Origin of the sequence: Pseudomonas sp. PDM18 (genome assembly GCF_014852585.1) — a bacterium.
In the GTDB taxonomy this organism is placed as follows: Bacteria; Pseudomonadota; Gammaproteobacteria; order Pseudomonadales; family Pseudomonadaceae; genus Pseudomonas.
In genome coordinates this window covers 1-98,596 of record NZ_JACVBX010000017.1, presented here as the reverse complement: position 1 = coordinate 98,596, position 98,596 = coordinate 1, and the positions used below count along the sequence as shown (strand labels likewise).

Annotated in this window: 92 protein-coding genes and 1 pseudogene; 50 read left to right on the top strand and 43 right to left on the bottom strand. The window is 65.5% G+C overall.

The features are described from left to right. Positions 1-161: 161 nt before the first annotated feature. Positions 162-2,957: an ATP-binding protein gene (locus tag IB274_RS26795; protein WP_192435825.1), complete on the bottom strand. Its 2,796-nt coding sequence runs from the start codon at positions 2,955-2,957 to the stop codon at positions 162-164. A 473-nt stretch (positions 2,958-3,430) separates the two neighbouring features. On the opposite strand from IB274_RS26795, the gene IB274_RS26790 reads away from it, so the two are divergent. Together IB274_RS26790 and ycaC are read left to right on the top strand one after the other, a co-directional pair. After that, positions 3,431-3,841 (top strand): helix-turn-helix domain-containing protein, encoded by a 411-nt coding sequence (locus IB274_RS26790; protein ID WP_192435824.1) that lies wholly within the window; start codon positions 3,431-3,433, stop codon positions 3,839-3,841. 185 nt (positions 3,842-4,026) lie between these two features. Beyond that, positions 4,027-4,656: an isochorismate family cysteine hydrolase YcaC gene (gene ycaC / locus IB274_RS26785; protein ID WP_192435823.1), complete on the top strand. Its 630-nt coding sequence runs from the start codon at positions 4,027-4,029 to the stop codon at positions 4,654-4,656. A 290-nt stretch (positions 4,657-4,946) separates the two neighbouring features. Here the strand turns inward: ycaC and yghU are convergent, their stop codons facing one another. Further along, positions 4,947-5,783: a glutathione-dependent disulfide-bond oxidoreductase gene (gene yghU / locus IB274_RS26780; protein WP_192435822.1), complete on the bottom strand. Its 837-nt coding sequence runs from the start codon at positions 5,781-5,783 to the stop codon at positions 4,947-4,949. A 250-nt stretch (positions 5,784-6,033) separates the two neighbouring features. On the opposite strand from yghU, the gene IB274_RS26775 reads away from it, so the two are divergent. From IB274_RS26775 to IB274_RS26745, 7 genes are all read left to right on the top strand, one after another. Then, positions 6,034-7,566 carry a sugar ABC transporter ATP-binding protein gene (locus IB274_RS26775; protein WP_192435821.1) on the top strand — a complete coding sequence of 511 codons (1,533 nt, stop codon included), beginning with the start codon at positions 6,034-6,036 and terminating at the stop codon, positions 7,564-7,566. 13 nt (positions 7,567-7,579) lie between these two features. Continuing rightward, positions 7,580-8,602: an ABC transporter permease gene (locus tag IB274_RS26770; protein ID WP_192435820.1), complete on the top strand. Its 1,023-nt coding sequence runs from the start codon at positions 7,580-7,582 to the stop codon at positions 8,600-8,602. Between the two features lie 26 nt (positions 8,603-8,628). Then, on the top strand, positions 8,629-9,684 hold the full coding sequence (locus IB274_RS26765; RefSeq protein ID WP_192435819.1) for a substrate-binding domain-containing protein: 1,056 nt from the start codon (positions 8,629-8,631) through the stop codon (positions 9,682-9,684). 2 nt (positions 9,685-9,686) lie between these two features. Continuing rightward, positions 9,687-10,358, top strand: a complete 672-nt coding sequence (locus IB274_RS26760; protein ID WP_192435818.1) for a sulfite oxidase-like oxidoreductase — start codon at positions 9,687-9,689, stop codon at positions 10,356-10,358. 373 nt (positions 10,359-10,731) lie between these two features. After that, positions 10,732-13,113 (top strand): TonB-dependent receptor plug domain-containing protein, encoded by a 2,382-nt coding sequence (locus tag IB274_RS26755; protein ID WP_192435817.1) that lies wholly within the window; start codon positions 10,732-10,734, stop codon positions 13,111-13,113. Positions 13,114-13,170: 57 nt separating this feature from the next. After that, positions 13,171-14,547: an APC family permease gene (locus IB274_RS26750; RefSeq protein WP_192435816.1), complete on the top strand. Its 1,377-nt coding sequence runs from the start codon at positions 13,171-13,173 to the stop codon at positions 14,545-14,547. Further along, positions 14,547-14,999 (top strand): DUF3574 domain-containing protein, encoded by a 453-nt coding sequence (locus IB274_RS26745; protein WP_192435815.1) that lies wholly within the window; start codon positions 14,547-14,549, stop codon positions 14,997-14,999. The genes IB274_RS26750 and IB274_RS26745 overlap by 1 nt, the downstream gene beginning before the upstream one ends. On the opposite strand, the gene speE is transcribed toward IB274_RS26745, so the two are convergent. Next, on the bottom strand, positions 14,984-15,850 hold the full coding sequence (speE, locus tag IB274_RS26740; RefSeq protein WP_192435814.1) for a polyamine aminopropyltransferase: 867 nt from the start codon (positions 15,848-15,850) through the stop codon (positions 14,984-14,986). The genes IB274_RS26745 and speE overlap by 16 nt on opposite strands. Continuing rightward, complete coding sequence (locus IB274_RS26735; RefSeq protein WP_192435813.1) at positions 15,850-16,308, bottom strand: DUF3574 domain-containing protein; 459 nt, start codon at positions 16,306-16,308, stop codon at positions 15,850-15,852. Before IB274_RS26735 ends, speE begins: the two co-directional genes overlap by 1 nt. A gap of 436 nt (positions 16,309-16,744) precedes the next feature. On the opposite strand from IB274_RS26735, the gene IB274_RS26730 reads away from it, so the two are divergent. Continuing rightward, a complete protein-coding gene (locus tag IB274_RS26730) occupies positions 16,745-17,260 on the top strand; it encodes a hypothetical protein (protein WP_192435812.1) in 516 nt (171 codons plus the stop codon). A gap of 331 nt (positions 17,261-17,591) precedes the next feature. Here the strand turns inward: IB274_RS26730 and IB274_RS26725 are convergent, their stop codons facing one another. From IB274_RS26725 to IB274_RS26705, 5 genes are all read right to left on the bottom strand, one after another. Next, on the bottom strand, positions 17,592-18,488 hold the full coding sequence (locus IB274_RS26725) for a tetratricopeptide repeat protein (RefSeq protein WP_192435811.1): 897 nt from the start codon (positions 18,486-18,488) through the stop codon (positions 17,592-17,594). 343 nt (positions 18,489-18,831) lie between these two features. After that, entirely contained in the window at positions 18,832-19,629 is a 798-nt protein-coding gene (locus IB274_RS26720) for a hypothetical protein (protein ID WP_192435810.1), read from the bottom strand. Continuing rightward, complete coding sequence (locus IB274_RS26715) at positions 19,622-21,691, bottom strand: lipase family protein (protein WP_192435809.1); 2,070 nt, start codon at positions 21,689-21,691, stop codon at positions 19,622-19,624. Before IB274_RS26715 ends, IB274_RS26720 begins: the two co-directional genes overlap by 8 nt. A gap of 261 nt (positions 21,692-21,952) precedes the next feature. Further along, positions 21,953-22,582, bottom strand: coding sequence for a helix-turn-helix domain-containing protein (locus IB274_RS26710; RefSeq protein ID WP_192435808.1), 630 nt, complete (start codon positions 22,580-22,582; stop codon positions 21,953-21,955). Between the two features lie 3 nt (positions 22,583-22,585). Further along, positions 22,586-22,747, bottom strand: a complete 162-nt coding sequence (locus IB274_RS26705; RefSeq protein WP_017519129.1) for a hypothetical protein — start codon at positions 22,745-22,747, stop codon at positions 22,586-22,588. Positions 22,748-23,160: 413 nt separating this feature from the next. Between IB274_RS26705 and IB274_RS26700 the strand changes: the two genes are divergently transcribed. Continuing rightward, entirely contained in the window at positions 23,161-23,778 is a 618-nt protein-coding gene (locus tag IB274_RS26700; RefSeq protein WP_192435807.1) for a methylthioribulose 1-phosphate dehydratase, read from the top strand. Here IB274_RS26700 and IB274_RS26695 read toward each other — a convergent pair. From IB274_RS26695 to IB274_RS26680, 4 genes are all read right to left on the bottom strand, one after another. After that, positions 23,775-25,244 carry a sensor domain-containing diguanylate cyclase gene (locus IB274_RS26695; protein ID WP_192435806.1) on the bottom strand — a complete coding sequence of 490 codons (1,470 nt, stop codon included), beginning with the start codon at positions 25,242-25,244 and terminating at the stop codon, positions 23,775-23,777. The genes IB274_RS26700 and IB274_RS26695 overlap by 4 nt on opposite strands. A gap of 331 nt (positions 25,245-25,575) precedes the next feature. Continuing rightward, positions 25,576-26,571 (bottom strand): AraC family transcriptional regulator, encoded by a 996-nt coding sequence (locus tag IB274_RS26690; protein ID WP_192435805.1) that lies wholly within the window; start codon positions 26,569-26,571, stop codon positions 25,576-25,578. A gap of 65 nt (positions 26,572-26,636) precedes the next feature. Further along, a complete protein-coding gene (locus IB274_RS26685; RefSeq protein WP_192435804.1) occupies positions 26,637-27,308 on the bottom strand; it encodes a DUF3313 domain-containing protein in 672 nt (223 codons plus the stop codon). An 81-nt stretch (positions 27,309-27,389) separates the two neighbouring features. Further along, positions 27,390-28,751: an OmpP1/FadL family transporter gene (locus tag IB274_RS26680; RefSeq protein WP_412548453.1), complete on the bottom strand. Its 1,362-nt coding sequence runs from the start codon at positions 28,749-28,751 to the stop codon at positions 27,390-27,392. A gap of 344 nt (positions 28,752-29,095) precedes the next feature. On the opposite strand from IB274_RS26680, the gene IB274_RS26675 reads away from it, so the two are divergent. Then, positions 29,096-29,983, top strand: coding sequence for a LysR substrate-binding domain-containing protein (locus tag IB274_RS26675; protein ID WP_192435802.1), 888 nt, complete (start codon positions 29,096-29,098; stop codon positions 29,981-29,983). A 218-nt stretch (positions 29,984-30,201) separates the two neighbouring features. Next, entirely contained in the window at positions 30,202-31,317 is a 1,116-nt protein-coding gene (aguA, locus tag IB274_RS26670) for an agmatine deiminase (RefSeq protein WP_192435801.1), read from the top strand. Between the two features lie 52 nt (positions 31,318-31,369). Here the strand turns inward: aguA and IB274_RS26665 are convergent, their stop codons facing one another. Next, positions 31,370-32,551 (bottom strand): GGDEF domain-containing protein, encoded by a 1,182-nt coding sequence (locus tag IB274_RS26665; protein ID WP_192435800.1) that lies wholly within the window; start codon positions 32,549-32,551, stop codon positions 31,370-31,372. Between the two features lie 215 nt (positions 32,552-32,766). On the opposite strand from IB274_RS26665, the gene IB274_RS26660 reads away from it, so the two are divergent. Continuing rightward, complete coding sequence (locus tag IB274_RS26660; RefSeq protein WP_192435799.1) at positions 32,767-33,030, top strand: hypothetical protein; 264 nt, start codon at positions 32,767-32,769, stop codon at positions 33,028-33,030. Between the two features lie 190 nt (positions 33,031-33,220). Further along, positions 33,221-34,618: an oxygen-independent coproporphyrinogen III oxidase gene (gene hemN, locus IB274_RS26655; RefSeq protein ID WP_192435798.1), complete on the top strand. Its 1,398-nt coding sequence runs from the start codon at positions 33,221-33,223 to the stop codon at positions 34,616-34,618. 57 nt (positions 34,619-34,675) lie between these two features. Here the strand turns inward: hemN and IB274_RS26650 are convergent, their stop codons facing one another. Beyond that, the gene (locus IB274_RS26650; protein WP_192435797.1) at positions 34,676-36,064 is read right to left on the bottom strand and encodes an aldehyde dehydrogenase family protein; all 1,389 of its coding nucleotides are present in this window, start codon (positions 36,062-36,064) and stop codon (positions 34,676-34,678) included. Between the two features lie 108 nt (positions 36,065-36,172). On the opposite strand from IB274_RS26650, the gene ptrR reads away from it, so the two are divergent. From ptrR to IB274_RS26620, 6 genes are all read left to right on the top strand, one after another. Further along, entirely contained in the window at positions 36,173-37,057 is an 885-nt protein-coding gene (gene ptrR, locus IB274_RS26645) for a putrescine utilization regulator PtrR (RefSeq protein ID WP_192435796.1), read from the top strand. Between the two features lie 81 nt (positions 37,058-37,138). Continuing rightward, entirely contained in the window at positions 37,139-38,725 is a 1,587-nt protein-coding gene (locus IB274_RS26640) for a response regulator (protein ID WP_225615049.1), read from the top strand. 103 nt (positions 38,726-38,828) lie between these two features. Further along, positions 38,829-39,698: a hypothetical protein gene (locus IB274_RS26635; RefSeq protein WP_192435794.1), complete on the top strand. Its 870-nt coding sequence runs from the start codon at positions 38,829-38,831 to the stop codon at positions 39,696-39,698. A 47-nt stretch (positions 39,699-39,745) separates the two neighbouring features. Then, complete coding sequence (locus tag IB274_RS26630; protein ID WP_192435793.1) at positions 39,746-43,156, top strand: YadA-like family protein; 3,411 nt, start codon at positions 39,746-39,748, stop codon at positions 43,154-43,156. Between the two features lie 50 nt (positions 43,157-43,206). After that, positions 43,207-44,034 carry an OmpA family protein gene (locus IB274_RS26625; RefSeq protein ID WP_192435792.1) on the top strand — a complete coding sequence of 276 codons (828 nt, stop codon included), beginning with the start codon at positions 43,207-43,209 and terminating at the stop codon, positions 44,032-44,034. 10 nt (positions 44,035-44,044) lie between these two features. Continuing rightward, positions 44,045-44,911 (top strand): hypothetical protein, encoded by an 867-nt coding sequence (locus IB274_RS26620; protein WP_192435791.1) that lies wholly within the window; start codon positions 44,045-44,047, stop codon positions 44,909-44,911. Between the two features lie 46 nt (positions 44,912-44,957). Here IB274_RS26620 and IB274_RS26615 read toward each other — a convergent pair whose 3' ends face one another. The 4 genes from IB274_RS26615 to IB274_RS26600 all read right to left on the bottom strand — a co-directional run bounded on the left by IB274_RS26615 (position 44,958) and on the right by IB274_RS26600 (position 47,547). Beyond that, positions 44,958-45,422 carry a hypothetical protein gene (locus IB274_RS26615; protein WP_192435790.1) on the bottom strand — a complete coding sequence of 155 codons (465 nt, stop codon included), beginning with the start codon at positions 45,420-45,422 and terminating at the stop codon, positions 44,958-44,960. Between the two features lie 325 nt (positions 45,423-45,747). Beyond that, on the bottom strand, positions 45,748-46,059 hold the full coding sequence (locus IB274_RS26610; protein ID WP_192435789.1) for a hypothetical protein: 312 nt from the start codon (positions 46,057-46,059) through the stop codon (positions 45,748-45,750). Next, positions 46,038-46,664 carry an NAD(P)H-binding protein gene (locus IB274_RS26605; RefSeq protein WP_192435788.1) on the bottom strand — a complete coding sequence of 209 codons (627 nt, stop codon included), beginning with the start codon at positions 46,662-46,664 and terminating at the stop codon, positions 46,038-46,040. Before IB274_RS26605 ends, IB274_RS26610 begins: the two co-directional genes overlap by 22 nt. Before the next feature lie 94 nt (positions 46,665-46,758). Next, entirely contained in the window at positions 46,759-47,547 is a 789-nt protein-coding gene (locus tag IB274_RS26600; RefSeq protein ID WP_192435787.1) for an AraC family transcriptional regulator, read from the bottom strand. Positions 47,548-47,690: 143 nt separating this feature from the next. Here IB274_RS26600 and IB274_RS26595 point away from each other — a divergent pair, with 143 nt between their 5' ends. Beyond that, positions 47,691-48,044 carry a VOC family protein gene (locus tag IB274_RS26595; RefSeq protein WP_081518306.1) on the top strand — a complete coding sequence of 118 codons (354 nt, stop codon included), beginning with the start codon at positions 47,691-47,693 and terminating at the stop codon, positions 48,042-48,044. Here the strand turns inward: IB274_RS26595 and IB274_RS26590 are convergent. After that, positions 48,014-48,904 carry a LysR family transcriptional regulator gene (locus tag IB274_RS26590; RefSeq protein ID WP_192435786.1) on the bottom strand — a complete coding sequence of 297 codons (891 nt, stop codon included), beginning with the start codon at positions 48,902-48,904 and terminating at the stop codon, positions 48,014-48,016. The two genes, IB274_RS26595 and IB274_RS26590, sit on opposite strands and share 31 nt — an antisense overlap. A 141-nt stretch (positions 48,905-49,045) precedes the next feature. Between IB274_RS26590 and IB274_RS26585 the strand changes: the two genes are divergently transcribed. The 9 genes from IB274_RS26585 (at position 49,046) to IB274_RS26545 (ending at position 58,278) form a co-directional block, all read left to right on the top strand. Beyond that, on the top strand, positions 49,046-50,593 hold the full coding sequence (locus IB274_RS26585; RefSeq protein WP_192435785.1) for an MFS transporter: 1,548 nt from the start codon (positions 49,046-49,048) through the stop codon (positions 50,591-50,593). A 150-nt stretch (positions 50,594-50,743) separates the two neighbouring features. Next, a complete protein-coding gene (locus tag IB274_RS26580) occupies positions 50,744-50,998 on the top strand; it encodes a hypothetical protein (protein ID WP_192435784.1) in 255 nt (84 codons plus the stop codon). A gap of 281 nt (positions 50,999-51,279) precedes the next feature. Continuing rightward, a complete protein-coding gene (locus IB274_RS26575) occupies positions 51,280-52,137 on the top strand; it encodes a MurR/RpiR family transcriptional regulator (protein ID WP_192435783.1) in 858 nt (285 codons plus the stop codon). 2 nt (positions 52,138-52,139) lie between these two features. After that, positions 52,140-52,781 carry an isochorismatase family cysteine hydrolase gene (locus IB274_RS26570; RefSeq protein ID WP_192435782.1) on the top strand — a complete coding sequence of 214 codons (642 nt, stop codon included), beginning with the start codon at positions 52,140-52,142 and terminating at the stop codon, positions 52,779-52,781. Between the two features lie 15 nt (positions 52,782-52,796). Next, positions 52,797-54,137: a glutamine synthetase family protein gene (locus tag IB274_RS26565; RefSeq protein ID WP_192435781.1), complete on the top strand. Its 1,341-nt coding sequence runs from the start codon at positions 52,797-52,799 to the stop codon at positions 54,135-54,137. Then, positions 54,121-54,864, top strand: a complete 744-nt coding sequence (locus IB274_RS26560; RefSeq protein WP_192435780.1) for an N-formylglutamate amidohydrolase — start codon at positions 54,121-54,123, stop codon at positions 54,862-54,864. The genes IB274_RS26565 and IB274_RS26560 overlap by 17 nt, the downstream gene beginning before the upstream one ends. Before the next feature lie 113 nt (positions 54,865-54,977). Beyond that, positions 54,978-56,321, top strand: coding sequence for an APC family permease (locus tag IB274_RS26555; protein ID WP_192435779.1), 1,344 nt, complete (start codon positions 54,978-54,980; stop codon positions 56,319-56,321). Between the two features lie 119 nt (positions 56,322-56,440). Further along, positions 56,441-56,929, top strand: coding sequence for an Lrp/AsnC family transcriptional regulator (locus IB274_RS26550; protein ID WP_192435778.1), 489 nt, complete (start codon positions 56,441-56,443; stop codon positions 56,927-56,929). A 287-nt stretch (positions 56,930-57,216) separates the two neighbouring features. Continuing rightward, positions 57,217-58,278 carry an ornithine cyclodeaminase gene (locus tag IB274_RS26545; RefSeq protein ID WP_192435777.1) on the top strand — a complete coding sequence of 354 codons (1,062 nt, stop codon included), beginning with the start codon at positions 57,217-57,219 and terminating at the stop codon, positions 58,276-58,278. Positions 58,279-58,282: 4 nt separating this feature from the next. On the opposite strand, the gene IB274_RS26540 is transcribed toward IB274_RS26545, so the two are convergent. Continuing rightward, positions 58,283-59,230 (bottom strand): LysR substrate-binding domain-containing protein, encoded by a 948-nt coding sequence (locus tag IB274_RS26540; protein WP_192435776.1) that lies wholly within the window; start codon positions 59,228-59,230, stop codon positions 58,283-58,285. Between the two features lie 130 nt (positions 59,231-59,360). Between IB274_RS26540 and IB274_RS26535 the strand changes: the two genes are divergently transcribed. After that, positions 59,361-60,944 carry an amidohydrolase gene (locus IB274_RS26535; RefSeq protein WP_192435775.1) on the top strand — a complete coding sequence of 528 codons (1,584 nt, stop codon included), beginning with the start codon at positions 59,361-59,363 and terminating at the stop codon, positions 60,942-60,944. 67 nt (positions 60,945-61,011) lie between these two features. Here the strand turns inward: IB274_RS26535 and IB274_RS26530 are convergent, their stop codons facing one another. From IB274_RS26530 to IB274_RS26510, 5 genes are all read right to left on the bottom strand, one after another. Further along, a complete protein-coding gene (locus tag IB274_RS26530; protein ID WP_192435774.1) occupies positions 61,012-61,251 on the bottom strand; it encodes a hypothetical protein in 240 nt (79 codons plus the stop codon). A gap of 15 nt (positions 61,252-61,266) precedes the next feature. After that, positions 61,267-63,303, bottom strand: a complete 2,037-nt coding sequence (locus IB274_RS26525; RefSeq protein ID WP_192435773.1) for a pyridoxamine 5'-phosphate oxidase family protein — start codon at positions 63,301-63,303, stop codon at positions 61,267-61,269. Positions 63,304-63,358: 55 nt separating this feature from the next. Further along, on the bottom strand, positions 63,359-63,982 hold the full coding sequence (locus IB274_RS26520) for a glutathione S-transferase family protein (protein WP_192435772.1): 624 nt from the start codon (positions 63,980-63,982) through the stop codon (positions 63,359-63,361). Positions 63,983-64,274: 292 nt separating this feature from the next. Then, positions 64,275-65,177, bottom strand: coding sequence for a LysR family transcriptional regulator (locus tag IB274_RS26515; protein WP_192435771.1), 903 nt, complete (start codon positions 65,175-65,177; stop codon positions 64,275-64,277). Next, a complete protein-coding gene (locus IB274_RS26510; RefSeq protein ID WP_192435770.1) occupies positions 65,174-66,085 on the bottom strand; it encodes a LysR family transcriptional regulator in 912 nt (303 codons plus the stop codon). The genes IB274_RS26515 and IB274_RS26510 overlap by 4 nt, the downstream gene beginning before the upstream one ends. A gap of 190 nt (positions 66,086-66,275) precedes the next feature. On the opposite strand from IB274_RS26510, the gene IB274_RS26505 reads away from it, so the two are divergent. Together IB274_RS26505 and IB274_RS26500 are read left to right on the top strand one after the other, a co-directional pair. Further along, positions 66,276-67,163 carry a DMT family transporter gene (locus IB274_RS26505; RefSeq protein ID WP_192435769.1) on the top strand — a complete coding sequence of 296 codons (888 nt, stop codon included), beginning with the start codon at positions 66,276-66,278 and terminating at the stop codon, positions 67,161-67,163. Positions 67,164-67,267: 104 nt separating this feature from the next. Then, a complete protein-coding gene (locus IB274_RS26500) occupies positions 67,268-68,212 on the top strand; it encodes a Dyp-type peroxidase (protein ID WP_192435768.1) in 945 nt (314 codons plus the stop codon). A gap of 4 nt (positions 68,213-68,216) precedes the next feature. Here IB274_RS26500 and IB274_RS26495 read toward each other — a convergent pair whose 3' ends face one another. Then, positions 68,217-69,122, bottom strand: a complete 906-nt coding sequence (locus tag IB274_RS26495) for a LysR family transcriptional regulator (RefSeq protein ID WP_192435767.1) — start codon at positions 69,120-69,122, stop codon at positions 68,217-68,219. A 173-nt stretch (positions 69,123-69,295) separates the two neighbouring features. On the opposite strand from IB274_RS26495, the gene IB274_RS26490 reads away from it, so the two are divergent. Both IB274_RS26490 and IB274_RS26485 read left to right on the top strand, forming a co-directional pair. After that, on the top strand, positions 69,296-70,045 hold the full coding sequence (locus IB274_RS26490; protein ID WP_192435766.1) for an SDR family NAD(P)-dependent oxidoreductase: 750 nt from the start codon (positions 69,296-69,298) through the stop codon (positions 70,043-70,045). Between the two features lie 118 nt (positions 70,046-70,163). Further along, a complete protein-coding gene (locus IB274_RS26485; protein WP_192435765.1) occupies positions 70,164-70,922 on the top strand; it encodes a class I SAM-dependent methyltransferase in 759 nt (252 codons plus the stop codon). A gap of 60 nt (positions 70,923-70,982) precedes the next feature. Here the strand turns inward: IB274_RS26485 and IB274_RS26480 are convergent, their stop codons facing one another. After that, positions 70,983-71,948 carry a DMT family transporter gene (locus tag IB274_RS26480; protein WP_192435764.1) on the bottom strand — a complete coding sequence of 322 codons (966 nt, stop codon included), beginning with the start codon at positions 71,946-71,948 and terminating at the stop codon, positions 70,983-70,985. Positions 71,949-72,052: 104 nt separating this feature from the next. On the opposite strand from IB274_RS26480, the gene IB274_RS26475 reads away from it, so the two are divergent. Then, positions 72,053-72,952, top strand: a complete 900-nt coding sequence (locus IB274_RS26475) for a LysR family transcriptional regulator (RefSeq protein WP_192435763.1) — start codon at positions 72,053-72,055, stop codon at positions 72,950-72,952. Positions 72,953-72,970: 18 nt separating this feature from the next. Here the strand turns inward: IB274_RS26475 and IB274_RS26470 are convergent, their stop codons facing one another. The 6 genes and pseudogenes from IB274_RS26470 to IB274_RS26445 all read right to left on the bottom strand — a co-directional run bounded on the left by IB274_RS26470 (position 72,971) and on the right by IB274_RS26445 (position 76,887). Next, a complete protein-coding gene (locus IB274_RS26470; protein ID WP_192435762.1) occupies positions 72,971-73,489 on the bottom strand; it encodes a hypothetical protein in 519 nt (172 codons plus the stop codon). 56 nt (positions 73,490-73,545) lie between these two features. Further along, positions 73,546-73,869, bottom strand: coding sequence for a hypothetical protein (locus tag IB274_RS26465; RefSeq protein WP_192435761.1), 324 nt, complete (start codon positions 73,867-73,869; stop codon positions 73,546-73,548). A gap of 32 nt (positions 73,870-73,901) precedes the next feature. Continuing rightward, positions 73,902-74,297 (bottom strand): hypothetical protein, encoded by a 396-nt coding sequence (locus tag IB274_RS26460; protein WP_045214467.1) that lies wholly within the window; start codon positions 74,295-74,297, stop codon positions 73,902-73,904. After that, on the bottom strand, positions 74,294-74,881 hold the full coding sequence (locus IB274_RS26455) for a hypothetical protein (protein WP_192435760.1): 588 nt from the start codon (positions 74,879-74,881) through the stop codon (positions 74,294-74,296). Before IB274_RS26455 ends, IB274_RS26460 begins: the two co-directional genes overlap by 4 nt. 222 nt (positions 74,882-75,103) lie before the next feature. Further along, positions 75,104-76,008, bottom strand: a pseudogene (locus IB274_RS26450) (alpha/beta fold hydrolase). Positions 76,009-76,050: 42 nt separating this feature from the next. Continuing rightward, positions 76,051-76,887 (bottom strand): PhzF family phenazine biosynthesis protein, encoded by an 837-nt coding sequence (locus tag IB274_RS26445; RefSeq protein ID WP_192435759.1) that lies wholly within the window; start codon positions 76,885-76,887, stop codon positions 76,051-76,053. A gap of 386 nt (positions 76,888-77,273) precedes the next feature. Between IB274_RS26445 and IB274_RS26440 the strand changes: the two genes are divergently transcribed. After that, a complete protein-coding gene (locus IB274_RS26440) occupies positions 77,274-77,642 on the top strand; it encodes a hypothetical protein (protein WP_192435758.1) in 369 nt (122 codons plus the stop codon). A gap of 36 nt (positions 77,643-77,678) precedes the next feature. Here IB274_RS26440 and IB274_RS26435 read toward each other — a convergent pair whose 3' ends face one another. After that, positions 77,679-78,704 (bottom strand): ATP-grasp domain-containing protein, encoded by a 1,026-nt coding sequence (locus IB274_RS26435; RefSeq protein ID WP_225615046.1) that lies wholly within the window; start codon positions 78,702-78,704, stop codon positions 77,679-77,681. Between the two features lie 379 nt (positions 78,705-79,083). Between IB274_RS26435 and IB274_RS26430 the strand changes: the two genes are divergently transcribed. Together IB274_RS26430 and IB274_RS29870 are read left to right on the top strand one after the other, a co-directional pair. Beyond that, positions 79,084-80,007: a 2-hydroxyacid dehydrogenase gene (locus IB274_RS26430; RefSeq protein ID WP_192435757.1), complete on the top strand. Its 924-nt coding sequence runs from the start codon at positions 79,084-79,086 to the stop codon at positions 80,005-80,007. A 100-nt stretch (positions 80,008-80,107) separates the two neighbouring features. After that, positions 80,108-80,233: a hypothetical protein gene (locus IB274_RS29870; protein ID WP_263866467.1), complete on the top strand. Its 126-nt coding sequence runs from the start codon at positions 80,108-80,110 to the stop codon at positions 80,231-80,233. Between the two features lie 3 nt (positions 80,234-80,236). Here the strand turns inward: IB274_RS29870 and IB274_RS26425 are convergent, their stop codons facing one another. Further along, on the bottom strand, positions 80,237-81,079 hold the full coding sequence (locus IB274_RS26425; protein ID WP_192435756.1) for a LysR family transcriptional regulator: 843 nt from the start codon (positions 81,077-81,079) through the stop codon (positions 80,237-80,239). A gap of 116 nt (positions 81,080-81,195) precedes the next feature. Between IB274_RS26425 and IB274_RS26420 the strand changes: the two genes are divergently transcribed. Beyond that, positions 81,196-81,687 carry a DinB family protein gene (locus IB274_RS26420; RefSeq protein WP_192435755.1) on the top strand — a complete coding sequence of 164 codons (492 nt, stop codon included), beginning with the start codon at positions 81,196-81,198 and terminating at the stop codon, positions 81,685-81,687. A 29-nt stretch (positions 81,688-81,716) separates the two neighbouring features. On the opposite strand, the gene IB274_RS26415 is transcribed toward IB274_RS26420, so the two are convergent. Then, on the bottom strand, positions 81,717-82,931 hold the full coding sequence (locus IB274_RS26415; RefSeq protein ID WP_192435754.1) for an MFS transporter: 1,215 nt from the start codon (positions 82,929-82,931) through the stop codon (positions 81,717-81,719). Between the two features lie 211 nt (positions 82,932-83,142). On the opposite strand from IB274_RS26415, the gene IB274_RS26410 reads away from it, so the two are divergent. Continuing rightward, on the top strand, positions 83,143-83,535 hold the full coding sequence (locus tag IB274_RS26410) for a GFA family protein (RefSeq protein ID WP_192435753.1): 393 nt from the start codon (positions 83,143-83,145) through the stop codon (positions 83,533-83,535). Between the two features lie 130 nt (positions 83,536-83,665). Then, complete coding sequence (locus IB274_RS26405; RefSeq protein WP_318652925.1) at positions 83,666-85,603, top strand: tyrosine-protein phosphatase; 1,938 nt, start codon at positions 83,666-83,668, stop codon at positions 85,601-85,603. Positions 85,604-85,820: 217 nt separating this feature from the next. On the opposite strand, the gene IB274_RS26400 is transcribed toward IB274_RS26405, so the two are convergent. Together IB274_RS26400 and IB274_RS26395 are read right to left on the bottom strand one after the other, a co-directional pair. After that, the gene (locus IB274_RS26400) at positions 85,821-86,810 is read right to left on the bottom strand and encodes an AraC family transcriptional regulator (protein WP_192435752.1); all 990 of its coding nucleotides are present in this window, start codon (positions 86,808-86,810) and stop codon (positions 85,821-85,823) included. Positions 86,811-87,051: 241 nt separating this feature from the next. After that, a complete protein-coding gene (locus IB274_RS26395) occupies positions 87,052-88,560 on the bottom strand; it encodes a winged helix-turn-helix domain-containing tetratricopeptide repeat protein (protein WP_192435751.1) in 1,509 nt (502 codons plus the stop codon). A gap of 107 nt (positions 88,561-88,667) precedes the next feature. Here IB274_RS26395 and IB274_RS26390 point away from each other — a divergent pair, with 107 nt between their 5' ends. Beyond that, a complete protein-coding gene (locus IB274_RS26390) occupies positions 88,668-88,883 on the top strand; it encodes a DUF1127 domain-containing protein (RefSeq protein ID WP_192435750.1) in 216 nt (71 codons plus the stop codon). A 3-nt stretch (positions 88,884-88,886) separates the two neighbouring features. On the opposite strand, the gene IB274_RS26385 is transcribed toward IB274_RS26390, so the two are convergent. Further along, positions 88,887-89,372 carry a GFA family protein gene (locus IB274_RS26385; RefSeq protein WP_192435749.1) on the bottom strand — a complete coding sequence of 162 codons (486 nt, stop codon included), beginning with the start codon at positions 89,370-89,372 and terminating at the stop codon, positions 88,887-88,889. 144 nt (positions 89,373-89,516) lie between these two features. Between IB274_RS26385 and IB274_RS26380 the strand changes: the two genes are divergently transcribed. Beyond that, entirely contained in the window at positions 89,517-90,419 is a 903-nt protein-coding gene (locus tag IB274_RS26380) for a LysR family transcriptional regulator (protein ID WP_192435748.1), read from the top strand. A gap of 3 nt (positions 90,420-90,422) precedes the next feature. Here the strand turns inward: IB274_RS26380 and IB274_RS26375 are convergent, their stop codons facing one another. The 3 genes from IB274_RS26375 to IB274_RS26365 all read right to left on the bottom strand — a co-directional run bounded on the left by IB274_RS26375 (position 90,423) and on the right by IB274_RS26365 (position 93,840). Next, positions 90,423-91,604 (bottom strand): iron-containing alcohol dehydrogenase, encoded by a 1,182-nt coding sequence (locus IB274_RS26375; protein WP_192435747.1) that lies wholly within the window; start codon positions 91,602-91,604, stop codon positions 90,423-90,425. Between the two features lie 116 nt (positions 91,605-91,720). Beyond that, complete coding sequence (locus IB274_RS26370; RefSeq protein WP_192435746.1) at positions 91,721-93,220, bottom strand: APC family permease; 1,500 nt, start codon at positions 93,218-93,220, stop codon at positions 91,721-91,723. A 305-nt stretch (positions 93,221-93,525) separates the two neighbouring features. Then, positions 93,526-93,840 carry a hypothetical protein gene (locus IB274_RS26365; protein ID WP_225615045.1) on the bottom strand — a complete coding sequence of 105 codons (315 nt, stop codon included), beginning with the start codon at positions 93,838-93,840 and terminating at the stop codon, positions 93,526-93,528. Between the two features lies 1 nt (position 93,841). On the opposite strand from IB274_RS26365, the gene IB274_RS26360 reads away from it, so the two are divergent. The 5 genes from IB274_RS26360 to IB274_RS26340 all read left to right on the top strand — a co-directional run. After that, positions 93,842-94,063, top strand: coding sequence for a hypothetical protein (locus IB274_RS26360; protein ID WP_192435744.1), 222 nt, complete (start codon positions 93,842-93,844; stop codon positions 94,061-94,063). An 82-nt stretch (positions 94,064-94,145) separates the two neighbouring features. Beyond that, positions 94,146-94,922, top strand: a complete 777-nt coding sequence (locus tag IB274_RS26355) for an efflux RND transporter periplasmic adaptor subunit (protein WP_192435743.1) — start codon at positions 94,146-94,148, stop codon at positions 94,920-94,922. After that, positions 94,919-96,235: an efflux RND transporter periplasmic adaptor subunit gene (locus IB274_RS26350; protein WP_192435742.1), complete on the top strand. Its 1,317-nt coding sequence runs from the start codon at positions 94,919-94,921 to the stop codon at positions 96,233-96,235. The genes IB274_RS26355 and IB274_RS26350 overlap by 4 nt, the downstream gene beginning before the upstream one ends. A 2-nt stretch (positions 96,236-96,237) precedes the next feature. Beyond that, on the top strand, positions 96,238-98,337 hold the full coding sequence (locus tag IB274_RS26345) for an HlyD family efflux transporter periplasmic adaptor subunit (protein ID WP_192435826.1): 2,100 nt from the start codon (positions 96,238-96,240) through the stop codon (positions 98,335-98,337). 149 nt (positions 98,338-98,486) lie between these two features. Further along, the coding region (locus IB274_RS26340) for a sulfotransferase (protein WP_192435741.1) at positions 98,487-98,596 on the top strand (110 nt) is incomplete at its 3' end.

Here is a 98,596-nt window from a genome sequence, read left to right as displayed (position 1 = left end):
TCGGGCTAGGTCAGAGGACGGCGGGAGGCAGCTTGGGCTCCTACTCGTGCGACCAACACCGCGGACCTGCAGCTTGCCTCCCGTCGCTCTCACCTTCGAGCTTATCGAGCTTTGCAGACACAAGCGGCCCTATCATTCGGGGGTGAGCGCCGGTACTGCTGTCAGTGGCCGCAGGTCTCCAGGCAACGCCGTGCCCGCTGCTGGTCCGGCGAATCGAAGCCCTCGGTGAAGCGTCGATATACCGGTGCCAGCAACTGCCGCGCCGACGCCTGCTTGCCTTGTGCGCTCCACAGCTCCGCGAGAGCGGTGGCCGAGCGCAGCTCCCAGGCCAGTGCGCCTTGCTCCTGCGCCAGTGTCAGGGCGCGGGTCAGCAGGTTTTCGCCGCCGAGCAAGGATTCGCGATCGCCGCGCGCGAGCAGAGTGACCGCCTCGTTGCGCAGGATTTCCGGTGCGCACCAGCCTGCCGCGCCGGTTCGTGCGCGCATCAGTTGCGCCTGATCGGCGGGCAGGGGGCGGCCGCCTAAGGTCTGCACGATGTCGCGCACTAGCCCGACGGCGGGTGCCGTGGCGCCGGCCATTTCGTCGAGCTGCATGGCCCACGCATAGTGGCGCGCCCAGTCGGTGAACAGTGGCACGCGATGGCGCTCGGCGACCTCGATCATCTGCCGCACGCGGTTGCGTGCCTTGTCGAACTCGCCGTTGTAGAACGCGATGACGCAGCCGGCCACTGCCAGGCTGTAGGCGATGGAGGCGCTGTGGTCGATCTCGCAGGCCAGCTCGATGGCCCGTGTCGCCATGCGCTCCGCCTGCTCGGGCAGGCCGCGCAGCCACAGCGTGCGCGCCTGGGTGGCAAGGGAAGCGACCTGCTGGTCGTACTGCACGCCCAGACAAGGGGCGAAGCGGTTGGCCCGGCGCTGTTGTTCCAGACGCTGCAGCACTTCTTCGCCGACGGCCTGGGCGTTTGCCTGGTTTCCCGAGTAATGCAGCGCCAGTACCTTCAGACGCAGGGCGCTGATGGCGAGCATATCGCCCTGGCCTTCGCTCAGCCGATCGAAGTGCCGGCTCTGCTCGGCCGCCTGCTGGTATTGGCCGGCCCACAGCAGCACCGCCAGGCCGCCGGACAGCGCGGTGAGTTCCCCGTTGAGGTCGCCGATCTGCTGGGCGAGGTAGCGGGCGTTCTGGAAGGCTTCATCCGCCTGGCGATTGCGCACATCGTGGTAGGTCGTGTTGCCCAGCGCCAGCTCCAGGCGCATGGCCAGGGGCAGCGAAGAAGCGGATTCGGCGCTGAGCAGGCCGAGTGCCGCGCCCACGTAGGGACCGTATTCGTGCAACAGTGAGAGTTCCTGCCACAGCGGCGCCGAGCAGGCCGCGAGGTGGATCGCCTGGGTGTGCCGAACGTCCGCGTGCAGGCCCCAGTCGAGGGCTGCGCGAACCTCCGCGAGCCACGGCGAATGCTGCTGGAGCCAGCCCAGTGAGGCGGACCTTTCCCATTCGCTCTGCGCGGCCTGCATCGCGCTCTGGCAGAGCAGCAGATGGCGTTCGCGGGCTTCGTAAAGTTCGCCGGCGCCCTGGAGTTTCTCCAGCGCATGCAGGCGGGTCGGTTCGAGCAGTCGGTAGGTGACTTCATCGCTGCGAATATCGGTGGTCAGCAGCGATTTGGCGGTCAGCTGGTTCACCAGCACGAAGGCCGCGCCCAGGTCCGCCGGCTGGCCCAGAACGGCAGCGATGGAGCCCAGCGTGAAGCTGCCGCGGAACACGCTCAGGCGACGCAGGCAGGATTGCTCCGCCGGGCGCAGGAGCGTGTAGCTCCAGTCGAGCATGGCGCGCAGGTGTTCGTGGCGTTTGGGCGATTCCTCCGAGTGCAGTGGCAAGTCCAGGTAGCCCCCCTGCAGCAGCGCGTCGATGCTGCCGTCGGCCTGGCCCAGATGGCCGGCGGCCAGTTCCAGCGCCAGCGGAATACCTTCCAGGCGCCGGCAGATTTCGCTGACGCGGGGCAGGTATTCGGGGAGCAGTTCGAAGTTCTCGTGGGTCTCCTTCGTCCGCTCGATGAGCAGCGCGACGGCGGGGTAGGCGAGGGCGTCCTCGACGCTGCCGAGCTGCACCGGCGGGCAACCAAGCGGCCGCAGCGGCAGGATGTACTCGCCGATGGCGCGCAGGCTTTCGCGGCTGGTGGCGAGGATGTGGATCTGCGGGGCATGGCGCAGCAGGCATTCCACCAGATGCGCGGCCGCCTCGATCAGGTGTTCGCAGTTGTCGATGAGCAGCAGCATCTGCCGGTCGGCGACCTGGCGGCAGAGGTATTCCAGCGACTCGCCGGCCAGCCCCGGAATGCCCAGCGCGCCGGCGAGCGTGCTGTTCAGCGGCCGCGCGTCCTGCAATGGGGTGAGGTCGAGCATGCGGATGCCGTGGGGATACTCGCCGATGAAGCGCTCAGCTGCTTGCAGGGCGAGGCTGGTCTTGCCGATGCCACCGCAGCCCACGAGGCTGACGCAGCGCCGTCTCGGCAATTCGGTGATCAGGCGTTCCAGCTCGGCCTCGCGGCCCAGCAGGCGATTGCGCCGTGGCGGCAGGTTGTGGTCCGCGGACTGGCTGTCATCGGGGGCGGGCGACGTCTGCGCCGAAGCCGTCAGTGGCTCGACGAAGCTGTAGCCGCGCAGCGCGATGGTGACGATGAAGCGCCGGCCATTCTGGCCGTCACCCAACGCCTTGCGCAGGGCGGTCATGTGTACGCGCAGGTTGCCTTCGTCGACGTCCTGGCCGGGCCAGGCGCGGGCCAGCAGCTCGCGCTTGCTGACCACCTGGCCGGCGCGCTCAAGCAGCGCGAGCAGGATGTCCAGTGCGCGTTGCCCCAGGCGCAGCGGTCGGCCGGCCTCGAGGATCACACGGGATGCGGGGTAGACCTGGTAGGGGCCGAAATGAAGCACGGTTTCGACCGTGGCCACGGGCTCGGGAATCATTGTCTGGTCGTCGCTTTCGCACGCTGGGGGCAGATTGCGTGCCGGTCCTGGCGTCAGCCCTGATGGCACAGGTCCATCGACTCTCCGGTCGACTGGCCTTTCTTGTGTGAACGACATTCAGGGTAAACGACGGCTCAGCGTTGAGCCATCCTACGCCGGGTGCAGCGTTTTGCCGGCGGGCTTAATAACGATTAACGCAGGGCCTGCAGCGGCGCTGCCCAACGAGACGAAATCGCTGCATCGTGTCGTCTGGTCATTTGCCCTTGAGGCCCCGCTGCGTAAGGCAGGGCGGCTGCTTGCAAGCCCTTGCGCCCTATTGGCGAGCGGCCGCGCGGACTCCGGAAATCTTCGCTCGCGGCCGTCCAGGCGCTGCTTTCGCTCCGCTGCGGGTTAATGCGGTTTAACCAGCTTTAACTCGCCGGTACCCCTGTGCCCACAAAGAATGGGTCCCAGATCGCAGGGGAGGGACCAGCATGCTTCAGAGACTCATCAGCCAGATTCCAGTGGATGCCCCCAAGCGCGACCTGGCCCCGTGGCAGAAGGAGCGCGCCCTGGCACTGCTGCTCAAGCATCTGGACAGCGGCATCACGGTCAGCGACCTGGCGGCCGCATGCGCGCTGTCGCGCAGCGATTTCACCCGCAAGTTCAAGGTCACCACCGGGCATTCGCCGCAGGCATGGATGCGGATTCAGCGGGTGGAGAAGGCCAAGCAACTGATGCGTGAATCGTCCTTCCCGCTGGCGGAAATCGGCCTGCAATGCGGCTTCTGCGACCAGGCGCATTTCTGCCGGATCTTCTACCGCATCGAAGGCGTCACGCCCCTGAGCTGGCAGCGGCGCTTTTTCGATGTGGAGCGCGAATCCCCCTGGCGACATGCGGGCTAGGCCGATCACTCGGCGCTTCTTCGTAGAATATCGTTCTGATAATGGAACGCTAGAAGCGATTTTTGCCGTCTAGTGCGCAAAGGGTGTCGAATTTAATCTTTGTTCCATGCAGTGACGCACTGCAAGACGAGTCCAAACCTTCCGGCCCAGCCGGCCCCCACTGAAAGCAAATCGAGGATTTCACCATGGCCAACCCCACCTACAACCGCCTGGACAAAGACAACGCCGCCGTACTGCTGGTCGACCACCAGGCCGGTCTGCTCTCGCTGGTCCGCGACATCGATCCGGACAAGTTCAAGAACAACGTGCTGGCGCTGGGTGACCTGGCCAAATTCTTCAACCTGCCGACCATCCTCACCACCAGCTTCGAAACCGGCCCCAACGGCCCGCTGGTTCCCGAGCTGAAGGCACAGTTCCCGGACGCGCCGTACATCGCCCGTCCCGGCCAGATCAACGCCTGGGACAACGAAGACTTCGTGAAGGCAGTGAAGGCCACCGGCAAGAAGCAACTGATCATCGCCGGCGTGGTAACCGAGGTTTGCGTGGCGTTCCCGGCGCTGTCGGCGCTGGCGGAAGGTTTCGATGTGTTCGTGGTGGCGGATGCTTCGGGCACCTTCAACGAGATGACCCGCGACGCCGCCTGGCGCCGGATGGAAGCGGCCGGTGCGCAGCTGATGACCTGGTTCGGCGTGGCCTGTGAACTGCACCGCGACTGGCGCAACGATATTGAAGGCCTCGCCGCGCTGTGCTCCAACCACATCCCGGACTACCGCAACCTGATCAGTGCCTACAGCACCCTGACTGCTGGCAAGTAATCGCGCGCTGAAATGAAAAACCGGAGCCCTGGAAGGGGCTCCGGTTTTTTATTGGCGTTCGTACGGTGCTCTCCTGCGGAGGCGGAGCCTCTCCGTGACCGTAGATTCCATTCACATCGAGGCCGCGGCGAAGCACGACCGTAGGATGGGTGGAGCGCAGCGATACCCATGCTGGTGGCGCACCGGATTTGATGGGTATCGCTGCGCTCCACGCCATCCTACGAGAACGTTCGCCGGGAGGGGCGGCAGAGTGCGGGACGCGATCCAGCTCACGCCCCAGGGCTAATGAATCACTTGCTGAAGTCGTCGGCGCTGTGCCGCTCCGGCAGGGCGTCGTCGCCCCAGGTGCGGTTGACCCGGCGGCCACGTTGCACCGCCGGACGCGCGCCGATTTCGTCGGTCCAGCGGCGTACATGGGTGTAGCTCTCCACGTCGAGGAACTCCGCCGCCTCATAGGCCTGGTTGTTCAGTAGTGCGCCGTACCAGGGCCAGATCGCCATGTCGGCGATGCTGTATTCGTCGCCGGCAATGTAGCGGTTGTCGGCGAGCTGACGATCGAGCACGTCGAGCTGGCGCTTGACCTCCATGGCGTAGCGGTTGATCGGGTACTCGTACTTCTCCGGCGCGTAGGCGTAGAAGTGGCCGAAGCCGCCGCCAAGGAAAGGCGCGCTGCCCATCTGCCAGAACAGCCAGTTCAGCGTCTCGGTACGCCTTGCCAGGTCCTTTGGCAGGAAGTGACCGAACTTTTCCGCGAGATACACCAGGATCGAGCCGGATTCGAAGATGCGCAGCGCAGGTTCGACGCTGGTGTCCAGCAGAGCCGGGATCTTCGAGTTCGGGTTGATGTCGACAAAGCCGCTACCGAACTGGTCGCCATCGCTGATCCTGATCGGCCAAGCGTCGTACTCCGCGGCGCTCACGCCCAGCTCCAGCAGTTCTTCGAGCAGGATGGTGACCTTGACGCCGTTGGGCGTCGCCAGCGAATACAGCTGCAGCGAATGCTTGCCGCGCGGCAGTACCTTGTCATGGGTCGGGCCGGCGATGGGCCGGTTGATGCTGGCGAAGGCGCCGCCGTTGCTCTTGTCCCAAGTCCAGACACGGGGTGGAGTGTAGGTATCGTTCGCCATCTCGAGTTCTCACCTTGTGGGTTGAATGCTGTGGATGCTACTCGCCCGATTCGTGTCGCGTCAGCCGCTTTACGCACCACTGTTGCTGAGCAAACAGTACGCGACGCTTTGCTCGGGTGGTTGTTAGCATATGCATAAACGATATTAAAAATTAGTTGATGCATGCTTTGAGATTATAAAAGAATCGCCGCTCAGTCCAACGGCGAAGCTCTGAAACGGCGCTTTCGCTCTGCCGCTTTTCGAGAGCCCCATGTCCACCCAGTCCGCCGCTCCCGCATTTCTCCGCCTCGAAGGCGTCGGCAAGTCTTTTGCCGAAAATCGCGTGCTGATTGATCTCGACCTGGAGATTCGTCCCGGCCAAGTCCTCGCCCTGCTTGGCGCCAACGGCGCAGGCAAATCGACGCTCGTGAAAATCATCGCAGGCTCCCACGGCCACGACGCCGGGCAGTTGCTGATCGACGGCCATGAGGTTCGTTTCACCTCGCCCCACGACGCCCGCCGCCACGGCATAGTTGCCGTGCATCAGCAGGTGGAGCAGGGTGTGGTGCCCGGCCTGAGCGTCGCCGAAAACCTCCTGCTGGACGAGCTCTGCGGCGCCGCCGGCTCCCTGATCTTCCGTCCGCGCGAGGCGCTCAGGCGCGCGGCTGAAATCGCCGCCGGCCTGGAGCTGCATCTGCCACTGCAAGCGCCCATCGAAAACCTGGGTACCGCCGAACGGCAACTGGTGATTCTGTCCCGCGCGCTGGCGCTGAAACCGCGTCTGCTGATTCTCGACGAACCCACGGCATCGCTGTCGACCGTCGAGGCCGAGCGCCTGTTCCATCTCATCGACCACCTGCGCGAACGCGGCGTGGCGATCCTCTACATATCCCATCGGTTGTCCGATCTGCAGCGCGTGGCGGACCGTGCGCTGGTGCTGCGTGACGGCCGTCTGGTCGGCGAGTTTGCCGCACCGCTGGACCTCGCTGCCGCCGTCGAGTCCATGCTCGGCGCCGCGCTGGGCGAAGTGCAGTTGCAGCCGCTGGAGCGCGGCGAGACGGTGCTGTCCCTGCGTGACTGGCAACTCGAAGCCCACAGCGCAGCATTCGACCTGGACCTGCACGAAGGCGAAGTGGTCGCCCTGACCGGCCTGCTTGGCGCCGGCAAGAGCGAGATCGCCGAAGTACTGTTCGGTCTGCGCCGGCATTACGTCGGAACCATCCGGCTGGATGGCCGCGACTGGTTGCCCCGCACCCCGCGCGAAGCCATTTCCGCAGGCGTGTTCTTCGCCGCCGAGGACCGCGCGCGCAACTCGCGGGTACCGGGCTTCTCGGTGCGAGCCAGCATGACCTTGCCGTTCCTGCGCAGCTTCACGCGTTTCGGCTTCATCGACCGCAACGCCGAGCGCGCCAGGGTCGCCGAGCAGATCGAGGCGCTCGGCATCAAAGGCCCAGGCCCCGAGCATCCCCTTGAACTGCTCTCCGGCGGCAACCAGCAGAAGGTCATCCTCGCCCGCTGGCTGCTGGGGCAGGGCCGCGTGCTGATCCTCGACGAACCCTTCCAGGGCGTCGACGTGCGCGCCCGCCGCGACATCGGCCAGCGCCTGCGCGCCAGTGCCGCCGGCCGCGCCACGCTGGTGATCTGCAGCGACCCGGACGAGGCCCTGGAAATCGCCGACCGCATCCTCGTCGTGCGCGACGGCGCGGTGGTTGCCGAGTTGCCCCGGCACGACCTGCAGCGCAGTGAAATCGTCGCCCATCTCACCCCATCCAACCCTTCACGCCAGGAAACTGCGCGAATCTAGAAAGGAGCCGTGCGTGTCTAGAACTGCCGTGGGCAGCCCGGCGACCTCGCCCGTCGCTCGTTTGCTCGACTTCCTCATCCACTACGCGCTGCTGTTGCTGCTGGCCTTGCTGGTGCTGGTGTTCGCCCTGCTGGAGCCGGCCTTCCTGCGGGTCGGCAACCTGTTCCTGGTGCTGCAGTCGGTGTCCATCGTCGCGCTGCTCGCCCTGGGCGTGACCCTGAGTATGGCGGTCGGCGGGCTGGACCTTTCCATCGGCGCGGTCGCCGCGCTGAGCCTGATGACCGCCAGCTACGTGATGGTGGTACTGGACTGGGGCCCGCTCGCGGCGATCCTCATCAGTCTCGGCCTCGGCACCCTGGTCGGGTTGCTCAACGGCTGGCTGATCGTGCGCATGCGCGTGCCGGACATCCTCGCCACCCTCGGCAGCATGTTCCTGGTGGTCGGCGTGCAACTGATTCCCACCGGCGGTCGCTCCATCGCCGTCGGCATGACCCTGCCCAATGGCGATGAAGCACCGGGCGCCTTCGCCAGCTGGTTCCTCGCTCTCGGCCGCGCGCAGTTGTGGGACCGCGTGCCGGTGCCGGTGGTGATCATGCTCGGCTGCGCGTTGCTGGTCTGGCTGTTCCTCGAGCGCACGCGGCCGGGCCGGCTGTTCTACGCCATCGGCGGCAACGAGCAGGCCGCACGCCTCGCCGGTGCGCCGGTGGAGCGCTACAAGCTGCTCGCTTACGTGCTCTCGGCGCTGCTCGCTTCGCTGGGTGGATTGCTGCTGGCTGCGCGCCTCGGACGTGGCGACGTCAGCTCCGGCAACGGGCTGGTGCTCGATGCCCTTGGCGCTGCGCTGATCGGCTTCGCCGTGCTCGGTGCGCAGAAGCCCAACGCTTTCGGAACCCTGGTCGGCGCGGTGCTGGTAGCGACCCTGTTGAACGGCCTGACAATGCTCAACGCGCCTTACTACGCGCAGGATTTCGTCAAGGGCGCCGTGCTGGTCTCGGCCCTGATGTTCACTTTCGGTCTGGCCCGGCGCGGGCGCTGATCGCTACTTTTTCGGAGATTCAACGGATGAAGTTCACCCCTGCCAAATCCCTGCGCGCGCTGTTCGCCGCCGGGCTGTTGTTGTCCGGCGCAGCCAGCGCCGTCGCCGCCGGACTGCCCGGCGCACCCGCTCCCTTCGACAAGGGCGGCGTGCAGATCGCCCTCGTCGGTTACCTGTTCTCCGGCGACTTCCCCGAGGCCTATCTGCGCGGGGTGGAAAAGCAGGCCAATGCGCTGGACGTGAAGTTGCGCGTGTTCGATGCCCGCCAGCAGGCGGCTACCCAGCGCGAGATGCTGGAGCAGGCCATCGACTTGGGGGTGGACGGCATCATCGTCCAACTCGGACTTGCCGAAACGCTCAAGGACTCCATCGACAAGGCGCTGGCCAAGGGCATCAAGGTGGTGACCTTCGACGTCGACGTGAACGACCCGCGCATCACCCGCGTCGAGCAGGACCACCGTGAGCTGGCGCGCCTGGCGCTCAAGCAGGTGTTGCAGGACAACGGCAACCAGTTCGACGCTGGCTACGTGTACATCGACGGCTTCACCCCCATGGAGCGTCGCGATGAAATCTGGCGCCAGGTGAAGGCCGAAAATCCCGGCATCGTCGAGAAGGCGCGCTTCGGGACGCTCAACGCGCCCATCGCCAACTCGGTGGCCGACCAGGCCAGCGCGGTGCTGCGCGCCAACCCCGGCATCACCGTGTTCTTCGCGCCCTTCGACGAGTTTGCCAAGGGTGTGAAGATCGCCGTGGACGAAGCCGGGCTGGGCAAGCAGGTGAAGATCTATAGCGCCGACATATCCACGGCCGATATCCAGATCATGAAGGAAGAGGGCAGCGCCTGGAGCGCCACCGCCGCGGTCAATCCGGAAGTGGCCGGCGCCATCAGCGTGCGCAGCCTGGCGCTGCGCATCGCCGGGCAGAATCCGGGCGAGCAGGTGCTGGTCCCGCCGACCCTGATCACCCGCCAACAATTGCTCGACCTCGACGTGAGGAACGTCCGCGACCTGGCGCGCAAGGTGCCGGCCTTTGGCGAGGCGCAGAAGGTTGCGCAGGCGCCGTGGATCCCGCTGGCGAATTGACGATGACCACGCAAGACAAGGCCAGGCGCCTGAAGAAGGCGCGTTCGCCAGCCGCCGACCCGCGTTATGGCGAACGCCTGCCGCCGGGGCAGGTGCTGACCGAGCGCTTTCCGATCCTCCACGAAGGCGAGGTACCCGAATACGACCGCGCGACCTGGCGCCTGCGCCTGTCCGGGGCACTGTCCAAAACGCTGGAGCTGAGCCTGGACGACCTGCTGGCGCTGCCGCAGCGCGAGCTGGTCTGCGATATCCATTGCGTCACGCGCTGGTCGAAGTTCGATACCGCCTGGCGCGGCGTGCACCTGTCCGACCTGCTCGCGCATTACGGCGTGGAGCCCACCGGGCAGTTCGTCATGGCCCATGCCGACCACGACTACGAGACCAACCTGCCGCTACAGGACCTGCTGCGCCCGGACAGCCTGTTCGCCACGCACTACGCCGGTGAGCCGCTGACCCCGGTGCATGGCTGGCCGCTGCGGCTGGTGATTGCCGGGCGCTATTTCTGGAAGAGCGCGAAGTGGCTGCGCGAGCTGCAGTTCAGCGACAGCGACCGCCCCGGATTCTGGGAGCGCAACGGCTTCCACAACGAGGCCGACCCGTTCCGCGAGGAGCGTTTTTCCGGCGAGGCACTGGCTATTCCCGAGGACGAATGGACCCGCAAGGCGTTCGATTGAGTGTCGCGCTGTTGCTGCAGGAACAGCAGCCACTGTTGCGCTGGAAACATTGGTAACTGGTTATAACCAAAGCATTTTTTATTCGTTTGAAAGCATTCTGCCACTAGCTAGGATGACGCCTTCCCCATCTGGTCAGGGATGACCGGCGATACCGAGAAGCCGTGCCTTTTCGCTCATCACGAAGAGAGACCGGCCCCGACACCTGGAGCGCTTTCCCGAGCACTGTTTTCTCCACCCTGAGGAGGACAGTCGCTCGCGGTTTCCGGACTTCCGACACCAACCGCTCGAGCCCATCAGAAAAACACATCAGCGGAGTTCCGGACTCGCCGCCAACGGCGAGTGGCGCTCTTTAAGCGAGACAGGAGTACTTCGCGTGTTATCCCGTTCACTCATTGCCGTTGCGGTGGCCTCGGTCATCGCCCAGTCCGCCGCGCACGCCGACGAAACCCCGTCGACCTCCGAGGCCACCACCAAACTCGAAACCGTGCTGGTCACCGGCACCCGCGGTAACAACCGTACCCTGCTGGATTCCCCTGTGCCGGTGGATGTGCTCACCGCACAGGACCTCAAATCCACCGGCGCTGTCGGCGGCGAGCTGGGCCAGGCCCTGGCGACGCTGCTGCCGTCCTTCAACTTCCCGCGCCAGTCCAACTCCGGCGGCGCCGACCACGTGCGCGCCGCCCAGCTGCGCGGCATGAGCCCGGACCAGGTGCTGGTGCTGATCAATGGGAAGCGCCAGCACACCTCGGCGCTGGTCAACGACTCTTCTAAGATTGGCCGCGGCACCGCGCCGGTGGACTTCAACTCGATCCCCATCAGCGCGATCAAACGCATCGAAGTGCTGCGTGACGGCGCCGGCGCGCAGTACGGCTCCGACGCCATCGCCGGGGTGATCAACATCATCCTCGACGACGCCCCAGAGGGCGGCGAAGTGACCACCAGCTATGGCGCGTACCACACCCACCAGGACGCCATCGACAAGACCACCACCGACGGGCAGAACTCCTATACCGCCGCCAAGGCCGGCACGCGCCTGGGCGAGGACGGCTTCGTCCGTGGTGGCGCCGAGTTCATCAACCGCGAGCCGACCAATCGCGCCGGCTACGACGGCTTTGCCGATACCCCCGGGCAGCGCAACTACGTGATGGGCGATGGCCTGGCGCGCGACGTCAACGCCTGGTTCAACGGCGACCTCGCGCTGGGCGGCGGCAAGCTCTACTCCTTCGGCCTGTACAACGAGCGCCACACCACTGGCGCGGAGTTCTACCGCTACCCGGAAGAGCACCCGGAGATCTACCCCAACGGCTACCTGCCGCAGTCCCTGGGCGACAACACCGATCTTTCCGCCACCCTCGGCTACAAGGGCCTGATCGCCGACACCTGGGACTACGACGCCAGCGTCACCCATGGCCGCAACCGCTTCGAATCCTCCACTCGGCGCACCCTCAACGCTTCGCTCGGCGAAGACACGCCGACGCGCTTCGACACCGGCGACTACGAGCTGCGCCAGAGCGTCGCCAACCTCGACCTCAGCCGCGAGCTGAACCTCGCCGGGCGGCCCTTCGTGCTCGCTGTCGGTGGCGAGTACCGCTACGAAAACTACATCACCACCGCCGGCGACGAAGCCTCCTACTACGGCGTCGGCGCGGACGGCGCCAACGGCCTGCGGCCGAGCGAAGAAGTGGACATCGACCGTAACGTCTTCGGCACCTACGTGGACCTGTCGGGCGACCTCACCGACAAGTTCTTCGTCGATGCCGCCACGCGCTGGGAGCGCTACGACGATGCCGGCAGCAAACTCACCGGCAAGCTCAGCGGGCGCTACCAGCTGACTCCGGTGCTGGCCCTGCGCGGCGCGGCGTCCACCAACTTCCGCGCGCCGTCGCTGGCCCAGGTGGGCTTCCAGAATACCACCAGCAACTTCGGCGATGGCGGCACGCTCACCGACATCCGCGTGCTCTCGGTGAATGATCCGATCGCCCGCGCGCTGGGCGCCGAGAAGCTCGACCCGGAAACCTCGAAGAACTTCAGCCTGGGCCTGACCGCGCAGCTAAACGATCGCTTCGACCTGTCCTTCGACGTGTTCCGCATCGACGTCGACGACCGCATCACCCTGTCCCAGCGCATCGGCAGCGACGCCATGGAGCAGTTCATCCAGGACAACTTCGGCGTGGCCGGCGTGCATGACGTGAACTTCTTCACCAACGCCGCCGACACCCGCACCGATGGCGCCGAGCTGGTGCTCAACTACCACCAGCCCTTCGTCGGCGGGCAACTGGGCGTGACCACCGCCTACACCTACAACCACACCAAGGTGCGCAGCACCAAGGGCACGCCGCAGCAGCTCTCCAACCTGGGTATCGGCGAGGACGCGCTGGTGGGTGTGGAGGAACGCAACACCCTCACCGATGCTGCGCCCAAGGACCGCTTCATCCTCACCACCACCTGGAGCGATGCGCAGTGGAACCTGCTCGGTCGCCTGACCCGGCAGGGCGAAACCACCCGCGTGTTCGACTTCGGCGACGGCTACCACCCGGAGCAGACCTACGGCGCGGTGTGGCAGCTGGATGCCGAGGTGGCCTACAAGTTCACCCCGCAGTTCAGCCTGGCGGTGGGCGGCAACAACCTCACCGACAACTACCCGGAACGCTCAAGCTCCGAGATCAACTACGGCGGCAACCTGCCGTACGACGTGCTCTCGCCGATCGGCTCCAACGGTGCGTACTACTACGCCCGCGCGAGCTATTCGTTCTAATCGCTGTCGTTCTGACCGGGCCGCCTTGCGGCCCGGCAACTTTTGCGGAGCCGATTCATGGCCGACAACTTCGCCGCTGACCAGCCGGCCGGCCTGCGCCGGCACCTGGGTGCCGTCCATGCGCTGCTGCTGACGCTGGGCATGGTGATCACCAGCGACATCCTGAAAACCGCGCCCACCGTGGCGCTCAACGTCGGCCAGGAGCACTTCTACCTGGTGTGGATTCTCGGCGGCGTGCTGTCGATGGTCGGTGCGCTGTGCTATGTGGAAATGGCCTCGGCCTTCGCCCATCCTGGTGGCGACTACCACTTCCTCGAACGCGCCTACGGCCAGCGGGTGGGCTTCCTGTTCGCCTGGTCGCGCTTCGCCGTCCTGCACACCGGCTGGATAGCGCTGATGGCCTTCCTATTCGCCGATCACTTCAGCGCCTTGCTCGGCCTCGGCCAGCTCGGCAACGTGCTGCTGGCGGGCGGGCTGGTCAGCGCGCTGGTGGCGCTCAACCTGATCGGCTGGCGAGTCAGCCTCGGCACCCAGGCCGGGTTGGTCGCGCTGGTGGCGGCGGGTTTCCTCGGTATCTTCGGCGCCGGCCTGTGGCTGGAGTGGCGCGGCTTCGTGCCGCCTGCAGTAGTGCCGGTAGAACCGGAGCAGGTCGGCGTCGCCGGTTTCTCCGCTGCGCTGATCTACGTCTTCCTCGCCTTCGGTGGCTGGAGCGATGCGGCCACGCTGTCGGCGGAGCTGCGCGACAACCGCCGGGGCATCTTCACCGCCATGCTCGGCGCGCTCGCCGCCTTGCTGCTGATTTACCTGGCGCTGAACTGGGCGTTCATTCGCGGGTTGGGCTTCGATGGACTGGCCGCGAGCGGAGCGCCGGCGCTGGAGTTGCTCGGGCTGGCCTTTGGCGCGCCGGGCGTGGGTCTGATCATGGCGGTGGTGGTGGTCTCTGCCGTCGCCAGCATCAACTCCACCCTGATTGTCGGCAGCCGCACCACCTACGCCGCCGCACGGGACGTTCCCGCACTGGGCGTGCTCGGTCGCTGGGATGTGCGCCACGGCGTGCCGCGTGCTGCGCTGCTGGCCGAGGGCGTGGTGGCGCTGCTGCTGATCGTGGTCGGCGGCTGGAGCGGCCACGGCTTCAACACCATGGTCGAATACATGACCCCGGTGTACTGGCTGTTCCTCAGCCTGAGCAGCGTGGCACTGATCGTCCTGCGCCGGCGTCACCCGGAAGTGCCGCGGCCGATCCGCGTGCCGCTCTATCCGTGGCTGCCATTGGGTTTCCTCGCGGTCTGCCTGTGCATGCTGTATTCCAGCGTCGCCTATGTCGGCTGGGGGGCGTTGCTCGGCGTGGCCGTGCTGGCGCTGGGCGCGGTGCTGCAACTGCGCCTGCGCCCGCGAGCGGCGCAGGCGCAGGGTTGGTCGAAGGAGGGCGTGTGATGCGCGCGAAAGCAGTCTGGCGCAATGGTGCCGTAGCTGTGTTGCTGGCGGCTCTGGTCGGGTTATGGCTCAACGAGCCGTCAGCCAGCGCCAGTGGCGAAGCCAGCGGCCGGCGCATGCTGCGCACCGAGCTGTACCTGGAAGCGGTGGAGCTGTCGCAGTGGGAAGACTTCCTCGCCCGCGAGGTGACGCCGCGCTTTCCCGATGGCCTGAGCTGGCTCGACCTGCACGGCCAGTGGCGCGGCCCCAGCGGCGGGCCGGAGAAGTTGCCGTCGCGGATGCTGATCCTCATCCACGCCGACAACCCCTATACGCGCCAGGCACTCACGGATATCGGCGCGCACTTCAAGCAGCGCTTCGGCACGGCGGTGCTGCAGGTCAGCAGCCCGGTTCGCGCCCGCGACCCGGACTGGACGCCGCAGCGCCTGGACAACCCTCAGCTGTCGCGCTGAAGCCCGGCCTCGATCAGGTCGAGCATGTAGCGCGGCAGGGCGAACGCTGCCTGGTGCACCTCGGGGGTGTAGTAGCGGGTCACCAGGCCACTTTTCGCGAAGCGCTGGCGCAGGGTTTCCAGGTCGGTGCGGCGCACCTTCTCGCTGTTCGACGCCCAGCCGAAGGCCATGCTGCCGCCGATATAGGTCGGCACCGCGGCGTGGAAGAAGCCCCAGTCGGCGAAGCTGTCTGCCAGCCGCCGCGCCGTACCGCCCAGTTCCTCCGGCTGGAGGAAGGGCACGCCGTTCTGCGTGGCGAGGATGCCACCGCTGCCCAGGCGCTGCTGGCAGTTGCGGTAGAAGGCGTCGGTGAACAGGCTCGCCGCCGGGCCGCCCGGGTCGGTGGAATCGCAGAGGATCAGGTCGAAGGTCTCGCGGCTCTGCGCGAGGTATTCCAGGCCGTCGGCGTAGATCAGCCGCAGGCGGGGATCGTCCAGCGCGCCGGCCGAATGATTCGGCAACAGCTCGCGGCACAGTTCGACCACCTGCGGGTCGATCTCCACCGAGACTATCTGCTCGATGCCGGCGTGGCGGACGATCTCCCGCAGGATGCCGCCATCGCCCACGCCGATCACCAGCACGCGGCGCACCGCGCCATGGGCCAGGATCGGCACATGGGCGAGCATCTCGTGGTAGACGAACTCGTCCGCCTCGGTGGTCTGCAGCACACCGTCCAGGGTCAGCGCGCGACCGAAGCGCCGGTTGCGGAACACCTGCACCTCCTGCTGGCCGGTGTGCCCCTGGTAGATCGGTTCGTCGATGCTCAGCGCCTGGGCGTATCCGTCATGCAGCGTCTCGCGGAACTCGCTCATCAGAAGGAGACCTGCGCCGGTTGCGACAGGCGCAGCACGGAGAGATCGCCGGTGATGCGCTTCCACGCCAGGCGGATCGCCTCGATGTCCTGGCCGCGCGCCGCGCTGTCTTCATGCAGGATCACGATGACCTTGGTGCTCAGCCGCTCCGGCGTCGCGGCGCCGTGGTCACGCCACTGGCCGTAGGCGTCATAGGCGGTGAAGCCGTCGGGGAAGCGTGGCGTCACTTCCTGGTCGAGAAACTGCCGCCAGCGCTGCTCGCTGATCTTCTCCTTGCCGTTCTCCTGGCCCAGCGCGAAGTACAACTCGGTGCGCAGCCACTGCGCCTGCGCCGGCCGGTTCGGGTCGCCCTGCAAAGTGGAACTCGCAGGGTTGGTGGTATGGACGGAAGGAGCGGGCGGGGTGGCACAGCCGAACAGCGCCAGGGCGAGGCTGGCGGCGAGCAGATGGCGGAGCATGGGACATCCTTGCGGTGATGAGAGTTGAACCGAATCGCCACTATAGGATGTTGTTTGTTATTTCCTTAAATACTGAAAAAGCATTCTCATATGCTCGTTTTTGAGATTTATCGAGAGGGTGGCGAGTGCTCTAGGTCGGGCTTCATCGTCAGGAATGAATATTTCAGAGCCTGGTTAGATTCAATATTCACTACGGTTCTTTACTCAGTACTTGATGAGATATCCATGTTGTTGAAATAGTGGCTTTTATCTCGATTGCATTCGTTATGACGGCATTACCGGAATCATCACGAACAGCATGGCCGGCATCGAATCCGAATCACCGGTCGACGCTGCGAAACCGGCCGTTCGCCCGCCATCTTGTCCCGCCACCGCGCCTTCCTAGAATCGGCCCCATTCGCAGCACTTCATTCCAATCGATTCAGGGAGCTCCACCATGATGAACGCCATGCAGATGCCGATGAACACCAACGCCATGATGCCGATGATGGGCATGCCGATGATGATGGCGACCCTGGAATGCGAGATGCAGGACGACGGCATGCTGTGCCGCATGAAGCCGGCCATGGGCATGGAGATGGCCATGTTCCGCAACAGCGCCGAGATGATGGCGATGATGATGAACTGCGGCATGCCAATGATGATGCACTGCGGCAACCTGATGATGATGGGCATGTCCCAGCCCGCCATGGCGATGATGCCCATGATGGGCATGATGAACCCGATGATGCCCATGCCGACGATGAGCATGAACATGGGCATGCCGGCCATGAAGTGCATGATGGAGTGCTCCCTGCAGGGAGACATGATGCTGTGCAGGATGATGCCGATGCAGGGCATGAGCATGGACATGCTGAAGAACTGCTGCCTGCTGATGAACAAGATGATGGATTGCGGCATGCCGATGATGATGAGCTGCAACGGCATGCCAATGATGTGCTGCACCTGCTGATCGCGGGGCGCTGAATGCAGAAGGCCCGGCGGGTTCCCCCGCCGGGCCTTTTGTGTTTTCAAGGGCTTTAATTGGTCTGGTTATCGCTAGGATTGGAGTTGGGTGGTTAAAAATAAATCTGTCCCGTTTTACTTGTTAATCTGTTCCATTTTTCGATATGTCCACTTTTTGGCAAGAGCTTGCGATGGCAGTGCAGATGGCTCGTGTTTGGATCCGGATTTTAGATGTCGGCCAAATTCGCTCAATACCAGGAAATATTAATAGACGCTACAGCCCTGCCGCCTGCCTTCGGTGCATTCTTCTCAGATGCCCATATAATGCCCCTCTAATATCACGGCCAGGTTTCCTTGCCGTCCTTATACAGATCACGGTTATAGCATTCATAAACATCATGTCTGCACGCTTCATTTAGGTACTTTAGAGACATTGCGCGACTTTCCTCAACACCTTCGCCGCGATGATACATTAGCGCAATAAAGCTGAAAGCCATTGCCTTGGTAGACCCCAAATCATCCTGCGAAGCCTTTTTAAAAAGAGACATCGCGTGGGTGTATTTTCCAAGATGCTTTTCATCAATAGCCAGCGACACCATTGCGAATGGACTTCCTTCATTCGCCATTTTCTTGATTGTCTCTTTGTAGCTGGGGTCAGCTGTATCTATATATTTTCGTTCATTAATACGCACGAGCCCGCCTTCTGACTCGCGATCACCAAGACTGACGGCTTTTTCAAAATAACCATACGCTTCGTCCAGTTTATCTTCTATCGTGATATTCCCTAGCAATCTCCAGGCCTTAGAATATCCGCTGTCAGCCGCTTGTCTTATCAATACCAAGCCTTTAAGCTTGTCTTCTTTGACGCCGATACCGTAATAGAACATATTGCCCAAGTAGGTCTGAGCCGAAGGATCACTGTCAGCCGCTGCAGTCTGCAGAGCTGAAAGAGCTTTTCGCATATACGTTTCGGCCAAAGCCTTGTTGGGCGGTAGAACATATTTGGCAATATCTTCATCATCATTTGAATACATCCTTGATAGCATGAAATAGGCTATTCCATTGCCAGACCTCTCAAAACACTTGGCTGCCTTAAAAGTATCGACATCCACTCCATCTCCATTAAAATACCTCATGCCCTCCTTCAAGCTAGTATCATCATTTAGCATTTCCGCATGACCGGCACTGGAAATCATGACCAGCGATATCAACATTAGCTGGATAAAAAACCTCATCCTTTCCTCTCCTTTTTCTCGCACATAGAGGTCGCAGAATAGTCTTGATGAAACCACTTTTAATAAAATTGTGAAATTTCGTTTGAGCCTCCCCGGGGCGGGGAGGCTCAAGAGGTAGGCTTAGTCCTGGGTCGATATATGGTTTCTAGCAATTAATCATTCTCCGTTAGTTCAACTAAAGTTTCCAATTATTTTTCATGCCAAGCCTGGGGGTGAAAAAACTGTCCGAAAAGATGCACACCAGTAAATATGCAAGCTGCAGGCCGGCAGTTTCATAGAGTCGGGACTTTTTCAGGGTCTTCTTAGAGGGCAGTTCAGCATCTTGTTTCGATCGGCATGATCTCTACTTCTTTTCTGCGGCTAAACGAATTGCTTCCAATCTGCGGAAATCGGGTCTAGCACGGGGAACCTGTTCTATGCTTCCGTCGGGATAGTTGAAAGTTACAAAATTTCCCTTCTTTTTCTCTTTCGGGCCGGTCGAATAGACCATGAATATTGAGTGCAGGACAGGTTCAAATGAAACTAGACGCGCATCTGGCGCTTGATACATTAAGTAGTAGTTGTACCCATCCCCCAGCAGGCTGATGTCTTTTTTATGGCCGCCAATGAACCCCTCATTGATCCAAGGGTAATAACTCTCCTTAATCGTTAAATCTCCATTTATTTTTATATTCGCCCCCCCACGGGGAGATGCGTTGTCATCAAAAATCACGACAACTCCGCCACCGGCACCGTAGACAACATTCTCCCCAAAGCGCTCAGGCTCCCGGTAGGTAACACCAAAGGTCACATTGCTCAGCCGCCACTGACAGGCGCCGCCGCCATCTTTGGGTACTCCGGCTTCATAGATATCGCTCTGCCCCTGGCGTGTGAGCTCGATATCCATGTTCTGGTAACCATCGCGCTGGTAAGGATCGCCGTAGGCGCTATGGTCGGTGAAGGTGCACAGGGTCGAGCGGTACATGACGTCTATGGTTCTCGCTTTCAATTCCGCGGGAACCTTGATCCGGACAGTGACCTGCTCGCTGTTCGTGGGTGGCGCCAAGCTTTGATCCTTGGCGCAGCCGGTCAGGCTGGCAAGCAGGGCGAGCAGCGCGACGGAGATGCGCTGTGGCTTGTGGGTTTTCCTGTATTTAGCCATGGGTCATCTCCACATAGAGGTTGTCTTCGGCCACTGCTTCGAAGCGCTCCAAGGCGTTTCGGCCGCCCTCGATCTGCCGGGTACATTCAAGGGTATTACCCACCAAACTCTGTAATTCAAGGAACAGGCGATCACGGACTAATTCATCCTGAGGCATGAGGTCTTCGTATTTGACCATCTGATCTTTGAGCTTGCGGCGATCATTCTGGCGCTCCTGCATCCGCGAAGGGTTGATTGACTCAATCAACTGGCCATAGAGGTAAGGCTGGTATTTCCCCATGAAGTGGTTGCGTATTCCCAGCAAGTTGCCGCGCTTGGCATTACGCCCTTTCGGGAAGTATTTATCTTTGTCCGCCTGCGACAGTGAAGCGGTGTAGCGCTCCTGCGCGGCACGGGCTTTCTCGTCATCCTCTTTGCTGAGTGCAGGTACCAGGAATAGCTTGGTTTTGTGGGATAGCGGTCGACTAATAACGGTATGGTAGGGAGCCCCCAATCCCTCCCGCATTTTGTAGAACTGATTTTCGGAGCCGCGAATACGCATATGCTGCTCCGTGCGATAGAAGGCGACGATTTCACCATGATGGTAGAAGGGATCCTTTCCCCTAATAACCAGATCAGCCATAAGCTGTGCAACGGACCATGCAGTGCCAAGGGTGGTGCCCAGCGGGCCATAGAGCTTATACAGCGAGTTCTCCAGGTCAGCTTCGGGCGGTACTTCGGGAATCAGATCGGTATCGTTGACATGGCGGAAGTGCCACATATCATCCAGGCAGGCCACCGCTTGCAGGGTAAAGGTGCGCGGCATCCCGTAGGTGTACAGTAGGGGATTCGAGTCTTTCAGGGAGGCTGCATGGATGAGCCCTAAAGCGCCGCCCAGGCTATGCCCGCAGATGAATAATTCTTTGAGCCACCCTTCCTCTTGAATCGTCTTGCCTAGGACATCGGAATAGATCCTTCGAGCGACCTCATACGCATCTCGGAACCCCAGATGTACGCTCCCGCTTGGCGTCAGGTCAGCACAGGGCATCTTTGGCTTACAATTGGCCTGCACCTCCGGTTTGACTGGGCGGAAGGTGACATCCGTCGCCAAGTCTGGGAAGGGAAAATTCATTTCAGTGCCACGCCACCCGACCAACACTTGCGAAGCATTGATCGCATAGAACAGCTGTGTGTCCCCCTGTGGCTCCTTTCCGTGCGCCGTGTTCAGTGGTCTGGCAATGGTATAACGCTCGCTGAACGGTACATCGATCACAATGCAAGGAGGGTTCGTATATCCATCCCTAACACGAGGTGTACGCGTCAGGTCCAGGCACTGCCGCTCGAAGAATTCCTGCACAGAACCGTACTCAGTAGGCTGGAAGGTGCTGTAGGCCAGCACACTCATCAAGCCCAGGTTGTAGGCCGTGACCAGGCTGTACTCCTGTTGGTGGTGCAGTACGAGGGACCAGGCGCGGAACGGGCACACCTCCAGGATATGGCGACGATCCAGTCGCATATAGGGCTGGCGATACCCTACCTCGCTTCCCAGGGTGTAACCACTGAACTTCTCGTCGGGGAAGTGATAGGGCGGTAATGGTCCCTCTTTTGGCAGAGGCGGATCGAGCCGGGGAAGCTTGTCGCACAGTTGGCCTATGCGAACGTGGTGGTAGTCGTGCCCCGCCGCAATTGCCTGTTCTTCGATGGGGGAGTACCCCTTACGCTGAGGGCTGTGCAGGGGAGTGGGGTCACCGATGATTGGGCGCTTGGGTTCCGCGCGCACGGCCCGCAAACGACGGGTTTGCAGCACTTCCGCGAGTGGGTCGGCGTCAATGAACAGGGTAATGGGGATCGGATGCAACCCTTCGATGCGGATCACGCCTTCTGCGTCAGCCTGGCCACGATACTCCGGCACCACTCCTTCTCGCGTGGCGTCATTCTGGGCTCGGTAGGGGAGGTATGGCAGGGCTTCGCCGTGCTCGTCCACCAACTGAACTTCGACCCAGTGTTTTATTTGCGGGCCACACATGACTTCCTTTACGGGGCATAGCGTATCCGTGCGGTGCGTTCTGTCGCTTCTCTCCATTGTCACATCCTTTTGCTGGTTGCCATCGCAACGGTGCTACAAGCAAAAAACGACACAGCACCGACCGAGGGACGATGGCAGCAGCTTGCTCAGCGGATGTCTGTCGGACTTGTCTGGAAATTCGAGGTGACTTGGCGTCGGACTGGAGGGGCTGTCTTTCCCGGTATAGAAAAGCTTGCGCAGGTGCATGGCTGACGCTGGCATAGGCTGCGCGTATCGGTCTTCAGCACTTGGAAGGGGGCGAGGGTGGGCGGCGATGCTTCAGTCCAACCGCTCCGCATAGGTCGTCACTAGGTACGCCACCGCTTCGCTGTCCGCCGGGTTGCGATAGCTGTGCGGCTGGTCGGCGTAGAACAGGATGGAGTCGCCGGTGCCGAGGAGGAAGCGTTCTTCATTGACGCTGATTTCCAGCACGCCCTGGGCGACCACCAGGTTTTCCTGGGTGCCGGGGGCGTGGCCGGTGGAATGTTCGGTGGCCAGTCCCTTGAGGCGCAGTTCGTAGAATTCCACCTGGCGCGAGACGTCGAAGGGGAAGAGGGCGCGGCTGACGAAGGCGCCGTCGCCGCTGACCAGGCGCTTGCTGTCGCGCGCGGGCAGCACGGCCACGCCTTCGAAGGCGCGGTCATCGAGGAAGGCGGCGACCGAGACCTTCAGGCCCTGGGCGATCTTGCTCAGCACCTTGATCGACGGCACGCTGCGGCCGGATTCGATCTGCGCCAGCATGGTGCGGCTCACGCCGCTCAGTCGAGCGAGGCCGTCCAGGGAGAGATTGCGCTTGGCGCGCAGGCGCAGCAGGTTGCTGGCGACGCGCTCGCCGATGGGGTCGTCGGGCGTGCCGGGCGCGGCATCAAACTCCACGGCGGGCAAGTCCGTGGCGAGCGGCAGGCCCATGAATCAGGCCTCGCGGCGGCCGCTGTCGCGGCTCTGCTGGACGATCTGGAAGGCGTCGTAGCCGGCGCGCTGCGCGTACAGCATCCACATCAGCTCGGCCTGGCGGCGTGCCTGGCGGCGCGTGCGGTGGCGGGCGAGATCGATGATGTTGTCGGTGCGGTCCATGGCGGCTCCAGAAGGCTTGCAGACAAGCCGGTTGCGGTGAGTTGGGGTTACCTTATCCGTGATTCTGTTAGAACAAGAAATACTGAATTAGCATTTGGTAATTACTTATTAAGCTATAACGGACGCGAAGGAACATCCGCCTGAACCGCGACGGAAACCGCGTCCGGCGGCCAGAATTCCTGGTCGAACTTCTCCAGCAAGCCTTTCTCGGTGTCGTCGGCCGCTCCAGAACCAGGTTGTTGGCGCGGCGGACCAGTTGCAGCAACTCGGGCTGGTCGTTCTGCACCTTGCCGAAGCGTTCTCGGACGGACGACGCATCTGCTGCGGGTTATGACCTCATGCGATTAAGGTATTTAGCTCGGCACGAGGCGCTGGATAGAGTGGCGGCCTCTTTTCCCAGCCTCGACTTCCCCATGACCGATACGCGCCAGCAACTTACCCGGCAGATCATCGATGCCGGCCGCTTCCTTTACAGTCGTGGCTGGTCGCCGGCCACCAGCAGCAATTATTCCGCACGTCTGGCGACAGACCGCGCGTTGCTCACCGTTTCCGGCAAGCACAAGGGCCAGCTTGGCGAGGACGATGTCCTGGAGACCGATCTCGCCGGCAACAGCCTGGAGCCAGGCAAGAAGCCCTCGGCGGAGACCCTGCTGCATACCCAGCTCTATGCGTGGCGCCCGGAGATCGGCGCGGTGCTGCATACCCATTCGGTGAACGCTACGGTGCTGTCGCGCCTGACCGTCGGCGACCGCCTGGAGCTGGAGGACTACGAGCTGCAGAAGGCCTTTGCCGGCGTCACCAGCCACGAAGGCCGCGTCACCGTGCCGATCTTGGACAACGATCAGGACATCGCTCGCCTGGCTACCCAGGTGCAGCCGTGGCTCGACGCCCATCCGGATTGCCCCGGCTATCTGATTCGCGGCCATGGCTTGTACACCTGGGGTGCGCACATGAGCGATGCGTTGCGCCAGGTGGAGGCTTTCGAATTTCTCTTCGAGTGCGAACTGAAGGTGCTGAGCGTGCGCGGCTAGGAGGCTTCGACTGCGGCGGAACGGAAGCTGACCACCCGGTTGCGTCCGCCATCCTTCGCCTGGTACAGCGCGCTGTCGGCGGATTGCAACAGTTCTGCCCAGTTGGCGGGGCTGAATTGCGAGGTGCTGGCCACGCCGATGCTCAGGGTGAGCACGCCCAGCGGGCCGTACTCGTGCGGCACGGCGAGGGCCTGCAGGCTGGCGCGGATCTGCTCGGCCAACTCCAGAGCGTCGGCTTCCCCACTGTCGCCCAGCAGCACGACGAACTCCTCCCCACCAAAACGCGCCGCGCAATCGGCCGGGCGCCGCGTCCACTCGGCGATCACCCTTGCCACGGTCTTCAGCGCCGCGTCACCTGCAGGATGGCCGTAGTGGTCGTTGTAGGCCTTGAACTTGTCGATATCCATCAGCATTACGGCCAGCGCGGCGCCGCTTCGCTGGTAGCGCGACCACTCGTGGTTGGCACGCAGGTCGAAGGCGCGACGGTTGTTCAGGCCGGTCAGCGGGTCGGTGCTGGCAGCCTGCCGCAGTTCGGCTTCCTGGCGGTCGCGTTCGTGCATCTGGCGCAGGGCGAGCAGCGCGAGGCCAATGACCGCGCCGATCAGGGAAACGCCCAGCAGGCCGATCAGGCTGGCGCGCCAGTACCAGTCCTCGTAGATCTCGCGCGATGGCAGGGCGACGCTGAACACCAGCGGGTAGCCTTCCACCGGGCGAAAGTCGTGCCAACGCTCCTGCCCATCGCTGTTGGTATCGAAGAAGTTCTCCGCGCCGTTGCTGAGGTAGCGCTCGAAGGATTCGCCCAGTGTCGCGGCGGGCTCTGTGTCCGGCCAATGCGCCAGCAGGGTGCCGTCGCGCATGTGCAGGCTGACCGTACCGCCGTCGCCGAGGTTGAGGTCGCTGAACAGTTCGGTGAAGTAGGCCAGCTCCAGGTTGGCGCCAACTACCCCGGCGAAGCTGCCGTCCTCGCGTTCAAGGCGACGGCTCAGGGCGATGCTGTTGCGCGCGTTGCTGGAGTAGGGGATGTACGGGCGGCTGAGGTAGGTCGCGTCGCCCCGCGCTATGCGTAGCGCCTGGAAGTACTCGCGCCCGGAGAGGTCGATGCGCGCGGGAACCTCCTTGCCGAAGCTGTAGGTGGCGATACCGTCGGCGTTGGTCAGGAACACCGAGCCCATGCCACGGGTGGGCGCGGTGTAGGCCCGAAGCAGCAGGTTGCGCGTGTCCATGGACAGCCCACGAATCTCCGGCTGGGCGTGGGTGCGCACCACGGCTTGCAGGGTCATGTCGTAGAGGTCGAGGTTGCGCTGGATGTCGCGCTGCACCAGTAGGGCGATGTTGTGGCCATTGGCGCTGGCGACTTCCAGGGCGTCGTGGCGCATTTCCAGGATGGCCCAGGTCGACAGGGCGCCGATGGCGCCGGTCAGGCCAAGGCTTGCGAGAAGGACGGTGCTCGAACGGCGGATCGGCATGCCGGTATCCATACAAGGGCACAAGTGGGGCAACTGCACATCGGTGCGTGCCTCAAGGCATATAGCAGCAATCGGCCGGGTTGTCCGGTATTCCCCGGTAGGAAGGCGTGGGCTTCTCCTGCAGGTGTTCTCCGATAGGCGGGCAAAAAAAATGCTGCCTGGAACAGGCAGCATTCATGGGTCACGCACCTTTGGTGACTGGCTTCAGTCTGCCGGCGCGAGATTAAGATTTGATGAAGGCTCGGTTCCCAGTCTGTGGCAAGCACGGTCTGCAGGATGTTGGGTGGTCGATATGGAAGTTGCCGGATTCTTTCAGGTGCGCCGGCGGTGATCAGTGCTTCAGCGCGCGACGATGCTCGATGGGCGCCATGCCGAACCAACGGTGGTGTGCGCGGCAGAACGAGGTGGTGCGGCGGTAGCCCAGCTCCTGGGCGATCCGCGCGATGGGCAGGTCGGACTGGCCGAGCAGCTGTTCGGCGCGCCGGCGGCGGATCTGGTCGACGTGTTCTTCGAAGTCGATGCCGTCGTTGGCCAGCCGTCGCTGCAGGGTACGCGGGTGCAGGTCGAGCAGTTGCGCGACTTGCTCCAGGTTGCAGCGCTGCCGGGGCAACAGGGCGTGGATGTGGCGTTCGACCTCGAAACCGAGCTTCTCGTCAGCGCGTGAATGCGCTTCCAGGTAGAACTTCACGATGGCGTGCAGCGTGGCGTCGTGGCGTACGCAGGGGCGCTGCAGGTCGCGCTGGGAGATAGCCAGGGTGTTGTATTCCTGGCCGAACAGCACCGGGCAGCCGAAGTAACGCCGGTACACCGCCAGTTCGGCTTGCGGTTGGTGGCGCAGCAGCACGGTGGTGGGCCGGAATGGCGTGCCGAGCAATTCGGCCATCATCAGTTGGCCGTGCAGCAGGGACTTCTCGACGATCTGCGGGATATCTTCGATGCAAGGTAACGCGTTGTCGAAGCGGAGCAGAGTGCAATCGTTTCGGCGTTCGAGGTGGAAGAGGATCGAGGGACTATAGACGCGCATATAGCGCACCACCGCTGCCAGCCCTTCACCGGCAGTGGGTGCGGTCTGCGCCAAGTGCTGCAGGGGGCCGAGCAGGGTGGACTTCTGCCGGCTCGCCAGTTCCAGGCCGAGCTCCGGCATGGCCAGTGAGCGGGCGCTGCCTTCGAAGATTTGCACCAGGCTCCGGTAGGAGAACTTCTTCTCGTAGTCGCCGACTATGTTCAGGTCGATGCGATGCGGCGTGAGGTGAGCGCGCAGCGAGGCGTTGCGCTCGGCGAGCAGTTCGCCGAACTGGAGGAAAGCGGTGCCGCGAACGGTGTCCATGGAGGCTTCCAGACCTGCGGGGAAACGACGGGCCAACGCTGAGTCGCGCCGGCCCGCTGTGGGTGTCACTTGCGTTTCAGCTGTTCATAGGACTTGAGCATGTCCTGTGCCCAGCCATCGAGCACGGCCTTGGCGTCGTTGGCGCTCATGACCTGGGAGGAGTTCTCCAGCTCGGTGCCGGCACCCTTGCGCACGACCTGGGCGACCACCTTGCCGTCGCTGCCGTCGAGGAAGGCCGCTTCGGTGGCGATGCTGGTGTCCTGGTCGCGGATGCCGGTGGCGGTGCTGACGCCGGCGGTGATCAGGGCGATCGGGATCACCTCGTAGGGTTGCAGGCCCTTGGTCTCGGCGCTGACGGCGGTGATCGCCGGGCGCACGATCAGCACGCCGGGGCCGGGGCCGGTGGCCAGCGGCAGGGCCTTGGAGAATTGCGTCTGCAGCGCCTGGTCGTAGTACTTGGTGATGCCGTCCAGGGTGCTCTGCGGGATCTTCTCGCTGGGCTGCGGCCGCGGGTAGAGCTGGCTCGGCTCGACGTAGACGCTGGTGAACTGGCTGACGTCGATGCCGGGTTTGATCCAGCGCATCACCGGTGCGCCGGAGGGCGATTTCTCTTCCTTGAGGACGCTGTAGTCCTTGAGGAAGCCTGAGTAGTTCTCCGGCTCCACGTACTTGCTGGCGCAGCCGGAGAGGGTGAGGGTGGCCACGCACAGCGGCAGGGCCAGGAATTTCAGGTTCATTGCAGTGCTCCTTATGGGTATTTCTTGTCGAAGGTGTCGTATCGCAGTGTCAGGGCCGCGCTCTTGTCGTCGCGTAGGCCGTCAGAAACGCCAGGTCGCACCGCCGCCGATGATGTGCAGGGCGGCGTTGTTGTAAGTGCCGGAAAGGGTGTCGCCGGAGCGTGACTTGGTTTGCTCGACGTCCATGTCGCCGAGCCAGACGAGGGTGTAGGCCAGGTGCAGGTCGAGGCCTTCCTCGACCTGGTAGTTGATGCCGGTCGCCAGGCGCCAGGTCTCGGCCATGGGGTTGTCCACGGTGCGGTCTTTGTCGTCCACGGCCGAGCTGTCGTAGCCCAGGCCAACGCTCCAGCGCAGTTGCCGGGTGGCCTGGTACTGGGTGCCGATGGAGGCGTGCCAGGTGTCCTTGTATTTGCGGTCGACGGTGCGGTCGACGCCGCCGGCGTTGGCGTCGACGTCCACGCCGATCTCGCCGAACTCGCTCCAGTCCTGCCAACCCAGGCTGCCCAGCAGCTTCCATTGCGGGTCGAGCTGGTGGGCGATGCTCAGGGTCTCCGTCTGCGGGATGTTCACGTCCAGTTCCAGCGAACTGACGTCCAGGCGGTTGAGCGCGGCATTGATGATCGGGTTGCTGATCTTGCTCACGTCGGGGCTGTCTTCGAATTCCAGCTTGACCTTGCTGGTGTAGGCGAAACCGATCTGGGTGCGCTCGCTCAGGTCGTAGAGCAGGCCCAGGTTGACCCCGACACCGACATCGGTGTCCTTGTATTCCAGCTGGCCGTCGGGGTTGTCGCGCAGGCCCAGCAGGTTGTTGTTGATGGCCATCTCGGTGCGGTAGTAGCCGTAGACGATGCGCGGGCCGATGCCGACGGTGAGGTCGTCGGTGAACTTGTGCGCGATGGTCGGCTGGAAGGACACGCCGATGATCGCCGTTTCCTGGCTGAAGTAGCGGCCGGCCCAGTCGTCGTCGTAGTTCAGCGCCAGGCCGAAGTTGCCGTACATGCCGAAGCCGATGGCCGAGCGGTCGTCGACCTGGTGGCTGACGAAGAAACTGGCGCTGGGCAGCCACTCCAGGGCGTTGCCGCCTTCGTTGCCGTCGAACTGGTTGTTGTCGTCACGGGAGAAACGCAGGTCGCCGAGGATGACCTGGGCGTTGGCGCTGATCTGCGTACCTTTGAGCTTCGCGATACCCGCGGGGTTGCTCATCAGTACGCTGGGGTCGCTGGCCAGGGCGGCGGAACCGGCATTGGCCAGGCCCATGCCTTCCTGCCCGGCCTCGTAGATCATGATGCCGCCCGCGGAGACGGGGCCGGAGAACAGGATACAAAGCGATGTGGTAATGGAGGCGCTGATAGCCTTTGCGGCGCCTGTGCAGTCTCTGGTCATCGAGCGTCCCCTGCTGGTCCCTGACTGGCTCTCGCGTCGCGCTGGCGGCGTGAAAGGCATTCGCTCCGAATGCGCTCTGGAGACGTTGAGCCTACTCCCTGTAGGGAAGCCGGTTGTGAGAAAGAGCCTAGATAGCGATCCGGGATATGCAACTCAGGTTTTGCTTCAAGGCGCGATAGATGTGCAGGAGACGACACAAACGACGGCATAAAGAGTATCCAATTGTCCGGCGTGCCAATTTGCCCGCCACCTGCTGACTGCGCTCCTGCGAAGTGGTGCTAGCCTCGCGCGGGTGGCGGCTGTCGCGAAATGAGTGATGCCCCTGCAGCAACGCCCTGGCTTGCGCTGGGCGCGGTGCCTCGTTCAGCATGCCGGCCGCCATTCTTCGAAAAGAACTGCCGCCCATGCGCCGCCTGCCTTCGCTCACCGCCTTGCGCACCTTCGAATCCGCCGCCCGCCACGCGCACTTCGGCCGCGCCGCCGCCGAGCTGTGCGTCACCGACAGCGCGGTCAGCCACCAGATTCGCCAGCTTGAAGAGCAGTTGGGGGCGACGCTGTTCGAGCGTCAGGGTCGCCAGGTGCAGCCCACTCCCCAGGCGCGGCGCCTTTTGCGCAGCCTGCAGCAGGCCTTCGAGCTGATCGGTACGGCGTGCGATGAGTTGCGCGATCCAGGTTCCCAGGCGCAGCTGCATATCGCGGTGACGGTGGAGCTGGCGCAGAAGTGGCTGGTGGGCCGGCTGGCGGATTTCGCCGAGCGCTGTCCGGAAATCGTCCTTCATCTGCATGAACAGCCGCTGGAAGCGTCGGGGCCTGCCGCCGAGATCGACCTGGCGATCACCTACGGCACCGGCCCGGCGGATGCCAGCACCTACTTCGTGCGGCCGTTGCCGACCCTGCAGTTCTTCCCGGTCTGCAGCCCCGGCCTGTTCAACCAGTCGCCGCTCAAGCACCCGCGCGACCTGGCGCGCCACTGCCTGCTGCATGACGACCAGGACGGCAAGTCCTGGACCGCCTGGCTAACCACCCACGCCAGCGACATCCGCCCGAGCCGCCATGTCTACCTCGGCCACGCCGGGCTGACCATGGAAGCGGCGGTGCGCGGGCAGGGCGTGGCCATCGGCGACAACCTCACCAGCGCTGAGGACCTGGCGAGCGGCCGGCTGGTGCGCCCGTTCGCCGCGCAGATCACCTCCCTGGGGCAGTACGCGCTGGTATGCGAGCGTCTGCGCATGGAGAAGCCGGCAGTGGCGGATTTCATCGAATGGATGACCGACCAGCTCAGCGACATGTGATGTCGGGTTAACTCTTGCGGGGTGCAAGTGAATCCGGAGTTCCCCTGTGGGAGCTCTCCATGGGCGCGATCGCGGGCATGGCCGGTTCCTGGCGCTCATCATTCATCTGCCTAAATGATGAATTCAATTCAGCTATTTCGCTAAATTCATCAATGGTTCTCTCCGCGGCGAGCCGGCAACCTTGAGGCATCCCAGCCCCTGATTCCGGAGTACCGCCGATGTCCCGCACCCACTCGACAATGCCCAAGGCCGACGGCTTCCGCCTGCCCGGCGAATTCGAACCCAAGGCCCGCTGCTGGCTTGGCTGGCCTGAGCGCACGGACGTCTGGCGCAACGGCGGTAAGCCGGCGCAGAAGATCTGGGTCGAGGTGGTGAGCGCCATCGCCAGCAGCGAGCCGGTCACCGTCTGCGCTTCTGCCGCGCAGTACGCCAACGCCCGGCGCATGCTCCCCGAGAACGTGCGAGTGGTGGAGATGACCTGCAACGACACCTGGTTCCGCGACAGCGGCCCGGCCTTCCTGGTCAATGACGCCACCGGCGAGATGCGTGGTGTGGACTTCCAGTTCAACGCCTATGGCGGGCTCGACGGCGGCCTCTACTATCCCTGGGACAAGGACGACCAGATCGCGCAGAAGATCCTCGAGATCGAGGGTTTCGACCGCTATCGAGCCTCGATCATCGCCGAGATGGGCAGCATCCGCAGCGACGGCCAGGGTACTTTGCTGACCACCGAGCAGTGCCTGCTCAACCGCAACCGTAACGCCCATCTGGGTAAGGAAGAGGTCACCCGTCGTCTCTGCGACTACCTGGGAGCCGAGCACGTGATCTGGCTGCCGCGCGGCTGCAAGTTCGACGAAACTGATGGCCACGTTGACGATCTGGCCTGCTTCGTGCGGCCGGGCGTGGTGGTGATGCAATGGACGGACGACCGCAGCGACCCGCAATGGGAAATCTACCAGGAGGCCTACGACGTGCTGCGCAGCGCCCGCGACGCCCGTGGCAATGCGCTGCAGGTGCACAAGCTGCCGCAGCCACAGGTGCTGGAGTGGACCGCCGCCGAAGCCGAGGGCCTGGATCAGGTCGACGGCAGCTTCGACCGCCAAGAGGGGACGAAGATCTGCGCCTCCTACATCAACTTCTACACCGGCAACTCGGCCATCGTGATGCCGTTCTTCAACGACCCCCACGACCGCATCGCTCAGGGCGTGCTGGCCGAACTGTTCCCGGACAAGCGCGTGATCGGCATCGACAACTCGCGGGAAATCCTTCTGGGCGGCGGTAACATCGGCTGCATCACCATGCCCCAGTACGCTGCGCCCGCGCGCCACACCTGATGTCCTCACACGGCCCGCCTTGCGCGGGCCGCGTTGCTCCTATCCGCTCGAATCAGCCCAGGCGCAGCGGATCGCCACCGGCCACCGTGCGGTCCATCAGGCGGATGCTGTCGCGGCCGCCGCGCTTGGATTCGTAAAGCGCAGCGTCGCCTTGCTCGATCAGCGCGGCGAGGCTGGCCGGTGGCTGGTCGAACAGGTTGGCGCCGATGCTCAGAGTCACTGGCTGCGGTGTGGCGAAGTTATGCGTGGCGGTGTTGTGGAACTGCTCGCGCAGCTTGTCGGCGAGCTCCATCACCTGTTCGCCGCTGACGTTGCTCAGCAGGATGACGAACTCGTCACCGCCCAGGCGAGCCGCCACAGCCCGCTCGGGCAGTGCGGCGCGGATCATCTCGCTGAGCGCCACCAGCAGGCGGTCACCGGCGGTATGCCCGTGCAGGTCGTTGACCTGCTTGAAATTGTCGATGTCGATCAGCAGCAGCGCGCCGGGGCGGTCCGCAGAAATGTCCTCGAACACGCGGGGCGCACGGACTTCCAGGGCGCGGCGGTTATACAGCGCGGTCAGCGGGTCACGCGCGGCCAGCCGCGCAATGCGCTTCTCGCGGCGATAGCGCTCGGTGCCGGTCATCGATAGGGCGATCAGCATGATCGCCATGGCTCCCTCGACTAGAGAAATCTGGATGATCTCTCCCCGGAAGGCGGCCAGGTCGATCAGCGTGCCGGGGATGATCACCGTCGCACCCTTGGCCAGGTAGAAGGCGCCGTGCACGAGCATTACGTAGCGCAACTGCACCGCCCCCACGCTCAGGGACTTGCCGTGGGGCCGCAGCAGGTAGCTGGCGCGCAGGGAGAGCAGGGCGACCAGCCAGGAGTTGGCCAGCAGCATGAGCTTGGACCACAGTGGGCCGCCGTCGGGCACCACGAGCAGCGCTATCCAGGTGAGCGGCACGAGCAGCCAGCCCCGCGACAAGCGCGCCTCGGTGAACTTCGCCACCCCGCTGAGGAAGAACCAGTGGGCCAGTAGCAGCAGACCATTGGCGAACCAGATGCCCACCAGCAGGTAGCCGCTCATGCGTAGCAGGGCAAGTGTGGAGCCGATGGTGATGGTGGCGAAGCCGGCGCTCCAGTAAAGCAGCGAGCGTTCGCGCACGCTCCGCCACTCGATGGCCAGGTACAGCGCTGCGGCCGCCGCGAGGGCGACCGAGATAGTCAACATGGTGGGTGGATCGAGCGCCATTTTCGAGAACCGTGCTGCCCTTGCGGCAAACTGTGATTGTAAGCGCCCTTGCTGGATTTCCGGTATGCCAGCCGGGCGCTCCCGGTCGGGTTTGCAGCGGTCCCGGGGAGTCTGGGAAGCGCTTCTTCTGCTTTTGTCCGATTGCCGAAGCGGCCAGTGGCCATCAGGCTGCATGGTTCATGAGTATTCGCAGTGGGGCTGGGAGGCCCGAATCTATGGAAAAGCCATCGCGCCGGCGCTGGAGTCCGTTCTGGGTGCTGATCGTCGCCGCCAGCTATCTGATTGCCATCCTGTTCACCGTGGCCCTGGCGGGTCTGGGCTGGATTCTCTTTTCCGGTGGCCTGGACCTGACCGTGGTAAAGGAACGACGCTACCTGCTGCTGGGAAGTGGCGGCCTGATACTGGCGATATCGGCCTACATCCTGCTGATGTCGATCCCCACGAGCTTGCTCTCCACCGTGCGTCGCCAGCGCCCCTGATTGCCTGGCTCAAGGCGGACCCAGCACGGCGCCACGCCGCTCGTGCGTCGGCAACCGGTGTGCGAGCTTGAAGATTTTTCCTGCGCGGCAGATCTTTCTTGATCCTGCGCAGGAGGCGCGTAGCTTGGGCGGAGTATCGTGCGGCGGCGACTCGCAGCGACAGACTGCCAGCGCCTCAGGAGCCCGTGTCATGCCCGAATCGATGAGTTTCAACCGCGCGCTGGTGGAAAAATATGACCGTCCCGGCCCGCGCTACACCTCCTATCCCACTGCACCGCAGTTCCATGGCGCGTTCGCCGCCGACGACTACCGCGCGGCCGCTCGGCGCAGCAACCATCCCGGCGACGGGAGCGCGGCCAAGCCGCTCTCGGTGTACATCCATATCCCGTTCTGCAAGAGCCTCTGCTACTACTGCGCCTGCAACAAAATCATCACCCAGAAGACCCACCGCGCCGTGGAGTACCTGGACTACCTCAAGCGCGAGATCGCCATGCAGGCCGACCTGTTCGACGGCACCCGCAAGCTCACCCAGCTGCACCTGGGCGGCGGTACGCCGACCTACCTCACCAGCGAGCAGCTCGGCGAGGTGATGGACAGCCTGCGCGAGCATTTCAACCTCGACGAAAGCGATGCCCACGAGTTCTCCATCGAAGTCGACCCGCGCACCATCAGCCGCGAGCGCATCGCCGAGCTGCGCGCCCAGGGTTTCAACCGGCTGAGCTTCGGCGTGCAGGATTTCGACGAGAAGGTGCAGGAAGCGGTCAACCGCGTCCAGAGCGAGCAGCAGGTTTTCGACCTGGTCGCGGCGGCGCGCGAGGCGAAGTTCAAGTCGGTCTCCGTGGACCTGATCTATGGCCTGCCGCTGCAGACCGTAGCGAGCTTCGACACCACCCTCAGCAAGATCATCGACCTGCGCCCCGATCGCATCGCCGCCTACAGCTACGCCCACCTGCCCGAGCGGGTGCGCGCGCAGCGACTGATCCGTCGCGAAGACATGCCGCCGCCGGAGCGCAAGCTGGAGTTGCTGGAGCTGACCATCCAGCGGTTGACCGAGGCGGGCTACGTCTATATCGGCATGGACCACTTCTCCCTGCCTGATGACGAACTCACCGTGGCCCGCAGCAACGGCACCCTGCAGCGCAATTTCCAGGGTTATTCGACCCACGCCGACTGCGACCTGATCGCCCTGGGCGTGTCGTCCATCAGCAAGGTCGGCGACACCTACGGGCAGAATGTGAAGGAACTGTCGCAGTACTACGCGCGGCTCGACGAAGGCCTGCTGCCGGTGCACAAGGGCTATCGCCTGACCGACGACGACTGCCTGCGTCGCGAAGTGATCAGCGCGCTGATGTGCCATGGCCGCGTGGACTACACGCCGCTGGAAGAGCGCCACGGCGTTCGCTTCGGCGAGTACTTTGAGGGAGCGCTGCGACAGTTGCAGGAGCAGGCCGGCGACGGTCTGATCGAGCTGCATGACGACGCACTGGTGCTGCTGCCCCAGGGCCAGCTGATGATGCGCAGTGTGGCGATGGCTTTCGACGCCTACCTGGGCGGCGGGCAGCAGGAGCGCTTCTCCCGCACCATCTGACGCTGGCGACCGACGCACAAAGGCCCACCTCGAGGTGGGCCTTTGTATTTTCAGCGCTTAGCGGCGGTCGACCCACACGGTCTGTGCGTTGCAGAACTCGCGCACGCCGAAGTGCGACAGCTCGCGACCGAAACCGCTCTTCTTCACGCCGCCGAAACCAACGCGGGCATCGCTGGCACTGTAGCCGTTGATGAACACGCCACCGACGTCCAGTTCGGCGCTCATCTGCCGGGCGCGGGCGAGGTCGGCGGTAAACACCGTGGCGGTCAGGCCGAAGTCGCTGTCGTTGGCCAGCTCCAGCGCGTGGCGCGCGTCCCTGGCGCGGATGATCGAGGCCACCGGGCCGAACAGCTCTTCGCGGAATGAGGTCATCTCCGGCGTTACGTCCGCCAGCACGGTGGGCTGGTAGAAGTTGCCCACGCCGTCGACCTTGCCGCCGCCCAGCAGCAGGGTCGCGCCTTCGGCCAGGGTGCGCTGGACCTGGTCGTCCAGCTCATCGCGCAGGTCGTAGCGGGCCATGGGGCCGATGTAGGTCTGCGCCTGGGTCGGGTCGCCCATCAGCAGTTCGCGGGTGGCGGCGACGAAGCGCTCAGTGAAGACGTCGGCGATGCTGTCCTCGATGATGAAGCGCTTGGCGGCGGCGCAGACCTGCCCGGAGTTCTGGAAGCGTCCGGCGACGGCGGCCTTCACGGCCACGTCGAGGTCGGCATCGGCGAGCACGATGAAGGCGTCCGAGCCGCCCAGTTCGAGCACGCACTTCTTCAGCGCGGCGCCGGCCTGGGAGCCGATGGCGGAGCCGGCGCGCACGCTGCCGGTCACGGTGACGGCGGCGATGCGGTCGTCGCGGATGACCTGGGATACCAGGTCGTTACCGACGTTGATCACCTCGAACACGCCGGCCGGGAAGTCCGCCTGCTGGAACGCCTGCAGCATTCCGTAGGCGCTGCCCATGACGTTCGGTGCGTGCTTGAGCACATAGGTGTTGCCTGCCAGCAGCGCCGGCACCGCGCCGCGCAGCACCTGCCAGATCGGGAAGTTCCACGGCATCACCGCGAGGATCGGGCCCAGCGGGCGGTACTCGATCCAGGCGCGCTCGTGCTCCACGCTGGTGGGCTCCGGGGCGAGCATCTGCGGGCCGTTGGCGGCGTACCAGTCGCACAGGCCGGCGCACTTTTCCTCTTCGCCACGGGCCTGGGTGATGGGCTTGCCCATCTCGGCGGTGATAGTGGCGGCAAGGGCATCGGCGTTGGCGCGCAGCGCCTGGCCGAGGCGTACCAGGGCGGCGGCGCGCTGCTCCAGCGGGGTGCGCTTCCAGGTCGCGTAGCCCTGGGCCGCGCGGGCCAGGGACTGCTCCAGCGCCTGCGCGGATTCGAAGGCGTAGCTGTCGATCACCTCGCCGGTGGCGGGATTGCGGGAGATCGCGTGGGTCTGCGGGGAGATGCTCATGGCTCGCTCCTGGAGGGTGGGTTGCAGGATGTGGAGCCAGTGTCGCGTTGAATCATGCTTATGAAAACTGAATAATAATGACGATTACGCTCTCGTTTGGAGAATGAAATGGACCTGGTCCAGCTGGAAATCTTCTGCGCCGTGGCGGCCCACAAGAGCATCGCCGCCGCCGCCCAGGCCATGCACCGCGTGCCGTCCAACCTGACCACGCGGATCAAGCAGCTGGAAGCGGACCTGGGCGCCGACCTGTTCATCCGCGAGAACAACCGCCTGCGCCTGTCGCTGGCCGGGCACGACTTCCTCGTCTACGCCACGCGCATCCTCGGCCTGGTGGAAGAGGCGCGGGTGGTGGTGTCGGGCAAGGAGCCCACCGGGCGCTTCCCCATCGGCTCGCTGGAAAGCACGGCGGCGGTGCGTATCCCGCGCCTGCTGGCGCGCTACCACCAGCAGTACCCGAAGGTGGAACTGGACCTGTCAACCGGCCCGTCGGGCGACATGATCGATGGGGTGATCGCCGGCGAGCTGATCGCCGCCTTCGTCGACGGGCCGATCAGGCACCCCGCGCTGGAGGGCGTGCCGGTGTTCGACGAGGACATGCTGGTGGTCGCGCCCTCGCACCACGCTCCGATCCAGCGCGGCCAGGATGCCGACGGCGAGATGATCTACGTGTTCCGCGACAACTGCTCCTACCGCCACCATTTCGAGCGCTGGTTCGCAGCCGACGGCGCGGCCCCCGGCGCCATCCGCGAGTTGGAGTCCTACCACAGCATGCTTGCCTGCGTGAGCGCCGGCGGCGGCCTGGCGGTGATGCCGCGCAGCATGCTGAGCAACATGCCCGGCAGTGCCTCGGTCAGCGCCTGGCCCATGGCGGGGGAGTTTGCCCGGTTGAACACCTGGCTGATCTGGCGCAGCGACTCGCGCTCGCGTTCGCTGGAGCTGTTCCGCCAACTAGTGGACGAGCAGGCTGCGGCGCTGGACATGGCAGGGAGCTGATCTGCTCGATAACCGCGCTGCACAGATGGTCGGTGGTGCCTATGCTGTTGCGGACTGAAACCGGCTCGGGGCAGGGTAGCTATGGCCAGGGTTTTGCTCGCGGATGCGACACCGATTGTGCGCGATGCCTTGCGCACGTTGCTGGAGGAAATGGGTCACGAGGTGGCGGGGGAGTCGGTCGATGTGCCCACGGCATTGAGCCTGGCACGGGAAAACCGGCCGGACCTGGTGATCCTTGAACTGAGCCTGCCGGGGGCCGGCGGGCTCGATCTGCTGCGCCGCCTGCGCGCGCGGGATGCGCGACAGAAGGTGCTGGTCTACAGCCGGCAGAACCCGGCGCACTTCGCCCCGCTGTGCTTCCAGGCCGGCGCCAGCGGCTTCGTCAGCAAGAGCGAGGATACTGCGCTGCTGCGCAAGGCCATCGCCGATGTGCTGGCTGGACGCGGCCACTTCGCCCGCGAGCACATGCAGTCCGGTCCCGGGGATGTGCTGGGCAGTCTTACCCCGCGCGAGCTGTCGGTGCTGCAGCTTATCGCCGAAGGGCAGTCGAACGTGCGCATTGCCGAGCAGCTGCGCATCAGCTTCAAGACGGTCAGCACCTACAAGGCGCACCTGCTGGAAAAGCTGCGTGTTCGCTCCAGCGTCGAACTGGCGGAGATCGCCCGGCGCAACGGCCTGGTGGCCGGCTTCCCATCCGGCGCGGCGGTGGCCGAGCCGCTGCCGGCCGAGATCGGCATGCTGCGCGAGCTGGTGGATGCTGCGCCCAATCCGATGTACGTGCGCGGCGTCGACGGTCGCCTGCTGTTCTGCAACCAGCGATTCCTTGACTACCACCAGGTCAGCGCGGATGAGGCCTTGGGGACGCGTCTGGAAGACAGCCCTTGGTTGCCGCGGCAATACCGCGACTCCCTGCCCGGGAAATTTTCCAACCTCGTCGAGAAAGGTGAGCCGGTTTCGTCCACCCTGCGAATCGACTTTTCCGGCAGGAACCGCGTGGTCCACGCCTGGATGGTGCCTTGCCGTGATAGCAGCGGGCAGCCCAGGGGTGTCCTCGGCGGCTTGCAGGACGTTACCGACAGCGAGAGCGAGTTGCTCGAATGGCGGGATCGCGCCCTGGCCGCCGAAGCGCAACTGCATCGCCTCCGCGAGATCAGCACGGTGGCGCTGGAGGAGTTGACCGCGCGCCTGGCGGGCCTCGAACTGCACCCGGCGACACCGGGTCTGGCTGGCGTCTTCGAAGCGCTGCGCAGGCTTCGCAGCACCAGCAATCCGCGCGAGGATCATCCTGCGCCGGCGCTGCGCCCGTGCGATCCGGCGTCAGTCATCGAGTCCTGCCTGGCGGCGTATCCCGGCTGCCGCTTCGATAACAGCAATCTGCAGCCGATGCATGGCTGGCTGGATGCCGAGCTGTTCGCCCAGTGGCTGAGCGGCGTGCTGGAGCTGTTGGGCGAGCCTCAGGAGATCACGCTCGCGGCTCGGGCGGTGCAGCAAGGACAGCTGCTGGTGCGATTGGAGCTGCGGGGTATGGGGGGAGCGCACAGCCTCATTCTCCAGCAGTACGTGCGGCGCCTGGCGCAGCGACTGAATGCGCGCATGGGCATCGAGCGCAGCGCTGAGTGCATGGCCGTCGACCTGGAGCTGGAACTGGCGCTGGCGGCGCTCTCCTGACTGCGGAAAAACTCTGATGGTGGAGCGGGGAGGACTCTGAGTTCGCTTTGCCTCCGCCCTTCCTAGCAGGGCGGTAACTCGAACCTTTACAGGAGTTGCCGCCATGAACCATCCCTCTAAAACCGCCGGCTGCAGTCGCTCCGGCAAGCTTTCCGCCCTCGCCCTGGCCTTGCTGGTCGCCACTGGCTCGGCCCTGGCCGGCCCGGTCCAACCTGCGCCGCAGGCTCCCGCTCAACAAGGCGCACAGCCCGTCGCGCAACAGGTCACTCACCCCCTGGTGCTGCTGGCTCACCAGCAACTGCTCGAAGGCGACCTTGCCTCGGCCCAGGCGCTGCTGCGCGAAGCCGGCGCGCAAGGGCAGGGCGGCAGCCGAGCCCTGGCCGAGCAGGCCTTCATTGAGGATGCCGGCGGCCGCCACATGCGTGCCCGGCAGTTCTACGACGCTCTCAAGGGCAGCGACCAGGCGACGGTGATCGCCTTGCCGTCAGCAGTGAACCTCGCCGCACTGGGCCGCTTCGACCAGGCCGGCAAGGCCTTCGCCGAACTGCAGAAAACCTCTCCCAATCCGCAGGTCCAGGCCTACGCCGGCCTCTGGAACCTTTGGGTAACCGCCCGCCAGGCCAGCGACGTCGGCGTCAAACCGGCTGTTACCAAGGCGCGTGTGGAGAAACTCGCCCGCGCCATCAAGCCGGTCGACGAGCACCAGCGCGCCATGCTCGCGCTGTTCCAGGGCAAGTCCGACAGCTCTGCGGTGTTCGCCCAGATCGATGGCCTGCAGGCCCCCGACGCGGTCAAGCGTGACCTGCGCACCGAGGCCGGGCTGTTCGCCGGCGGTTATCTCGACTACGTCCGCCAGGACCACGCCGGCGCGCTGCGCCTGTACGAGCGCGCGCTGCAGCAGTCGCGCCCGACCGCCATGGAGCGCCCGCAACTGATCCAGTCCAGCCGCGCCCTGCAGCTGTCCTCCCGCTGATATCCCTTCGCAGACCCCGGGGGCAGCGCCCCTGGAAGGAGCTTCTCATGAACAGGATTTATCGTCTGGTCTGGAGTACCACGCGTAATGCGTGGGTCGCCGCTTCGGAGTTCGCCACGGCGCACCGCAAAACGGGGCGCGGTGTGATGGTCGGGACGCTGGCCGTCTCGATACTTTGCAGCCCGCTGACCTCGACCTTCGCGGCGACGCCGTATAAGAACGGGTCGACCTTCGAGAAGGGTGTTTCCGGCAATCCCGGCCTCTACGTCAATGATGCCAGCAACGATTCGGGTTGCATCTTCGTCCACGACACCGGGGATACCGGCAGCACCGGCTGGAAGTACGACAGCAACAACACCAACTGCCTGACCAGCGACAAGGCCAGTCAGACCGCCCGTGTCCTCTTCTATGGCTCTGGCGCCCGCACCGACGGCACTGACTCCCTGACCCTGGGCAACGAGCTGTACGTCAACGGCGGCCGCATCGGCCTGAACAACAAGTTCGGCACCAACCCGACCAACTCCATGGCCATTGGCAATATTGGCACCGATGCCAGCGGCAACCCCACCGGCACTCGCGCCACCGCACAGGACTCGGTCGCCATCGGCAACGATGCTGTAGCCAGCCAGCAGAACGCCATGGCCCTGGGCACCGGTGCGCAGGCCAACGTCACCGGCGGCGTGGCCCTGGGTTCGGGCTCCGTGGCCGGCACCGTTGCCGGCCAGCAGGGCTACCTGCCCAGTAACGTGGCCCCGGACCGCGCCGCCGCCATCATGGCAACCACCGGCACCCTTGGCGCCATTGCCGTGGGCGACGCTACCACCGGCAACTACCGGCAGATCACCGGCCTGGCCGCCGGCACCCTGGACAGCGATGCGGTCAACGTCGCCCAGCTCAAGGGTGTAACTGGCCAACTGGCCCAGGACGCACTGCTCTGGGATCCGACAGCCGACAATGGCCAGGGTGCGTTCAGCGCCAATCATGGCGGACGCGGCCCGAACAAGATCAGCAATGTCGCCGCGGGCGACGTCAACAGCACTTCCACCGATGCAGTCAACGGTTCGCAGTTGCACCAGACCAACCAGAACGTCACCAATGTCGACAACCGCGTGAGCAATGTCTTCGGTGACGACAGCGACAGCAATGTCACCCTGAACGGTCGCGGCATCCGCTATGTGCGCACCAACGACAGCGGCCTGCCGGTGGAAGACGCCTACGCCAGGGGCCAGGGTTCCACAGCGGTTGGCTACCAGGCTCAGGCGACGGGAGACAGCGCGCTTGCCCTGGGCCGCAACGCCACTGCCAGCACTTCTAACAGCGTGGCGCTGGGCGCAAACAGCAGCACGGGGACGGATCTGAACAGACCGGCCTACATGGCGGGCGGCCATCCGCCCCGAGGGCTGGCGACCGGCGAAGTCTCGGTCGGCGCAATCAACGCAGAACGTCGTATCACCAACCTCGCCGCCGGCGCCGACGACACCGATGCGGTGAACGTCTCGCAACTGCGGGGCGTTGCCGACCGCGCCGAGCAACTGAGCCAGGACGCGCTGCTCTGGGACTGGGGCACCAACAGCTTCAGCGCCAACCACTATGGCATTGGGCCGAACAAGATCACCAACGTCGCCGCCGGTGATATCAACGACACCTCCACTGACGCAGTGAATGGTTCGCAGCTCTCCGCAACCAACACCCAGGTCACGAACCTGGACGGTCGCGTCACCAACGTCGAAGGCGATGTCTCCGATCTGGGCGACCACGTCGACAACATCTACAAAACCGGTACCAAGTACTTCCACGCCAACTCCACCGGCACCGATTCGGCAGCCCTCGGTCAGGATTCCGTGGCCATCGGCATGGGTGCTGTATCCAGCCATGACGGCAGCGTGGCGCTGGGCGCCGGCTCCATCGCCGATGGCAGCACCCTGGGGCATCAGGCGTACCTGGTGGGCGGGACCGCAACGGGTGAAGTCAACGTCGGCAATCGGCGTGTCACGGGTGTTGCAGCAGGCGCGGAAGAAACCGACGCGGTGAACGTCTCGCAACTCAAGGGCGTTGCCGACCGCACCGACCAGCTGGGCCAGGATGCGCTGCTCTGGGACCCGACTGCCAACGGCGGCAACGGTGCCTACAACGCCAACCACGGCGGGCGTGGGCCGAGCAAGATCACCAACGTCGCCGCCGGCGATATCAACTCCACTTCCACCGACGCGGTGAACGGCTCGCAGCTCTACGAAGTGACCACGCAGATCAACAACATCACTTTGGGCGGCTTCAAGTACTTCCACGCCAACTCGCAGAAACCCGACTCGGTCGCCAGCGGCACTGATTCCATCGCCGTCGGCCCGGCCGCCCAGGCTTCCGGGACTTCTTCCCTGGCCATGGGGGACGGCGCCAATGCCAGCGCCAGCAACGCCAGTGCGGTTGGCAGCAGCGCAACCGCCAGCGGGGATAGCGCCACTGCGGTGGGCACCGGCGCCAGCGCCACCGGCAGTTCCTCGGTGGCCATGGGTGACGGTGCTGCCGCCACCGGTGAGCGCAGCTCGGCCATCGGCGCCGGGGCCAGTGCCGAGGCAGCCAACAGCGTGGCCCTGGGCGCCGACTCGGTGGCCGATCGCGACAACAGCGTCTCGGTGGGCAGTGCCGGCAACGAACGGCAGATCACTAACGTCAAGGCCGGCGAGGCCGACACCGATGCGGTCAACGTCTCCCAGCTGCGCGATCACGGCGACACGATCAACAGCACCATCAACAACGTCGACAATCGCGTCACCCAGGCGAAGACCGACATCACCCAGCTGCAGAACGGCACTGATGGCATGTTCCAGGTGAACAACAGCAGCAACCTGCCCAAGCCGCGCCCCACCGGCACCGATGCGGTGGCTGGTGGTGCGGGAGCAGAGGCTTCCGGCAACAACAGTGCGGCCATCGGCACCCGTGCGCGGGCAAGCGGCGCCAACTCCACTGCCCTGGGCAACGGCTCCAGCGCCCAGGCGCAGAATTCGGTGGCAGTGGGCGCCAACTCGGTGGCCGACCGCGCCAACAGCGTCTCGGTGGGCAGCGCCGGCAACGAGCGGCAGATCACCAACGTCGCCGCCGGCACTGCGCCGACCGACGCGGTGAACGTCAGCCAGTTGCAGCAAAGCATGGGTGACATCTCCAACCAGTTCTACGACTACACCGACTCGCGCTACAACGCGCTGCGCCACGACCTGAAGAAACAGGACGACATCCTCAGCGCCGGTATCGCCGGGGCCATGGCCATGGCAACCCTGCCGCAGCCGCACTCGGCCGGGGCCAGCATGGCCACCGTCGGGCTGGGCAACTACCGCGGCCAGGGCGCCCTGGCGATTGGCGTTTCGCGCATCTCCGACAACGGCAAGTGGGTCACCAAGCTGCAGGGCAGCACCAGCAGCCAGGGTGACGCCGGCGTCGCCGTCGGTCTCGGTTACCAGTGGTAAGTCATTGCGTCGCGGCCCGGCCCCGGTCGGGTCGCGCAGAGGAGGTCAAGATGAATACTTTCAATATCCGCAACCTGTGCACCCTGGCTCTGGCCTGCAGCGGTCTGCTGCTGGCGGCCTGTGGCAGCCACAGCGTGGTCGATGCCCAGGGCCATAGTGCCGATCCTAAATTCCCCGCCATCAGTGATTCCTATCGCCCTCAGGGCAGCTACGTGAACCTGGAGAACCTGGGCAAGGTGCAGCCGGGCATGGGCAAGGCCCAGCTCTACGAACTGCTCGGTACCCCGCACTTCCAGGAGGGCATGTTCGGCGTGCACGAGTGGGACTATGTCCTGCGCTTCCGCCGCGCCGGCCGCGAGGATCTGGTCTGCCAGTACAAGGTGCTGTTCGACAAGGACATGCAGGCGCAGACCTTCCTGTTCTCGCCGGTTGACTGCCTGGATCAGGCCAGGCCTGCCCAGCAGTCCCCCGTGACGGCGCCGGTGCCTGCGGCCCCGCAGCGCGTCACCCTCGGCGGTGATGCCACTTTCGCCTTCAACAGCGCCGAACTCAGCCCTGCCGGCCGCGCAAGCCTGGCATCCCTGGCCGAACAATTGAAAGCACAGCAGCCGTCGCGCATCAGCATCAGCGGCCACACCGACCGTCTCGGTTCGCCCGCCTATAACCTCGACCTGTCGCGCCGTCGCGCCGAGGCGGTGCGCAACTACCTGGCCGCCGCTGGCGTGCCGTCGGCTGCGATGCGCGTACGTGGTGCCGGGGCGGCCGAGCCGGTCGCCGATTGCCCGGATATGCCGCGCGCCCAACTGATCAACTGCCTGGCGGCCGATCGCCGGGTCGTCATCGAATCCAGCGCCGTTGCGGCGCAAGCTCAAGAGTGAGGAACACACCATGAACATTCAAAGCAAATGGCTGACCGCGATGTTGATTCCCGTTTGCCTGCTGGCCGGCTGCAAAGGCTCCGATCAGGCTCCCGCTAGCCATGCCTCCACGACCACCCAACAGAAACTGGGCACGCTGGACTATCCGGCACTGCCGATCATCCGCAACGCTGTGTTCAGCATGAGCCCGCTGGTGGACGGCAAGCGCAACCCCGCCGTGATGCAGCAGATCTGCGGGCTGGCTCGCGCTGAAACCAGCCAGGCGGAGGTGGACCGCTTCGTCGCTGCCAGTGGCGAGACCACGCAACATCTGAAAGAGAAGGGCGGCGTAACCGCGCTGCTGGTCAACGGCAACCGCGCCGGGCAGCAGATCGCCTGCGCCGCCTACCTGGCGACCGCGCCGATGATCCAGGTGGACGGCAACGAATTCATCGCCCCGCAGAAAGGCGCCGACGGCAAGGTCCAGGTCGACCAGGCCCGTCTCGGCGAAGTCATGGCCGTGCGCATGGCCCTGGCCCGCACCGATGCCGAGTACTTCATCCTGATCGCCGAGAAGCTGCAGCAGACCCCTGGCCTAACCGACGCCCAGTATCAGGCCCGTACCCGCGAGCTGTTCTCCGAGCTGGCACCCGCCTACCTCAAACGCGTCAAGGAAATGATGCCGCCACCCGGCACCCGCTTCGACCTGAAGCAGATGGACAGTGAGCGCTTTGCCTTCAGCACTTCCAACGGCGGCGAGTACGAATACAGCAGCGACGGCATGACGCTGCGTCAGGACAACATCACCTGGTACGGCAACGGCCAACTGATGGGGCAGTCGCATACCCTGAAGATCGCCTACTACCCGGAGGCGGTAACCCAGGCGTTGGCCAAGTGACTGGCGGGAAACCGAATAGAAGACGGCCCTGAGCGGGCCGTCTTTTTTATCGCGGCTCCACCCGCTGCGCCAGCGTCCGTCGCGCCGGTCGGGTGGGCCTGATGACCTTGTTGGCGTCATAGGAGGTGCGGTACACCACGTACAGCGCCAGCAGCGGGACCAGCGAGATCAACGTGCGGAACGTGGCGTAGCCCACGGAGCTGAGCCGTTTGTTCAGACGGAAGATGTACACCAGCATGGCGATCCACAGCACCGGCGAGAGATAGGCAAGGATCAGGAACAGCAGGGGCACCCCGCCGGTCAGTTTGAGGAACAGCGAAGGCAGCATGCTCAGCACCAATGTCCCCATGAAGCAGTATTGCATGCGCTTCTTGAGCTGCAGGAGCGGCTCGCTGTCAGTGGCTTTCGGCTCCAGCAGGTCGGCAGTGGGTGGGGCGTAGGCGGCTGTGATATCCAGCGAACCGGTAGGCGATGAACCGATCTCCCCGGTCTTGATGTTCCGGTCACTCATGACGGCATCCTTGGTCTGTTTGTTCTTCGTATTGTCATCGGGCGTTGGCTGGCAACAGCCAGGGCGTTGCCGCAGAAGCCGGCAGTCGGTTGCGCGAGCGGTGCCCCGAGAGTGGCCAGGGTTGTTTTCCCAGACTTGCTGCAAGCGGCGGCATATTGCCAGTTGGTGAAGGCCGCGCAAGCGGGGCAATCGCCATTCTGCAAGGTGGTTCCGCCTGCTGCGAGAGGCGACACACGCCCCGATACTGCTCCGGATTACCCATCCCACGGAGGGGCGAAAGCATCCAAGCCTGCGCTTGTCTCGCCAACTACCACGCGGGCTGTGCCTATCTGCCTCGGCTCTCCCTCATCACCCTGCGCAACCCATACGCCGCTACCGCCCCGAGCGTCCCGCCCAGCAACGTGGCCAAAAGATCCGTCAGCAGACCCAGTGCGCTGTCGATGCTCATGCTTCGCAGGTAGTTGCCCAGCTCAGGCCACAGCGCCAGCCAGACACCGATGAACACCAGCACGAGGTCGTACCAGAGGCCGCTGACGCCGGCCGGCCGATAGCTGCGCACGAAGAGGATGAAGGCGCTGAAGGCCAGCGCCAGCAGCAGGGTACCGAGAAACTGGCTCAGTGCATCGGGGCCGGACATGGCGGCAACTCCTCGCCTCTGCGCAGGCGCAAACACTGGCCGGTGTGCAGGCCCAGTTGCATCTCGTCCAGCAGCGCCTCGGCGTAAGAGAACGTCAGGGCAGAGTCGTCGGCGGAGGCGTTGCCGGCGCGGCTGAAGTCGTCGATGCGCAGGCCTTCGGGCATTCGTGGTGCTTCCACCAGTGTCCAGTCCACGCCGCTGACTTCAAGGCTGCGGGCGAGGCCGGCCCCAAGTTGTTCCTGATCGGCATCAGCAGGTTCCACCAGCCAGCCCCAGTGACCGACCAGCAGCAGGCGCGGCACTTGCACTCGCAAGCACCCGTCGATCAGTGCGCCGCACTGCGGTGGGAGACTTTGCGCGGGTTGGTCGTCGAGGAACGCGAACACAGCGTCCAGCCCTGACACGGCCTCGCTGACCTCGATCGACGAATCCAGGCTGCCCAACTTGCAGCGCAGGCCCGGGCGCGCGCGCAGACGGTTGAGATCATCGACCAGCACGGTGACTTCGTGCTGGCGTTGCAGGGCGCCGGCAATCAGCGCCTGGCCGAAGCTGCCAAAGGGCTTGAACAGCCCAAGTTTGAGAGTCGGGGTTTCCAGGTTGTGCATGGAGGCTCCTTCGACAGCAGTGGTTCGATGGATGCGACATGTGCATATCGAAGGAGAGCGCCGGCGAGGGTTCAGTCCAATTGCGCGAGCGGTGCTAGGCGGTCGCCGCAGTACTGTCCGCCGAGGCCTGGTAACTGCTGGGCGCCACGCCAAGGCTGCGGCGGAACATGCTGGAGAAGGCGCTCGGGCTGTCGTAGCCCAGTTCCAGCGCGACGCGGGTGACCGGGTTGCCTGCCGCCAGCCGCGTGACGGCGGCGAGCAGGCAGGCCTGCTGGCGCCACGCGCCGAAGGAGAGGCCGGTCTGCTGGCGGAACAGCCGGCTGAAGGTGCGTGTGCTGCGATGCAGTTCGGCGGCCCAGAGGTCCGCGGTGACATTGATGGCCGGTGCGCGCAGGAAGTCCCGGCACAGCTCCAGCAGGCGCGGGTGCGCCGGCAGCGGGGCAAACAGCGGCAGGCTCGGCGCCTGGCGCAGCTCGTGGAGCAGCAGGCGGATCAGGTCGCCGTCGCGGCCGTTCTCGTCGTGCAGCGCCGTTACCTCGACGCTGGCCAGCAGCAGGTGATGCAGCAGCGGCGAAACGGTCAACGCCTGGCACAGCAGGGTATCGCGCACCGGCACCTGCGGGTCGATGTACAGGCTGCGCGTGCTGACACCGCGCATCAGCACCCGATGCTGCTTGCCGGCGGGAATCCACACGCCGCTGTAGGGTGGGATCACCCAGGCGCCGTCCTCGGTCTCCACCTCCATCAGCCCGCTCATGCCATAGAGGAACTGCGCCCGGCGGTGGGCGTGGGGCTTGAGCAGTGTGCCGAGCGGGTAGTCGGTGCCGATGGCGAGCACGGCGCGGTCGACGTCGTCGACGCTGGCGAGGGGGATGTTGAGCATGGCGGCGAATCTGGCTGAGTCGCGATGATTATTCGTCAATCGGCGGGAAATGGCCAATCAGCCTGCGGCTGACCGGCGCGGTGCGCTTTGCTCGCAGGGATTTGCCGTAGGATCAGGCCGACATGACTTGCCAGGAGGCGACTATGGGTATCCGCGGAAACGACCGTCAGATCGACAACATCGAGTTCAACGTCAGCGACATCGCGCGCAGCAAGGCCTTCTACGGTAGCGCCTTTGGCTGGAGCTTCACCGACTACGGTCCCACCTACAGCGAATTCAGCGACGGTCGCCTCACCGGTGGCTTCACCACTGGCGAGCCGGTGCGCCCGGGCGGCCCGCTGGTGATCCTCTACGCCGACGACCTGGCGCAGACACAGGCGCGCCTCGAAGCCGCCGGCGCCACCATCAGCCGCGCGACCTTTGCCTTCCCCGGCGGCCGGCGCTTCCATTTCATCGATCCGGACGGCTACGAGCTGGCGGTGTGGTCGGCGGACTGAGCCCGGACCTGTTCGATGTAGCGCCGCACCAGCGGTGATTTCTCGAAGCGCCGGTACAGCAGCGAGAGCCAGGAGCGCGGCGCGCAGTCGACGAGCGGGCGGTAGTTCACCTGCGGCAGCTGCACCCGGCGCACCACGGACTCGGGGACGATGGCGACGCCGCGGCCGAGGGATACCAGCGCGATCACCGCGACCAGGCTGCCCGGCTGCTGGCCCAGGCGCGGGGCGAATCCGCCGGCGCTGGCCACTTCCAGCGTGCCGGAGATCTGCTCCGGGAGGATGAAGGTTTCACCACTCAAGCGCGCGGCGCGAATCTCCGGCAGCTCGTTGAGGCGCGAGGAAGCGGGCAGGGCGAGGACGAAGCCTTCCTCCTGCAGGGCGATGGCTTCCAGCTCCTCCGGCAGGCTCATCGGCGAGCGCACGTAGGCGAGGTCGAGCGTTCCGTCGCGTACCTGCGCCGGCAGTTGCGCCATGGGCGCTTCGCTGATGTCCAGATCCACCGCCGGCAGAGCGCGGGTGAATTGCTCGACATGCTGCTGCAGCACGCCGGAATAGGCCGCCGAGGCCACGTAGCCCAGGCGCAGGTGCCCGGTTTCGCCGCGGCCGGCGCGCTGCGCGCCCAGTTGCGCGGCGTCGAACTGGCGTACCGCGAGTCCGGCTTCCGCCAGCAGGGCTTCGCCGGCGGCGGTCAGGCGCACCTCGCGCTGGCTGCGCTGGAACAGCAGCACGCCGAGCTCCTTTTCCATGTCCTGGATCTGCCGGCTCAGGGTCGGCGGGGCGATGCCCAGTTGCTCGGCCGCGCGGGTGAAGTGGCCGTGGTGGGCGACGCTGAGGAAGTAGCGGAAATGACGGATTTCCATATTCGTTAGTCGCAGGCTAATGACGAAGGCCGCCGTGGCTAACAAGCCCGGCGCACGCGGGCGTTACCGTGGAGGCAACACTACAAGGCCGGCGCGGCGAGGGCAAAACCCGGCGCGCCGGCCAGCGCGGGAAGCCTTGCCATGTCCGACCCTGTGATTCGCCCACGACCCTCCGCCCGTTTCACCCTGCTGACCGCTTCGGCGGTGTGCGCGCTGATCATCCTCGACACCAACATCGTCGCGGTTTCGCTGCCGAGCATCGCCCGCGACCTGTCCGGCTCCTTCGCCGATATCGAGTGGGTGGTCAGCGCCTACCTGCTGGCCTTCGCCGCCTGCCTGCTGCCCGCCGGCAGCCTGGCCGACCGTTTCGGCCTGCGGCGCATGCTGCTGCTCGGGCTGGTGCTGTTCGGCGTAGCCTCGCTGGCCTGCGGTGCGGCGCCGAGCCTGCTGTTCCTGGATATCGCCCGCGCCGCCAAGGGAGTCGGCGCCGCGTTGCTGCTGACCTCGGCGCTGGCCGCCATCGGCCATCGCTTCCACGAACCCGAGGAGCGCCTGCGCGCGTGGGCCTTCTGGGGCGTATGCATGGGCGCCACCATCACCTTTGCGCCGCTGCTGGGCGGGGTGATATCCGCGACCCTGGGCTGGCGCTGGATCTTCTATCTCAACCTGCCGCTGGTGGTGCTGCTGGGAGCGATGGCGCTGCGCAGCATCGAGGAGTCCCGCGACAACGCGGCCGCGCGCCTCGACCCGCTGGGCAGCCTGACCTTCGCCGGCGGCCTGGGCTACCTGATCTGGGCGCTGATCGATGGCAACCGCGTCGGCTGGGACAGCCCACCGACCCTCGCGCGGCTGCTGGTCAGCGCCGGGCTGCTCGGCCTGTTCGTGCTGGTGGAGCGCAGCCAGGCGCGGCCGATGATCGACCTGCGGCTGATGCGCAGCGCGCGTTTCATTGGCGCCTTGCTCGGCATGTTCGCCTACGCCGCCTGCGCTCAGGTGATGATGACCCTGCTGCCGCTGTACCTGCAGAACGGACTGCAACTGTCGGCTGTGGCGGCGGGCGCGGGCATGCTGCCGTTCGCCCTGGCGATGCTGCTGGCGCCACGGGTGGGCATGCGCCTGAGCGGGCGCTTCAGTCCGGCGCGGATTTTTGCCCTGGGGTTGGTGCTGGTCGGTGCGGGCAACCTGCTTTGCGCGCTGGCGGCCGGGCAGGGCGGTTACCTGGCCTTCGCCCTCGCCAGCCTGGTTCTGGGCGCCGGTGCCGGGCTGCTCAATGGCGACACGCAGAAGAACATCATGGCCTGCGTGCCCCGCGAGCGTACCGGCATGGCCTCGGGGTTGAGCACCACCACGCGCTTCGCCGCCATCGTGCTGGCCGTGGGCATTCTGGGCGGTGTCCTGGCCGCACGCAGCGCCCAGTTGCTGCGTGACGCGCTGGTAAAGCTTGCCCCTGCGCAGATGGAGAAGGCCGCCGAGATGGCGACCCGCGCGGCGGCGGGGGACTTCACGGCCGCGCTGTCGCTGGTCGATCCGGCCCAGCGCATTGCTCTCGCACCGGTCGTGCGCCAGGCCTTCATCGGTGGTTTCCAGAGTGTGCTGCTGGTGGCGGGCATCGCTGCCCTGGTTTTCGCCGTACTAGTGGGCACGCTGCTCGACCGGCCGATGCCGGTCCACGAGCCATTGCCGGCCTGAAACGGCCGTTTGTCCGCTACCGCGTGGAACGGCGGCGGTTGCCGGAACTGTCGCTTGCCCGGCCGGGTCAGGAATCAGTAAGAGTGCGCGCTGTGCGCCTCGCCGTCGTCATCCTGAGAACAGGCCGTACAAGCCCAGGGGGGAAACCGCATGCAGCAGTCTAGCGAGCCGGAGTTCATGGCGCCTAGTGAATACCTGACTTCCACGGGAGTCGCCGTGTTGATGTCGCCGCGTTACATCGCCCCGGGCAAGGTGGGTGAGGTGCTGCTGTCGCTGGCGAAAATGCCGGCCGGCGTCTCGCCGCTGGATGTGGTGGTCGGCCCGTGGGAATCCCATGAGGAAGCCTTCCAGGCGTCCCATGACGCGGCTGAACGCTGGGTCGAGCGCCTCGACGACAGCGTCTGACGCAGCGGCGCGCTGGCGCCCCTCCTGAGCGTGATGGCTGGCGCCGTGGAACACTCCGGCGCCGGCTTTTTCCAATTCGTTCATCCAGCCTCGACGCCGGCGTAACGCCGTTCGACGCGCCGGCAAACACGCTACGTGATTTCACGGAAAATCGCAGGCGGACGTCTACGTCGGCAGATTGCTGTCGTGCGTCCGCATTGTGTAGTGAATACTACAAAAAATACATATTGAAACTTTCTGAAGCGCATTATACAAATGGTGCCATAACAAGAGGCGCCTCCATGCTCACACTCAAAAATCGCCTGAACACCCCGGAAGTCGAGCTCACCAAGGCCGAGCGCAAGGTCCTGCGCGCCTTGCTCGACGACTACCCGCGCGCCGGCCTCGGGCCGATGTCGCGCCTCGCCCGGCAGGCCGGGGTCAGCGACCCCAGCATCCTGCGGCTGGTGAAGAAGCTCGGCTTCAGCGGCTACAGCGACTTCCAGAACGCGCTGATGGCCGAGGTGGACGACCGCCTGCGCTCGCCGCGCACCCTGCTCGCCGGGCGCCGCGAAGGGATGAGCCGCGATGACGTCTGGTCCAATTACCTGAGCGACGCCAGCGAAGGCATCCAGCGCACCCTGGCGCTGACCCAGGCCGATGACGTGCGCCTGCTCGGCGACTGGCTGCTCGACCCCAAGCTGCGCGTGCTCTGCCACGGCGGCCGCTTCAGCCGCTTCCTCGCCGGTTACCTGGTGGCGCATCTGCGCATGCTGCGCAGCGGCTGCCTGCTGCTGGACGACGGCGCCGCGCTGCCCGACCAGCTGGGCGACATCGACCGCCAGACGCTGGTGGTGGTATTCGACTACCGCCGCTACCAGGCCCAGGCATTGGGAGTGACCCGCGCCGCCAAGGCCCGTGGCGCTCGCGTGGTGCTGTTCACCGATATCTACGACTCGCCGCTGCGCGAGTTCGCCGACCTGATCATCAGTGCCCCGGTGGAATCCCCATCGCCCTTCGACACCCTGGTGCCGACCATGGCCCAGGTCGAGGCGCTGATCGCCAGCCTGGTAGCGCGCATGGATGGCCAGCTCGACGAACGCCTGGAAGGCATCGACCACCTGAGAGCTGCCTTCGGCAGCCACATCCTCGAGGAATGACCGTGTTCAGCTTGCCCCACCCATCGCCCCGTGACCTTCCGTTCACCCCCGGCCAGACCGCCATCCTGTTCGTCGACATGCAGAACGCCTGGGTCATCCCCGGTCGCGATGCCCACGTCGATCCGACGACGCACCGCTACTTCTACGAGCGCGTCGAGGCGAGCGTGATACCCAACCAGCAGCGCCTGCTGGCGGCCATGCGCGAGGTGGGCGGGGAGGTGCTGCACACCATCATCGAGAGCCTCACCGCCGATGGCCGTGACCGCTCGCTGGACCACAAGCTCTCCGACATGCACCTGCCCAAGGGCAGCCCGGACGCGCAGGTGATCGACGCCCTGGCGCCGCGGGAGAACGAGATCGTGTTGCCGAAGACGTCCTCGGGCGTTTTCAACTCCACCGCCATCGACTACGTGCTGCGCAACCTGAATACCCGCAACCTGATCATCTGCGGCGTGGTCACGGACCAGTGCGTGGACATGGCCGTGCGCGACGCCGCCGACCGTGGCTACCTCGTCACCCTGGTCGAGGACGCCTGCGCCACCCACACCGCCGAACGCCACCAGGCCTGTCTGGAAGCGATCAAGGGCTACTGCTGGATCGCCGACACCGACAGCGTGCTGGCCCGCATCGCCGCGCTGGCCTGAGGCCGGGAGAACGTCATGAGTCAGAACAATAACAATCCCGCTCCGATGCGCCTGACCAGCTTCGTCACCACCGACCTCTGCGGCATCACCCGTGGCCGCTCGCTTCCCGAATCGGAAGTCGCCGAGCAGCTCGTCACTGGTTGTGGCTGGGTGCCCGCCAACAGCGCGCTGACGCCCCAGGACATCATCGCCGACGACAATCCCTGGGGCAGCCACGGCGACTTGCGCCTGCTGCCCGACCCGAGCAGCCGGGTGCGTCTTGAAAATGGCCCGGACGCCCAGGCCGCGCCGCTGGATTACCTGCACGGCGACTTGGTGACCACCGCCGGCGCGCCCTGGCCGGTGTGCCCGCGCACTCTGCTGCGCGAAGAGATCGCCCGTTACCGGGAGCTGGATCTGCAAGTCACCGCCGCCTTCGAACACGAATTCAACCTGCTGGGCCTGGCGGACGAGCACGCCGCCGCTTTCTCCCTGCAAGCCCAGCGGCAGACCGGCAACTTCGGCGGCTGGCTGATGAGCGCGCTGGAACAGATCGGCGCCGAGCCGGAAATGTTCCTGCCCGAGTACGGCCGCAACCAGTACGAAGTCACCTGCCGGCCGACCCAGGGCGTTGCCGCCGCCGACCGTGCGGTGAACGTCCGCGAAGTCACCCGCGAGATCGCCCGCCAGTTCGGCTGGCGCAGCACGTTCACGCCGCTGCTGGCGCCCGGCGCCGTCACCAACGGTGTGCACCTGCACCTGAGCCTGCAACGCCTGGACGGTACCCCGGTGTTCTACGACGAAGCCGCGCCGACCAACCTGTCGAAGCTCGCCGAGCACTGGGCTGCCGGCGTGCTGCGCCACCTGCCGGCGCTGTGCGCGCTCACCGCGCCAACGGCGGTGTCCTACCTGCGGCTCAAGCCGCACCACTGGAGTGCCGCCTACGCCTGCCTGGGTCTGCGCAACCGCGAAGCCGCACTGCGCATCTGCCCGGTGGTGGAGATCGGCGGCAAGCCCAAGGCGCGCCAGTTCAACCTGGAATTCCGCCCCATGGACGCCACCGCCAGCCCGCACCTGGCCATGGCCGCCGTGCTGATCGCCGGGCGCTTGGGCATGCAGCAGGAGCTGCCGCTGTCGGCGGTCACCGACGTCGATCCGCACAGCCTCAGCGATGCCCAGCGCGAGGAGCTGGGGATCAAATCGCTGCCGGGTTCGCTGGAGGAGGCCCAGCGCCTGGTGCTCGCCGATACCGAACTGTGCGCCCAGCTGCCGCCGGCGCTGCTGCAGACCTACGTTTCCATGAAGCGCCAGGAGCAGGCCCTGACCCGTGAACTCAGCGAAGAACAACTCTGTGAATCCTATGCAAAGTTCTACTGAATCCGGCTTCTACCGGCGTCCGCCATTCGAGATCGTCAATCCCCAGGGCGAGAGCCCGGTGCTGCTGGTCTGCGAGCACGCCAGCCGCTACATCCCCGAGGAACTGGCGCAGCTGGGCCTGGACGATGCAGCCGCCGCCGAGCACATCGCCTGGGACATCGGCGCGCTGGACCTGGCCCGCGAGCTGTCGGCGCGCCTGGACGCCACGCTGCTGGTGGCCAACTACTCGCGCCTGCTGATCGACCTCAACCGACCTCTATCGGCGCCGGACCTGATTCCCGAACACAGCGAGATCTACCCGATCCCCGGCAACCGCAACCTGAGCGCGGCGGCCCGGCAGGAGAGGATGGGGAGCCTGTTCGAACCCTTCCACCGGCAATTGAGCGCGCTGCTCGACGAGCGCCTGGCGGCCGACCGGCCGACTCGACTGGTCGGCGTACACAGCTTCACCCCGCGCTATCGCGGCGAGCCACGCCCATGGGTCGCCGGGGTGCTCTACGCAAAAGCCGAAGTCTATGCCCAGCGCATGGTTGCCGGGCTGCGCCAGAGCGGGGAGGAAATCGGCGCCAATCAACCCTATGTGATCGACCCGCTGGAGGACATGACGGTCCCGGTGCATGGCGACGAGCGCGGCGTGGACGCCGTGCTGATCGAAATCCGCAATGACGGACTGCGGACCCCGCAAGGGGTGGAAGCCTGGGCGACACGCCTGGCTCCCTGGCTCTGAGGACCCCAACCCGGCTCGCCTCGTTCGACTGGCCGGGCAGGTTCTGAAAACAACAACAATTCAGCGCATGAGCGCCGAACCCTAAAAGCTGCCGTTCCCAGAGGAAGTGCCCCGTGGCCATCGAACAGTTCGGATACAAGCAACAACTCCGCCGCAGCCTGACGCTCGGCGACCTGGTGATCTACGGGATGATCTTCATGATCCCGATCGCCCCCTTCGGCGTGTACGGCTGGGTCCATGCCGACGCCCACGGCATGGTGCCCATGGCCTACCTGGTGGGCATGGTGGCGATGCTCTTCACCGCGCTCAGCTATGGCGCGATGTCCCGCGCGTTTCCCATCGCCGGTTCCGTGTACTCCTATGCCCAGCGCGGTATCCATCCCAATGTCGGTTTCATTGCCGGCTGGGTCCTGCTGCTGGACTACCTGCTGATCCCGCCGCTGCTCTACGTGTTCAGCGCGCTGGCGCTGAACCACCTGTTCCCGGCGATCCCCAAGCTGGTGTTCATGCTGATCTTCCTGGTGTCCGCCACGCTCATCAACCTGCGCGGCATTACCCTGGCGGCGCGCTTCAACCTGCTGTTCCTGATCGCCGAACTGGTGGTGCTGGCGATCTTCCTGGCGGTGGGTTACCACGCGCTGGAAGGCGGCCTGGGCAATGGCCGGCTGACGCTGGAGCCGCTGCTGCAGTCGGAGCATTTCAACCTCGGCCTGGTGATGAAGGCGGTGTCCATCGCGGTGTTGTCGTTCCTCGGCTTCGATGCGATCTCCACCCTCGCCGAAGAGGTCAAGGGCGACCCCGCCAAGCAGATCGGTCGCGCCTCGCTGATCGCGCTGTTCGTCATGGGCGCCATCTTCATCGTGCAAACCTGGCTGGCCACCGACCTGGCTGCCGGCATGACCTTCAAGTCGGCGGACACCGCCTTCTACGAGATCGCCGAAGCGGCCGGTGGCAGCTGGCTGTCCACGCTGACGGCGGTGTCCACCGCGCTGGCCTGGGGCGTGACCGTGTCGATCACTTCCCAAGCCGCCGTCTCGCGCCTGCTGTACTCCATGGCCCGCGACGGCAAGCTGCCGCGCGTGCTGGCCAGGGTGCACCCGAAGTACCAGACCCCGCACATCAGCCTGTACCTCGTTGGCGTGCTGTCGCTGGGCATTGGCATCTACTTCCTCGACTCGCCGGACGTGCTCACCTCGCTGGTCAATTTCGGCGCGCTGACCGGCTTCTGCCTGCTGCATCTGGCGGTGATCAATCATTACTTCATCCGCCAGAAGAGCGGCCAGGTGCTGCGCCACCTGGTGTTCCCGCTGGTGGGCCTGGTGATCATCGCCTACGTGCTGTTCAGCATGAGCCGTGAGGCGCAGGAGCTGGGTGCAGGCTGGATCGCCATCGGCCTGGTGTACCTCGCGGTGCTCAGCCGTCGCGGCAACGGCAGCGAGCTGGCGCGGGAAATCTGACCGGGTGCGCCGTGCTGTCGCAGACGGCACGGCGCGCTTTGACAGACGGCGGGGCGTGCCCCATAAAGATCGGGCGGTGCAGGGACGCCGCCAACACCGATGAGCTAGCGCGAAACAGCATGAGCAGGAAAGATCAGGACAGCACCACGCCCTTCACCCTGGACCGCATCGACGAGGAGATCATCCGCATCCTCCGTCACCAGGGGCGCATCACCTACGGCAAACTGTCCGCGTTGGTCCACCTCACCCCGCGCCCCTGCCAGGAGCGCGTCCGCAAGCTGGAGCGGCACGGCATCATCCGCGGCTACGGCGCCGTCATCGACGAACAGAAGATCGCCTCGGGCCTGTCGCTGCTGGTACTGGTCGCGCTGTCCAACCAGAGTGGCCGCACCGCGCAGAAGGCCTTCGAGGCGCGGGTAGTTGCCTGCCCGGAAGTGCTGCACTGCCAGCTGATCAGCGGCACGTTCGACTACAGCGTGCGCATGCGCTGCCGCGATATGGAACACTACCGCGCACTCACCGAAACCTGGCTGAACGACGAGAGCCTGCACATCGACAAGCTGGTTGCCCACCCCGAGCTGACGACCATCAAGGAGTCGCTCAGCTAGCGCTGTTTCCTCTGTTTTTCTCCCGCGATATCGCCGCGTAGACGGCTGCGTGACACACAGCCGAATCGGCTGTTGCTGCCCTCCAATACAGCCGGATCGGCCGGCGAAGCACTCGATTACAGCCGGGTTTTCCCCCTGGCCGGTGGGAGAATCCTGTTGCCCGCTCCTGACGTGCAGACCTGTTCCAGGGCCTCTGCGACTGAGTTGTGCCCGCGGTTCGAGACACGGCGGAGCGGGCGAGCACGTCCAATCACAATTCTCTAATGACAAGAACCGGAGGTCCCACCATGACTCGCTTCGTCGACGTCCCCACGATGTCCCAGCTGGTTCAGCAGATCGGTGTCGCCCGCTTCATCGGCGAACTCGCCGACACCATTGCCCAGGACTTCGTGCGCTGGGAGTCCTTCGATAAATCCGCCCGTGTTGCCAACCATTCCGAGATCGGTGTCATCGAACTGATGCCGGTGTCCGACACCGCCCGCTATGCCTTCAAGTACGTCAACGGCCACCCACAGAACACCCAGCGCGGGCTATTCACCGTCATGGCCTTCGGTGTGCTGGCCGACGTCGAGACGGGCTACCCGGTGCTGCTCTCCGAGCTGACTGTGGCCACCGCGCTGCGCACCTGCGCCACCTCGCTGATGGCCGCCCGCGCGCTGGCCCGCCCGGATTCACGACGCATGGCGCTGATCGGCAATGGTGCGCAAAGCGAGTTCCAGGCGCTGGCCTTCCATCACCACTTGGGCATCGAGGAAATCGCTGTCTACGACATCGATCCGCGGGCCACCGCGAAGCTGATCCGCAACCTGTCGGACGTCCCCGACCTGAAGATCATCCGCGCCGGCTCCACCGCCGAAGCGGTACGCGGCGCCGACATCGTCACCACGGTGACCGCCGACAAGGCCTATGCGACCATCCTCACCCCGGAGATGATCGAGCCGGGCATGCACATCAACGGCGTGGGCGGCGACTGCCCGGGCAAGACCGAGCTGCATGCCGACGTCCTGCGCGCCGGCAAAGTGTTCGTCGAGTACGAGCCGCAATCACGGGTCGAGGGCGAGATCCAGCAGATGCCGGCGGACTTCCCGGTGACCGACCTGTGGCGTGTGCTGACCGGACAGCTCGCGGGGCGCGACAGCGCCGAGCAGGTGACCATCTTCGACTCGGTCGGCTTCGCCCTCGAGGACTATTCCGTGCTGCGCTACGTAAACGAGCAGGCCAGCCGCCTGGGCCTCGGCGAGCGGATCGACCTGGTGCCCTGGGGCGAGGAAGAGGACAACGACCCCAAGGACCTGTTCCGCTACACCCGCTCCGCCAAGGCGCGCAAAGGGCTGCGCCGCATCGCTTGACCGCTCAGCTCTCTCGTTCCGCCTCGTGGGTAATCTCCAGGGGCGGCCGGCTGAGGTCGCTGGCGCTCTGCGTGGTGGCGACGACACGGGCCTTCAGCCATTGGCTGAAGGCCTTCACCACCGCGCGCTCGGCCTTCACCGGGTCGGTCACCAGGAAGTAACCGCGGCTGGACTGGATGGTGATGTCGAACGGGCGCACCAGCAGGCCGCGGGCAAGGGCGTCGCCGCTGAGCAGGTTGTCGCCGATGGCTACGCCTTGGGCGGCTATGCACGCGGCGATAGTGCAGGGCGCGTCGGCGAACAGCACGCCGGAGCGGTGATCGATGGCGCTGGCGCCCACCGCGCCCAGCCACAGGCGCCAGTCGGCGAAATCATTCATGTGCAGCAGCGTGTAGTGGGCCAGGTCCGCCGGCTGCTGCAGGCCGCCGCGCGAGTGGATCAGACGCGGGCTGCAGACCGGGAAGAAGTGCAGCGCCACCAGTTGCTCGACCGTCTGGTTCGGCCAGTCGCCGCTGCCGTAGGCGATGAACAGGTCGGCGTCGCTGGCGCTGGTGTCCTGCGGCACGCGCGGCGTCACCACGTGCAATTGCACCTTCGGGTACTGCGCGAGGAAGTCACCCAGGTGCTGGCACAGCCAGTAGGTAGCGAAGCCGGGGTTGCAGCTCACGCACAACGGGCCACTGACCTGCTTCTCGTCGAAGCTGCTGCCGGCCAGTTGCACCTCCGCGAGGATGCGCCGCACGTCGCGCGCATACCTTTCCCCCCGATAGGTCAGGCGAATACCGCGTCCGGTGCGCTCGGTGAGCGCGAAGCCCAGGCGTTCCTCCAGCGTGGCGATGCGGTGGCTGACCGCGCTGCGGGTCAGGTTCAGCTCCGTCGCGGCGGCGGACACGCTGCCCAGCCGGGCCACGGCGTCCAGCGCCCGCAGGGCAGTCATCGAGGGAAAGTGCATGGGGCGCTCGCTACTCCATTGGTGAAACTAACCGGACATAGGGTGGCGAAAACCTGCGCTTGTTGCAGATTTCGCTTCACCAATACTAGGCCACACGACAACAACAACAGGCAACGATGAGGAAGCCGCCATGTCGAAATTCAAGGCCTACGTCCAGCAGTGGATCGACGAACACCGCCAGCAGTTGTCCGACTGGCACCAGGTGATCTGGCATTTCGCCGAGCCGGCGTTCCGCGAATACAAGTCCTGCGCCTGGTACGTGGAACTGCTGCGCCAGGAAGGCTTCACGGTGGAAGAGGGCAGCGGCGGCATGCCCACTGCCTTCGTCGCGACCTTCAGTAATGGAGACGGACCGATCCTCGCCAGCTACGCCGAATACGACGCGGTGCCCGGCAACTGCCAGGCGGCGGCGACCAGGCCGATGCCACGCGATGGCCTGTCCAAGTACGCGCCGGGCCACACCGACCCGCACTCTGCGTTGGGTATCAGCGCCCTGGGCGGGGTGCTGGCGGCCAAGGCTGCAATGCAGGAATTCGGCATCGAGGGCACCATCAAGTTCTTCGGCGAACCGGCGGAAAAGCTGCGCGCCTCCAAACCCGTGCATGCCGCCAAGGGCTACTACGACGACCTCGACGCCGCCGTCAGTTTCCACCCCACCTACATGCTGCCGCTGAACAACACCACCACTTGGGATACCCACTGCGGCATCGCCTACTCGTACATCTACACCTTCACCTGCGAAGACCCGCAGAACTGGATCGCCGCCGACCGCTACAGCCCGATCCCGCAGAACCACCTGGCCGCCCGCGCGCCCGGCGCTAACGATGCGCTGGTGCACTTCTACACGCTGAACGAGAGCCTGCGCCGCTCGACGCTGCCATTCACTGGGCTATGGAGTTTCAACGAAGCCATCCTTACTGCCGGACAAGCCACCGCCGACAACCTGCCGCCGCACATCTCGCAGATCCAGTACCTGCTGCGCTGCGACTCCATCGAGCAGGCCGAGACCATCTCCACGGTGATGGACAACAACGCCGCCGCCGCGGCCATGGCCACCGGCTGTCAGTGGAAGAAAACCTGGGTGTGCAAATCCCGTGGTGGGCTGGCCAACCATGCGTTGGCCCAGGCCTGCTACGACAACCTCGCCGCCATCGGCGCGCCGAGCTGGGGCGAGCAGGCCATCGCCGTGGCGCGGGAAATCCAGGTGAACCTCGGCCTGGAACCCATGGACGAACCCTTTCTTCCGGCTACCCAGGCACTGATCGAACCCCAGGAATGCGAGCGGCAGATGCGCTTGCAGATGCCGGCCTGGCAGAAATACCTGACCTCCGACGACTACCCCGAATACACCTGGCACTGCCCGACCGTGCGTCTCTACGTGGCCCGGCCGATGCTCAGTGCGCCCGCCGGCTTCACCTACCCGGACTGGGTGTCCAATGCCCTGGGCGGCATCCGCGAGACCATCGACCCGATGATCGACGTGGCCGCCAAGACCATCGGCAGCACCCTCATCGAGCTGTTCACCGATGCCGGCCTGCTGGCCGAGGCGACCCGCGAATTCAACCAGCGCACCGGCGGCGGTATTGGCGGCGAACACTGGCAGGCGCCGCTGCTGCCGAAGGACTTCAAGGTCCCGCACCGCTTCCGCTGGCCGGAGTACATCCGCACGGTACGTGGCGAGGAATGGTGGATTCCGGCGCGGGAGGACGAATAGAACAGGGCTTTTCGTAGGAGCTAGGGGGACGTCTAGTCCCTGCTCGCGAACAAAGCTAGCGCTCACTTCAGGGTCTGGTTGGAATGATTTTCGTAGGAGGGCCTTTCAGCCAGCGGATCAGCGTCGTACCGAGCTCCATGGCGCGCGAGCGCGACGGGCAGCCCGGCGTCGAGAGCAGTTGCGGCAGCAGGAAACCCACTTCCGCCTCGTTCGGCCCGCAGAGACCCGGCGCGGCCGATTCGACGACTTCCTCGTCCCAACGCGGGAAGCGCGCGCTTCCGCTCTCGAATGCAGTCAGTGCGTTCATGATCGATTCGCCTCCCTAGAGGTCCAGCACCAGCGGTTGCACGCCGCCGTCGTCCTGCGCCGGAATGGCGCAGCAGATCAGTACGCTGCCGGTTTCGGGCAGTTCCGCCGGCGGATTGGGGTAGTGCACCTGGCCGCTGACAATCTTGGTCTTGCAGGTACCGCAGGAGCCGCCGCGGCAGCTGAAATCGGGTGCCAGGCCACGGGACTCGGCCAGTTCCAGCAGGCTGCCGCTCTCGGGCTTCCAGCGCGCCTCCTTGGCTGAGCCGGCGAAGTACACCGGCACCGGTTCGGTGGCTGCGGGCGGCTGCACCAGCGCCGGTGCCTGGCCGTCGCCCCGGCGCTTGAGCGTCGAGGGGCCGAAGGTTTCGGCATGGATGCGTGCGTCGATGATGTTCAGCCCGCGCAGGCCGTCATAGATCGCCTGGGTGAATTCGCCGGGGCCGCAGACGTAGAAGTCGTAATCGTCCAGCGGCAGTTGCGCCTTGATCGCCTCGATATCCAGACGCCCGATCTGTTCGAAGTCGCGGCCCATTTCGGCTGTCTGTTCGGGGCGGCTGAGCGCCCGATGGATTTTCAGGTGCGGCGCGCGCTGGCGCAGTTCGGCGATTTCACGCTGGAACGGCAGCTGGCCCAGCGTCCGCGCGGACTGGAACAGATGCACGCGCCGCGCCGGGCCGGCCGCCAGTTCGCGCAGCATCGACAGCAGCGGGGTGATGCCCACGCCTGCGCCGATCAGCACTACCGGCCGCGCGCTGTCGCCCTTGAGGGTGAAGCTGCCCATGGGCGCGCGGACCTGCAGGCGATCGCCCACACCGATCTGCTCATGCAGATGGCGGGACGCCGGGCCCTGGGCCTTCACGCTGATGCGCAGCTCGCCGTCCGACGGAGCGCTGGAAAGGCTGTAGGTGCGGATCAGCGCCTGGTCGCCGGCCACCAGGCGCACGGGCAGGTGCTGGCCCGGCGCGAAACTCACGGCGGAGCCGGCGGGCGGTTGCAGGTAGAACGAGCGGATGTCCTCGCTTTCCGGCTCCACGCGCAGCACCTGCCAGTCCTGCCACTGCTGGCGCTGCTCGCGTTCCTGCAGCTTGACTTCGGCCTCGGCCCAGGTGCCAGTCATCAGGCTGGTGGGCGAGTACTCGCGGAAGTTCCAGCGCAGTGCCAGGGCGCTGCGGCGCAGCACCACGTGCTGCACGTCCAGGGTCCACAGGCGTTCGGCACCTTCGAAGGCCGTCAGCAACGGGCTATCGAAGAGGATGTCGGTGCGCCCGTGAACCTGCAGCACGTCGCCACTGGTGAAATCGACGAACAGCAACCCGGCCTGCGGGTTGGCTTGCAGGTTGCCGAGGGTGTTGAAGTGCAGGTTGCCGGCATAGTCGGGGATGGTCAGGCGGTTGCCGGTGACCCGGACGAAGCCGGGGCGGCCGCCGCGGTGGGAGACATCCACCGAGCGCTCGCCGTCCTCGTGCTGCACGTAGCTGGCGACGAAGAAGGTGTCGGCGCTGCGGATGATCGTCGCCAACTCCTCGTTCAATTCAATGAAGTCCTCGCGCGGGGCACGCTGGCTGTAGCGCTGCTCGTCGCGGCTCCACTCGCGTTTCTGGATGTACTGCGGGCAGTTGCCGAAGGATTGCTCGACGCCCACCGTCAGCAGGCCACCGTCCACTTCGCGGAGGACGCCGTTCATGCGGTTGCGCCGGCGGGTGTGCAGCTCGATGCCCAGCAGGCCAATCGCGTGGCCGGCCTGCAGGCCGCTGGCAGCTGGGTCCTGGCTGTCGGACACGCTGTCGAGCAGCAGGCTTTGCGGGTCCGGCGAGGTGACGAAGCCTTCCGCGCCTTCGAGCAGGGTTGCCCAGGGCCGGCCCTGGTCATCCACGGCGCCGGCGATGATGAAGGGCAACTGGTGATAGAACTCGCGATGCTGGTCGGGCATGTAGTCGCGAATGACTTTCTGGCCATGGACTTCCATGCGCTCGGCGACGCCGACACGCTCCTGGATTGCCTTCTCGCCGGCGTGCCAGGGGGAGGTACGGTGTTTGGGCAACTGGAACATGACGGGCACCTCGCGACGAAGGGGCTGCCGGGTTACCCCGGCAGCGAGGGTTGCATCAGGCTTGCAGGCCGATGGCGGTGCGCTGCATCGGCACGAAGTGCGGCAGGGCTTCCACGCGGGCCAGCCAGGCGAGCAGGTTGGGGTAGTCCTGCAGGGAGACGTTGCCCTCCGGCGCATGGGAAATGTAGGAGTAGTTCGACACATCGGCGATGGTCGCCTCGCTGCCGGCGAGGAAGGGCGTCTTGGCCAGTTCGCGTTCCATCACCTGGAACAGCGTGTGGGCGCGGGTGATCACTTCCTCGGGGTTGAAGGCGGCGCCGAACACCGTGACCAGCCGGGCGGCGGCGGGACCGAAGGCGACCTGCCCGGCGGCCACCGACAGCCAGCGCTGCACGCGGGCAGCGCCAACCGGGTCTTCCGGCAGCCAGCGGCCATTGCCGTACTTCTTCGCCAGGTAGACCAGGATGGCGTTGGAGTCGGCGACGATGACGCCTTCATCGTCGATCACCGGCACCTGGCCGAAGGGGTTCAGGGCGACGAAGTCCGGGTGCTTGTGCGCGCCCTTGGCGAGGTCCACGGAGATCAGCTCGGCGGGCAGTTGCAGCAGCGAGAGCATCAGCTCGACACGGTGAGCGTGGCCGGACAGCGGATGGCGGAAGAGTTTGATGGTGTGGGACATGACGGTGACTCCTTGGCTTGAGTGGGTACGCAGCGCGAGTCGATAGGGGGGCTCGCTCGGGCTGATGGGTGAATGCTGCGCCCGATGGCCGGCGCGCAGAATCGCCAGGGCGGGCAATCCAGCGTTTCAGAATGCGGAAGAATGGAGCGGCGAGTTGGAGCGGGGCATTTGCTGCCAGTGGTGCCGTGCGGTTCGCGAGCAAGCTCGCTCCTGCAGGGAAACAGCGGAGCAAGCCTGTTGGAGCGAGGGGGGCACCTAGCCCGTGCTCGCGAACCGCGCAGAACGCCGCGAATTAACCGCGCAACGCCGGATGCGCCCGCAAGCGCGGCACCACGAAATCGAGGAAGGTGCGTACCCGCGCCGCCGCGCGGCGGCCTTCGCGGTAGATCAGTTGCACCGGCAGCCCCGGCGCGGCGTAGTCCTGCAATACCACCTGCAGACGTCCGCTGCTCAGCTCGGCGTGCGCCTCGTGGCTCATGCAGCGGGTCAGCCCGAGGCCCAGGCTGGCAGCGCGGATCGCCGCATGAGTGGTGCTGCAGGACAGGCGCGGGGACAGGCGCACCGAACGCGCTGCGTCCTGATGGCGGAAGCGCCATTCGCTGACTGCGCCCTGGCTGCCGGAAACGATGATGCAATGCGCCTTGAGGTCTTCCGGCGCCTGCGGCACGCCGTACCGGGCGAGATAGTCGGGCGATGCGCAGATCACCGGCCGCACCGTGCCCACCGTCAGGGCGAAACCGGAGGAGTCGGGCAGTGTGCCTATCACCAGCGCCACGTCGATGCCGTCTTCCAGCAGGCGCGGCAGGTCCTCCCGGTGGCGGCTGCGCAGGTGCACGTCGGGGAAGGCCGCCAGGTAGTCCAGGGCGATGGGCGCGAAGATGCGGTCGGCCATCAGCAGCGGCAGCGTGATGTCCAGTTGCCCGGCCGGATGCGCCTGCAGGCCGTCGAGCGAGCCTTCCGCCTCGTCGATGCCCTGGAGAATCTGCCGGCAGCTGGCGGCGAAGGCTTCGCCGCTGGCGCTCAAGGAGATGCCGCGCGGGCCGCGTTCCAGCAGCTGGCACTGCAGGCGCGATTCCAGCGCGGCGACCAGGCGCATCACCGTCGCGGTGGACAGCCGCAGCTCGCGCGCGCCCGCGGCAAGGCTGCCGCAGCTCGCCACGGCGTCGAACGCCTGCATCTCCCGGTAGCGGCTCACGGCTGTGCGGCTTGCAGGGCCGGGTCGGCGCGCAGGCGCTCCGCGCAATGGGCGACGAAGCTGCGCACCTTCGCCGGCAACCTTGCACTGTCCTGGTAGAGCAGGTGGATCGGCAGCGGCGCCGTTGAGAAATCGGCGAGGACGATTTCCAGCTCGCCGCGGGCCACGGCCTCGGCCGCCTGATACGACAGCACGCGGGTAAAGCCCCAGCCCAGCCGCGCCGCGTGGATCGCCGCGTTGTTCGAGCTGACCGCGAAGCGCGAGGGCGGGCGCAGGGTCAGCGGACCGTCCGCGGTGAGGAACTGCCAGTCGGTCAGCAGCACGCTGGTGGTCGCCATCACCACCGGCGCGCCCAGCAGGTCGTTGGGATGTTGCGGTCGTTCGTGGCGGTCGAGGAAGGCGGGCGAGGCGCAGACCACCGGGCGGATTTCGCCGACCTTCAACGCGGTCAGGCTGCCTTCGGGCAATTGGCCGATGCGCAGGGCGACGTCGACGCCCTCGTCGAGCATGTTCACGATGCGATCCAGCAGCAGTGCGTTGACCGTCACCTCGGCGTGGGCGTCCAGGTAGCTGGCGATCAGCGGGATCAGGTACAGCTCGCCGAACAGCACCGGGGCAGTCACTGTCAGATTGCCGCGCGGGCGCAGGGCGCTGCCGGAGGCCAGCTCCTCGGCTTCTTCCAGCTCCTGGAGAATGCGCCGGCAGTCTTCGACGTAGCGCTGGCCGGCTTCGGTCAGGCGCACGCTGCGGGTGCTGCGGGCCAGCAGCAGGGTGCCCAGGCGTTGCTCCAGCGCAGCGATGGCGCGTGTCACGCTGGGTGGCGACAGGCCCACCTGCTTCGCGCCAGCGGCAAAGCTGCCGGCTTCGGCCACGGCCAGCAGCACTGTCATTTCCTGAAACCTGTCCATGGATCACCGTTGTCGCCTTGAGCGGGTCGCCAGACTGTAGAGGGAAGCCGCGCCGGATTGAAGTACCGGCAGCTTGCGGGCGACATCGGCGTGCTTGCCAGCGTCGCCTGGCTTGACCGCGCCCCGGACACTCCGGCACAAGCGCGGGAGGCGCCCGCAGCGAGGCGCCACTGCCCGCGAGCATTCCTCCATGACCAGCAAGACCACGGCCACCGCGCTGGCCGTCGCCAGCCACTCGCGCCTCGGCATCGCCCTGTGCCTGCTGTCGATGCTCATCTTCGCCTGCCAGGATGGCATCACCAAGGTGCTGGTCCGCCACTTGCCGGTGGCCGAACTGGTGATGGTGCGCTACTGGGTGTTCGTGCTGTTCGCGCTCATCGTCTGTCGCTCCCAGGGCGGCGTGCGCGCGGCCAGCCGCAGCGCCAGTCCCAGGCAGCAGGTGGTCCGCGCATTGCTGGGCGTAGGCGAGATCGCCATCTTCGGCCTGGCCCTGCGCTATCTCGGACTGGCCGAGACCCACGCGCTCTACGCGGTGTTCCCGCTGATGACGCTGGGCCTGGCGCGGCTGTTCCTCGGTGAGCGGATGGTCGGTCGGCAATGGTTGGCGGCGGCGGTGGGGTTTGGCGGTACGCTGCTGATCCTGCGCCCCGGCATGGGCGTGTTCGAGCCCGCGGCGCTGATCCCGTTGGCGGCGGCGCTGACCTTCGCCTTCTTCAACATCCTCTCGCGGCGCATCAGCCAGACAGATTCCTTCGCCACCACCACGCTGTACATGGCCGTGGTCGGCGCCGTGGCGTCTACCTCCACCGGGCTTCCTGCCTGGGTCACGCCGACGCCCCACGAGGCGCTGCTGATGTCGATCGTCGCCGTCTCTGGGGTGATCGCCCAGCTGCTGCTGATCCAGGCGCTGAAGTACGCCCAGGCCTCGACGCTGCAGCCGTTCAACTACTCGCTGCTGGCCTTCGCCACGCTGATCGGCCTCATCGTCTTCGGTGAGACGCCGACCCTCTGGACCGTCGTCGGCGCGTTGCTGATCCTGCTGGCGGGGTTGTATTCGATCAAGCCGAAGGCCTCGTAGTAGCAGTCACCGTCCGTGATCAATTTCCCCGGACTTCGTCATGCTCGAAGACGAGCTGCTTTGCTAATCTCATCCCCCAACCTCAATGGCGGCGAATGGACGACATGCTCAACGAATCCCCGGCACCCCAGGCAGTGGACAGCCCCATCACTCGCAGCGCGATCTTCCTGGTCGCCACCTTGACTCCTGGTAAGGATTGGAGCCCGGTCCGCGCGTTATGCGAGGACGTTTCCGCGCTGGTGCGCTCGGTCGGCAAGCGTGTGCCGACGGGCAACCTGTCGTGTGTGGTGGGCTTCGGCTCGGCGGCGTGGGATGCGCTGTTCGGCGCTCCGCGCCCGGCATCCCTGCATGCCTTCCGCGAGATCGGCAGCGGCGAGCGGGTCGTGGTGTCCACGCCGGGCGACCTGCTGCTGCACATCCGCGCGGAGCAGATGGACCTGTGCTTCGAGCTGGCGACGCAACTCATGGCGCGCCTGGGTGATGCGGTCACGGTGGTCGACGAGGTTCAGGGTTTCCGCTACTTCGACATGCGCAGCATCATCGGCTTCGTCGACGGCACCGAGAACCCGGAAGGCCGCGAGGTCCCGCACTTCACCCTGATCGGCGACGAGGACGCGGACTTTGCCGGCGGCAGTTACGTGCTGGTGCAGAAGTACCTGCATGACATGACCGGCTGGAACCAGCTCTCCACCGAAGCCCAGGAGCGCATCATCGGCCGCACCAAGCTGGCCGACATCGAACTGGGTGACGACGTGAAGCCGAGCTGTTCGCACAGTTCGCTGACCACCCTGGAGAAGGACGGCCAGGAGGTGAAGATACTGCGCGACAATATGCCCTTCGGCCGGCCCGGCGCGGGGGAGTTCGGCACCTACTTCATCGGCTACGCGCGCTCGCCGGCGCCGGTGGAGGAGATGCTGGAGAACATGTTCGTCGGCCGCCCTGCCGGCAATTACGACCGCCTGCTGGACTACAGCCGGGCGGTGACCGGCAGCCTGTTCTTCGTGCCTTCGGCCGAGCTGCTCGAGTCGCTGGCTGACAGACAGCCCTGAGGAATCAGCCGGCGACCTTCGCCGGGAAGCACTCCACCAGCCAGTCGATGAATACCCGCAAGCGGTGCGTGACGTAGCGGTTGTGCGGGTAGACGGCGTGGAAGGGGTAGGGCGCCGGGCGCCAGTCCGCGAGGATTTCCACCAGCGTACCGTCGCGCAGGGCGGCGCCAGCGGCGTAGGTGAAGGTCTGGATGATGCCCAGGCCGGCCACGCAGGCGGCCAGGTGCGCGTTGCTCTCGTTGACGCCGATGCGGTGCTCGAGCTTCAGTTCGCTGCGTTCGCCGTCGCGCTCGAAGCGGAAGGGCACCGCCCGGCCGTTCTGCGGCGACAGGTAGCTGACCAGCCGATGGCCGTTGCGCAGTTCCTCCGGGTAGGCGGGGACGCCGTTGTGGCGCAGGTATTCGGGTGAGGCGCAAGTGATCATGGTCGCGTGGCCGATGCCGCGCGCCACCAGCGAAGAGGCGTCCAGCGCGCCGCCGCGGATCACGCAATCGACGTTGTCACTGATCAGGTCCACCGAGCGGTCGGACACGCCCAGGTCGATGCGGATGTCCGGATAGCGCGCGAGAAAGTCCGGCAGCAGCGGCAAGAGCACATCCCGCGCAGTGGAGCCGCCGACGTCGATGCGCAGGTGGCCGCGTGGCCTGCTGCGGGCGACGTTGAAGGTCGAGTCGATGTCCTCCAGGTCGCGCAGCACGCGGGTGGCCTTGGCGTAGTAGTCCTGGCCTTCCGGCGTCACCGTGACGCGCCGCGTGGTGCGCTGCAGCAGGCGCACGCCCAGGTGCGCCTCCAGCTCCTGCACCAGCTTGCTCAGGGTGGCGTTGGGCATGTCCAGTGAGTCGGCGGCGCGGGTGAAGTTGCCGGCCTCCACCACGCGGGCGAAGGCGCGGATGGCTTGGAGCTGATCCATGGGTATTCCTCCGAGGATCGTCTGATTATCCATGGCTGTGGATAGTCATTCCATTGTATGTGCTTTTTCCATCAATCACCGAGCCCTAGAGTAACGCCATGCCTTACCGCAAAGCCGCGTCAGACGCAGGCTTTGAGGCAGAACCCTCGACCCGGAAATCTCAGGAGCTCATCATGAACAAGTCCCTCACTGGTAAAGTTGCACTGGTCACTGGCGGCAGCACCGGCATTGGCCTCGGCGCCGCACAGGAACTCGCCGCGCAAGGCGCCCGGGTATTCATCACCGGCCGCCGCCAGGCTGAACTGGACGCTGCCGTGCAAGCCATCGGCCCGGCCGCCACGGCGATCCGCGCCGACGCTTCGGTGCTCGCCGACCTCGATGCGGTGTACGCGCAGATCGCGAAAACCGCCGGCCGCCTGGACATCCTCTTCGCCAATGCCGGCGGCGGTGACATGCTGCCGCTGGGCGCGATCACCGAGGAGCACTTCGACCGCATCTTCGGCACCAACGTGCGCGGCGTGCTGTTCACCGTGCAGAAGGCGCTGCCGCTGCTGACCGACGGCGCGTCGGTAATCCTCACCTCGTCCACCACCTCGATCCAGGGCACCGCCAACTTCAGCGTCTACAGCGCGAGCAAGGCCGCCGTGCGCAACTTCGCCCGCTCCTGGGCGCTGGATCTCAAGGACCGTGGCATCCGCGTCAACGTCGTCAGCCCCGGCCCGGTGCGCACGCCCGGCCTCGGTGGCCTGGTGCCTGATGAGGCGCGCCAGGGCCTGTTCGACGCGCTGGCCAGCCAAGTGCCGCTGGGCCGCCTGGGCGAGCCGCGGGAGATCGGCAAGGCGGTGGCTTTCCTGGCCTCGGAGTCGGCCAGCTTCATCAACGGCATCGAACTCTTCGTCGACGGCGGCATGGCTCAGGTCTGACCGCGTAATGTGGTCGGGCAGGGCGCAAGCCCTGCATCGGTCGGGGTGGCTCTGGTCTGAACGCAGGTTTGCCCAGTACATTCATGTCACACAACCGTCAGGACAGGAGACGCCAATCATGAATTCCCCGTCCGCCGACCTGCGCAACTGGTTCGACCAGGGCGGGCAGGCCTATGCACGTTTCCGTCCCGAGTACCCGGCGGAGCTGGCCGCCTACCTGGCTTCAATGGCACCCGACCGGGCGCTTGCGGTCGACGTCGGTTGCGGAAGCGGCCAGCTGACACGGCAACTGGCGGAGCACTTCAGTTCCGTGGTCGGCCTCGATCCCAGTGCGGATCAGATCGCCCATGCGGCGCTGCAAGAGAACGTCAACTATGCCTGCGCCCCGGCCGAAGAACTCCCGCTGCTCAGCCGCAGCGCCAGCCTGATCACCGCCGCGCAGGCCGCGCATTGGTTCGACCTGCCGAGGTTCTACGCCGAGGTGCGGCGAGTCGCCGGACCCAACGCGATCCTGGCGCTGATCAGCTATGGCGTGTTGCGCCTGGAAGGCACGCTGGGCGAGCGTTTCGAGCAGTTCTACTGGAAGGAGATCGGCCCTTTCTGGCCTGCCGAACGCAAGCTGGTGGACAGCGGCTACGCCACCCTCGATTTCCCTTTCAGCGAATTTCCAGGGCCAGAAATCGCCATTCGCCTGGCGTGGAACCTCGAGGAATTCCTCGGCTACGTCTCCACCTGGTCGGCGGTGCGCAGCGCCTGCGAGGGCGGACGTGAAGACCTGCTACATGACTTCGCCGCCGACATGGCCAACCGCTGGGGCGACGCTGCCGTAACGCATCCGGTCAGTTGGCCCATCAACATGAGGATCGGGTACGTATGAACCCGCAAGCGCTTGCCGTCGGGCTGATCCTTGGCGCAACACCTGAGTGCAGCTGTCAGCTCACGGCTTTGCAATCCTCAGCCTGCTGCTCGGCGCAGGCTGAGGGGCTGCCTTGGCCCCGGACAACCGCGAAACCCCGAACAGCACCAGCGCCAGGCCGGCGATCTGGTAGACCGTGATCGCCTCGCCCAGCAGCGCCCAAGAGGCGAACACGGTCAACACCGGGCCCAGGTTGCCGAACGCGGCTGCGTGGGTCGCGCCCATACGCTGGATTGCCAGCGCCATCCAGTAGATCGGCAGCACGGTGGAAATCAGTGCCATCAGCGAGCCGTGGACCCACACCGCGCCGGGCAGTGACGCCAGTTGCTGCACGTTGCCGCTCACCGCGTAGTGGATCAGCACCATCACCGATGAAGCGCCGCCGGCCAGCCCGGCCAGTCGCATCGAGCCCACGCGCCGCACCACGGCGGCCGTGCCCATGTAGTAGAGGGCATAGGTCACGGCACTGGCGAACACCCAGAGTGCGCCCAGCAGGGTCTGTCCATGGCCTCCTTCCACGCGGATGTCGTGCACCAGCGCGATGCCCAGCCCCAGGTAGCACAAGCCCATGGCCACCAGGGTGCGGGAGTCGGGGCGCTCCCGGTTCACGGCCATCTGCAGGAGTAGTACCAGGGTCGGGTAGGTGAACAGAATCAGCCGCTCCAGCCCGGCGCTGATGTACTCCAGGCCATAGAAGTCGAACAGGCTGGAGAGGTAGTAGCCGAACAACCCGAGCAGCAGGATGCGCACGCCATCGGCCAGCGTCAGGCGAGCTTGTTCCGGGCTGCGGCTCAGCCAGATCAGCCAGAGGAACAGCGGCAGCGCCAAGCCCATGCGGATGGCCAGCACCGTCACCGCATCCACCGGAGCGGCAGCGTAGGAGAGCTTCACGAAGACCGCCTTGAGACTGAAACCGGTGGCGGACAGCACGGCGAAGAACACGCCGTTGCGCAGGCTGCGCTGGTAGAAGGAAGTTGGGCTATTCACGGAGGCACGGGGGCAAGGCAGGAGAAGGCTTTATTCTAGAGAGAAGGCTATATCGCTAGAATCCCAACTTGGCGAACATAGCTTTCGTATTTGGAGAACGCTTCATGCATTTCGACCTGGCCGATCTGCGCCTGATCGCGGCCATCGCCAGCACCGGCAGCCTGAGCAAGGCGGCGGCGTCGGTCCCGGTGGCGGTGTCGGCGGCAAGCAACCGCCTGCGCCTGTTCGAGGAGCGCTGCGGGCTCTCGCTGTTTGTCCGACACAGCGACGGCATGACCCTCACGCCGACCGGCCGCTTGGTGCTGGAGGCGGGCCAGCGCGTACTGAAGGAGGCCCGGCAGCTCCGGGATACCCTGCAGGAGCTGAGCGGAGAGCGCCGCATCACCCTGCGCCTGGCGGCTTCGACGGTGGCCAACAGTACCTTCCTGCCGACCGCGCTGGGGCCTTTCCTGGCGGACTACCCCGAGGTGGACCTGCAACTGATCGAGCAGAACAGCAAGGATGTGCTGCGTGCCGTGCAGGAAGGGCAGATCGACATCGGTGTCTACGACGGCAATTTGCCCACCGCGGGCCTGCTGTCGCTACCGTTCCGCAACGACAAGCTGGTGCTGCTGGTGCCGCAGGATCACCCGCTGGCCAGCCAGCACCTGCCGAGTCTGCGCGATGCGCTGAGCTACCCCTTCGTATGCCTGCCGGCCGAGCGCGCCATGCAGCGTTTCGTCGAGGCGATGGCGGTGCGCAATGCCATGCCGCTCAAGGTGCGGGTGCGTGCGCCGAGTTTCGATGCCATTGCGCAACTGGTCGCCCAGCGGGTGGGCGTGGCAATGCTCCCGGAGGCAGCCGCCACGCGCATGGCTCAGGAGCTGCCGACGGCGGTGGTGCCTCTCGCCGATGCCTGGGCCACCCGTGAGCTGCGCATCTGCGTCGCCGACTGGGACGCGCTGTCGTCCCATGCACGGCAGTTGGTGACCTATCTGATGAATGAATGTGCAGCCGCTCGCTGAAGGATGGGGGCGACGGTCTCAGTTCTGCTCCACTATCCGGGGCGTCTGAGCGCCTTCCAGGGCCAGGTGGATCACGCCGGCGCGGCTAGGGAAGTTCGGCCCGTCGTCCTCGCCGTTTTCCATCACCGGAATGTCGATCAGGGTGCGCTTGCCTGTCGGGTCGGCGACGAGCCGGGCGACCAGCTTCTCGATCGAACGCCAGCCACCGCCGCCGATCTGCATCGAGTCCAGCAGGCTGTAATGCTCCTGGCCTTCTTCATTCGGTGTGGCGGAAAAGACCGCGAGATATTGATTGTAGTTGTTGCCCATGTCGAAGCCTTCGATGGTGAACACCGCCAGGATGATCTCGCTGTCCGGGGCGGTCTTCAGGGTCTGCACATGGGTGGCTTCGGGGTAGCCGGTGGCGAAGCTGTCTTTGTACAGCTCCACCAGGCGGCTGACCTGCTCTTCGAGGGGCTTGGGGATTGCCGGCTGTTCGGCAGCGTGGGAAAGGGCGCAGGCGAGCAGCAGGCTGGCGGGTAGCAAACGCAGTTTCATGGATATCCTTGGAAGGGGAAGCTTGGTCAGCATCGCTGATGCTGACCTTGTCAGGGTCACTGTCCGGCGTTGGGCATGGCCCCGTTCTGCAGGACCCAATCCCCGACCGCCGAACAGGAGTAGGTGTTGGAGTAGTTGTAGTAGCGCTGCAGGGGCGCGCCGTTCTCATAGGTAGCGCACTGATAGACCGACGAGCCCTTCTGCAGGATCAGGAAGTGGATCTGGGTGATCCGGCCCGGCGCCACGTAGGCCGCCTTCACGTCATAGCCGCTGCGCAGCAGCTCCGTCACTTTCACCTCTTCGGCAGAGGCCTGCGAGGCGACGGTCAGGAGGCCGAGCAGGGGAAAGACGGCTTTCGCCAGGTAGTTCAGGTTGGGCATGGTTTTGTCTCGTCTTTGAGAGGGGCCAGGGCTCAGGCTTCCGGTTTCAGTGCGATACCGCCGCAGTTGCCGCGGGTCAGCAGGTAGTCCACTTGCCGGGCGCGGTTGATGGCGACTCGGATTTCGCAGCTGGCCGAGTGGACGACATCGCCCCAGTATTCGGTGTGCACCAACTGGCCGTTCTGCGGGCCGGTGTAGGTGCCGAGCGCTTCACGGGAGACGTAGGAGGTGTCGCGGCGATAGATCAGCACGACCCAGTCGTTCTCCGGCGCAAGGCCGATATCGCTGGGCGCGCCGAAATGATCGATGGCGTCGCCGGCTGGACGGCCCTTCCAGTAACTGCGGGCCTGCGCCTCGGGCAGGGTGGGAATGGCGGAACAGCCGCCGAGCAGGATGGCGATCATTCCCAGTGCGAGTAGTCCTTTCATTGCACGCCCTCCTTGGCCGGTGCGTTCTTGACGGGCATCTGCTCGAAGCCCTTGTCGACCATTTCCAGGATCAGGTTCTTGGCGTGCTCGCGGTTGCGCAGCTGGAACAGGCCGGGAGCGGCCGAGACCAACTGCGCAGTGGGCATCTTGCCCAGCGGATACATCTTCTGCTCCACGTGGGCGTCCGGCTTGCAGAGGAAGTCACGGCTCTGGGCGATCCAGGCCTCAGGCTTTTTCTGCCACTCCTTGGAAACCTTCTTCTGGCGGATGTCGTTGTAGAACTTGTCGTAGTTCTGCGCGCCGTTGAGGCGTACGCGGTTCTTCGCGCAGTCGACCTCCACGTCATAGGCGGTGAAGGTCGGCTTGGCGCCTTCCTCGTAGAACTGATAGACGCCCAGCGAGCGCACGCCGTTCTTGCGGTCGTAGATGTTGGCGGGGTCGCCATCGATGACGAAGATTTCGTTCTTGTAGAGGCTGCCCTGCTGATGAATCAGCCAGAAATCGCCAGAGGGACCTTCCGCTTGCGCGGCGAGAGGGCTGCAAAGCAGCACGGCAGGCAGCCAGGGCCTGAGGGGCTTGAACATATCGGACATTCCTTTGCCGTTGTGATCGCCCGAGCGCAGCGCACCCCGACGAAAGAAGAGTAGGAAACTAGAGGCGCAGGTTTTGATGGTCAACCTGCTTGTAGGAATTTTGTGACAGACGGCAGTGAGGTTTTTGTGGTGATTTGACGGAGTTGGGCGCAGTTAAGCTCCATTGGAACGAGGCTTCAGGCGGCTGAAACCCGCTCCCCGATGGACTGTCCCTCAAGGCGAAATAAAATCTCGAATCGCCTGGATCGTCTGCGCAGGCGCCTCTTCCATCAGCCAGTGACCCGCCCCCGGCACCACCACTTCGGTGACGTTGTCGGCGGCATTGCGCATGACGATGGCTTCGTTGGCACCGAAGGATTTCTCACCGCCGACGGCGAGCACCGGCATCGTCAGGCGCGTCTTGTTCGACGCCTCGTTGTCCACGGCATCCTGGCGAATGCTGCGGAACTGGGAGAAGGCCGCATGCATAGCGCCGGGGCGGGCGTAGAGCTTGGCGTAATGCTGCCGGGTGGCTTCGTCGACCTGCGTGGGTCGCCGGCGAACTCGTTCCAGAAGCGATCCAGGTAGATGCGTTCGCGCCCCGATACCAGTCGTTCCATGTCGGGGCCGCCGAAGTCGAAGTGCCAGAGCATTGGCAAACGGACGATGTCATTCCACGGCGGGATGCCGGGCAGCGGAGCGTCCATCACCACCAGGCGCTCGGTTTGCTGCGGATAGCGCGCCGCATAGGCGTAGGCGACCATGGTGCCGATGTCATGGCCGACCACCACCGAATGCTCGATGCCCAGCGAAGCCAGCACCGCGCGGATGTCGCCAGCCTGGGTTTTTTTGTCGTAGCCGCCGGCGGGGATCGATGACAGGCCCATACCGCGTAGGTCCGGCACCACGACGGTGTGGTCCTTGGCCAGGTTCGCGGCCAGCGGCGCCCACATGTCACCGGTATCGCCGAAACCATGCAGCAGCACCACCGCCGGCCCGCTGCCACCGACGCGGACGTGGATGATCGCGCCGTCTACGGTGATGTCCTGGGTTTGAAAGGTGGAGGGGAAGGCCGCCACGTCGGCGTGGGCCGGAACACTCAGGAGCAGCAAGGATGCGGTCAGCAGGGAGCGGATCATCGTGGACTCTCCAGATGTCGACTGGAGGAGCGTAGCCCGCTTTTAGAAGAGAACCCTGCCGGAAATACAGCGCTGTACCGCTCCACCTACCCAGAGGATCCCGCCGGTGCTTTCGATCTGCAGGCGCCCCCGACGTCCGAGGGCGGTGCCCTGGCTCACGCTGTAGCGGTCGCTGAAGGTGCCCGTGCCGATCAGCCATTGAGCCAGGCCGGCATTGAGACTGCCGGTGACGGGGTCCTCGTTGCATTCCTCGCCCATGAAGGCTCTGACCTCCACATCGGCTTCCGCCGCAGGACCTTCCCACGGGGCAATGACACCAACATTCAGCCCCTGCAGTGCGGCGTAATCGGGCCTGATCCCCAGCACCTCATCGCGACTGGTGAGCAACACGCCCGCCCAACCGGGACCGTTGTCGACCCACTGGCTGGCGCGGATCTGCGCTGCAGTGAGGCCGAGACCTTGCTCGATGCGTTTTAGCGTCAAGGCATCCAACGGCCCGCTGCGCAGGAGCGGCGGGGCGGAGAAAGCCAGTTGCGTACCCCGGCGGCGGACACGAATCAGGCCCGCCGGGCATTCCTGAATTATCTCGACTAACTCGGGGTTGCCCTGCTGATCCAGCCACACCTTGCAGCTACCCAGCGTCGGGTGGCCGGCAAAGGGCAGCTCCCGCAGCGGGGTAAAGATGCGCACGCGGTAGTGCGCTTCCGGAGTTCGAGGCCTCAGCAGAAAGGTGGTTTCGCTCAGTTGCGTCCACCGGGCAAACGCCTGCATCTGCTCGGTGCTCAGCTCGTCGGCACCCACCACCACGGCCAGCGCATTACCTTCGTGGCGCTGTTCGGCAAAAACGTCGACCTGTTCGAACTGCAAAGAGAGTGGCATCGGATTTCCTTGATAGGTATCGGCGGACCAGTCCGAACCGGACGGCGAGGCTAGCCGTTACACGACGATTTTAAAAGGATGCCGGGATCTCGATGCTGTCCGCGACAGGCCGCTGTCGGCCGTTTCGGTGGAGGCATCGGTTTCGACCTCGAACGACGACGCTCGCTTATCGCAGCCTCTCTCGCGGCCCTTCTGTATTCCATTGTATCTGGCGGCCGCCCCGACATTCGTGGAGATGGCGGCGGCTGTTTTCGACATGGTGCAGATACCCCGAGGGCTCTTAATGAGCTCCAACAGCTCGGCGGTATGGCACGCACCTCAGGATTCTCCGGTGCGTTGCGTACCACTCAGATGAGCTGTTCCCTTACCCCTTGAGGATCGATGCCATGAAAAATCTGAAGACCTTCGTAACCGCCGTCGCCTTCTCGCTGGCTGGCATTGCAGTGCACGCGAATGCTGCTGCCGAAGCCAGCTGTGCTCACGGCGCCACATGCTTCCAACTGACGCCCTCGGCCGACAAGAGCGTGGCACCGCAGCTGGCTGAAGAGGGCTTCAGTCGTACTCCGCTGGGCATGCGTGTGGATTCGGATGTGCCGGCACAGCAAACCCTTGCTGAGGACGGTTTCAGCAGAACGCCCCTGGGTATGCGCGAGCGCTCCGCGGAGCCTGCGCAGCAGACCCTGGCCGCCGATGGCTTTGGCCGGACGCCACTGGGCAAGCGTGTGGCGTCGTTGCAGGATTCGGGTATCGCATGATGCCCGGCCGCAGCGCCCTACCGACCACCACCACTCTCAGCTCGCCAGCAATGACGGCCGATTAAGGTCGTCAGGCATGGCAAAGGTGGTTTCCATGTAACTTCGTGCATGGATGGCCGGTGCCGGGATCACAGGCGGATCGAGTGGCTCTGCCGAGAAGCAGCGCAAGTGATTGGCCACCATGTCGTAGCCGGAAAGATGACTGAACGCGACGCCGCCGGAAAAGCGTGGGTTGATGTCCATCACCAGCGGCCAGTCCCCGCCTACGAGGAACTCGATATTGATGCAGCCGTCCAGATCCAGCGCCACCGCCACCTGTGAAGCGGCATCAAGCAGTGCCGGTTCGTCGAGCATCCTGACGGTCACGCCCGCACCGTTGGAGGTTCGTACCAGCTCCTTGCGCGCCATGCCGGCCCATTGTCCCGTAGCCCGTCGGCGGACAATGTCCACAACGTGGACATCGCCATCCAGCAGGGGCTGCACGACATAGGGTCGGCTTTTCAACTTCTTTCTCAGGTAGGCCAGGTCATCCGCATCGAGGATGCGCGCCAGTCCTTCGCTGCTTCGGCCGTCACGCGGCTTGGCGTGCAGCGGGAATGGCAGGTCGTCCACCTCGGGGTCCTCCAGCTTCCAGGTCGGGATCGGGTGGATGACCGGATGATCCCGGAAGGTGTCATAGACCAGCCATTTGTCCCGGCTGATGCGGACGGTTTCGGCGGGAGCCATGCACAGGGTGACGCCTTGAGCGGAAAACTCCTGTCGGTGAAGGGTGAACGCATCGACCTCCAGGTCGATCAGCGGCAGCACGTGGGTCACCTGCTCCAACCGGCAGATGTCCAGCACGCTGGCGATATAGGCGGGGACGTCCCTGGCTGGCGGAACGCGGTGGAAGGCATCCAGCAGGGATGAAGTGGCTGTCCACTCCCGAGGAAGTGAGTTGATGCCCGCCACTCGGGCCCTGGGGACACGGCGCAGCGACTGGATGACCGCCTCGGCGCATAACGAACCGATGGCGGTGACCAGATAGGTCGGCGAGCGACCTGGAACCGATTGAATGTCCAATTGAATACTCTGCTAGCACTACGCCAATGAACAGGGCAGAACAATCACATCCTTCTTTTCAAGCCCTCGCCTGACTCAGCGCTTGTCCGTCCACCTGGTGGGAAAGCGTCGAGCCCGAGTCTTCCAGCCTGGCACTCCTGCCATCCTTTACCGCGCTGTATATCGAGGCTGCGCGCAAGCTGCTTAAGAATTTGTGAAGATCAGGTCGGGATTTCGCAGTGGCGCGCCGGCCGATGGTCAGTGTCGGGGGCGCCTCCGCCGGCCGGGTGAACAGGGCGTGTCCGTCTGCGGGCCCGCAGTACTTCTACAGTGGTGGTCCTCTCGCAAGTCGGCTGGTTAACTGCCAGAACGTGCGAACAACAAGAGCGAGGAACAGGACGTGATTTTTCTTTACAACGCCGAACTCGAAAACGCCGAGAAATGGCGAACCCTGCTTGCCGCCCAGGTGCCGGAGCTGGAATTCGTCGAGGGCTTCGAGGCGGTCGACCCGGCGCGGGTCACCTACCTGCTGACCTGGAAAGCAGTGGACGACATCGACCGCTACACCGGCTTGCGCGTACTGTTCGCGGCGGGCGCCGGGGTCGATCAGTTCGACCTGTCGAAGATCCCTGAATCAGTGGCGCTCGTGCGCATGGTCGATGAATCCCTGGCGGACATCATGGCCGAGTTCGTAGTGATGTCGGCGCTGGCGCTGCACCGCCAGATGCCGGCCTATCGCGTGGCCCAGGCCGCGCAGGTATGGGAGCCGCTGAATATCCTGCCGGCCGCGACCAGCCGCGTCGGTGTGATGGGGCTGGGCCAGTTGGGCCAGGCGTGCCTCGCGCAACTGCGCCATCTGAAATTCCAGCTGCTGGGCTGGAACCGCTCCGAGCGGCAGATCGACGGGGTAAAGACCTACACCGGTCCCGAACAATTGGCGAGTTTCCTGTCCCAGTGCGACATCCTGGTCAACCTCCTGCCGTTGACCGACAGCACCCGCGGCATCCTCAACCGCGAGATGCTGGCGCAACTGCCCAAGGGTGCGGCGCTGATCAATGTCGGCCGCGGCGAGCACGTGGTGGAGGCTGATCTGGTCGCGGCGCTGGATGCGGGGCAGGTCGGCGCGGCTATCCTCGATGTCTTCCATGAGGAGCCGCTGCCCGAGGGGCATCCTCTGTGGTCGCACCCGCACGTCTGGGTCACGCCACACATCGCCAGCACCATGCAGGTGGAAGGTGGCGCGGCAGTAGTGGCGAAGAACATCCTGCGCGATCTGCAAGGCGCCGAACTGCTGCACACGGTGAATCGCCAGACCGGTTACTGAGGCGTTTCTCTTATCACTGAAATAGCCGGCGCGCGCTGTTTGTCCGTCACGGCACTTTCGATACTGGCGACTCCCAACTGCCGCTCAGGAAGTGCCGTTCATGGACCGCGAACCGATTGATGCCCGAGATTTCGCCCTCACCCATTTTGCCGCCGTCGCGCTGTGCGGCTCGCTGATCCTGGCGCTGGCGTTGTTCCTGGCGCGCGTGGGCGTGCTGCTGGCCTGAGGATCAGGCGGCGATGGCCCGGCTCAGCGTGCTGATCAGCGCGCGGGTCTGGACATCGCGATGAGCGCTGTAGAGCACCACGTCGCGGGGCGGCAGCTCCGGCAAGCCGAAGCGTTCGCGCACATCCGTGCAACCCGCTGGCGCCATGCGTTCGACCATGGCGCCAATGCCGATGCCGGCCGACACCGCCGCGCCGATGGCGAGAATCCCCGAGCCGACGAAGGCTTCGCTCCAGCTACGGTTCTGCGCCTGCAGGGCGCTGGTGACCATGCTGCGCATGCCGCAGGGCGCCGGCTGGATGGCCAGGGGCAGCGGCGCGTCCTGTACCAGTTCGAACGACTCGGCGGCCATCCAGCCGAAGCGCTCGCTGCCGATCACCTCGCCGTCCTGGCGGCGGTTGTCGTGGCGCAGGATCAGAGCGATATCCAGCGCACCTTCCTCGTAGCTTTCCAGCATCTGCCGCGAGGTGCCCAGGCTGAAGGCGACTATCACCTCCGGATCGGTCTGCGCCAGGCGCTTGAGCCAATGGCTCAGGTCAGCGCCGAGGATGTGGTGGCTGACGCCGATGCGCAGGGTGCGGCGAGGCGTGTCGAAGCAGCGCAGGGTTTCGTCGTAGCTGGCCAGCAGGCGACGGGCGCTGGCGAGGAACACCGACCCTTGGGCCGACAGCGTCACGCGGCGCGGCGTACGCTCGAGCAGTGGGCGGCCGAGGGATTCCTCCAGACGCTTGATCTTCAGGCTGATGGCCGCCTGGGTGGCGCCGGTGACTTCGGCGGCGCGGGTGAAACTCTTCAGGTCGGCGACCAGCAGGAAGGCGCGGATGGCTTCGATATCGGGGGTTTTCATGGCAGCGAATCGTCCTGGGGGCTTTCGCCAGTCTGGCACCTGGGCCTGCACAACCCAAGCTTCGGATGCGCTACAGTGTCGCCTTCGTCTTGAGTAGCCGCTGACAAGGAATCGCGATGCTGAGCCAGGCCTTCGCCTACAAATGCTGGTCGGACCGCCGCGCGCTGGATGCCATCGCGCGGATTGATCCCGAGCGGTTCCCCGAGCAACACGCATTCGCGCTCCAGCAGCTCAATCATCTGGCGATTGTCGAGGACCTTTTCCGCGCGCGCCTGAGCGGCAAGGCGGATCCGCACCCGGCTACCAATACCCAGTCGGTCCCCGGCTATGACGAACTGCGCGAGCGCCTGCTGACCTCCGGCCAGTGGTACGTCGAGCAGCTTGCGGCGCTGACTCCTGAACGCGCGACGGAAGTCATCCGCTTTCGCTTCACCGATGGCCGCAGTGGCAGCCTTACCCGCGAGGAAATGTTCTTCCACATCCTCAACCACGCCACCTACCACCGCGGCTCCATCGCCCGCGCACTGGACCAGGCGGGAGTGGCGCACCCGGCGGATACCTACACGGTATTCGTGCACGCCACCCAGCCGGAGCGCCGCGAAGGCTGAAGACTCTGCGGCGCCGGCGGTCGCGAGGCTTACGCTTTCTTCCGGGTGGAAGGCAGCAGGATGGTCAGGCAGCCCAGCAGCGGCAGGTAGGAGCACAGCTTGTAGACGTACTCGATGCCGTGGATGTCGGCCAGGTGGCCGAGGAAGGCCGCGCCGATGCCGCCGAAGCCGAACATCAGGCCGAAGAACACTCCGGCGATCATGCCGACGTTACCCGGCACCAGTTCCTGGGCGTAGACCACGATCGCCGAGAACGCCGAGGCGAGGATGAAGCCGATCACCAGGCTGAGGATGCTGGTCCAGAACAGGTCGACGTAGGGCAGCGCCAGGGTGAAGGGCGTGACGCCGAGGATGGAGAACCAGATCACCGCTTTGCGGCCGATGCGATCGCCCACCGGGCCACCGAAGAAGGTGCCGGCCGCCACCGCGCCGAGGAAGCCGAACAAGTACAGCTGCGAACTGGCCACCGAGAGGTCGAACTTCTCGATCAGGTAGAAGGTGTAGTAGCTGGTGAAGCTCGCCATGTAGAAGTACTTGGAGAACACCAGCAGCGCCAACACCACCAGGGAGGCGGTCACCCGGCCCTTGGACAGCCCGTGGGTGGCTACGCCGCCGGTCTTGAGCTTGAACAGGTTGAGGTGGTGGCTGTACCAGCGGCTCAGGCCCCAGAGCACGCCGACAAGGAACACCGCGAACAGGCCGAAGTACGCCACGTTGCCTTGCCCGTACGGAATAATGATGGCCGCCGCCAGTAGCGGACCGAAGGCGCTGCCGGCATTGCCGCCGACCTGGAAGGTGGACTGCGCGAGGCCGTAGCGCCCGCCGGAGGCCAGCCGCGCGATGCGCGAGGTTTCCGGGTGGAAGGTCGAGGAGCCGATGCCCACCAGCGCCGAGGCCAGCAGGATGGCGTGGAAGCTGCCGACGAAGGCCAGCATGAGGATACCGATCAGCGTGCAGACGCTGCCCAGCGGCGCCAGCCAGGGCTTGGGATGGCGGTCGGTGTGGTAGCCGACCCAGGGCTGCAGCAGCGAGGCGGTGAGCTGGAAGGTCAGGGTGATCAGGCCGACCTGGGTGAAGCTCAGGCCGTAGTTGGCCTTGAGCACCGGGTAGATCGACGGCAGCACAGCCTGGATCAGGTCGTTGGTCAGGTGGGCGAGGGCGCACGCGCCGATCACGCGCATGACCAGCGGGCTGGCCTGGCTGGCCACGGACGGCGTGGCCAGGGAAGAAGCGGTGGTAGACATGGGACTCCGGGGCAGCAAGGTGTGGCGCGCGGGCAGGGCGCGCCGGGTTTCTCGTGTTTGGGTGCCCTATGCTAGGCGTGGCCGCGACGGCTGTCTCACGCGATCCGGACGACGAATATCGCGAAACGGCCAAATCGGCCGTGCGTCGGCCCGGCGGACCGCAGGCCGGGGAAGCAGGATCAACCCCTCTCCACCCATCAGGAGGTGCACCATGGACCAGATCACCGGCGGCTGCCTATGCGGCAGCGTGCGCGTCGAAGTCAGCGGCCGGCCTTACCGGGTCGGCATCTGCCATTGTCTGGATTGCCGCAAGCACCATGGCGCGCTGTTCCACTCCTCGGCGATCTTCCCCGAGAGCGCCGTGCGTATCGAAGGCGACACCCAGGAGTATCAGGGGCGCTGCTTCTGCCCGCGCTGCGGTTCCTCGGTGTTCGGCCGCAGCGGCGACGAGATCGAGGTGAGCCTCGGCGCGCTGGACCAGCCGGACCGCTTCCAGCCCACCTATGAGCTGTGGACCTGCCGCCGCGAAGCCTGGCTCCCGGCGTTCCCGATGCGCCATCTCTATGAGCGCGACCGCGAGTCCGGCGGGCGCAGCGAAGACTAGCCACACGGACAGAAAACGCAGCTCACGGACAGATCGCGCGCCCATTTGCGCCGGGCGCGGAACTGTCACATTCGAGTCCGGAGCGCCACCGATAGTAGCCCCCGCCAACAAAGCTCAAAGAGGCTACATCGTGCTCCATCGCGCTCTGCTTTCCGCATCCACCCTCGGCCTGTCCCTGCTCAGCCTGTCCATCGCCTGCGCCAACGCGGCCGAGACCTACACACTGGACACTCCGCACCTGGCTGGTATCGACAACTTCCGCGACATCGCCGGTACGACCACCGCGTACACCACCAGCAACGACGGCGTGATGCGCTCCGGGGTGTTCTACCGCTCCAACGCGCTGACCCCCAAGGGCACGGACCTGGCGGTGCTCAACAGCCTGGGCATCAGCGATGTGTTCGACCTGCGCACCCCGAGCGAGATCGCCGGCACGCCGGACACCCTCCCGGAGGGCGCGACCTACCAGAACATCGACATCATCGGCAGCACCACCTCCGGCGCCAACGTCACCAACATCTCCTTCACCAGCGCTGCCCAGGCCATCGAGATGATGGAGGAGACCAACCGCGCCTTCGTCAGCGACGCCGGCATGCGCGGCCAGTTCACCACGCTGTTCAACGAGCTGGCCGCCGCCGACGGCGCCGCGGTGTTCCATTGCACCGCCGGCAAGGACCGTACCGGCTGGACCGCCGCCGTGCTGCTGAGCATCGCCGGGGTGGACAGCCAGACCATCATGGAAAACTACCTGGCCACCAACGACTACACCGCCACGCGGGTCAAGGCGACCCTGGCGATGCTGCCGGCGAGCATGGCGGCCATCTATGAGCCGCTGCTGGGTGTGCAGGCCAGCTACCTGCAGGCAGGCCTGGACGAAGTGACCGCCGAGTACGGCAGCATGGACAACTACCTGAAGGAAGGCCTCGGCCTGTCCCAGGAAACCATCTACGTGCTGCGCGGCAAGATGGTCTACTACAGCACCCTGCCGGGCGTCGCCGGGCTTTCCGGCAACGCCGCTGCCGGCGCGCAGTTGCTGACCCAGTTGCAGAACAGCAGCCTGTCCGGTGCCTACACCGCCTACAACTACTACCTGCAGTCGGCCATCGACGCCGGCACCCTCGGTGGCGTCGAGTCCACCGTCGGCGGCCAGGTGCATGCGGATGCGGCCAGCTACCTGCTGCGCCAGGATGCGCTGATCGATCGCGCCGCCGCGCCCTATGCCAGCGGCGTCGATCTGAAGACCGGGCAGACCCGTCTGTGGACCACCGCGCTGGCCGGTTACCAGGGCAACTCCGAGACTTCCAACGCCGAAAGCAGCAACGAACACACCCAGGGCATGATGGTTGGCGTGACCCAGCGCTTCTCCGAGCAGCTCAGCGGCAACGCCGGCTTTGGCTACAGCAAGGGCAGCGTCGGCGGTGCCGGCGGTGACGTGGACACCGACCTGACCTTCCTCCGCGGCGGCGCGCGTTTCGCCCTCGATGGCCTGGAACAGGGCCTGTTCGTCGACGCCGACGTCAGTTACGGCTGGCTCGACTACAACAGCAAACGCGACATCGGCGGCGGCCTGGGCAAGGCCAAGGGCGACACCAACGGCAGCCTCAGCGGCGGCAGCATCGCGCTGGGCTATCGCACGGCGGTGTCCACCGTCACCCTGGAGCCGAGCATCGGCCTGCGCTACAGCCATCTGGATCTGGACAGCTTCCAGGAGAAGGGCAGCGAGCTGGCGCTGGACGTCGACGACATCAGCGAGAACCGCCGCAGCGCCTACGTCAACCTCAAGGCTTCCTTCGCTCCCGTGGCGCTGGGCAGCGGCTGGCAGATGGTGCCGGGCCTCGAAGTGGGCTACGACCACGCGCTGGGCGAGTACAAGGTCGACAGCGAGGGCCATCTGCTGGGCCTGGACGTTTCCCAGCGTGCCGCCTTCGACAGCCGCGACCAGTTCAGCGGCGCGTTCAGCCTGACCGCCAGCCAGGGCGACTTCAGCGTCGGCGCCGAAGTTGGCACGCTGGGCGGCAGCGGCAGCCACGGTGCCAGCGGCAGCCTGAAGGCGAGCTACCAGTTCTGATTGGTACCGCGCTTTAAGAACGGCCCGTCGGGAATACCCGACGGGCCATTTGCTTTCGAAGAGCAGGGCGGCAATGCCGGGTCGTGGATACGCGGAAATCGCAGGGGGCGTAGGGGCTGGTTGGCTCGGCGTTTCCCTGTGCTCGTAGGTCGGTGGGATGTTCGCGAGCTGGTTGAATCTTGCCGGCGAGCGACAGGGAATGGCGCCGGCGGTCGCCTTACGCAGACACCGGCAGTCCCTTGCGCAGGTCCGCCGGGCTCATGCCGTAGGCGCTTTGGAAGTACTGACAGAAGCGCCCGACATTGCTGAAGCCCAGCGCCAGGGAAATCTCGCTGACCGACTGCGCGCTGTCCTGCTGCAGCGCGTCGTAGGCACGCTGCAGGCGCACTTCGCGCTGATAGGCGACGATGGAGCTGCCGACGAAGCGGCGGAAACCCTCCTGCAGGGCACGCAGGCTGACGCTGGTCAACGCGGCCAGGTCGCTGCCGCTGACCATCGCCTCCGGATGCTCCTGGATGTAATCCATGGCCAGCTTCACGTGGCGCGGAGCGATCTGCGGGGCGGGGCGCCTGAGTGCGTCGCTGTAGTTGTGCGGCCAGATTTCCAGCACCGAGTCCACCAGCATTTCCTGCAGGCGCGCCGGCATCAGTGCGCTGGAATTGATCAGCAGGTCGAACTCGTTGCCGGTGGCCATGGCGACGATGGCCTTGATGCCCTGGAAGGCTTCGTTGCTCAGGTCCACCCGTGGCTGGAAGCGCACCTTGTGCGTGATCGGCCGGCCGAGCAGGGTCGCCAGACGGCGCGCGAACAGCGAACGGCGCACCGACAGGCCGTGGTGTGCATGCCCGTCGATGAAACCGACCGAGCGCACCGAGGCCTTCTCCATGGCCAGTCCGACGCTGGGCAAGCCGACGCTGTCGCTGCACTGGTTGAAGACGACGCGACCGGCAGTGGGGAAAATGAAAGTGATCTCGTCGTCCAGATCCGGCATCTCGGCCAGCAGGTCGCCGCGAAAGCTCAGGCGGCGGAAGCTCACGCCTTCGTAGCGACCGTAGACCCCACCGATGGCGATGGGCTTTTCGGGCCGTGGCATCCCGGAATAGAGGTTGCCGAACATCCGCGTGTACAGCTGGCCGAAATCGTCGGCGGTCATGTTCTCGGAGCGGATCAGGAACTGCTTGCGCGAGGTGCTCGTGTCTACCGTCATGGTCCGTCTTCTGGCAACGCCGGTCGGGCCGCTCCGGCTGTTGTGTGCCGGGGTGCGGAATGTGGGCGAGCAAGTTAGCGGGCGTGGATTACAAATCTGTGATGCCGGCGCGAAGTCCGCCCGCCGTTTCAATCCAAGGGTGATGCAGGTGTAGGGCGCAAAACGCCCCCAGCGTTATCCGCCAGGGTGGCCGGCGGATAACCCGTTCCGGGTTATGCGCCCTACGAGGTGACGCAACCCGTCAATCCGGCAGTCCCGCCTTGCGGAAGCCTTCGACGAAGTGCTCGCGCACTGCCGCGTCCCGCAGTGGCTCGGTCTCCACCCAGTGACGGATGGTGAATTCCGGGTTGGTGACCAGGAAGAACTCGGTTTCCGCACGGGCCTCGTCCAGCCGGCCCAGCTGCGCGAGGCTGGCGGCGAGGAAACGCCGCGAGCTGCTGCGGTAGGTCTCGTCGCGGCGCAGGGTCTGGATCGCGCCCTGGTAATCGCGCGCCGCGTACTGCGCCTGGCCCAGCGTCAGGTAGTACCAGCCGGCAGGGAAAGGGTTGAGGCGAAAGGCCCGGCGGATGTGCTCCAGGCCTTCGTCGATGCGACCGGCCAGTACCCTGACGTCGGACAGCGCGGTCCAGGCGTCGGCATCGTTGGGGTCCAGTTCGAGTGCTCGCTGGAACTGCGCGTCGGCTTCGGCGTACTGGCGCTCGTAGCTCAGCAGATAAGCCAGGCTCCAGCGGCAGCCGGCATCGTTGGGGTCGATGGCCACCGCCTCGCGCGCTTGCGCCAGGGCGGTTTCGCGCTCCAGCGGGGTCGGGCCGCCGCTGTGGATCCAGCCCATCCAGTGGTTCATCGCCAACCAGCGCCGCGCCTCGGCGTACTGCGGGTCGAGGGCGATGGCGCGGCTGAGCATCAGGTGTGCTTCCCGTGCAGCCAGCGGCGAATCATCCATCAGCTGGCGGGCGCGCACGCAGAGTTCGTAGGCTTCCAGGTTCTTCGGCCGGTTGCGCGGCAGCGGCATGCGCAGGTGGCCGAGCAGGGCCTGGACGATCTGCCCCGTCAGTTGGTCCTGCAGGTCGAAGAGATCTTCCACGCGGCTCTCGAAGCGCTCGGCCCAGACATGTTCGCCGGTGCTGGCGTCCACCAGTTGCGCGTTGATCCGCACGCGCGCATCGGCACGCCGTGCGCTGCCTTCGAGCAGGTAGCGCACGCCGAGTTCGCGGGCGATCTCGCGCACGTCCATGGCCTTGCCCTTGTACGCGAAGGCCGAGGTGCGGGCGATGACGAACAGCCCGCCGACGCGCGAAAGCTCGGTGGTCAGGTCTTCGCTGAGGCCGTCGGCGAAGAGGGCCTGCTGCGGGTCTCCGCCGAGGTTGACGAAGGGCAGCACGGCTATGGATGGCTCCTCCGGCAGGGCCGGCAGCGGGGGCGTTGCGTCCGCTAGGCGCTGTACGGCAGCACTGAAACGGTAGCCGACACGGGGCACCGTGGTGATCCACGGGCTGCCGTCGGGTGCTTCGCCGAGCACCTTGCGCAGGTGCGCGATCTGTACGGTGAGGTTGCCTTCCTCGACGACAAGACCCGGCCAGGTGGCATCCATCAGCTCGGCCTTGGTGCGGATCTCGCCCGGCCGTTCGAGCAGGGTCTGCAGCAGGTTCAGCGCGCGAAAGCCGATGGCGACGGGCCGCTCGTCACGCCTGAGCACGCCGGTTGGGCCATCGAGCACGAAGGGGCCGAAAGCCAGACGCGGTTGCTGCATGACGCCCCCTTTGCAAGTTTTTGGAAGTGTTTGGCGTCGCTTGAGGACAGCATCGCGGGCGACCGCCATGCTCGGCCCCATGAGGCACGAGTCGAACGGAGGTTGCCATGAACGATACTCCCCGCCTGCTTTTGCCGGAAGCCTCGCTCCGGCCGTTCAGCCTGCTTTCCTTGATGCAGTTGCTGGCGCTCTGGCAGGCGCGTGCGCGGGTACGCCGGCAGCTCGCCTGCATGGCCAGGGCCAATCCGCACCTGATCGAGGACATCGGGCTGACGCGCCGCCAGGTGGCGCAGGAGATCGCCAAGCCGTTCTGGCGCGGGTGAACCTCACTGCTCCGCGCCCAGGCGCTGGTGCCACTGGGCGATGGACTCCTGCGGGTAGTCGTCGAATTGCAGGTCATGTGGTCCGGTCTCCACCTCGACCCAGCTGGCCTTGGAGCGCAGCAGCAGATGGGTGTGCTCGGGTGGCACCGGCAGCGGCGTATCGATGGCGGAGGCGAAAGGGTGGATGAGCTCCGGCCAGCGTGAATCGTAGAGCCACAGCCCGCTGCCGCACAGACTGCAGAAGTGCCGTTCGGCGCCGCTGGTGCGGGTGCGCTGGCCTTCCTCGCGCATCTTCGCGTGATAGATGCTGATGTGCTTGCGCCCGCGCACCTTGAGGCTGGCGGCGTCGCCGCCAAGGTTGATCGCGTAGCCACCGCCGCCTTGGGTCTTGCGGCAGATCGAGCAGTAACAGCGTTGGTAAGGGTAGGGATGGGCGCTGTGCAGACTGAAGCGCACGGCGCCGCAATGGCAGGAACCTTCAAGCAGCATGGCGTCTCTCCGTGCTGGATGGTCTGTGAGGGGTATCTGAAGAAGGACTCGCGGGCGCGCCGGGGATTCCATCGGATCTGACCAGCGGGACTGGCTCCGCCCTCTGCAGTAGACTAGCCGCCCGCCCGGCGCCGGACTCTGCCCATGCTCAGGAATTTCACCGACCTCGATCTGCGCCTGCTGCGCATCTTCGCCTCCGTGGTGAAGTGCGGCGGCTTCACCGCGGCGCAGGCCGAGCTGAACATGAGCCAGTCGAACATCAGCATGCACATCGGCAGCCTGGAAAAGCGCCTGGGCTATCGATTGTGCGAGCGTGGCAAGGGCGGCTTCCGCCTGACGGCGAAGGGGCAGCGGATTCTCGAAGCGTCGCAGACGATGTTCGACGCCATCGGGCTGTTCCGCGACCAGGCGCAGGCGCTGTCCGGGCAACTGGTCGGTGAGCTGTACCTGGGGCTGGCGGACAACGTCACGACATTGCCGCAGGCGCGCTTCGACGAGACCCTGGCGGCCTTCCACGGCCGTGAGCAGGATGTGCAGCTGAACCTCTACGTGAACTCGCCCACCGAGCTGGAGCTGGCGGTGATCGACGGTCAGCTGGACCTGGCGATTTCCTACTTCAGCCGCACCCGGCCGACCCTGGATTACCTGCCGCTGTACACCGAGGAGATCGGCGTGTTCTGCGGCGAGCGCCATCCGCTGTTCACTGCGCGCAAGCCGACGCTGAAGCAGATCGCCGAGTACAACTGGGTGCGCCATGGCTTCCTGCCGGCGGACCAGGAACTGCCGTTCCGCCCCGAACGCAGCAGCGCCACCGCGCATCACATGGAGGCGGTGGCGCATTCGGTGCTGGCCGGCACGCACCTGGGCTACCTGCCGACCCACTACGCGAACATCTGGGTCGAGCGCGGTCGGATGAAGCCGCTGCTACCGGAGAAGCTCTGCTACGAGGTGACCCACAGCATGATCACTTACGCCGGGCGGCCCCGCAGTGAGGCCGCCCGCGCCTTTATAGAAGACCTGCTGAGCGTGCACGGCCTCGGCGGTTAACCCTCAGGCGAGTACGCCGTTGACCGCGTTGAGGTAGATGCGCGAGTAGTCCCCGGCTTGCAGTGGCAGGGCATTGGTCTCGGAGGAGGAAATGTCCGCCACGGCCTGCTCGCCGACCCATTGCGCGTCTTCGCCGTCCAGGCCCAGTTCCTTGAGCGTATGCGGAATGCCCACGGACGAGCGCAGTTCCAGCACCCAGCCGAGCAGACCGTCGAAACTGGCTTCCGGCAACTCCAGGTAGCGGGCGAGACGCGTGGCGTCCGCCTCGATGGCCGAGCGGTTGGCCACCAGCACATAGGGCAACAGCACCGCGTTGAGCAGGCCGTGGTGCTTGTGGTGCTTCGCGCCCAGCGGGTGGGCCATCGCATGCACGCCGCCGAGGCCTTTCTGGAAGGCCACGGCGGCACTGGCCGAGGCCACCAGCATGCCTTCGCGGGCGGCCAGGTCGGTTCCGTTGTGGACGGCGCGCTGCAGGTGCTCCTTCACCAGGCGCACGCCTTCGAGGGCGACGCCGGCGGACATGGGGTGGTAGAGCGGCGAGAACAGCGATTCCAGGTGATGAGTCAGGGCGTCCATGCCGGTGGCGGCGGTGAGCGGTTTCGGCAGGCCGACGGTCAGCACCGGGTCGAGGATCACCGAGCGGGCCAGCAATTCGCGGTGGCCGACGACGATCTTTATGCCGCGCGAGGTGTCGGTCAGCACGGCTTCGCGGCCCAGCTCGGAGCCGGTGCCGGCAGTGGTGGGGATGGCGATCAGCGGCGGCAGGTCGAGTGCAGGGTGATCGCCCAGGGTCGGGTAGTGCTCGATCAGCTGCGACCATTCGAAGTGGCTCAGGCCATCGATGTCGCGGCTGAGCAGGGCGATGCCCTTGGCCGCGTCCAGCGCACTGCCGCCACCCAGGGCGATCAGCGAGTCATGGCCGCCTTCGGCCAGGGCCAGGGCGCCGGTGGAGACTTCCTCTAGCGCAGGGTTGCTGGAGAAGCCGTGGAACAGCGCGTAGTCGATGCCGGCGGCTTCCAGGCGCCGACGCACTTCATGCAGCGGCGGCAGTTCGAGCATGCCGGGGTCGGTGACCAGCAGCGGCTTACGCATTCCGGCGAGGCGGCAGCGCTCGGCCAGTTGGTCGAGGGCGCCGACACCGCAGAGGATTTCCGTGGGGTAGTTCCAGTAGTTCAGGGTGGACATGGGAAGCTCCGGATTTCAGGCATGACCTGCCCGTGCCGGGGCTCAGGGCGGACCGGCAGGGCAGAAGGAAAGGAGAGGCGCCGGTGCGTACCGGCGCGGGTGATTCAGTCGACGGCTCAGCCGACCGCGCGGCCGGCGAAGCTCAGGCTGGTGGCGATGCGGCGGTGCGGCTTGGCGATGAACAGGTAGGCCAGGCCGAACAGGGCGAGCACGGAGAACACCACGACCACCGCCCAGACCTGGAACCAGGGCGCGCCAGGCGGGGCGAGCATCTCCCGCGGCCAGGCCACGTTGATTGCCTCGAACACCAGCCAGACCACGGCGATGACGTTGACCACCAGGCCCTTGCGGCCCAGCTTCAGTGCGCCCTTGTCCGGGTCCCAGCGACCGCTTAGGCGGGCATACAGCGCGCTGGCGGCAACGATCAGGAAGACGAAGAAGAAGCCGCCGCTGCCGAAGGCGATCAGCGTGCCGACCGCAGTGGCGTTCAGCCCCAGCGCCAGGCCCAGGCTCGCCAGCAGGGTGCTGCAGACCATCGCGGCCATTGGCACCTTGCGCTTGTCCACGCGGCGCAACAGGGCGGAGCCGGGAAGGATTTTATCGCGGGCCATGCCGAAGATGGCGCGGCCGATGTAGGTCTGCACCGACACCACGCAGGCAACAAATGCGACCAGCACGATGGCCACGAACGGCCGCTCGGCCCAGGCGCCGAAGGCGTCCACCACGGCGGGTGTCACCGGGTCGATGATCTGCCCGCTGACCACGGCGGCGGGGTCCTTGTACGACAGGGTGACGGCGAACGCGGTGAGCATCACAGTCAGCCCGACTACCAACATCGAGCGCAGGATGGCGCGCGGGGTCGAGACGCGGGCGTCAGTTGTTTCCTCGGAAATCTGCGAGCAGGCGTCGAAGCCGAGGAAGGCCCAGCCGCCGACCGCCAGCGCTGTGAGGAAGCCCGACCAGTAGGTTCCGCCGGAGACTTCCAGGGCATTCAGGCTGCTGAACAGCAGCTCGAAGGAGTGGTTGCGGAAGAACAGCAGCAACAGCACACCGATGCCGATGGAAGCGATGGCCTCGGCGAAGATGCCTGCGTTGACGAAGTACTTCAGCGGATTGATGCCCAGCAGGTTCACTCCCAGCCCCAGGGCCAGCAGCGCCGCGCCGCAGAGCACCTGCACGTTGGCCGATGGCGGCTCGCCGATAACCAGCAGGCCGAGCCAGAAACCGCCCAGGTAGGCGACCGTGGTCAGCGAGGCGAGGGCGGAGGCGAGGTAGAGGAAGCCGGTGAACCAGGCCGCGCGGTCGCCGATCAGCCGGCGTACCCACTGGTAGCAGCCGCCGGCCAGGGGGAACTGCGAAGACAACTCCGCGTACACCAGCGCCACGGTCAGCTGCAGCAGAAGGCACAGGGGCACGATCCACACCCACGACGGCCCGACGCTCATGGCGCCGAGGGACATCACCGAGTAGATACCGACGACTGGGGAAATGGTGGCGAAGCCGACCGAGAAGGATGACCACAGGTTCAGCCCGCGATCCAGCTCCTGGCGATAGCCGTGGCTGGCGAGCAGGCTTTCGTCGCCATTGGCGGCGGTGGAGCGGCGAAGGTCAGACATGCCGGCCTCCGGTGTTGAGGGAAAAGGGGGATTCACGGCCAGGCATGAGCGAGCGAAGGCGCATGGGAGATCCTCGGGGCAGTTGGAGTTGTTATCGAGAACCCGCGTCTCTAGAGGACGGCTGAGTAGCTGGCGCTGTCAGTGCAGCGCGTAGCCAGAGTAGGGTGCTGCTGCATCAAGAAAAATTCATATTTGATTGGGCTGACATCAATTCGGGCTGATGTTTGTAGGGCGATGGTCGCAATGATGCCAAGGCGGGCAGCGGATTGCTCTTCATGAAGCGAGCCGTTCCAGTCATCGCCGGTTCAACAGCAGGACATGGCGCAGGCGATGAAGGCGGTGGTCAGCGTGGTGATGGTCAGACCGATCAGAAACAGCGTGTCAGCGAGGCGCTCCAGGCTATGGTCACGCTGCAGCTTGCGGGTACGCAGGCCGAAGCAGGCGGCGAGGGTGGTGGCCAGGTAGATCACCGTGATTGCCGCGAGCACGTCCTGGCCGATCAGGTCGACGCGGTGTTGGCCGATTATGATGCGCAGGATGCCGACCACCGTCAGGCACACGCCGACCATGGCACCGGACGCGCTGACCGCCCGCCCGCTGCCGGCCCTGCGCGGCAGCATCATGACTCACTTGGTGCCCCACGGCCTGGTCGACCATGACCAGCAACTGCGCAAGCCAGACGAGGCCGAGGTGTTCATCCTCGCCCACACCCACACCGACACCCACACCGTCGGCGGCGTGCTGCGAGCCCTGTTGGACCGCTGGCGCCGGGGCGGCGTGAGGTCATCGAAGAAGCGCTGGTGCAACTGGTGTTGGGCACTACCGCGATTCCACCGCGAATAAATAGTGGCAGAGTGCTCGGCGGATATTTCCTACGCCTCTGCGCTCACATAGACTTCGCGCTTCGTGAAGAGGAGGGCGAGGGATGCGCAGGCAGGTGGTGTGGGGAATCTGGAGTTTGCTGGCCCTGGCGGTCGGTGCGCAGGCGACGGAGCCCGCGCCTGATCCTTTGTTGCCGGTTTCCTCCAGCGATGCCGGGGGCAGCCGGGACATTCGTGGCGTATTGCACGCCCGTGAGCAGGCGATGCTGTCGAGCGAGCTGGCCGGGCGGATTCTCGAGATGCCCTTTGCCGAAGGGCAGTCCTTCAAGAAGGGCGATGTCCTGGTGCGCTTCGACTGTTCCGCCTACCAGGCCCAGCTCAATGCCGCCCAGGCAGGCGTACGCGCCGCGTCTGAGGAGCTTTCCCACAACCGCCAACTGGCCGCGCTGAACTCCGTGGGGCGTTATGAAGTCGCGCTGGCCGAGGCCAAGCAGGCCGAAGCCCAGGCCCAGGCCCAGGTCTATCAGGTGCAGGTGCGCCGTTGCGGCGTGCAGGCGCCTTACGATGGCCAGGTGGTGCAGCGCAAGGCGCAGCCTTTTGAAAGCGTCGCCAGCGGCTCGCCTCTGCTGGAGATCGTCGACAACCGCAGCCTGGAAATTCGCCTGCTGGTGCCTTCGCGCTGGTTGTCGAAGCTCAAACCGGGCACACAATTCAGCTTCACCCCTGACGAAACTGGCCAGTCGCTGCAAGTCGAGATCAAGCGCCTGGGCGCGCGCATCGACGAAGCCAGCCAGACACTCCTGTTGATTGCCAACGTGCCGCCCACCGCTGGGCTGGTCGCTGGCATGAGCGGTACCGCGCAGTTCGCGGAAGCGCCATGAACGCCGCCGCCAGCGGCACCGAGCGAGCCTTCGCCCAGTATCTGGGGCTGCAGCGCCAGGCGCGTGCAGCCGATAGCCTGGAGCGCCTGTGCTTCGCCATGGTCAACGACGGCCAGGCCCTCTTCGGCTTTCGCCATGGTGCGCTGGTCATCGCCGGCAAGGTTCGTGCGCTGACCGGCATCAGCCAGGTCGAGCCTAACGCCCCGTTCGTGGCCTACATCGAGGGTGCCTGCAGTGAGCTGCACGCGGCGGGGCTGCTGGACGAGCCCGGTGCCGTTGATTGCCACCTGCTGAGTGAGCAACTGCGCCTGGACCAGCAACAGATGAGCCTGCCGCAGGTGTTCTGGCTGCCCCTGCGCGACCGTGCCGGAATCTGTTTCGGCGGTCTGTGGCTGGCGCGGGAGCAACCGTGGAATTCGGCAGAACACGCCTTGCTGGTTGAGCTGGGCGAAACCTACTCCCACGCTTGGCTGGCCCTCCAGCCGCGCCTTCCGTGGCGTCTGCGCTGGCCGAAAAGGCGCCTTGCGGTAGCGCTGGGAGCCGCTGCGTTGCTGTTGCTGCTGCCGATCCGCCAGTCGGCCCTGGCGCCGGCGGAAGTCGTGCCCAAGGGGGGGCGGGTGATTGCTGCGCCGCTGGACGGCGTGATCGCCCAGGTGGTCGTGCGACCGAACCAGACGGTGCAACGCGGCGACCTGCTGGTGCGCTTCGATGCCACCACCCTCAAAGCCCAGGCGGATGTCGCCGAGCGCGCCCTTGCGGTCGCCGAGGCGGAGTTGAAAGCGAATAGTCAGCGTGCCTTCCAGGATGGCGAATCGGCGGCGCGGCTGGACCTGCTGGCCGCCCGTGTCGAGCAGAAACGCGCCGAGCGCGACTACGCCCGCGACCTGCTGCAACGCAGCGAAGTGCGCGCAGAACAGAGCGGTGTGGCGGTGTTTGCCGACGCCGAACGCTGGACGGGCAAGCCGGTGCGTACGGGCGAGCGCCTGATGGAGATTGCCGATCCGCAGAGTGCCGAACTGCGCATCGAATTGCCGACCGGCAACGTCATGCAGTTGGACAATGATGCGGAGGTGGCGCTGTTTCTCGACAACCAGCCGCTGACCTCAGTGCCGGCGCGTTTGCAGCGCATCGGCTATGAAGCCGAGCCGGTGCCTGGCGGTGGGCTGGCCTACCGCCTGCTGGCTGGCTTCGACGAGGCCCCGCCGCGCATCGGCCTGCGCGGCACCGCCAAGCTCTATGGCGAACGGGCGCCGCTGGGCTACTACCTGTTGCGCCGGCCGCTGACGGCCCTGCGCCAGACCCTGGGGCTATGACCTTGAGCCTGCCGGCGCTGCGTGACGACCTGCAGCTGTCCGAGGCCGCCCCGGCCTTCGACGGTGCCGCCCAATGGGTGCTAAACGACCCTTTGCGCGGTCGCTATTTCAAGCTCGGCGAAGCCGCCGTGCGGCTGTTACGCCAATGGGCGCTGGGCGCGCCGCTGGCGGTGCTGGCCGCGGCCAATCAGGGCTCCGGCCGCGCGCTGGGCGAAGACGACTTGGCCCAGCTTGAGCGTTTTCTGCGTGAGCATGACCTGATCGCCGCCTGCGACCCGCAGCAGCGGGCCAGCTACTCGGCCAAAGTCGACGCCCGGCGCGAAAGCGTGTGGCAGAAGGCGTTGCACCAGTATCTGTTCTTCCGGGTTCCGCTGTGGCGGCCCGATCCGTTCCTCAACCGTACCTGGCCCTGGCTGGCTCGGCACGGTGGCGCGTTGCTGCGCTACGGATTGCCTCTCGTGCTGGCGCTGGGGTTGTTCCTGATGGCCCGCGATTGGGATCGTTTCATCGGCAGTTTTTCCTACCTGTTCAGTTGGTCCGGTGCGGCGGCTTTCGGTATTGCCCTGTGGCTGGCCAAGTTCTGCCATGAGCTGGGGCACGCCTATATGGCCAAGCGCGCCGGTTGTCGGGTGCACAGCATGGGGATTGCCTTCGTGGTGCTGCTGCCGATGTTCTACACCGACGTGTCCGACGCGTGGCGCGTGAAGGATCGCCGTAGCCGCCTGCTGATCGGTGCCGGTGGTGTGCTGGCGGAAATGCTCCTGGCCTGCGTGGCCCTGCTGGCCTGGTCGCTGCTGGCCGATGGGCCGATGCGCACGGCGGCGTTCCTGCTGGCGAGCGCCACCTGGCTGACCACGGTGGCGATCAACCTCAACCCGTTCCTGCGCTTCGACGGTTACTTCCTGCTAGGCGACCTGCTGGGCGTGGACAACCTCCAGGGACGTGCCTTCGCCCTGTGCCGCTGGCGCCTGCGCGAGACGCTGTTCGGTTACGGCGCACCGATGCCCGAACCTCTGCCACCGACGCTGCGCCGACGCCTGCTGGCGTGGGGCTATGCCTCCTGGGTCTGGCGTGCGCTGCTTTTCTTTGGCATCGCTTTGGCGGTTTATCACCTGTTCTTCAAGGCGCTGGGTATCTTCCTGATGCTGGTGGAGCTGGGCTGGTTCATTGCTTTGCCGATCTTCCGCGAGCTGAAGTTCTGGTGGCAGAACCGCGAACATGCGCAACCGCGCCGCAGCCTGCCGACCCTGGCCGGGCTGGCACTGATCGGCCTGTTGCTCCTGGTGCCCTGGCGCACGTCGGTGGAAGTGCCGGCGGTGCTGGAGGCTTCGCAGGTCAGCGAGCTACATACCCCCGTGGGAGCGCAGGTTACCCGCCTGCTGGTCAGCCAGGGGCAGGCAGTGAAAGTGGGCGAGCCGCTGCTGGAACTGGCCTCGCCGGACCTTGAGGCGCGCCTGAGGATCGTCGGTCTGCAACTGCGCTCGCTGCAGTTGCAGATCGCCCGTAGCCGGGCCAACCCACTGATGGTCGCCGATGCCGGCGTGCTGGAAAGCCAGCTCGCGCAGCAACTGGCGGACTACCGTGGGCTGGCTGCCGAACGCGAGCGCCTGCTGCTGCGTGCGCCGCAGGATGGCGTGGTGCGCGATCTCGACCGCGGCTTGCAGGCAGGCGTCTGGCTGGCGCCGGACCAGGTTCTGCTTCGCGTGGTCGGGCAGCAGCGGCCCAAGCTGCGCGGTTATGTCGAGCAGCAGTCGCTGGAGCGCCTGGCGTTGGGCGTTGAGGGCCGTTTCGTGGCCGAGGATCCGGGGCTGCCGTCGTTGCCGGTGCGCTTGAGTGAGCTGGATGCAACCAGCAGCGCAACCCTGGCGCTGCCACTGCTGGCGTCGGACCAGGGCGGCCCGTTGGCCGTACGCCGCGATGCGGAGCAACGTGCGGTCCCCGAACACGCCCAGTACGGCGCGCGTCTGGAGCTAGTGGCTGACCACCCGGCGCCGGTCCAGGCCGTGCGCGGCGTGGCCAGCTTGCAGGGGCGCAGTGAGTCGCTGCTCGGCGGCTTCCTGCGGCGCCTGGCGGCGGTGGGGGTTCGGGAGAGCGGCTTCTAGCGCGTAGATGTCTACTCCGGGCCTTGCCTGGAGTGGGCGGTCGGCGGGCGTGTCTATGCTCCCGCGGTCAGTCCGAAAAATCTGTACGAAATTTCCCAGACCGAATAGCATCCCGCAATTGCAAAGTGCCATTGAGTTGTTGCGCAGGGATGCAGAATTTCCACTTCATATCGGGTTTGCCGCGCTCGGGCAGTACGCTGCTGTCCGCCATCCTGCTGCAAAACCCACGCTTCCATGCGGGCATGTCCAGCCCCGTCGG

Excerpts from the sequence above, each read along its gene's own strand:
- IB274_RS26455 (WP_192435760.1), bottom strand. The coding sequence starts at position 74,881 with ATGTTCAAGCCCCTCAGGCCCTGGCTGCCTGCCGTGCTGCTTTGCAGC.
- IB274_RS26760 (WP_192435818.1), top strand. The coding sequence starts at position 9,687 with ATGACCACGCAAGACAAGGCCAGGCGCCTGAAGAAGGCGCGTTCGCCA.
- speE (WP_192435814.1), bottom strand. The coding sequence starts at position 15,850 with ATGAGCGAGTTCCGCGAGACGCTGCATGACGGATACGCCCAGGCGCTG.
- IB274_RS26560 (WP_192435780.1), top strand. The coding sequence starts at position 54,121 with ATGCAAAGTTCTACTGAATCCGGCTTCTACCGGCGTCCGCCATTCGAG.
- IB274_RS26585 (WP_192435785.1), top strand. The coding sequence starts at position 49,046 with ATGTCCGACCCTGTGATTCGCCCACGACCCTCCGCCCGTTTCACCCTG.
- IB274_RS26520 (WP_192435772.1), bottom strand. The coding sequence starts at position 63,982 with ATGTCCCACACCATCAAACTCTTCCGCCATCCGCTGTCCGGCCACGCT.
- IB274_RS26750 (WP_192435816.1), top strand. The coding sequence starts at position 13,171 with ATGGCCGACAACTTCGCCGCTGACCAGCCGGCCGGCCTGCGCCGGCAC.
- IB274_RS26380 (WP_192435748.1), top strand. The coding sequence starts at position 89,517 with ATGCTCAGGAATTTCACCGACCTCGATCTGCGCCTGCTGCGCATCTTC.
- IB274_RS26580 (WP_192435784.1), top strand. The coding sequence starts at position 50,744 with ATGCAGCAGTCTAGCGAGCCGGAGTTCATGGCGCCTAGTGAATACCTG.
- IB274_RS26550 (WP_192435778.1), top strand. The coding sequence starts at position 56,441 with ATGAGCAGGAAAGATCAGGACAGCACCACGCCCTTCACCCTGGACCGC.
- IB274_RS26530 (WP_192435774.1), bottom strand. The coding sequence starts at position 61,251 with ATGAACGCACTGACTGCATTCGAGAGCGGAAGCGCGCGCTTCCCGCGT.
- IB274_RS26370 (WP_192435746.1), bottom strand. The coding sequence starts at position 93,220 with ATGTCTGACCTTCGCCGCTCCACCGCCGCCAATGGCGACGAAAGCCTG.
- IB274_RS26355 (WP_192435743.1), top strand. The coding sequence starts at position 94,146 with ATGCGCAGGCAGGTGGTGTGGGGAATCTGGAGTTTGCTGGCCCTGGCG.
- IB274_RS26640 (WP_225615049.1), top strand. The coding sequence starts at position 37,139 with ATGGCCAGGGTTTTGCTCGCGGATGCGACACCGATTGTGCGCGATGCC.
- IB274_RS26565 (WP_192435781.1), top strand. The coding sequence starts at position 52,797 with ATGAGTCAGAACAATAACAATCCCGCTCCGATGCGCCTGACCAGCTTC.
- IB274_RS26735 (WP_192435813.1), bottom strand. The coding sequence starts at position 16,308 with ATGCTCCGCCATCTGCTCGCCGCCAGCCTCGCCCTGGCGCTGTTCGGC.
- IB274_RS26545 (WP_192435777.1), top strand. The coding sequence starts at position 57,217 with ATGACTCGCTTCGTCGACGTCCCCACGATGTCCCAGCTGGTTCAGCAG.
- IB274_RS26635 (WP_192435794.1), top strand. The coding sequence starts at position 38,829 with ATGAACCATCCCTCTAAAACCGCCGGCTGCAGTCGCTCCGGCAAGCTT.
- IB274_RS26650 (WP_192435797.1), bottom strand. The coding sequence starts at position 36,064 with ATGAGCATCTCCCCGCAGACCCACGCGATCTCCCGCAATCCCGCCACC.
- IB274_RS26360 (WP_192435744.1), top strand. The coding sequence starts at position 93,842 with ATGACTCACTTGGTGCCCCACGGCCTGGTCGACCATGACCAGCAACTG.
- ptrR (WP_192435796.1), top strand. The coding sequence starts at position 36,173 with ATGGACCTGGTCCAGCTGGAAATCTTCTGCGCCGTGGCGGCCCACAAG.
- IB274_RS26675 (WP_192435802.1), top strand. The coding sequence starts at position 29,096 with ATGCGCCGCCTGCCTTCGCTCACCGCCTTGCGCACCTTCGAATCCGCC.
- IB274_RS26460 (WP_045214467.1), bottom strand. The coding sequence starts at position 74,297 with ATGAAAGGACTACTCGCACTGGGAATGATCGCCATCCTGCTCGGCGGC.
- IB274_RS26660 (WP_192435799.1), top strand. The coding sequence starts at position 32,767 with ATGGAAAAGCCATCGCGCCGGCGCTGGAGTCCGTTCTGGGTGCTGATC.
- IB274_RS26685 (WP_192435804.1), bottom strand. The coding sequence starts at position 27,308 with ATGAACCTGAAATTCCTGGCCCTGCCGCTGTGCGTGGCCACCCTCACC.
- IB274_RS26620 (WP_192435791.1), top strand. The coding sequence starts at position 44,045 with ATGAACATTCAAAGCAAATGGCTGACCGCGATGTTGATTCCCGTTTGC.
- IB274_RS26795 (WP_192435825.1), bottom strand. The coding sequence starts at position 2,957 with ATGATTCCCGAGCCCGTGGCCACGGTCGAAACCGTGCTTCATTTCGGC.
- IB274_RS26375 (WP_192435747.1), bottom strand. The coding sequence starts at position 91,604 with ATGTCCACCCTGAACTACTGGAACTACCCCACGGAAATCCTCTGCGGT.
- IB274_RS26420 (WP_192435755.1), top strand. The coding sequence starts at position 81,196 with ATGCTGAGCCAGGCCTTCGCCTACAAATGCTGGTCGGACCGCCGCGCG.
- IB274_RS26525 (WP_192435773.1), bottom strand. The coding sequence starts at position 63,303 with ATGTTCCAGTTGCCCAAACACCGTACCTCCCCCTGGCACGCCGGCGAG.
- IB274_RS26705 (WP_017519129.1), bottom strand. The coding sequence starts at position 22,747 with ATGGACCGCACCGACAACATCATCGATCTCGCCCGCCACCGCACGCGC.
- IB274_RS26605 (WP_192435788.1), bottom strand. The coding sequence starts at position 46,664 with ATGCACAACCTGGAAACCCCGACTCTCAAACTTGGGCTGTTCAAGCCC.
- IB274_RS26350 (WP_192435742.1), top strand. The coding sequence starts at position 94,919 with ATGAACGCCGCCGCCAGCGGCACCGAGCGAGCCTTCGCCCAGTATCTG.
- IB274_RS26695 (WP_192435806.1), bottom strand. The coding sequence starts at position 25,244 with ATGCCGATCCGCCGTTCGAGCACCGTCCTTCTCGCAAGCCTTGGCCTG.
- IB274_RS26400 (WP_192435752.1), bottom strand. The coding sequence starts at position 86,810 with ATGACGGTAGACACGAGCACCTCGCGCAAGCAGTTCCTGATCCGCTCC.
- IB274_RS26385 (WP_192435749.1), bottom strand. The coding sequence starts at position 89,372 with ATGCTGCTTGAAGGTTCCTGCCATTGCGGCGCCGTGCGCTTCAGTCTG.
- IB274_RS26490 (WP_192435766.1), top strand. The coding sequence starts at position 69,296 with ATGAACAAGTCCCTCACTGGTAAAGTTGCACTGGTCACTGGCGGCAGC.
- IB274_RS26630 (WP_192435793.1), top strand. The coding sequence starts at position 39,746 with ATGAACAGGATTTATCGTCTGGTCTGGAGTACCACGCGTAATGCGTGG.
- IB274_RS26595 (WP_081518306.1), top strand. The coding sequence starts at position 47,691 with ATGGGTATCCGCGGAAACGACCGTCAGATCGACAACATCGAGTTCAAC.
- IB274_RS26665 (WP_192435800.1), bottom strand. The coding sequence starts at position 32,551 with ATGGCGCTCGATCCACCCACCATGTTGACTATCTCGGTCGCCCTCGCG.
- IB274_RS26680 (WP_412548453.1), bottom strand. The coding sequence starts at position 28,751 with ATGCCTTTCACGCCGCCAGCGCGACGCGAGAGCCAGTCAGGGACCAGC.
- IB274_RS26775 (WP_192435821.1), top strand. The coding sequence starts at position 6,034 with ATGTCCACCCAGTCCGCCGCTCCCGCATTTCTCCGCCTCGAAGGCGTC.
- ycaC (WP_192435823.1), top strand. The coding sequence starts at position 4,027 with ATGGCCAACCCCACCTACAACCGCCTGGACAAAGACAACGCCGCCGTA.
- IB274_RS26505 (WP_192435769.1), top strand. The coding sequence starts at position 66,276 with ATGACCAGCAAGACCACGGCCACCGCGCTGGCCGTCGCCAGCCACTCG.
- IB274_RS26700 (WP_192435807.1), top strand. The coding sequence starts at position 23,161 with ATGACCGATACGCGCCAGCAACTTACCCGGCAGATCATCGATGCCGGC.
- IB274_RS26465 (WP_192435761.1), bottom strand. The coding sequence starts at position 73,869 with ATGCCCAACCTGAACTACCTGGCGAAAGCCGTCTTTCCCCTGCTCGGC.
- IB274_RS26415 (WP_192435754.1), bottom strand. The coding sequence starts at position 82,931 with ATGTCTACCACCGCTTCTTCCCTGGCCACGCCGTCCGTGGCCAGCCAG.
- IB274_RS26470 (WP_192435762.1), bottom strand. The coding sequence starts at position 73,489 with ATGAAACTGCGTTTGCTACCCGCCAGCCTGCTGCTCGCCTGCGCCCTT.
- IB274_RS26610 (WP_192435789.1), bottom strand. The coding sequence starts at position 46,059 with ATGTCCGGCCCCGATGCACTGAGCCAGTTTCTCGGTACCCTGCTGCTG.
- IB274_RS26410 (WP_192435753.1), top strand. The coding sequence starts at position 83,143 with ATGGACCAGATCACCGGCGGCTGCCTATGCGGCAGCGTGCGCGTCGAA.
- aguA (WP_192435801.1), top strand. The coding sequence starts at position 30,202 with ATGTCCCGCACCCACTCGACAATGCCCAAGGCCGACGGCTTCCGCCTG.
- IB274_RS26500 (WP_192435768.1), top strand. The coding sequence starts at position 67,268 with ATGCTCAACGAATCCCCGGCACCCCAGGCAGTGGACAGCCCCATCACT.
- yghU (WP_192435822.1), bottom strand. The coding sequence starts at position 5,783 with ATGGCGAACGATACCTACACTCCACCCCGTGTCTGGACTTGGGACAAG.
- IB274_RS26575 (WP_192435783.1), top strand. The coding sequence starts at position 51,280 with ATGCTCACACTCAAAAATCGCCTGAACACCCCGGAAGTCGAGCTCACC.
- IB274_RS26440 (WP_192435758.1), top strand. The coding sequence starts at position 77,274 with ATGAAAAATCTGAAGACCTTCGTAACCGCCGTCGCCTTCTCGCTGGCT.
- IB274_RS26535 (WP_192435775.1), top strand. The coding sequence starts at position 59,361 with ATGTCGAAATTCAAGGCCTACGTCCAGCAGTGGATCGACGAACACCGC.
- IB274_RS26540 (WP_192435776.1), bottom strand. The coding sequence starts at position 59,230 with ATGCACTTTCCCTCGATGACTGCCCTGCGGGCGCTGGACGCCGTGGCC.
- hemN (WP_192435798.1), top strand. The coding sequence starts at position 33,221 with ATGCCCGAATCGATGAGTTTCAACCGCGCGCTGGTGGAAAAATATGAC.
- IB274_RS26510 (WP_192435770.1), bottom strand. The coding sequence starts at position 66,085 with ATGGACAGGTTTCAGGAAATGACAGTGCTGCTGGCCGTGGCCGAAGCC.
- IB274_RS26715 (WP_192435809.1), bottom strand. The coding sequence starts at position 21,691 with ATGGAGAGAAGCGACAGAACGCACCGCACGGATACGCTATGCCCCGTA.
- IB274_RS29870 (WP_263866467.1), top strand. The coding sequence starts at position 80,108 with ATGGACCGCGAACCGATTGATGCCCGAGATTTCGCCCTCACCCATTTT.
- IB274_RS26485 (WP_192435765.1), top strand. The coding sequence starts at position 70,164 with ATGAATTCCCCGTCCGCCGACCTGCGCAACTGGTTCGACCAGGGCGGG.
- IB274_RS26725 (WP_192435811.1), bottom strand. The coding sequence starts at position 18,488 with ATGAGGTTTTTTATCCAGCTAATGTTGATATCGCTGGTCATGATTTCC.
- IB274_RS26730 (WP_192435812.1), top strand. The coding sequence starts at position 16,745 with ATGATGAACGCCATGCAGATGCCGATGAACACCAACGCCATGATGCCG.
- IB274_RS26790 (WP_192435824.1), top strand. The coding sequence starts at position 3,431 with ATGCTTCAGAGACTCATCAGCCAGATTCCAGTGGATGCCCCCAAGCGC.
- IB274_RS26590 (WP_192435786.1), bottom strand. The coding sequence starts at position 48,904 with ATGGAAATCCGTCATTTCCGCTACTTCCTCAGCGTCGCCCACCACGGC.
- IB274_RS26395 (WP_192435751.1), bottom strand. The coding sequence starts at position 88,560 with ATGCAGCAACCGCGTCTGGCTTTCGGCCCCTTCGTGCTCGATGGCCCA.
- IB274_RS26625 (WP_192435792.1), top strand. The coding sequence starts at position 43,207 with ATGAATACTTTCAATATCCGCAACCTGTGCACCCTGGCTCTGGCCTGC.
- IB274_RS26390 (WP_192435750.1), top strand. The coding sequence starts at position 88,668 with ATGAACGATACTCCCCGCCTGCTTTTGCCGGAAGCCTCGCTCCGGCCG.
- IB274_RS26615 (WP_192435790.1), bottom strand. The coding sequence starts at position 45,422 with ATGAGTGACCGGAACATCAAGACCGGGGAGATCGGTTCATCGCCTACC.
- IB274_RS26425 (WP_192435756.1), bottom strand. The coding sequence starts at position 81,079 with ATGAAAACCCCCGATATCGAAGCCATCCGCGCCTTCCTGCTGGTCGCC.
- IB274_RS26720 (WP_192435810.1), bottom strand. The coding sequence starts at position 19,629 with ATGGCTAAATACAGGAAAACCCACAAGCCACAGCGCATCTCCGTCGCG.
- IB274_RS26495 (WP_192435767.1), bottom strand. The coding sequence starts at position 69,122 with ATGGATCAGCTCCAAGCCATCCGCGCCTTCGCCCGCGTGGTGGAGGCC.
- IB274_RS26600 (WP_192435787.1), bottom strand. The coding sequence starts at position 47,547 with ATGCTCAACATCCCCCTCGCCAGCGTCGACGACGTCGACCGCGCCGTG.
- IB274_RS26690 (WP_192435805.1), bottom strand. The coding sequence starts at position 26,571 with ATGGACACCGTTCGCGGCACCGCTTTCCTCCAGTTCGGCGAACTGCTC.
- IB274_RS26745 (WP_192435815.1), top strand. The coding sequence starts at position 14,547 with ATGCGCGCGAAAGCAGTCTGGCGCAATGGTGCCGTAGCTGTGTTGCTG.
- IB274_RS26365 (WP_225615045.1), bottom strand. The coding sequence starts at position 93,840 with ATGCTGCCGCGCAGGGCCGGCAGCGGGCGGGCGGTCAGCGCGTCCGGT.
- IB274_RS26445 (WP_192435759.1), bottom strand. The coding sequence starts at position 76,887 with ATGCCACTCTCTTTGCAGTTCGAACAGGTCGACGTTTTTGCCGAACAG.
- IB274_RS26475 (WP_192435763.1), top strand. The coding sequence starts at position 72,053 with ATGCATTTCGACCTGGCCGATCTGCGCCTGATCGCGGCCATCGCCAGC.
- IB274_RS26710 (WP_192435808.1), bottom strand. The coding sequence starts at position 22,582 with ATGGGCCTGCCGCTCGCCACGGACTTGCCCGCCGTGGAGTTTGATGCC.
- IB274_RS26765 (WP_192435819.1), top strand. The coding sequence starts at position 8,629 with ATGAAGTTCACCCCTGCCAAATCCCTGCGCGCGCTGTTCGCCGCCGGG.